The 113,955-nt window shown below is 58.1% G+C and carries 108 protein-coding genes, 2 tRNA genes and 5 pseudogenes (1 of these 115 cut by a window edge); 60 read left to right on the top strand and 55 right to left on the bottom strand.

Annotated elements, in window-relative coordinates; genetic code table 11:
• Positions 1–379: 379 nt before the first annotated feature.
• Positions 380–1,330, bottom strand: coding sequence for a GlxA family transcriptional regulator (locus tag ACR0EK_RS05055; protein WP_267365279.1), 951 nt, complete (start codon positions 1,328–1,330; stop codon positions 380–382).
• Positions 1,331–1,496: 166 nt separating this feature from the next.
• On the opposite strand from ACR0EK_RS05055, the gene ACR0EK_RS05050 reads away from it, so the two are divergent.
• From ACR0EK_RS05050 to ACR0EK_RS05035, 4 genes are read left to right on the top strand one after another with little or no spacing between them, the layout of a single operon-like run.
• Positions 1,497–2,207, top strand: a complete 711-nt coding sequence (locus ACR0EK_RS05050; RefSeq protein WP_480557693.1) for a GntR family transcriptional regulator — start codon at positions 1,497–1,499, stop codon at positions 2,205–2,207.
• Between the two features lie 7 nt (positions 2,208–2,214).
• A complete protein-coding gene (locus tag ACR0EK_RS05045; RefSeq protein WP_480899480.1) occupies positions 2,215–3,132 on the top strand; it encodes a dihydrodipicolinate synthase family protein in 918 nt (305 codons plus the stop codon).
• Between the two features lie 5 nt (positions 3,133–3,137).
• Positions 3,138–4,634, top strand: coding sequence for an aldehyde dehydrogenase (locus ACR0EK_RS05040; RefSeq protein ID WP_480899478.1), 1,497 nt, complete (start codon positions 3,138–3,140; stop codon positions 4,632–4,634).
• Positions 4,631–5,971 (top strand): NAD(P)/FAD-dependent oxidoreductase, encoded by a 1,341-nt coding sequence (locus ACR0EK_RS05035; protein ID WP_480899476.1) that lies wholly within the window; start codon positions 4,631–4,633, stop codon positions 5,969–5,971. Before ACR0EK_RS05040 ends, ACR0EK_RS05035 begins: the two co-directional genes overlap by 4 nt.
• Positions 5,972–5,973: 2 nt before the next feature.
• On the opposite strand, the gene ACR0EK_RS05030 is transcribed toward ACR0EK_RS05035, so the two are convergent.
• The 4 genes from ACR0EK_RS05030 to ACR0EK_RS05015 form a co-directional block, all read right to left on the bottom strand.
• Positions 5,974–6,708 (bottom strand): SDR family NAD(P)-dependent oxidoreductase, encoded by a 735-nt coding sequence (locus ACR0EK_RS05030; protein ID WP_480899474.1) that lies wholly within the window; start codon positions 6,706–6,708, stop codon positions 5,974–5,976.
• The gene (locus ACR0EK_RS05025) at positions 6,705–7,436 is read right to left on the bottom strand and encodes an SDR family NAD(P)-dependent oxidoreductase (RefSeq protein WP_480773256.1); all 732 of its coding nucleotides are present in this window, start codon (positions 7,434–7,436) and stop codon (positions 6,705–6,707) included. The genes ACR0EK_RS05030 and ACR0EK_RS05025 overlap by 4 nt, the downstream gene beginning before the upstream one ends.
• 14 nt (positions 7,437–7,450) lie before the next feature.
• Complete coding sequence (locus ACR0EK_RS05020; protein ID WP_480899473.1) at positions 7,451–8,554, bottom strand: mandelate racemase/muconate lactonizing enzyme family protein; 1,104 nt, start codon at positions 8,552–8,554, stop codon at positions 7,451–7,453.
• Between the two features lie 71 nt (positions 8,555–8,625).
• The gene (locus ACR0EK_RS05015; protein ID WP_480482094.1) at positions 8,626–10,173 is read right to left on the bottom strand and encodes a trimethylamine methyltransferase family protein; all 1,548 of its coding nucleotides are present in this window, start codon (positions 10,171–10,173) and stop codon (positions 8,626–8,628) included.
• Between the two features lie 228 nt (positions 10,174–10,401).
• Between ACR0EK_RS05015 and ACR0EK_RS05010 the strand changes: the two genes are divergently transcribed.
• From ACR0EK_RS05010 to ACR0EK_RS05000, 3 genes are all read left to right on the top strand, one after another.
• Positions 10,402–11,868 (top strand): flavin-containing monooxygenase, encoded by a 1,467-nt coding sequence (locus tag ACR0EK_RS05010; protein ID WP_480967637.1) that lies wholly within the window; start codon positions 10,402–10,404, stop codon positions 11,866–11,868.
• Positions 11,869–12,870, top strand: a complete 1,002-nt coding sequence (locus ACR0EK_RS05005; RefSeq protein ID WP_480913999.1) for an alpha/beta fold hydrolase — start codon at positions 11,869–11,871, stop codon at positions 12,868–12,870.
• Positions 12,871–12,925: 55 nt separating this feature from the next.
• Positions 12,926–13,002: transfer RNA gene (locus ACR0EK_RS05000), tRNA-Met, on the top strand.
• A 57-nt stretch (positions 13,003–13,059) separates the two neighbouring features.
• On the opposite strand, the gene ACR0EK_RS04995 is transcribed toward ACR0EK_RS05000, so the two are convergent.
• A complete protein-coding gene (locus tag ACR0EK_RS04995) occupies positions 13,060–13,617 on the bottom strand; it encodes a ZrgA family zinc uptake protein (protein WP_480914001.1) in 558 nt (185 codons plus the stop codon).
• On the opposite strand from ACR0EK_RS04995, the gene ACR0EK_RS04990 reads away from it, so the two are divergent.
• The 11 genes from ACR0EK_RS04990 (at position 13,616) to speB (ending at position 24,897) form a co-directional block, all read left to right on the top strand.
• Complete coding sequence (locus tag ACR0EK_RS04990) at positions 13,616–13,837, top strand: hypothetical protein (RefSeq protein WP_480899464.1); 222 nt, start codon at positions 13,616–13,618, stop codon at positions 13,835–13,837. The two genes, ACR0EK_RS04995 and ACR0EK_RS04990, sit on opposite strands and share 2 nt — an antisense overlap.
• A 28-nt stretch (positions 13,838–13,865) precedes the next feature.
• Positions 13,866–15,137 (top strand): imelysin family protein, encoded by a 1,272-nt coding sequence (locus tag ACR0EK_RS04985; RefSeq protein WP_480914002.1) that lies wholly within the window; start codon positions 13,866–13,868, stop codon positions 15,135–15,137.
• Positions 15,138–15,230: 93 nt separating this feature from the next.
• A complete protein-coding gene (locus tag ACR0EK_RS04980; RefSeq protein WP_480914004.1) occupies positions 15,231–15,524 on the top strand; it encodes a (2Fe-2S)-binding protein in 294 nt (97 codons plus the stop codon).
• Entirely contained in the window at positions 15,472–15,957 is a 486-nt protein-coding gene (gene bfr, locus ACR0EK_RS04975) for a bacterioferritin (RefSeq protein ID WP_480914006.1), read from the top strand. The genes ACR0EK_RS04980 and bfr overlap by 53 nt, the downstream gene beginning before the upstream one ends.
• On the top strand, positions 15,917–17,464 hold the full coding sequence (locus tag ACR0EK_RS04970; RefSeq protein WP_480914008.1) for a di-heme oxidoreductase family protein: 1,548 nt from the start codon (positions 15,917–15,919) through the stop codon (positions 17,462–17,464). The genes bfr and ACR0EK_RS04970 overlap by 41 nt, the downstream gene beginning before the upstream one ends.
• 3 nt (positions 17,465–17,467) lie before the next feature.
• A complete protein-coding gene (locus ACR0EK_RS04965; RefSeq protein ID WP_480914011.1) occupies positions 17,468–18,478 on the top strand; it encodes an imelysin family protein in 1,011 nt (336 codons plus the stop codon).
• Between the two features lie 3 nt (positions 18,479–18,481).
• Positions 18,482–19,567: a DUF1513 domain-containing protein gene (locus tag ACR0EK_RS04960; RefSeq protein WP_480773721.1), complete on the top strand. Its 1,086-nt coding sequence runs from the start codon at positions 18,482–18,484 to the stop codon at positions 19,565–19,567.
• 100 nt (positions 19,568–19,667) lie between these two features.
• Positions 19,668–21,557, top strand: a complete 1,890-nt coding sequence (speA, locus tag ACR0EK_RS04955; protein WP_480773722.1) for a biosynthetic arginine decarboxylase — start codon at positions 19,668–19,670, stop codon at positions 21,555–21,557.
• Positions 21,558–21,579: 22 nt separating this feature from the next.
• Positions 21,580–22,803 carry a saccharopine dehydrogenase family protein gene (locus ACR0EK_RS04950; protein ID WP_480899455.1) on the top strand — a complete coding sequence of 408 codons (1,224 nt, stop codon included), beginning with the start codon at positions 21,580–21,582 and terminating at the stop codon, positions 22,801–22,803.
• Between the two features lie 85 nt (positions 22,804–22,888).
• Positions 22,889–24,058 carry a carboxynorspermidine decarboxylase gene (gene nspC, locus ACR0EK_RS04945; RefSeq protein WP_480899453.1) on the top strand — a complete coding sequence of 390 codons (1,170 nt, stop codon included), beginning with the start codon at positions 22,889–22,891 and terminating at the stop codon, positions 24,056–24,058.
• On the top strand, positions 24,055–24,897 hold the full coding sequence (speB, locus tag ACR0EK_RS04940; protein ID WP_480482116.1) for an agmatinase: 843 nt from the start codon (positions 24,055–24,057) through the stop codon (positions 24,895–24,897). The genes nspC and speB overlap by 4 nt, the downstream gene beginning before the upstream one ends.
• On the opposite strand, the gene ACR0EK_RS04935 is transcribed toward speB, so the two are convergent.
• Positions 24,894–25,484 carry an HD domain-containing protein gene (locus ACR0EK_RS04935; RefSeq protein WP_480899452.1) on the bottom strand — a complete coding sequence of 197 codons (591 nt, stop codon included), beginning with the start codon at positions 25,482–25,484 and terminating at the stop codon, positions 24,894–24,896. The genes speB and ACR0EK_RS04935 overlap by 4 nt on opposite strands.
• Positions 25,485–25,585: 101 nt before the next feature.
• On the opposite strand from ACR0EK_RS04935, the gene ACR0EK_RS04930 reads away from it, so the two are divergent.
• Positions 25,586–26,419: a LysR family transcriptional regulator gene (locus ACR0EK_RS04930; protein WP_480773726.1), complete on the top strand. Its 834-nt coding sequence runs from the start codon at positions 25,586–25,588 to the stop codon at positions 26,417–26,419.
• Positions 26,420–26,421: 2 nt separating this feature from the next.
• Here the strand turns inward: ACR0EK_RS04930 and lptF are convergent, their stop codons facing one another.
• A complete protein-coding gene (gene lptF, locus ACR0EK_RS04925; protein ID WP_480870121.1) occupies positions 26,422–27,561 on the bottom strand; it encodes an LPS export ABC transporter permease LptF in 1,140 nt (379 codons plus the stop codon).
• Between the two features lie 444 nt (positions 27,562–28,005).
• On the opposite strand from lptF, the gene ACR0EK_RS04920 reads away from it, so the two are divergent.
• Entirely contained in the window at positions 28,006–28,221 is a 216-nt protein-coding gene (locus ACR0EK_RS04920; protein ID WP_480967636.1) for a hypothetical protein, read from the top strand.
• 161 nt (positions 28,222–28,382) lie between these two features.
• On the opposite strand, the gene ACR0EK_RS04915 is transcribed toward ACR0EK_RS04920, so the two are convergent.
• A tRNA-Trp gene (locus ACR0EK_RS04915) sits at positions 28,383–28,458 on the bottom strand.
• Between the two features lie 141 nt (positions 28,459–28,599).
• Between ACR0EK_RS04915 and ACR0EK_RS04910 the strand changes: the two genes are divergently transcribed.
• On the top strand, positions 28,600–29,304 hold the full coding sequence (locus ACR0EK_RS04910; RefSeq protein ID WP_480899448.1) for a lysophospholipid acyltransferase family protein: 705 nt from the start codon (positions 28,600–28,602) through the stop codon (positions 29,302–29,304).
• Here ACR0EK_RS04910 and ACR0EK_RS04905 read toward each other — a convergent pair.
• The 5 genes from ACR0EK_RS04905 to ACR0EK_RS04885 form a co-directional block, all read right to left on the bottom strand.
• Positions 29,301–29,546, bottom strand: a complete 246-nt coding sequence (locus ACR0EK_RS04905; protein WP_170346142.1) for a MoaD/ThiS family protein — start codon at positions 29,544–29,546, stop codon at positions 29,301–29,303. The genes ACR0EK_RS04910 and ACR0EK_RS04905 overlap by 4 nt on opposite strands.
• Complete coding sequence (locus tag ACR0EK_RS04900; protein ID WP_480899446.1) at positions 29,539–31,794, bottom strand: xanthine dehydrogenase family protein molybdopterin-binding subunit; 2,256 nt, start codon at positions 31,792–31,794, stop codon at positions 29,539–29,541. The genes ACR0EK_RS04905 and ACR0EK_RS04900 overlap by 8 nt, the downstream gene beginning before the upstream one ends.
• Positions 31,794–32,273, bottom strand: a complete 480-nt coding sequence (locus ACR0EK_RS04895; RefSeq protein WP_209597982.1) for a (2Fe-2S)-binding protein — start codon at positions 32,271–32,273, stop codon at positions 31,794–31,796. Before ACR0EK_RS04895 ends, ACR0EK_RS04900 begins: the two co-directional genes overlap by 1 nt.
• Positions 32,270–33,136, bottom strand: coding sequence for an FAD binding domain-containing protein (locus tag ACR0EK_RS04890; protein WP_480899444.1), 867 nt, complete (start codon positions 33,134–33,136; stop codon positions 32,270–32,272). The genes ACR0EK_RS04895 and ACR0EK_RS04890 overlap by 4 nt, the downstream gene beginning before the upstream one ends.
• Positions 33,137–33,261: 125 nt before the next feature.
• Complete coding sequence (locus tag ACR0EK_RS04885) at positions 33,262–36,474, bottom strand: reductive dehalogenase (RefSeq protein WP_480967635.1); 3,213 nt, start codon at positions 36,472–36,474, stop codon at positions 33,262–33,264.
• Positions 36,475–36,549: 75 nt separating this feature from the next.
• Here ACR0EK_RS04885 and ACR0EK_RS04880 point away from each other — a divergent pair, with 75 nt between their 5' ends.
• A complete protein-coding gene (locus ACR0EK_RS04880) occupies positions 36,550–37,452 on the top strand; it encodes a LysR family transcriptional regulator (RefSeq protein ID WP_480967634.1) in 903 nt (300 codons plus the stop codon).
• A gap of 131 nt (positions 37,453–37,583) precedes the next feature.
• A complete protein-coding gene (locus tag ACR0EK_RS04875) occupies positions 37,584–38,285 on the top strand; it encodes an SDR family oxidoreductase (RefSeq protein WP_480967633.1) in 702 nt (233 codons plus the stop codon).
• Positions 38,286–38,287: 2 nt separating this feature from the next.
• Here the strand turns inward: ACR0EK_RS04875 and ACR0EK_RS04870 are convergent, their stop codons facing one another.
• The 3 genes from ACR0EK_RS04870 to ACR0EK_RS04860 all read right to left on the bottom strand — a co-directional run bounded on the left by ACR0EK_RS04870 (position 38,288) and on the right by ACR0EK_RS04860 (position 41,599).
• On the bottom strand, positions 38,288–39,559 hold the full coding sequence (locus ACR0EK_RS04870; protein ID WP_480967632.1) for an NAD(P)/FAD-dependent oxidoreductase: 1,272 nt from the start codon (positions 39,557–39,559) through the stop codon (positions 38,288–38,290).
• Between the two features lie 176 nt (positions 39,560–39,735).
• Positions 39,736–40,893 (bottom strand): acyl-CoA dehydrogenase family protein, encoded by a 1,158-nt coding sequence (locus ACR0EK_RS04865; RefSeq protein ID WP_480506005.1) that lies wholly within the window; start codon positions 40,891–40,893, stop codon positions 39,736–39,738.
• 142 nt (positions 40,894–41,035) lie between these two features.
• On the bottom strand, positions 41,036–41,599 hold the full coding sequence (locus ACR0EK_RS04860; RefSeq protein ID WP_480831375.1) for a TetR/AcrR family transcriptional regulator: 564 nt from the start codon (positions 41,597–41,599) through the stop codon (positions 41,036–41,038).
• 303 nt (positions 41,600–41,902) lie between these two features.
• Between ACR0EK_RS04860 and ACR0EK_RS04855 the strand changes: the two genes are divergently transcribed.
• Together ACR0EK_RS04855 and ACR0EK_RS04850 are read left to right on the top strand one after the other, a co-directional pair.
• Complete coding sequence (locus ACR0EK_RS04855) at positions 41,903–42,367, top strand: nuclear transport factor 2 family protein (protein WP_480899438.1); 465 nt, start codon at positions 41,903–41,905, stop codon at positions 42,365–42,367.
• A gap of 11 nt (positions 42,368–42,378) precedes the next feature.
• Positions 42,379–42,999 (top strand): pyridoxamine 5'-phosphate oxidase family protein, encoded by a 621-nt coding sequence (locus ACR0EK_RS04850; protein ID WP_480899436.1) that lies wholly within the window; start codon positions 42,379–42,381, stop codon positions 42,997–42,999.
• Between the two features lie 220 nt (positions 43,000–43,219).
• On the opposite strand, the gene ACR0EK_RS04845 is transcribed toward ACR0EK_RS04850, so the two are convergent.
• Entirely contained in the window at positions 43,220–43,882 is a 663-nt protein-coding gene (locus ACR0EK_RS04845) for a TetR/AcrR family transcriptional regulator (protein ID WP_480899435.1), read from the bottom strand.
• A gap of 65 nt (positions 43,883–43,947) precedes the next feature.
• Between ACR0EK_RS04845 and ACR0EK_RS04840 the strand changes: the two genes are divergently transcribed.
• The 8 genes and pseudogenes from ACR0EK_RS04840 to ACR0EK_RS04805 all read left to right on the top strand — a co-directional run bounded on the left by ACR0EK_RS04840 (position 43,948) and on the right by ACR0EK_RS04805 (position 54,934).
• The gene (locus ACR0EK_RS04840; protein WP_480899433.1) at positions 43,948–45,264 is read left to right on the top strand and encodes a flavin-containing monooxygenase; all 1,317 of its coding nucleotides are present in this window, start codon (positions 43,948–43,950) and stop codon (positions 45,262–45,264) included.
• Positions 45,261–46,163: a bile acid:sodium symporter family protein gene (locus tag ACR0EK_RS04835; protein WP_480899430.1), complete on the top strand. Its 903-nt coding sequence runs from the start codon at positions 45,261–45,263 to the stop codon at positions 46,161–46,163. Before ACR0EK_RS04840 ends, ACR0EK_RS04835 begins: the two co-directional genes overlap by 4 nt.
• On the top strand, positions 46,160–47,092 hold the full coding sequence (locus ACR0EK_RS04830; RefSeq protein ID WP_480616674.1) for an SDR family oxidoreductase: 933 nt from the start codon (positions 46,160–46,162) through the stop codon (positions 47,090–47,092). Before ACR0EK_RS04835 ends, ACR0EK_RS04830 begins: the two co-directional genes overlap by 4 nt.
• A complete protein-coding gene (locus ACR0EK_RS04825) occupies positions 47,089–47,853 on the top strand; it encodes an SDR family NAD(P)-dependent oxidoreductase (protein WP_480967631.1) in 765 nt (254 codons plus the stop codon). The genes ACR0EK_RS04830 and ACR0EK_RS04825 overlap by 4 nt, the downstream gene beginning before the upstream one ends.
• A gap of 79 nt (positions 47,854–47,932) precedes the next feature.
• On the top strand, positions 47,933–50,401 hold the full coding sequence (locus ACR0EK_RS04820; protein WP_480899426.1) for a heavy metal translocating P-type ATPase: 2,469 nt from the start codon (positions 47,933–47,935) through the stop codon (positions 50,399–50,401).
• Positions 50,398–50,787 carry a Cu(I)-responsive transcriptional regulator gene (gene cueR, locus ACR0EK_RS04815; RefSeq protein WP_480557736.1) on the top strand — a complete coding sequence of 130 codons (390 nt, stop codon included), beginning with the start codon at positions 50,398–50,400 and terminating at the stop codon, positions 50,785–50,787. Before ACR0EK_RS04820 ends, cueR begins: the two co-directional genes overlap by 4 nt.
• Positions 50,788–50,882: 95 nt before the next feature.
• Positions 50,883–51,761: pseudogene (locus ACR0EK_RS04810) on the top strand (NAD(P)-dependent oxidoreductase); the annotation flags it as partial.
• Positions 51,762–51,868: 107 nt separating this feature from the next.
• Complete coding sequence (locus ACR0EK_RS04805; protein WP_480967630.1) at positions 51,869–54,934, top strand: aminotransferase class III-fold pyridoxal phosphate-dependent enzyme; 3,066 nt, start codon at positions 51,869–51,871, stop codon at positions 54,932–54,934.
• A gap of 49 nt (positions 54,935–54,983) precedes the next feature.
• On the opposite strand, the gene ACR0EK_RS04800 is transcribed toward ACR0EK_RS04805, so the two are convergent.
• Together ACR0EK_RS04800 and hemP are read right to left on the bottom strand one after the other, a co-directional pair.
• The gene (locus ACR0EK_RS04800; protein WP_480475589.1) at positions 54,984–55,460 is read right to left on the bottom strand and encodes a hypothetical protein; all 477 of its coding nucleotides are present in this window, start codon (positions 55,458–55,460) and stop codon (positions 54,984–54,986) included.
• Entirely contained in the window at positions 55,457–55,624 is a 168-nt protein-coding gene (hemP, locus tag ACR0EK_RS04795; protein ID WP_480557740.1) for a hemin uptake protein HemP, read from the bottom strand. The genes ACR0EK_RS04800 and hemP overlap by 4 nt, the downstream gene beginning before the upstream one ends.
• A gap of 217 nt (positions 55,625–55,841) precedes the next feature.
• Between hemP and gph the strand changes: the two genes are divergently transcribed.
• Together gph and ACR0EK_RS04785 are read left to right on the top strand one after the other, a co-directional pair.
• Positions 55,842–56,501 (top strand): phosphoglycolate phosphatase, encoded by a 660-nt coding sequence (gene gph / locus ACR0EK_RS04790; protein WP_480557742.1) that lies wholly within the window; start codon positions 55,842–55,844, stop codon positions 56,499–56,501.
• A gap of 327 nt (positions 56,502–56,828) precedes the next feature.
• Entirely contained in the window at positions 56,829–58,532 is a 1,704-nt protein-coding gene (locus ACR0EK_RS04785) for a SulP family inorganic anion transporter (RefSeq protein ID WP_480967629.1), read from the top strand.
• 7 nt (positions 58,533–58,539) lie between these two features.
• On the opposite strand, the pseudogene ACR0EK_RS04780 reads toward ACR0EK_RS04785, so the two are convergent.
• From ACR0EK_RS04780 to ACR0EK_RS04765, 4 genes and pseudogenes are all read right to left on the bottom strand, one after another.
• A pseudogene (locus ACR0EK_RS04780) lies at positions 58,540–58,728 on the bottom strand (D-lactate dehydrogenase); the annotation flags it as partial.
• A 34-nt stretch (positions 58,729–58,762) separates the two neighbouring features.
• Positions 58,763–59,209, bottom strand: a pseudogene (locus tag ACR0EK_RS04775) (integrase core domain-containing protein); the annotation flags it as partial.
• A 119-nt stretch (positions 59,210–59,328) separates the two neighbouring features.
• On the bottom strand, positions 59,329–59,895 hold the full coding sequence (locus ACR0EK_RS04770) for a tetratricopeptide repeat protein (RefSeq protein ID WP_480773740.1): 567 nt from the start codon (positions 59,893–59,895) through the stop codon (positions 59,329–59,331).
• A 30-nt stretch (positions 59,896–59,925) separates the two neighbouring features.
• A complete protein-coding gene (locus tag ACR0EK_RS04765; protein WP_480475581.1) occupies positions 59,926–60,408 on the bottom strand; it encodes an Lrp/AsnC family transcriptional regulator in 483 nt (160 codons plus the stop codon).
• 108 nt (positions 60,409–60,516) lie between these two features.
• Between ACR0EK_RS04765 and putA the strand changes: the two genes are divergently transcribed.
• Together putA and ACR0EK_RS04755 are read left to right on the top strand one after the other, a co-directional pair.
• Positions 60,517–63,915 (top strand): bifunctional proline dehydrogenase/L-glutamate gamma-semialdehyde dehydrogenase PutA, encoded by a 3,399-nt coding sequence (gene putA, locus ACR0EK_RS04760; RefSeq protein ID WP_480899417.1) that lies wholly within the window; start codon positions 60,517–60,519, stop codon positions 63,913–63,915.
• Positions 63,916–63,957: 42 nt separating this feature from the next.
• Entirely contained in the window at positions 63,958–64,701 is a 744-nt protein-coding gene (locus ACR0EK_RS04755; RefSeq protein WP_480899415.1) for a rhomboid family intramembrane serine protease, read from the top strand.
• A 412-nt stretch (positions 64,702–65,113) separates the two neighbouring features.
• On the opposite strand, the gene ACR0EK_RS04750 is transcribed toward ACR0EK_RS04755, so the two are convergent.
• Positions 65,114–65,890 carry a helix-turn-helix domain-containing protein gene (locus ACR0EK_RS04750; RefSeq protein WP_480870090.1) on the bottom strand — a complete coding sequence of 259 codons (777 nt, stop codon included), beginning with the start codon at positions 65,888–65,890 and terminating at the stop codon, positions 65,114–65,116.
• Positions 65,891–65,968: 78 nt separating this feature from the next.
• On the opposite strand from ACR0EK_RS04750, the gene ACR0EK_RS04745 reads away from it, so the two are divergent.
• The 5 genes and pseudogenes from ACR0EK_RS04745 (at position 65,969) to ACR0EK_RS04725 (ending at position 69,889) form a co-directional block, all read left to right on the top strand.
• Complete coding sequence (locus tag ACR0EK_RS04745) at positions 65,969–66,712, top strand: ABC transporter substrate-binding protein (RefSeq protein WP_480967628.1); 744 nt, start codon at positions 65,969–65,971, stop codon at positions 66,710–66,712.
• A 79-nt stretch (positions 66,713–66,791) separates the two neighbouring features.
• The gene (locus ACR0EK_RS04740; protein ID WP_480899412.1) at positions 66,792–67,448 is read left to right on the top strand and encodes an amino acid ABC transporter permease; all 657 of its coding nucleotides are present in this window, start codon (positions 66,792–66,794) and stop codon (positions 67,446–67,448) included.
• A complete protein-coding gene (locus ACR0EK_RS04735; RefSeq protein ID WP_480557754.1) occupies positions 67,445–68,182 on the top strand; it encodes an amino acid ABC transporter ATP-binding protein in 738 nt (245 codons plus the stop codon). The genes ACR0EK_RS04740 and ACR0EK_RS04735 overlap by 4 nt, the downstream gene beginning before the upstream one ends.
• A 180-nt stretch (positions 68,183–68,362) precedes the next feature.
• A pseudogene (locus tag ACR0EK_RS04730) lies at positions 68,363–68,599 on the top strand (cupin domain-containing protein); the annotation flags it as partial.
• Between the two features lie 33 nt (positions 68,600–68,632).
• Positions 68,633–69,889, top strand: coding sequence for an NAD(P)/FAD-dependent oxidoreductase (locus ACR0EK_RS04725; RefSeq protein ID WP_480899409.1), 1,257 nt, complete (start codon positions 68,633–68,635; stop codon positions 69,887–69,889).
• 90 nt (positions 69,890–69,979) lie between these two features.
• Here the strand turns inward: ACR0EK_RS04725 and ACR0EK_RS04720 are convergent.
• The 3 genes and pseudogenes from ACR0EK_RS04720 to ACR0EK_RS04710 form a co-directional block, all read right to left on the bottom strand.
• Positions 69,980–70,086 (bottom strand): annotated as a pseudogene (locus ACR0EK_RS04720) (transposase zinc-binding domain-containing protein); the annotation flags it as partial.
• 720 nt (positions 70,087–70,806) lie between these two features.
• Positions 70,807–71,592 (bottom strand): inositol monophosphatase family protein, encoded by a 786-nt coding sequence (locus ACR0EK_RS04715; protein ID WP_480773747.1) that lies wholly within the window; start codon positions 71,590–71,592, stop codon positions 70,807–70,809.
• 98 nt (positions 71,593–71,690) lie between these two features.
• Positions 71,691–72,596, bottom strand: a complete 906-nt coding sequence (locus ACR0EK_RS04710) for a LysR family transcriptional regulator (RefSeq protein ID WP_480482174.1) — start codon at positions 72,594–72,596, stop codon at positions 71,691–71,693.
• A 94-nt stretch (positions 72,597–72,690) separates the two neighbouring features.
• On the opposite strand from ACR0EK_RS04710, the gene metF reads away from it, so the two are divergent.
• Positions 72,691–73,557, top strand: a complete 867-nt coding sequence (gene metF, locus ACR0EK_RS04705; protein WP_480773748.1) for a methylenetetrahydrofolate reductase [NAD(P)H] — start codon at positions 72,691–72,693, stop codon at positions 73,555–73,557.
• A 229-nt stretch (positions 73,558–73,786) separates the two neighbouring features.
• Positions 73,787–74,452, top strand: a complete 666-nt coding sequence (locus ACR0EK_RS04700) for a DnaJ domain-containing protein (RefSeq protein ID WP_480487636.1) — start codon at positions 73,787–73,789, stop codon at positions 74,450–74,452.
• Positions 74,453–74,501: 49 nt separating this feature from the next.
• On the opposite strand, the gene ACR0EK_RS04695 is transcribed toward ACR0EK_RS04700, so the two are convergent.
• Complete coding sequence (locus ACR0EK_RS04695; RefSeq protein WP_480475567.1) at positions 74,502–75,020, bottom strand: YHS domain-containing (seleno)protein; 519 nt, start codon at positions 75,018–75,020, stop codon at positions 74,502–74,504.
• Positions 75,021–75,268: 248 nt separating this feature from the next.
• On the opposite strand from ACR0EK_RS04695, the gene yghU reads away from it, so the two are divergent.
• Complete coding sequence (yghU, locus tag ACR0EK_RS04690) at positions 75,269–76,147, top strand: glutathione-dependent disulfide-bond oxidoreductase (protein ID WP_480967627.1); 879 nt, start codon at positions 75,269–75,271, stop codon at positions 76,145–76,147.
• 59 nt (positions 76,148–76,206) lie between these two features.
• Here the strand turns inward: yghU and ACR0EK_RS04685 are convergent, their stop codons facing one another.
• Both ACR0EK_RS04685 and ACR0EK_RS04680 read right to left on the bottom strand, forming a co-directional pair.
• Positions 76,207–76,995 carry an SseB family protein gene (locus tag ACR0EK_RS04685; RefSeq protein ID WP_480831345.1) on the bottom strand — a complete coding sequence of 263 codons (789 nt, stop codon included), beginning with the start codon at positions 76,993–76,995 and terminating at the stop codon, positions 76,207–76,209.
• Positions 76,988–77,575, bottom strand: a complete 588-nt coding sequence (locus ACR0EK_RS04680; protein ID WP_267364354.1) for a uracil-DNA glycosylase family protein — start codon at positions 77,573–77,575, stop codon at positions 76,988–76,990. The genes ACR0EK_RS04685 and ACR0EK_RS04680 overlap by 8 nt, the downstream gene beginning before the upstream one ends.
• Before the next feature lie 249 nt (positions 77,576–77,824).
• Between ACR0EK_RS04680 and ACR0EK_RS04675 the strand changes: the two genes are divergently transcribed.
• The 4 genes from ACR0EK_RS04675 to ACR0EK_RS04660 are packed head-to-tail and all read left to right on the top strand — an operon-like array spanning position 77,825 to position 82,396.
• Complete coding sequence (locus ACR0EK_RS04675) at positions 77,825–78,484, top strand: ABC transporter ATP-binding protein (protein WP_209504732.1); 660 nt, start codon at positions 77,825–77,827, stop codon at positions 78,482–78,484.
• The gene (locus tag ACR0EK_RS04670; protein ID WP_267364356.1) at positions 78,462–80,045 is read left to right on the top strand and encodes a capsule biosynthesis protein; all 1,584 of its coding nucleotides are present in this window, start codon (positions 78,462–78,464) and stop codon (positions 80,043–80,045) included. Before ACR0EK_RS04675 ends, ACR0EK_RS04670 begins: the two co-directional genes overlap by 23 nt.
• 5 nt (positions 80,046–80,050) lie before the next feature.
• Complete coding sequence (gene kdsA, locus ACR0EK_RS04665) at positions 80,051–80,884, top strand: 3-deoxy-8-phosphooctulonate synthase (RefSeq protein WP_480967626.1); 834 nt, start codon at positions 80,051–80,053, stop codon at positions 80,882–80,884.
• 15 nt (positions 80,885–80,899) lie between these two features.
• On the top strand, positions 80,900–82,396 hold the full coding sequence (locus tag ACR0EK_RS04660; RefSeq protein ID WP_480773751.1) for a phosphomannomutase/phosphoglucomutase: 1,497 nt from the start codon (positions 80,900–80,902) through the stop codon (positions 82,394–82,396).
• A gap of 47 nt (positions 82,397–82,443) precedes the next feature.
• Here ACR0EK_RS04660 and ACR0EK_RS04655 read toward each other — a convergent pair whose 3' ends face one another.
• Positions 82,444–84,399, bottom strand: a complete 1,956-nt coding sequence (locus ACR0EK_RS04655; protein WP_480967625.1) for an AsmA family protein — start codon at positions 84,397–84,399, stop codon at positions 82,444–82,446.
• Between the two features lie 95 nt (positions 84,400–84,494).
• Here ACR0EK_RS04655 and rimO point away from each other — a divergent pair, with 95 nt between their 5' ends.
• On the top strand, positions 84,495–85,883 hold the full coding sequence (gene rimO / locus ACR0EK_RS04650; protein ID WP_480899405.1) for a 30S ribosomal protein S12 methylthiotransferase RimO: 1,389 nt from the start codon (positions 84,495–84,497) through the stop codon (positions 85,881–85,883).
• A 137-nt stretch (positions 85,884–86,020) separates the two neighbouring features.
• On the opposite strand, the gene ACR0EK_RS04645 is transcribed toward rimO, so the two are convergent.
• Positions 86,021–86,209: a hypothetical protein gene (locus ACR0EK_RS04645; RefSeq protein ID WP_209504738.1), complete on the bottom strand. Its 189-nt coding sequence runs from the start codon at positions 86,207–86,209 to the stop codon at positions 86,021–86,023.
• A gap of 226 nt (positions 86,210–86,435) precedes the next feature.
• Here ACR0EK_RS04645 and ACR0EK_RS04640 point away from each other — a divergent pair, with 226 nt between their 5' ends.
• Entirely contained in the window at positions 86,436–86,678 is a 243-nt protein-coding gene (locus ACR0EK_RS04640) for a CDGSH iron-sulfur domain-containing protein (RefSeq protein WP_480773753.1), read from the top strand.
• Here the strand turns inward: ACR0EK_RS04640 and ACR0EK_RS04635 are convergent, their stop codons facing one another.
• The 5 genes from ACR0EK_RS04635 to ACR0EK_RS04615 form a co-directional block, all read right to left on the bottom strand.
• Positions 86,679–86,939, bottom strand: a complete 261-nt coding sequence (locus ACR0EK_RS04635; protein WP_480487616.1) for a DUF6455 family protein — start codon at positions 86,937–86,939, stop codon at positions 86,679–86,681.
• Positions 86,939–87,208, bottom strand: a complete 270-nt coding sequence (locus tag ACR0EK_RS04630; RefSeq protein ID WP_267366459.1) for a DUF6455 family protein — start codon at positions 87,206–87,208, stop codon at positions 86,939–86,941. The genes ACR0EK_RS04635 and ACR0EK_RS04630 overlap by 1 nt, the downstream gene beginning before the upstream one ends.
• A gap of 14 nt (positions 87,209–87,222) precedes the next feature.
• Positions 87,223–87,474: a DUF6455 family protein gene (locus tag ACR0EK_RS04625; RefSeq protein ID WP_267366457.1), complete on the bottom strand. Its 252-nt coding sequence runs from the start codon at positions 87,472–87,474 to the stop codon at positions 87,223–87,225.
• Between the two features lie 68 nt (positions 87,475–87,542).
• The gene (locus tag ACR0EK_RS04620; RefSeq protein WP_480773754.1) at positions 87,543–87,911 is read right to left on the bottom strand and encodes a YigZ family protein; all 369 of its coding nucleotides are present in this window, start codon (positions 87,909–87,911) and stop codon (positions 87,543–87,545) included.
• Entirely contained in the window at positions 87,908–88,615 is a 708-nt protein-coding gene (locus ACR0EK_RS04615) for a M48 family metallopeptidase (RefSeq protein WP_480773755.1), read from the bottom strand. Before ACR0EK_RS04615 ends, ACR0EK_RS04620 begins: the two co-directional genes overlap by 4 nt.
• A 121-nt stretch (positions 88,616–88,736) precedes the next feature.
• On the opposite strand from ACR0EK_RS04615, the gene ACR0EK_RS04610 reads away from it, so the two are divergent.
• The gene (locus ACR0EK_RS04610; protein WP_267364243.1) at positions 88,737–88,976 is read left to right on the top strand and encodes a hypothetical protein; all 240 of its coding nucleotides are present in this window, start codon (positions 88,737–88,739) and stop codon (positions 88,974–88,976) included.
• Here the strand turns inward: ACR0EK_RS04610 and ACR0EK_RS04605 are convergent.
• The gene (locus ACR0EK_RS04605; protein WP_267364245.1) at positions 88,973–89,248 is read right to left on the bottom strand and encodes a DUF167 domain-containing protein; all 276 of its coding nucleotides are present in this window, start codon (positions 89,246–89,248) and stop codon (positions 88,973–88,975) included. The genes ACR0EK_RS04610 and ACR0EK_RS04605 overlap by 4 nt on opposite strands.
• A 134-nt stretch (positions 89,249–89,382) precedes the next feature.
• Here ACR0EK_RS04605 and ACR0EK_RS04600 point away from each other — a divergent pair, with 134 nt between their 5' ends.
• Together ACR0EK_RS04600 and ACR0EK_RS04595 are read left to right on the top strand one after the other, a co-directional pair.
• Entirely contained in the window at positions 89,383–89,961 is a 579-nt protein-coding gene (locus ACR0EK_RS04600) for a nitroreductase family protein (protein WP_480557776.1), read from the top strand.
• Positions 89,958–90,656 carry an EI24 domain-containing protein gene (locus ACR0EK_RS04595; RefSeq protein WP_480967624.1) on the top strand — a complete coding sequence of 233 codons (699 nt, stop codon included), beginning with the start codon at positions 89,958–89,960 and terminating at the stop codon, positions 90,654–90,656. Before ACR0EK_RS04600 ends, ACR0EK_RS04595 begins: the two co-directional genes overlap by 4 nt.
• Before the next feature lie 6 nt (positions 90,657–90,662).
• Here the strand turns inward: ACR0EK_RS04595 and ACR0EK_RS04590 are convergent, their stop codons facing one another.
• Both ACR0EK_RS04590 and mce read right to left on the bottom strand, forming a co-directional pair.
• Positions 90,663–90,935 carry a DUF1467 family protein gene (locus tag ACR0EK_RS04590; protein ID WP_267364249.1) on the bottom strand — a complete coding sequence of 91 codons (273 nt, stop codon included), beginning with the start codon at positions 90,933–90,935 and terminating at the stop codon, positions 90,663–90,665.
• Between the two features lie 24 nt (positions 90,936–90,959).
• A complete protein-coding gene (gene mce / locus ACR0EK_RS04585) occupies positions 90,960–91,364 on the bottom strand; it encodes a methylmalonyl-CoA epimerase (RefSeq protein WP_170346086.1) in 405 nt (134 codons plus the stop codon).
• Positions 91,365–91,500: 136 nt separating this feature from the next.
• Between mce and ACR0EK_RS04580 the strand changes: the two genes are divergently transcribed.
• Positions 91,501–92,220 (top strand): response regulator, encoded by a 720-nt coding sequence (locus ACR0EK_RS04580; RefSeq protein ID WP_267364252.1) that lies wholly within the window; start codon positions 91,501–91,503, stop codon positions 92,218–92,220.
• 180 nt (positions 92,221–92,400) lie between these two features.
• Here ACR0EK_RS04580 and aspS read toward each other — a convergent pair whose 3' ends face one another.
• From aspS to ACR0EK_RS04560, 4 genes are all read right to left on the bottom strand, one after another.
• Positions 92,401–94,176: an aspartate--tRNA ligase gene (gene aspS / locus ACR0EK_RS04575; protein WP_267364254.1), complete on the bottom strand. Its 1,776-nt coding sequence runs from the start codon at positions 94,174–94,176 to the stop codon at positions 92,401–92,403.
• Positions 94,177–94,255: 79 nt separating this feature from the next.
• Complete coding sequence (locus ACR0EK_RS04570; protein ID WP_480565369.1) at positions 94,256–94,927, bottom strand: CPBP family intramembrane glutamic endopeptidase; 672 nt, start codon at positions 94,925–94,927, stop codon at positions 94,256–94,258.
• Positions 94,924–95,571, bottom strand: a complete 648-nt coding sequence (locus ACR0EK_RS04565) for an aminotransferase class IV family protein (protein ID WP_480565366.1) — start codon at positions 95,569–95,571, stop codon at positions 94,924–94,926. Before ACR0EK_RS04565 ends, ACR0EK_RS04570 begins: the two co-directional genes overlap by 4 nt.
• Entirely contained in the window at positions 95,526–96,653 is a 1,128-nt protein-coding gene (locus tag ACR0EK_RS04560; RefSeq protein WP_480565363.1) for an aminodeoxychorismate synthase component I, read from the bottom strand. The genes ACR0EK_RS04565 and ACR0EK_RS04560 overlap by 46 nt, the downstream gene beginning before the upstream one ends.
• A gap of 178 nt (positions 96,654–96,831) precedes the next feature.
• Here ACR0EK_RS04560 and carB point away from each other — a divergent pair, with 178 nt between their 5' ends.
• Positions 96,832–100,185, top strand: coding sequence for a carbamoyl-phosphate synthase large subunit (carB, locus tag ACR0EK_RS04555; protein ID WP_267364258.1), 3,354 nt, complete (start codon positions 96,832–96,834; stop codon positions 100,183–100,185).
• Between the two features lie 65 nt (positions 100,186–100,250).
• Here carB and ACR0EK_RS04550 read toward each other — a convergent pair whose 3' ends face one another.
• From ACR0EK_RS04550 to ACR0EK_RS04540, 3 genes are read right to left on the bottom strand one after another with little or no spacing between them, the layout of a single operon-like run.
• Entirely contained in the window at positions 100,251–103,298 is a 3,048-nt protein-coding gene (locus ACR0EK_RS04550) for an efflux RND transporter permease subunit (RefSeq protein ID WP_480565360.1), read from the bottom strand.
• An 11-nt stretch (positions 103,299–103,309) separates the two neighbouring features.
• Entirely contained in the window at positions 103,310–104,347 is a 1,038-nt protein-coding gene (locus ACR0EK_RS04545) for an efflux RND transporter periplasmic adaptor subunit (protein ID WP_480482226.1), read from the bottom strand.
• Complete coding sequence (locus ACR0EK_RS04540; RefSeq protein ID WP_267364261.1) at positions 104,344–104,811, bottom strand: MarR family winged helix-turn-helix transcriptional regulator; 468 nt, start codon at positions 104,809–104,811, stop codon at positions 104,344–104,346. The genes ACR0EK_RS04545 and ACR0EK_RS04540 overlap by 4 nt, the downstream gene beginning before the upstream one ends.
• A gap of 159 nt (positions 104,812–104,970) precedes the next feature.
• Between ACR0EK_RS04540 and ACR0EK_RS04535 the strand changes: the two genes are divergently transcribed.
• A complete protein-coding gene (locus tag ACR0EK_RS04535; RefSeq protein WP_209598022.1) occupies positions 104,971–106,095 on the top strand; it encodes a beta-ketoacyl-ACP synthase III in 1,125 nt (374 codons plus the stop codon).
• A 26-nt stretch (positions 106,096–106,121) separates the two neighbouring features.
• Here ACR0EK_RS04535 and ACR0EK_RS04530 read toward each other — a convergent pair whose 3' ends face one another.
• The gene (locus tag ACR0EK_RS04530; protein ID WP_480565357.1) at positions 106,122–107,924 is read right to left on the bottom strand and encodes a hypothetical protein; all 1,803 of its coding nucleotides are present in this window, start codon (positions 107,922–107,924) and stop codon (positions 106,122–106,124) included.
• Between the two features lie 159 nt (positions 107,925–108,083).
• Entirely contained in the window at positions 108,084–108,545 is a 462-nt protein-coding gene (locus ACR0EK_RS04525; RefSeq protein ID WP_480475505.1) for a hypothetical protein, read from the bottom strand.
• Between the two features lie 355 nt (positions 108,546–108,900).
• Here ACR0EK_RS04525 and ACR0EK_RS04520 point away from each other — a divergent pair, with 355 nt between their 5' ends.
• Positions 108,901–109,479, top strand: coding sequence for a thymidine kinase (locus ACR0EK_RS04520; protein ID WP_480565354.1), 579 nt, complete (start codon positions 108,901–108,903; stop codon positions 109,477–109,479).
• Here the strand turns inward: ACR0EK_RS04520 and ACR0EK_RS04515 are convergent.
• From ACR0EK_RS04515 to ACR0EK_RS04495, 5 genes are all read right to left on the bottom strand, one after another.
• Positions 109,476–110,426, bottom strand: a complete 951-nt coding sequence (locus ACR0EK_RS04515) for a 2-hydroxyacid dehydrogenase (RefSeq protein WP_480565351.1) — start codon at positions 110,424–110,426, stop codon at positions 109,476–109,478. The genes ACR0EK_RS04520 and ACR0EK_RS04515 overlap by 4 nt on opposite strands.
• Entirely contained in the window at positions 110,426–110,764 is a 339-nt protein-coding gene (locus tag ACR0EK_RS04510; RefSeq protein WP_267362951.1) for a tRNA-binding protein, read from the bottom strand. Before ACR0EK_RS04510 ends, ACR0EK_RS04515 begins: the two co-directional genes overlap by 1 nt.
• Positions 110,757–111,572: a pyrroline-5-carboxylate reductase gene (gene proC, locus ACR0EK_RS04505; protein WP_480539316.1), complete on the bottom strand. Its 816-nt coding sequence runs from the start codon at positions 111,570–111,572 to the stop codon at positions 110,757–110,759. The genes ACR0EK_RS04510 and proC overlap by 8 nt, the downstream gene beginning before the upstream one ends.
• Positions 111,573–111,611: 39 nt before the next feature.
• On the bottom strand, positions 111,612–112,112 hold the full coding sequence (locus tag ACR0EK_RS04500; protein WP_209598027.1) for a type III secretion system chaperone family protein: 501 nt from the start codon (positions 112,110–112,112) through the stop codon (positions 111,612–111,614).
• A gap of 321 nt (positions 112,113–112,433) precedes the next feature.
• On the bottom strand, positions 112,434–112,682 hold the full coding sequence (locus tag ACR0EK_RS04495; RefSeq protein WP_050604795.1) for an accessory factor UbiK family protein: 249 nt from the start codon (positions 112,680–112,682) through the stop codon (positions 112,434–112,436).
• Positions 112,683–112,779: 97 nt separating this feature from the next.
• Between ACR0EK_RS04495 and lgt the strand changes: the two genes are divergently transcribed.
• Together lgt and ACR0EK_RS04485 are read left to right on the top strand one after the other, a co-directional pair.
• Positions 112,780–113,670 (top strand): prolipoprotein diacylglyceryl transferase, encoded by an 891-nt coding sequence (gene lgt, locus ACR0EK_RS04490; RefSeq protein WP_480546136.1) that lies wholly within the window; start codon positions 112,780–112,782, stop codon positions 113,668–113,670.
• Positions 113,667–113,955 carry the start of a class I SAM-dependent methyltransferase gene (locus ACR0EK_RS04485; RefSeq protein WP_480565348.1) on the top strand. Its footprint extends 779 nt past the window's final position, so the window shows 289 of its 1,068 coding nt (coding positions 1–289); the start codon lies at positions 113,667–113,669; the stop codon falls past the right edge of the window. Before lgt ends, ACR0EK_RS04485 begins: the two co-directional genes overlap by 4 nt.

The raw sequence follows: 113,955 nt of genomic DNA, 5'->3' as shown, positions 1-113,955 counted from the left end.
ACTTGTTTTGAACCGTGAAACAGATTCCTTTTGGAAACCTCTGAGGCCTGACACAAATCACGACACGCCATCAGGTTGAACAGATTGCGGCGACCGCATGTCGATATTGCAGATTACCCACAATCAAAGCCTCAATCTGAGCCTTAAATTAACGGTAGATTAACGAAACAGGGCACAACAAATCTCTGGATGACAAGTTCTTGATATACTTATGCCTATATCGAGATTTATTGGTGGGTAATCCTGCCGGTCTGTTGACTAGTCCAGTTTTTAACGAGGGGGTATCCCGGCAGGATCAGGGGGTGCCAGATCAGGCCAGTTCGAGGCCAACAGATCGCGGCACCCCCGCCGGTAAGCGCGAACCAGCAACCCATCTTTTTCAGTTGATCTTGTTGCGTTGCGCGTGCGGCGTGATGCCGAAACTGGACCTGTATACCCTAGAGAAATGACCCGGATTTTCGAAGCCGCAGGCCACGGCGACTTCGGTAACCGACGCCTCGGTTTGCAAAAGCAGCTTCCGGGCCCGTTCCAGCCGCATTTCCATAAAGTACCTTTTAGGGGAAGTGTTTAGGTATTTGCCAAACAACCGTTCAAGTTGACGGGTGGAAATACCCAATTTGTCTGCAATGAAGGATGGGGAAACTGGGGTTTCCAGGCTGTCCTGCATAATGTCTATCGCCTTTGCCAGGTGGGCATTGCGCATTCCATTGCGCGACTGCAGCGAAACGCGCTGCTTGGCGGTCGCATTACGCACCGTGTTATAGACCATTTGATCCGCAACATCGGTGGCCAGCTCTTCGCCATGGTCGCGTTCAATCAGGTGCAGCATCAGGTCTGCGGTCGCGGTCCCACCTGATGCGGTAATGTGTTTTTCGTCGGCGACAAAGACGCTGCGCACCAGATTGATATCCGGAAAGGCTTCCATGAACGCGTCGTGGTATTCCCAATGGATCGCCGCCTGCATACCGTTGAGGAACCCGGCCTCGGCCAGCAGCCACGCGCCGGAACACAATGCCCCGATCCGCGTTCCACGCGCTCGTTCGCGCCGCAGTGTGGCCAGAAGGGAACGGGTCACGTGGTCACGCATGTGAATGCCCGACAAAACAAAGAGCTGATCGCACTTGGACAGTTCCTCAAGTCCGGAATGCACGAGGGTGACGGACCCATTGGAAGACACGGCCTGCTCGCCCTGTTCGGATACAAATGACCAGCGATACAGCTCTTCGCCACTTACAAGGTTGGCGATTCTCAGCGGCTCGACCGCACAGGAAAAGGCGAGGTGCGAAAACTCCTCGACCAGGATGAAGGCGAAGTGCTGCGTCTGAGGCATGAGCAGGACCATTTCCAAACTGGGCCGACGCCCGAACGTGAGTCTATTTTGCAGACATCCATGCTGCACGAGATTTTTTTGTATACAAGTTGTATTTTTTAGAAATACAAAACTGTGACCTCCGCGATTCGAACGCAGCTGCCACAGGACTTAGTGAGGCCAAAGGATGAAAGACGAAGCCAAGTCGCGCAAAAATGCGCTAAGAGAACACCTGAAGATGTCCATCCTGACGCTGCGCCTTCGTCCAGGTGACGATCTGGATGAGGCGCATCTGTCCGATGAATTCGGCCTGTCGCGCACGCCTCTGCGCGAAGTGTTTCGTCAACTGGCTGGCGAAGGCTATCTGGATCTGCGAAAAAACCGCAGTGCCCGTGTTTCGGAAATGTCCTACACCACACTGCGCGATTTCTTCCTTGCCGCGCCGATGGTTTACGGGGCCATCCTGCGTCTGGCGGCAGTGAACGCGACTAACGCGCAAATCGAAGAACTGAAAGCGGCTCAGCAAGCATTCAAAGCTGCCCTTCGTTCAGGGTCGGCCGAAGATCGCGCACTTGCCAACAACCGTTTTCATGACGTGACCGGAGAGATGTCCGGCAATGTCTACCTGCTGCCGTCATTCAACCGGCTGCTGATCGATCATGCACGGATTGGCATGACATTCTACCGGCCACAGACAGTTGAAATGTCCGAAAACCTGTCGCTGGCCAGCCAACAGCATGACGCGATCATCGCAGCCATCGAGGCACGCGATGAAGCCGCGGCGGCGAAACTGGCCGAGGATCACTGGAACCTGTCCCGGGATCAGATCGGGATGTTCGTGATGCCTGACGCGCTGGATGTGCCGATGGGTATCCCACCATTTTCGAAACCCGCATGAGGACGGAATGAACCCGATTTTCAAGTTTGAAGGGATATATACCCCTGTGATCACCCCCTATCACGACGATGGTAGCGTGAACTGGGACGCCCTGTCCGACGTGATCGAATACCTGATCGAAAATGGTGTGCACGGCCTGATTTCCGGCGGATCCACGGGCGAGAATTATGCCCAGACCGTGGCGGAGCGGCTGGAACTGGCCAAATTCACGCATCAGCGCCTGAAAGGGCGGTTGCCCTTGGTGGTTGGCACGGGCGCGATGCTGACTTCGGACTCGATTGCGTTGGCCGCGGGCGCGCGCGACATCGGCGCGGACGCCATCCTGTTGGCAAGCCCGCCCTATTCGGTACCGACGGATCGCGAAAACGCGCTGAACGCGCTGGCCATCGACAAGGCCGCCGACCTGCCGGTGATGCTTTACAACTATCCGCACCGTACCGGCACAATGATGGGGGAAGAGTTCCTTGACCGCGTGGGTCGGAGCCGAAATTTCTGCGGCATCAAGGAAAGCTCGGGCGATATCAACCGGGTGCATCTGTTGGCGCGGGATTATCCGCATATCCAGCTGGGCTGCGGCATGGACGACCAGGCACTGGAGTTTTTCGCCTGGGGCGCACCATTCTGGGTCTGCGGCGGTTCGAACTTCCTGCCAGCAGAACATGTGGCATTGTATCAGGCCTGCGTGATCGAAGGCAACTTTGCCAAAGGGCGCCGGATCATGTCTGCGATGATGCCACTGATGCGGGTGCTGGAACAGGGTGGCAAGTTCATCCAGACCATCAAGCATGGCGTCACCATGAACGGGATCGACGCGGGTATCATGCGGCCTCCACTGAAGGGCCTGAACAAAGATGACAAGCGCGCGCTGGAACAGGTGACGCGCGTGCTGAGGAAGACAATCGCTGACATCGTGGCTGAGGGGTGACAAACATGGATCTGCTGACACAGGACGAGTACAAATCCATCGCCGCAGGTCTGAGCCTGCCGACAGGCGCCTTTATCGACGGCGCATTCCGTCCGTCGTTCTCGGGCCAGACCTTTGCGACAGAGAACCCTGCAACCGGTGAAAAGCTGACCGATATCGCATCCTGCGATGGGGCGGATGTGGATTTTGCGGTCGCGAAAGCTCGTGAGGCGTTTGACGATGGCCGCTGGAGCAAGCTGCATCCGTCTGATCGCAAGGATATATTGATCAGGTTGTGCAAGCTGATAACCCGCAACGCCCGTGAACTGGCCGTGATGGAGAGCATCGACAGCGGCAAGACGATCTTTGACTGCGAAACTGTTGATGTGCCCGAGACGATCCACTGCCTGAAGTGGCACGCCGAGGCGATTGACAAAATTTACGATCAGGTTTCGCCCGCCGGCGACGATCACATCGCTATGGTGGTGCGCGAGCCAATCGGCGTCGTCGGTCTGGTGCTGCCGTGGAACTTTCCGCTGCTGATGCTGGCATGGAAGATAGGGCCAGCACTGGCGGCAGGCTGTTCTGTTGTTGTGAAACCGGCGATTGAAACCACTTTGACGGCCCTGCGCCTTGCTGAATTGGCGATGGAGGCCGGTTTGCCACGCGGAGTATTGAACATCGTTCCCGGCGGCGGAGCCGAAGTGGGCGAACCCATTGGGCGGCACATGGATATCGACATGGTATCCTTCACAGGCTCAACCGTGACCGGCAAACGCTTTCTGACCTATTCGGCGGAAAGCAACGCCAAAGAGGTGGTCTTGGAGATGGGCGGCAAGAACCCAGCCATCGTGATGGACGATGCCGAAAGCCTGGACAGGGTGGCGGCGCATATCGTCAATGGTGCATTCTGGAACATGGGTGAAAACTGCTCGGCCTCGTCACGCCTGATCGTGCATAAGAAAGTGAAGGCCGAGCTGCTGGAGCGCATCGCGCATCACGCCAAACAATGGAACACGGGCGACCCGCTCGACCCCGAATCCCGCATGGGCGCACTGGTGAGCGAAGACCACTACACCAAGGTTTGTGGCTATCTGGATCAGGCCGAGAACGTGGTGATCGGTGGCAAGGCAGACAACGGGTTTGTCGAGGCCACCGTGGTCGAAGTGCCCGGCAACGACGCTGCATTGGCGCGCGAGGAAATCTTTGGCCCTGTCTTGTCGGTAATTGAAGTCTCGGGCTTCGATGAAGCGATCCAGATCGCGAACGACACCGACTATGGCTTATGCGCCTCGATCTTCACGGCCAATGTCAAACGCGCCATTCGAGGTGCGCGGATGATCCGCGCAGGCACCGTGACAGTGAACAGCTTCGGCGAAGGTGACATCACGACACCCTTCGGTGGTTACAAGCAATCGGGCTTTGGGGGTCGTGATAACTCGATCCACGCGCATGATCAGTACACCCAGTTGAAAACCATCTGGATCGATCTGGCCGATGACGCGGATGAGGCCGTCGGTTGAGCCGACATGACGCCAAAAGGCTACCCCGGCAGACAGGTCCGTCGGGATGGAACGCGATTCTGCCGCCCCAAACACCTCTGGCGGTGCTGGAACGGAACCTTACCGCGGATATCACAATAGTTGGCGGCGGGTTTGCCGGGCTCAGCGCGGCACGGCGGCTGCATCAATTGGATTCTTCGCTGAAAATCGTTCTGCTGGAAGCCGATCGCTTCGCGGAGAGCTCGGCAGGCCGGAATTCGGGGTTCATGATCGACTTGCCCCATGATTTGGCCTCGGATAACTACGCGGGCAAGGGATCAGAGGCAGATCGCGCCACCATTGCGCTGAACCGCAAGGCGATTGCCTTTGCGACCGAAGTGGCCTTCGATTGCGGGCTGTCAAAGGAAATGTTCGACCCTTGCGGCAAATACAATGCCGCCGCCACCAAAGCGGGCGACGCGCATAACCGCGCCTTTGCCGCGCACCTGACCAAACTCGGCGAGCCGCATACGCTTTATGATCAGCAGCAGATGCAAGAGATCACAGGCAGCCCGCACTATACCTCGGGGCTTTATGCGCCGGGAACAGTGATGATCCAGCCTGCGGCATATGTGCGGGCGCTGTCTGCCCGTCTGGCCGGGCAGATCAATGTATTCGAGCATTCACCCGTCATCCGTATTGAACAACAAGGCGCAGGCTGGGTGGTCAGCACTAAAAAGGCCAAGGTCAGCACCGGGCGGATCATTCTGGCCAACAATGGCCATCTGGAGAGCTTTGGGTTCTATCAGCGGCAATTGATGCATATTTGCCTCTATGCCTCGCTCACAGCGCCGCTGACCGACGCGCAGATCAAGACAATGGGCGGGCAGTCGCGTTGGTCCGTGACGCCTGCGGACCCATTGGGGACGTCGGTACGGCGTATTTCGGGAAGCTATGGGGATCGCATCCTGATTCGCACCTGCTCAAGCTTTCATCCAACAATCGAGACCAGTCCAATGAGGCTGCGCAATGCAGGCTGGGTGCATGACAGAAAGTTCAGGGAACGCTTTCCGCATCTGTCAGATGTGCAGATGGAGCATCGCTGGGCCGGTATGCTGTGCCTCAGCCGCAACGGATCGGCGGCGTTCGGCGAACTGGAGGATGATGTGTTCTCGGCCTGTTGTCAGAACGGTCTGGGTATCGCTCGAGGCACCTTGCAGGGAATAGGGGTGGCAGAACTGGTACTGCAAGGTGGATCAGAGATTGCAGATCATTTTCTGGCGCAACCGGACCTGCCGCGATTGCCACCCGAGCCGTTCGCCTCGTTTGGAGTAAACAGCTATCTGATCTGGAAAGAATGGCGGTCAGGCAAGGAATGAGGTCAAGGCAAGCTGAGCTTCGCCATGCGCCCTCCATCCACCGTATAGACCTGCCCGGTGACAAAAGCTGCATCCTTTGATGCCAGAAACGCGACGAGCGCCGCAACTTCTTCAGGACGTCCCGTCCGGGTGACAGGGTGGATTTTGGCAATGTCGCGACGGAATGCAGCCGGGTCGGGCATGGATTCAATGAAATCCTCATTCAGCTCGGTATCGACCCATCCCGGCGCAACCGCATTGCATCGGATGCCCTCGGCCCCGTGATCCACGGCAACGGCGCGGGTCAGGCCGTGCAACCCTGCTTTGGACGCGCAGTAAGCGGCGTGGCCGGGATTGCTGCCCAAACCTTCGATGGATCCGGTATTGACGATGGTGCCTTTGGTTTTGCGCAAGTAGGGCAGTGCGGCCTTGATCATCAGGAACGGTGCGGTGAGGTTGACCGTCAGGATACGCTGCCAGTCCTCATGGCTCATTTCCTCGACCGAGGCTTCCTGCATCATGCCGGCGTTGTTGACCAACACGTCCAGACGCTTGGCTTCAGCGATCACATTGCCGACCACCTGCTCGGGGCTGTTGGGATCGGTGAAATCAGCAGCGATTCCATGGAATTCGCTGTCCTCGCCGCGTTGGGCGGTAAAGACCTGTGCACCTTCGTCTTGCAAACGTCGGGCGATGGCCTGACCGATGCCGCTACGCCCGCCGGTGACCAGCGCTACTTTTCCATCGAAACGCCTCATGAAACGGGCTTCCCTCCGTTGACCTCGACCAACGTACCGCAAACATAGCGCGATGCGTCCGAGACAAGGAACATGATCACGTCGGCGATGTCTTCCGGTTCGGCGATCCGGCCCAGCGGTACGGTTTGGCCCAGAGAAGCCACCGCGGAATCGGGATCAAAACCCCGCTTTTCAAAGCCCGAGCGCAGCATCGGAGTATTCACTTCGTTCGGGCATACTGCGTTGATGCGAATGCCCTGATGGGCGTGGTCCATGCCCATGCACTGGGTCAAGGACGCAATGGCCGCTTTGGTCATACAATACACGGCGTGGTTAGGGCCCGGACGCAACCCCCAGCAGGACGCGGTGTTGACGATGGCCCCACTCCCTGCTTCGGCCATGATTGGAATCGCGGCACGGCAGATACGAAAGGGCGCTTCAACGTTGACCCCCAGTGACAGAGACCAATCCGCATCAGACGTTTCCGTGACCGACCCGCGCGTGATGACGCCTGCATTGTTGATCACGATATCGAGCCCACCCAGCGCCGAAGCCGCAGCCTGAGGTAAGCAATCAGAATAGGCGGGATCAAGTAAATCGCCGGGCAGATGTGCCTCAGCCTCGATGCCACCGACCGACCGGTCTGCGACGGCGACCCGCGCCCCCGCCTTGCGCAGGCGTTGAACGATTGACGCCCCGATACCACCGGCTGCGCCAGTGACCAGAGCCGATTTTCCATTCAGGTTCATAAAGTCATCCATTGTTAGAATGATGCAACCGGAGCACCGAATTGGCCTTCATCAGGAACCACGCCCAACCCCGGCCCGGTTGGCAGTTCAATATGCCCACCTTTGATCCGGATGCCGTTTTCAGGGTCGTAGTTTCCCTCGATATAAGGCGCAGCCAGCCAGACACCTTCCAGCAGGTCGGGCCGAACGGTGGCACCGATATGAGTACTGGCGGCAGCGATGATGTCTCCTCCCCAGCTGTCATCGCAGGTGTGTGGCAGGTTGCGCGCCTCGCAGATGTCGCGGAAAGCGCGCATCGGATGCAGACCGCCGATGCGGGTGACCTTCATGCCGAACCCATCGACCAAACCGGTGCCCGCTGCCGAAATCACGATGTTCAAGCTGGTGCTGTTTTCATCCATGTATATACCGTGTGCGACCTGAGGCCGGATCTTCTGCAAGTCTTCGATGGTGTTGCAGGGCTGTTCCATGATGAACGGGATTTCGGGGCATTCGCGGCTAACACGCAGGGCGTCGCGCGTGGTCCAGCCCCGGTTGCCGTCGACGGCAAGTCGCATGCCTGATCCTTTGACCACATCCCAGACTTTTCGGATGGTTTCGATGTCGATCTCGACCGGGCGACCCCCAACTTTGATCTGCAGACGGGGGTAGCCTTCTGCCAGCTTTTCGCCTGCCAGCCGGGCAATGTCATCGGGCGCGCCGACGCCAGTGGCGTAGTAGGATGGTACCTTGTTCGTGGTCGCACCGCCCAGCAGGTCACAGACCGGAACGCCCAGATGCTTGCCCAGCAGGTCATGCACCGCGATATCGATGGCCGCCTTAGCACAGGCATGCCCGTTCAGCACCCTATCCATCCGGCGATGCAGGGACAGGGGCAGCACCTCGACCCCGATCAAGCCAGGGGCCATTTCGGCAAGCGCTGCGCGGGCACCTGCTGCGTGCGCCTCGGCATATGTTGGCCCAACTGGGCAGGTTTCCCCCCAGCCAACCAGACCGTTGTCCGCCACAACTTTCACCAGCGTGGTATCCAAGGACCAGACCTGTGCATTGGCCATGGTGTAGGGTCCGTTTTTGACCGACAGGTCGTGGCTGTAGATGTGCAGTTCAGCGATCTTCATTTTGGTCTCTTGGTCTTGAACGAAAAAGAACCCGCCCGGTGTTTCGGGCAGGCCAGCACGGGGAGTTTGCATCAGTATGTCTGGTTTAGCTCATCTGCTGCCGGAATTTCCCTCTCACGGCGGGCGATATAGTCCAGAAGGGCGTCGTTCTTGGCCTCGTCCAACTTTGGTTCCTGATACTCGGCTAAAAGCTTCCTCGCGTATTTCAGAGCGCGTTCGGTGATTTCAACTTCACCTTCCGCCACCCATTGTTCGATCGAGTTGTTGTCAAACAGTTCGGGCATGAAAAAAGCCGTCTGAAAATTCTCCTGGGTGTGCGGATGCCCCAAATAGTGCCCGCCGGGACCCACATCCGGAATTGCGGCCAAGCCTTCGTCAAAATCATGCCATTTAGGCCCCTCCGCCATCCGATAGGCCATCGCGCATTGTTCCGCGTCCACAACAAACTTGGCGACCGAACAATGCATCCCCGCCTCGTTCCAGCCTGCCGAATGCCAGATGTAGTGGGCCCCTGCATGCAGAACAGCGCCCAGAGTTGTGGCGGATTCGTACCCGGCCTGCGCGTCAAACGTCTTGGCCCCGCCCAGCGTGTTCGAGGTGCGCCATGGCACATCGTAAAAGCGCGCCATCTGACCAATCATGAAATTCATCAGACTGATTTCAGGCGTCCCTGCCATCGGCGCACCGGATTTCATCGAAACGGTTGACAGATAATGCCCCCAAATCGCCGGACAGCCCTTGCGGATCACCTGCGTATAAGCCAGTGCCGAAAGCGCCTCGGCGGTTAGCTGTGCCACGGTTGCGGGTACCGATGCGGGCGTATTGGCACCGCCCAGAACGAAGGGCGAGCACAAAACCGGCTGATTCCGGCGGCAGAAGGCGCGCATTGCACCCAGCATGGTTTCATCCCAGACCAGCGGGCTGTTGCCATTGCAGTTGCCCGTTGTAACCGGGTGGTCATCAATGAACCCTTGGCCGAAAAGGATATCGCACATGTCCATCACGTCTTCGGCATTCCGGGGCGAGGTGGTCATGCCCATGAACGTTTTGTCCGAGTATTTCATCGACGAATAAGTGATGCGCAGGTGCCGCTGGCTGATCGGGTGGTCGTAAGGTTCGACGATATGATGGGCCGAGCTGTGCAATGCGGGCATCATGTGCGACAGTTTGTGAAACATCGCCAGATCGTCCAGCGTCGGGTTCCGGCGCACGTCGTCAAGATCACGAAGAAACGGCGCGCCGGTCATCGGCACGAAGATCGAGTGCTTGCCGCCTAGAGCGAGGTTCTTTTGCGGATCGCGCGCGTGATAGGTGAATTGCGCCGGAATGGTCGCGATCAGCTCGCGCACCATGTTGCGGTCCAGAAAGACCAGCTCTTCTTCGACCTTTGCCCCCGCTTTCTTCCAGTCTTCCACTGCGGTCGGGTCGCGGAACTGGACACCGACGTTCTCCAGAATATCCATGGCGGCCTTGTCGATAAGCTCAACCTGACTTCCGTCCATAACTTCGCAATGCGGGATGCCGCGTGTCAGCCCCGGCAGCATGTCAAAATTCGGCGCAGTGCGAAGAGCGCGGCGCGCGGAACGCCCACCAGCGCGTGTAAGAGTACGGGTCGACAAGGGGCAATCCTCCTGTTTTGAATCAGACTGGCGGAATTACGCCGCGTTCACCTCTCTGATTGCGATATGTGTTTGCAGGAAGCGACACCGCCCTGATGACGGTTTTTCGCCATGTCTGTTCACGTAAGGTCGTTCGGTCAATTTACCTTGTGTGACCTACTTCACTGCCAATCACGTGCAGACATCTGCAACAGATATCCATAAAGTTGTTTCAGGAGGGGCGCTTCAATGCACCACACGACAGAGATGCTGATCATCGGTGCCGGGTTCTCGGGGCTGACGATGGCGCTTGAGGCGCGCAAGCGTGGCATCAAAGATATCGCCATTCTGGAAAAGGCCGAAGATATCGGTGGCACGTGGCGCGAGAACACCTATCCTGGCGTCGCCTGCGATGTTCCTTCGCATCTGTATTCCATGGCGACCCACCCTAATCCGCACTGGAGCCGCGCCTATGCCGGTGGCGCAGAGATACAGAAATATCTGCAAAATGTCGCGCATCAGGAAGGGTTGTATGATCTTTGCCACTTTGGGCAGGCGCTGAAATCGGCAAAATGGGATGGCACGCTTTGGCAGGTCGAAACCATGGATGGCCAGTTCTGGTCGGCCCGGTTTCTGGTCTCGGCCATCGGCGCGCTGCATCATCCCAGCATTCCGGACATTCCCGGCGCGGGCAGTTTTCCCGGCCCCTGTTTTCATTCGGCCGAATGGGATCACACCGTCGATCTGACCGGAAAGCATGTGGCTGTTGTCGGCACCGGGGCGTCAGCCGTTCAGTTCGTGCCCGAGATTGCCAAGGTTGCGGGCCACGTCACCGTTTTTCAGCGCAGCGCGCCTTACGTCATGCCGCGCCCTGACGGCCCGATCGCACCTTGGGTGCGCAAACTATATGCCTACCTTCCCCTGCTTCCGCGCATCCGGCGCAAACTGATTTTCATGTTCTTCGAGTTTCGTCACCGCGTGTTCAGGGGCGAGGAACGCGCGATGAACTTTGCTCTGAAGATGTGGCGAAAATCGTTGGAAGGCGCGATTGCCGACCCCGAAGAACGGCGCATTCTGACCCCGGACTATCGAATTGGGTGCAAACGCATTCTCAGTTCAAATGACTGGTACCCGGCGCTGGCCCGCGACAATGTCAGCGTCATTCCGCACGGCGTGGCCAGTATCGATGGCAACAGCATCCTCGCGTCAGATGGCACCAGGGCAGAGGCAGACTCGCTGATCTGGGGCACCGGGTTTCAGGTTACCAATGTCGTAGAGAGGTTGGATATTACTGGCACAGATGGGCTAACGCTGCGGTCGGCCTGGACAAACGGGATGTCTGCTCATCTGGGCACGGCGATAGCCGGTTTTCCCAACTTCTTCATCCTTCTGGGGCCTCATACCGGGCTTGGGCATAATTCGGTCGTGTTGATGATCGAAGCCCAGGTCGGGCATATCGGCCGGGTTCTGAGCGAGATGCAACGCAAGGAACTGTCGGTGATCACCCCCGATGCGGCGAAACAGGCGGCCTTTACACAGGAAATGCAGGACCGCCACGCGGACTGTGTCTGGCAGACCGGAGGCTGCACATCCTGGTACATTGATGCGGACGGGCAAAACACGACGCTTTGGCCCGGAACAGTTGCCGAATTTCAGAAACGCATGTCACAATCGGGATTGGAGCAATACATCCCTATTAGGACCGGAGACAGCTAGATGACAATTTTTCTTAGCCTGGTTGCGGCCTTTGCCGTCTTTCTTCTGACCATGGCCCTGTGGACCCGGCGTATAACCCGTCAGGGGCTAGAAACCGTGCCGCAGATGGGCCAGATCGTGCCCGTGCAGGGCGGTAGCATCCACTATGTGGAAAAGGGCAATCCGGACGCGCAGACGGTTATCCTGATTCATGGTCTGGCTGGGCAGTTACAGCATTTTACCTACGCGTTGGCAGATCAACTGGCCGAGGATTTCCACGTCATCGCGCTGGATCGCCCCGGTTGCGGATATTCAACCCGGGATACGGCAGAACTCGCACAATTGCCGCAGCAGGCCGCGATGATAGCTGAGTTTCTTGAAACCAAAGGCGTGAATCAGGCCGTGCTGGTCGGGCATTCACTGGGCGGTGCGGTGTCGCTGGCACTGGCTTTGGATTACCCCGAGCGGGTATCCAGCCTCGCTCTGTTAGCACCACTAACGCACAGGCTGCCTGAAACACCGGTGATCTTCAAACCGCTCGAGATTCGGACCAAATGGCTGCGCAGTCTGATTGCCAACACGATTGCAGTGCCCATGGCCTCAAAAACAGCGCCGCACAGTCTGGGCGTGGCATTTGACCCTGAAACCCCTCCAAATGACTTTCTGGACCGTGCGGGTGGTGCGCTCGGGCTGCGCCCGTCGGCCTTTGTCACGGCCTCGCAGGACGTTATCGGGTTGGATGCCAGTTGCGATGCGCTGGTGGCCAGATATCCTGAGCTATCGGTCCCCGGTGGGATATTGTATGGCCGTCAGGACGCACTTCTGTCCCCTGCCCTTCACGGACCGCCGATGGTCAAATATGGTCTGAGCTATGAAGAGCTCGACGGTCTGGGTCATATGATCCTGATCACAGAACCGGAGATATGCGCCGCGTTTATCCGCAGAACGGTGGACACCACGATATTCCGTCAGACGCCCTTGCAGGACCCGGTGAAAGAGCCCGTGAAAGAATTCCCCGGTTAGGGCGATTTCCCTCTTGACCCTCCCCGGCCCCTCGCTTACATCGCCTCTCACTCACGGCGGAGTAGCTCAGTTGGTTAGAGCAGCGGAATCATAATCCGCGTGTCGGGGGTTCAAGTCCCTCCTCCGCTACCAATTCCCCAGAGCATCAAACCGAAACACCAGTTGTGGTTTTCCTTATGATTTCAGCGCTCATCGATCCGGCGGAAGATCGAGATATGGTGCCGCGCGTGTGATTTCGACAGCGTCCTGTACCCCGTTCGTATTCAAGTGGATGTTCAGCTGGCCAGTCCCACTGAACCGCGCGAAATAGGCGAACTCGATCATGTTCAGCGCATTCATATCCTGACACTGAATGACATAGTCCGCCTGAAACTCCGAGTGACTCTCCTCCGTTGTGGAGCCTGTGACTGCGTTCGCCTCGCCACTCTGCCGTGTGATACCATATGTCAGAACCACATGGGCAGTCACCGTAGAGCACCCAGCTTCGGGAGGGGTTACGAACAGGTCCAGCGGGTCGGAAAGCTCTGACATTGCTATGGCCACACGCGTGCGGTTGTCATCGTTTTCAACCGGAGATTCGAACCCGACGATATCCATGCTGGGCACCCGGAGTGCCAACGAAAACCCGGTTTCAGAAAACACGATATCGATCTGGCCCGAACCGTGGTGATGAGGCGTGGAAACCTGCGTTGCTTGCGCTGCAAGTGCCGCAGGAAACAGGAATAAGGCCAGAACCACGCGCTTCATGAACCACAAACCACCTACAAAGAATCACTGGGATGATTTTAGCCCGAAACATGTACCGCGCAATGTGATCCACCGAATCAAACCCCCGCCAGATATGGGGATGGCGACCATCAGGTCAGCAGCTCCTTTTTCCGACAAAAAAACTCAGGTTGACAATGTTGACTTTTTAACTCAGTTATTTCAACAAAAGCCGCCGTGGGAACAAACCCGCCTGATTTGACAGTTCAGACAAGAAAGTAACGACCCCTATGACCAAGTTGTTTGCAACAGCCAGCGCTTTGACCTTTTGTACAACCGCTTTTGCCTTTGCCGGGGATGTGCCTGCAAAAGTGGATATTCTGGAAACCTACGCCAATATTGCCGAAGCCAAGTATGACGACAGTCTGACTGCGGCGAAGACGTTGCGGGATACAGTCGGTGCGCTGATTGCCGAACCATCGGACGCGACCCTGACTGCGGCACGGGCAGCATGGGTTGCAGCGCGTGTGCCTTATCAACAGACCGAAGTTTATCGTTTTGGCAATGCAATCGTTGATGACTGGGAAGGCAAAGTAAACGGTTGGCCGCTGGATGAAGGTCTGATTGATTACGTCGACGCGGCCTATGGTGGTGCGACGGATGAGAACGAATTTGCGGTTCTGAATGTCATCGCCAACCCCAGCTTCGAACTGTCGGGCGAAACCATTGACGCCAGCGAGATTACTCCGGAACTGCTGAGCGAAACCCTGCACGAAGCTGATGGTATCGAAGCCAACGTCGCGACAGGATATCACGCTATCGAGTTCCTGCTGTGGGGGCAGGACATGAATGGACACGGGGCAGGTGCAGGCAACCGTCCGGCAACCGATTATGCAAACGGCGATGCCTGCACCGGTGGCAATTGCGACCGTCGTGCCCAGTATCTGAGCGCCGCAACCGACCTGCTGGTCAGCGACCTGAGCTGGATGGCGGACCAGTGGAAGCAAGGCGGCGCGGCGCGCGCGGCGCTGATGGAAAACGAAACTGGGGGTGTCAGTGCGATCCTGACCGGTATGGGTTCACTGTCCTACGGTGAACAAGCGGGTGAGCGGATGCGTCTGGGCCTGATGCTGAACGACCCGGAAGAAGAACATGATTGCTTTTCGGACAACACCCACAACAGCCATTACTACGACGGGCTGGGCGTTCAGAACGTCTATCTGGGCAGCTATACCCGTATCGATGGCGCACCTGTATCGGGCGCATCGCTGGCCGATCTGGTAATCGCAACCGACCCGGCACTGGACGCCGAGATGAAGGCGAAACTGGCCGTCACGATGCAAGCCCTTGGCAGGATCAAATCGACCGCGGAAGCAGGATTTGCCTATGACCAGATGCTGGAACGCGGCAACGAAGGCGGTGAAACCCTGATCATGGCCGGCGTCAACGGCCTGATCGACCAGACCAAAACAATCGAGCGCATCGTGACCGCACTGGAACTGGACCAGATTGAATTTGAAGGATCAGACAGCCTGGATAACCCCGACGCGGTATTCCACTAAACAAGAACGCGCGCCGGGGGCTAGCCTGCCCCCGGCACACTCAACACGCTGACCCGCCAGCCCTTTGAACCACACAAACCCAAGCCAACATTCATGATTGTCTGCCACTGCACCAACATCTCGGACCACGACATCCGCTCCGCCATCGACTGGATGCGAACAGCCGACCCCCGAACCATCATCACCCCCGGCAAGGTTTACCGTGCTCTTGGAAAATCGGCGGATTGCGGCGGATGCATGCCTCTGTTTCTGGACACGATGCGGTCAAGCGATAATCTCGAAGTACCCATGCAACTCCGCGCACTGCGCGCGGCGGTATCACAGGAGAGTGCAGATGAAGGGCGATCCAAAAGTCATCGAATATCTCAACAGATCTCTGCGGCATGAACTGACTGCTGTCAGCCAATACTGGCTGCATTACCGGTTGCAGGAAGACTGGGGGCTTGGCCACATGGCCAAGAAAAGCCGCGAGGAAAGCATCGAAGAGATGGGCCACGCGGACAAGCTGATCGAACGGATCATCTTTCTGGAAGGCCACCCCAACCTTCAGAAGCTTGACCCGCTTCGGATCGGTCAAACACCAAAGGAAACGCTGGAATGTGACCTTGCGGCCGAGATCGATGCACGGGCCCTGTACAAGGAAGCGCGCGAATACTGTCGGGATGCCGGCGACTATGTCTCGATGTCGCTGTTCGAAACGTTGATGTCCGATGAAGAGGGCCATATCGACTTTCTCGAAACGCAGCTCGACCTCTATGAAAGGATCGGCGAAGCCAATTATGCGCAACTCAACGCATCGAAAATGGGCGAAGGCGAGTAGCCTTGTCGCCCTGTCGGTGGTGGCTTTCGCGGCCACCCCTTCCCTATCAGCCGAGCTGCAGGATCTGCATCTGAATGTCACCCCCCGCACTGACGATGAACGCGCCCGAATTGCTGTTGTGACGGCGGCGCCCCAGGATTTCAACGCACCGCAGCAGTTTGAAGAACTGCCCGCCGGGGCTTCGACTGTTCGGGTCCGTACGGACGCGGATGCGTTCTCGCAACCGTCAGACAACCTGAGCTTTGAACAGGAGCTGAACTTCAAAGTCGGAAACGGACTGTTCAAGAAGGTCTGGGTTTCGTCGCCCTCATCGACACTCGCCTCTGACGGGTTGGGGCCGCTCTATAACGCGCGGTCGTGCCAGCGCTGCCACATCAAGGATGGGCGCGGACACACGCCAAACGGGCCCGATGACAACGCGGTTTCGATGTTCTTGCGGGTCTCGATCCCAGGCACGTCGGAGGATGGTTATGCAGCGATCGAAGATTACATCGCCACTCTGCCCGAGCCCACCTATGGTGGACAGATGCAGGATTTCGCAATGGCAGGTCATCCAGCGGAATACCGGCTGGACATCTCATACGAAGAAATCCCGGTAGAGCTTTCTGACGGTGAAACCGCCTCACTGCGCCGCCCGACTTATCAGGCAGCCGATCTGGGTTATGGCCCGCTGCACCCGGACGCGATGCTAAGCCCACGGGTCGCGCCGCAGATGATCGGGCTTGGCCTGTTGGAAGCGATCCCGGTCGAAGACCTGCTTGCCAAGGCCGACCCTAACGATTTCGATGGGGACGGCATATCAGGTCGCCCGAATATCGTCTGGTCAGTCGAGTTTGACGCCCCGATGATGGGCCGGTTCGGTCACAAAGCAGGGATGCCGACAGTGATGGAGCAATCGGCTGCTGCTTTTGCCGGGGATATCGGCATATCGAACCCACTCTACCCTGCTCCGCACGGGGATTGCACCAATGTGCAGGTGAACTGCATCCAAGCCCCGCATGGCGACAATGATGAGCGCGGCTTCGAGATCGATCATCAGGGTATGGACCTGGTCGCTTTCTACAGCCGCAATCTGGGGGTGCCGGGTCGCCGCGACATGGACAACCCCAGGGTCCTCCGCGGGAAAAAGGTGTTTCATGCAACCGGCTGCGCGTCATGCCACACACCGTCACATGTCACTCATCGGATGGAAGACCGGCCCGAGCACAGTTTTCAGCTGATATGGCCCTACACCGACCTGTTGCTTCATGACCTGGGCGAAGGTCTGGCCGACAATCGCCCCGAGGCCCGCGCAACGGGCCGGGAATGGCGCACGCCGCCTTTGTGGGGTGTTGGCCTGACCGAACGCGTCTCGGGCCACACAGAATTTCTGCATGACGGGCGTGCGCGCGACTTGCTTGAAGCAATCCTGTGGCATGGCGGTGAAGCGCAGGCTGCCCGCGACACCGTTATCTCGATGCCCAAAGCCGACCGTGACGCCCTGATCCAATTTCTGGAGAGCCTCTGACCCATGCGAGTTCTTACCCTTGTTGCAGCGTTGATCATGCCACTTGCCGCGCAGGCACAGGATCGCGCGCCGATCCTGATGGATGTAACAGAAACCCATATCCTGCCCCGGTTCGACACGCTCCCGGAAACGACAGGCGCGCTAGTCAGCGCATCACTGGTTGAGTGCGATCCGACCTCACCGGAGCTGCGCGCGGCCTACGATGCGGCTTTCGATAGCTGGATATCCGCCAGCCACCTGCGGTTTGGTCCGACCGAGGTCGATGACCGCGCTTTCGCCATGGCGTTCTGGCCGGACACGAAAGGGTTCACCACCAAAGCCCTGTCCCAGCATATCGCAACCGAGGATGACGCCGTGCAAAGCCCGGAGACCTATGCCGAAACGTCCATAGCAGGGCGCGGGTTCTTCGCGCTCGAACGGATGTTGTTCGATCCCAATTACGCGGAACAGGGTAGTGCCGAATATCGCTGCGCGCTGATCAGGGCGATCACGGCGGATATCGATGCCAATGCCCGGGCGATGGCGCAGGACTGGCACAGCTATGCCCCTAGCCTTACCCAACCCCAAGAGAACAGGCGCTACCGGACGCAGGACGAAGCAATGCAGGAGCTGTTCAAGGCCTTGGCTACCGGTCTTGAGTTCACGGCTGACACTCGGCTGGGTCGCCCCATGGGGACATTTGACCGCCCCCGTCCGAACCGGGCCGAAGCGTGGCGGTCCGGGCGGTCTTTACGCCATGTAGAACTGTCGCTGATATCCTTGCGAGATTTAGCTGCACGGCTGTCTTTTGATCACCCCGAAATCGCGTCGGAACTGGACGCTGCGTTTGCACGTGCCATCCAGAACGCTCAATCCATTGACGATCCCTCGCTGGCCGGGGTTTCAGATCCCCAGGCCCGGTTCCGGATTGAGGCGCTTCAACAGTCGATCCACGATATCCGCAGCATCGCCGTGACCGAGCTGGGTCCGACATTGGGGATCAGCGCAGGATTCAACTCGCTGGACGGAGACTAACCCGTGACGTCACGCCGCCATTTTCTTGCCGGTCTTGCCGCAGCCACGATTTCCCCAGTCCGCGGGTGGGCCTCGGCCGGTTCGCCTGGTTTTCTGGCCGCAGGGCTGTTTCCCGACGGGTCCTTTCGACTTGCCGGGTTGAGCACATTGGGGAAAATCGTGTTCTCCGTGCCTCTACCCGAACGCGGACATGCGGCCGCTGCCCATCCACACAAGGCCTTGGCGGTCGCGTTTGCCAGACGTCCGGGAACCTTTGCCATCGTCATCGATTGCGCAACCGGCGCGCAGATTGCGCAGCTAAATGCCCCTGAAAGCCGACACTTCTACGGCCACGGCACATTCTCGGCGGATGGCGCGTATTTTTATGCCACCGAGAACGACTACGAAGCCGGGACAGGTATCGTCAGTGTCTGGGACGCTAAAAGCTTTTCGCGTCTGGGTGAGTTTTCATCTGGTGGAATAGGCCCGCATGACATGCGCCTGATGCCCGACGGGGAAACGCTGGTGATTGCCAATGGCGGGATCGAAACCCACCCCGAAACCGGGCGCACAAAGCTGAACCTGCCGACGATGGCACCCAACCTGAGCTATCTCACCCAGTCGGGTAGGATCCAAGAACAGGTGTCGTTACCTGACGAGCTTCACAAGAACTCGATCCGCCATCTGGTGGTGCGGAGCGACGGTCTGGTTGGCTTTGCCATGCAATGGCAGGGCAGCAAGTCCGAACACCCGCCCCTGTTGGGCTTGCATTGTCAGGGTGAAGCCCCACGCCTGCTGGCGGCACCGGATCACGAACAAAGCATGTTGCAGGGATACGCTGGCAGCGTCGCGTTTTCAGCCGACGCCGATATGATCGCAATAACCTGTCCGCGCGGCAATGCGCTGCACCAGTTCGACATAACCAGCGGCACACTCACCGGCGCCTTCGCGCTTGAGGATGTCTGCGGGCTTGGGGCCGGGGCGGGCGGGTTGGTCTTTACCACGGGAACAGGCGCTTTCGGGACATTGATGGGCGCGCGCCCAGCTGTTCGAACCCGCGCCGAATGCCAATGGGACAATCATCTGATCCCGATCCACCCGTCCGCGTAAAATTCGGAATCCCCAATCAGATAGTTTACACTTGGAAGAATCAAACTGCTGCCGTATTGGCGGGCGCGAAACTGGCACCCTACGTTAAGGACCGACTTGATTGAAACAGACGCCCGACGCACCGCATTCCATCTACGGAGTTGAGAAATGGGGAAAAGGCCTCATCGAGGTGACCGAACAGGGCGAGATCGGTCTGCGCAATCCCATGGCCCCCGAGGCAGCGGCGATTAGCCTGCCCGGTATCCTCAGCGATCTGGACGACCGCGGAATCAAGGCACCGATGGTCCTGCGCGTCGCGTCTTATCTGGAACACGAAATTGCCCATCTGAACGAGAGCTTTCGTGATGCGATTGCGCGCGTGGGCTACACAGGCAGCTATCGCGGTGTATTCCCGATCAAGGTGAACCAGCAGGCGCAGGTTGTTGACCGGATCGTCGAGTTTGGAAAGAAATACAACTATGGGCTCGAGGCCGGCTCCAAACCCGAACTGGTGATTGCGCTGGCGCATCGCCTGGCCCCCGAAGCGCTGATCGTGTGTAACGGTGTCAAAGATGCCGAATTCATCCAACTGGCTATTCTAAGCCGCAAGATCGGGTTCAACACGGTCATCGTTTTGGAAAGCCCGAAAGAGGCCGACACGGTAATCGAAGTTTACAACGAACTGGGCATCGAGCCCCTGATCGGTGTTCGGGTGAAGCTGACCAACCAGATCAGCGGCAAATGGGAAGAAAGCTCGGGCGACCGCTCGGCCTTTGGGATGAACACTGATCAGCTTATCGCCACCGTAGACAAGCTGAAAGACGCAGGGTTGCTGCACTGCCTCAAGCTGCAGCATTCACATCTGGGCAGCCAGGTTCAGGATGTCAACGATGTGCGCCGTGCTGTGGGCGAAGCCTGTCGCTATTACACCGAGCTTACGCGCGAAGGCGTGCCATTGACCCACCTGGATCTGGGTGGCGGCATGGGGGTCGATTACACCGGCGAAAAGAAAGCCGCCGAAAACTCGATCAACTACACGGTCGAAGAATACTGTGCCAATGTCGTCGAAACCGTGGCCTACGCCATGGACGAGGCAGAGGTGGACCACCCGACACTGGTCACGGAAAGTGGGCGTGCCGTGGTGGCGACGTCCTCGATGCTGGTCTTCAACGTGCTCGAAAGCACGCTTTACGATGCGCCCAATGGCCCCGAGGTTGATCCGGATGACCACCACTTGGTCTCGGACCTCGCCGCGGTGCACGGATACCTCTCTCGCGACCGCCTGCAGGAATGCTGGAACGACGCCACCTTCTATCGTAACGAGCTGCGCGCCCTGTTTCGTCGCGGCTATGTCGACCTGCGTCAGATGGCCCGGGCCGAACGGATATACCTGTCGCTGATGGCGCGGCTCAAGGCATTGGCCGCGTCAGAGGATCTGGAAACGGACCTGAATGACCAGCTTGAAAAGGTTGCTGACATCTATCACTGCAACTTCTCGCTGTTCCAGTCGCTGCCAGATGTCTGGGCCATCGACCAGCTGCACCCGATCGTGCCACTGCAATCTTTGAACCAGATCCCCGACCGTCGCGCCGTGCTGTCCGACATCACCTGCGACAGCGACGGCAAGATCGACCGGTTCATTCTGGCCGACGGTGTTTCCCCCAGCCTGCCGGTGCATTCCCTGCCCGAAGAGAACGAATACTTCATGGGTGTCTTCTTCGTTGGCGCTTATCAGGAGACTTTGGGCGATCTACACAATCTCTTTGGTGACACCAACGTGGTCACCATCGACCTGCGTCGGGACGGTGGCTTTGACCTGCTGCACGAACAAGAGGGCGACACGATCAGCCAGGTTCTGTCATATGTCGAATTCGACCCGCAGGATTGCGTCGCCGCCTTCCGCAAAATGGTGGATGAGGCGATTTCGACCGGCACCCTGAATGCCAAGGACCGCAAAACCCTGATGAGCGCTTACCGCGAGTCGATCAACGGTTACACCTATTACGAATAACCCCTGAGAGGAGATCACCCCCATGGGAACTTTGAGTGGCAAAACACTGGTTGTCGGCGCGGGCGGCGTATCCCACGCTGCTGTGCACAAGATGGCGATGAATTCGGATATCTTCACCGAAATCACGCTGGCCAGCCGCACGAAATCTAAATGCGACGCCATCGCCAGATCGGTGAAAGACCGTGTGGGTGTTGATATCGCAACCGCCGAGTTGGACGCCTACAAGGTCGAAGACACCGTAAAGCTGATCAAGGAAACCGGTGCTGAAATCCTCGTGAACCTCGCCCTGCCCTACCAGGATCTGGTGCTGATGGATGCATGCCTTAAGGCGGGCATCCATTACCTAGACACCGCGAACTACGAGCCGGAAGACGAGGCCAAGTTCGAATACCACTGGCAATGGGCCTATAAGGAGCGGTTCAAGGCGGCCGGCCTGACCGCCATCCTTGGTTCGGGCTTCGATCCCGGTGTTACATCCGTCTTTGCCAAATGGTTGAAAAAGCACAAGCTGGACACCATCCGCCAGATCGACGTGCTTGATGCCAATGGTGGTTCGAACGATCAGGAATTTGCCACCAACTTCAACCCCGAAATCAACCTGCGCGAAGTGCTGGCCGAAGTGCGCCACTGGGAAGGTGGCGAATGGAAGCACTCTCCCGCCATGACCCACAAGGTCGAATTCGACTTCCCCGCCATCGGCCCCAAGAACATGTACCTGATGTATCACGAGGAACTGGAATCGCTCTCGACCCACTTCCCCGAGATCGAGCGCGCCCGCTTCTGGATGACCTTCGGCGACGCCTATATCATGCATGCCAAGGTCTTGGAAAATGTCGGCATGACCCGCATCGACCCAGTGATGCATGACGGCAAGGAAATCATCCCGATCCAGTTCCTGAAAACCCTTCTGCCCGATCCCGGTGATCTGGGCGCGGAAACCAAGGGCAAGGCCTGCATCGGCGACATCGCCACAGGTCAGGCCAAGGATGGCTCGGGCGAGAAAACCTATTACATCTACAACATCTGCGATCATCAGGAATGCTATGCGGAAGTCGGCAGTCAGGCTGTCAGCTACACCACCGGTGTCCCCGCCATGATCGGCGCCGCGCAGGTGCTGAAAGGCAACTGGTCCGAGCCTGGCGTGTGGAACATGGAACAGCTCGACCCGGACGACTTCATGGACATGCTGAACGAACATGGCCTGCCGTGGCAGGTCCATGAACTCGACGGCCCGGTCACCTTCTGATCCGCTTCAGCTTCATCTGGCCCTAAATATCCCGGGGGTCCGGGGGCAGCGCCCCCGGCCTCTCCACCAAACGGAGACGCCGGTTATGTCCGACATGATGACCACACAGGCCGGTGACGCCGGCGCCTTCCGCAATTTCGACCTCTCCCGTGTACCCAGCCCCTGCTTTGTGGTCGACGAAAGGGCGGTAGAACGGAACCTGAAAATCCTCGCTGATGTCGGAACCCGCTCCGGCGCGCATGTTCTCAGCGCGCTCAAGGCGTTTTCGATGTTTTCGCTGGCCCCGTTGGTGCGCCGGCACCTTGTGGGAACCTGCGCCTCGGGTATCTATGAAGCCCGGTTGGGACGCGAGGAATATGGCGGTGAGGTCGCAACCTTCTGCGCCGGGTACAAAGACGCGGATATCGACGAAATCCTGTCGCTGTCCGATCACGTCATCTTCAACTCCCCAGCCCAAAAGGACCGGTTTCTCGCCAAAGCCCAAACCGCCAAAGTGCAGGTTGGCCTGCGCATCAATCCGGAACATTCCGAAGGCGAGGTTCCGAAATACGATCCCTGCGCCCCGTGCTCGCGCCTTGGCACACCGGTCAGCCAACTGACCGCCGACACCTTGCGCGGCGTTGACGGCTTGCATATGCACACTCTCTGCGAACAGGGGTTCGAACCGCTGCAACGCACGTGGACCGCCATCGAACCGAAGATCAAACCCTACCTTGATCAGCTCAAGTGGCTGAACTTCGGCGGTGGCCACCACGTCACCCGCGACGATTATGACCGCGACGGGCTGGTGGCCTTCCTCAAGGATATTCGCGAAACCTATGGCATCGATGTTTACCTTGAACCCGGTGAGGCTGTGGCGCTGGACGCAGGTATTCTGATCGGTGAAATCCTCGACCTGCCGACCAACGGCATGAAACTCGCGATCACTGATATCTCGGCCACATGTCACATGCCCGATGTGATTGAGGCCCCTTATCGCCCTGCCCTGATGGATGAGGCCGAAACAGGCCATACCTATCGCCTTGGCGGCCCGTCCTGTCTGGCGGGTGACGTGATCGGCGACTACACCTGGGACAAGCCGCTGGAGATCGGACAGCGTTTTGCATTCCTCGATCAGGCACATTACTCGATGGTCAAGACAAACACCTTCAATGGCGTCCCCCTGCCCACAATCGCCCTGTGGAACAGCGAAACGGACGAGCTGAAGATCATCCGGCAGTTCGGATATGACGACTTCAAGGACAGACTCTCATGAGCATTTTTCTCGACAGCGAATTGACCGCATCCGAACGCACCGAAGATGCCCGCTTTCGCGTGATCCCGGTGCCTTTGGAGCGCACGGTCTCTTACGGGGCCGGCACGGCCAAAGGCCCCGAGGCAATTATCGAGGCCAGTAATGAACTGGAACGCATCACCGGTCACGCGGAGCCCTGTGTCGAAGGGATTTTCACCGAAGAACCGCTAAATTGTGACGGCCCGTTGCCCGAGGTAATGGAACGCCTTGCGCACCGCACCGAAGCTGCAATTCGGGCTGGAAAGGTACCGGTCACTTTGGGCGGCGAGCATTCCCTCAGCTATGGCGCAGTGATAGGTGTGGCCCGTGCGCTAAACCAACCCATCGGCATCGTCCAGATCGACGCCCATGCCGACCTGCGCAACGCATATCAGGGCGAAAAACACTCTCACGCCTCAGTGATGCACCTGCTTGCCGAAGAGGGCGTTCGGCTCGCCCAGTTCGGTGTCCGCGCTTTTTCAACTGAAGAGGCCCAAAGCCGACTGAGAAACCACGTCTTTCACGTGGATGCCGAGGAACTGGTGACAGGTAACATCCATTCGGTCGACCTGCCTGCAGACTTCCCCGAGCTGGTCTATGTCAGTTTCGACGTCGACGGGCTGGATCCATCGCTGATGCCCGCCACTGGAACACCGGTGCCTGGCGGGTTGGGCTATTACCAGGCACTGCGGCTAGTCGAGCACGCGCTCAAGGGGCGCAGATGCGTGGGCTTCGATGTGGTTGAGCTGGCCCCGGACGGCAATGCCGCCTGGGACTTCACCACAGCTCAGATTGTCTATCGCCTGATGGCTGCCTGTTAATCTTCGGCAGTTTCGTTCAGTTCCATATGGCCTTCGCCCTTGCTCAGGATGCGGCGCAGCATGGGTTCAAAAAACTCCAGCGGTTTCGTCGGATAGTCTGGGTCAAACGCCTTCTGATCGTATTCATGGCAGAAATAGCGGCAGTCCTCCCAATGGGGGCTGTCGCGATACTTGTCGCGCGCGTTTCGGTCTCCTCCAAGGTGGTGGTTGTAGTAGTAACCCTGAAACACGCAATGGTGCTTAAGTATCCAATAGGTTTTCTCGCTGACATAGGGTTTCATCATCGCCGCTGACAGCTCTCCATGGTTGTAGGGTGACAGAATGTCGCCGGTATCGTGGATCAAAGCGGCGACCACCAACTCCTCATCCGCGCCATCCTCATAAGCCCGGGTCGCGGCCTGAAGGCTGTGCTGATACCGGTTGACCGGATAGGGTGTCCATTCCTCGTCCAGTGACCGAATGGCGTCCAGAATGCGATCCGGCAAGGCGGCATTATACGCCTCTTCATAATCCATAACGGCGTCCCAGTCGGCCTTGGTGGCATTCTCAAAACTGGTCCAGTTCGGTTTGTGGCTTTTGTCCAGCATGGCTGATCCTTTGGCGTGTTTCCCGAAGCCGACAATATTACGAGTCGCAACTTCAAAAAAATGAATTGATTTTATCACAATGATCAAAAAATACTCTCGGTATGCGAACCAAAGCTTTGGAAACCTTTCTATGTGTGGCCGAGACAGGTGGTTTTCATGCCGCTGCCCGCAAGCTGAATGTGACTCAAACGGCCGTCAGCGCGCGCATTCATTTGATCGAAGAAGAAACCGGCAGACCACTGTTTACCCGCGGAGCCGGTGGCACGGCGCTGACCGAGTTTGGCAGACAATTCAAACCATATGCAGAACAAATTCTGTCCCTTTGGGCCTTCGCGTCGCGGGATTTATCGTTGCAGACACAGAACCGTCCAGCGCTTCGGTTGGGTAGTCAGCTTAGCATCTGGGACCCTTTGCTTGTGGATCTGGCTGTTCGGTTTGAACAGCGCTTTGACAAACTGCTGCTGACACTGAATTACGACCACGATCTGAACATGGTTGAAGCTGTGGCGACCCATGTGCTGGACGTGGCGATCACGCATGAAACGCCATCAGACCGACGCGTCACCTACCACGAGCTGGAACCGGAGCTTCTAACCCTGGTCAAAACCCCGCAAGCAGCAACAGCAGAAAACGATTTGGTCTTCGTCAACCTTGAACTTGGAGAGATTTACCAAGACCACGTCAGATCGGCCGTGCGACGCGCCTCGGGGCAGATCTTGTTTCTGGGAAATTGCATGATGGCGCTACGTTATGTCTTGCATAGAGGCGGATGCGGCTACTTCCCCGATTACGTCATTTCGCAACATCTGGCTTCGGGTGCACTCGAACCGGTAGAGGACAGTGTGAGCCTGCGGCTGCCGATGTATCTGGTCGCCCGTAGTGATCGCGAAGAATTCGACGACATTCGTTGTTGTCTGGAAGAACTTCGAACCTGAAATCAAGCGGGTGTTGGGATGACCTCGGACCTGCGCGCACGTTTCCGCATAAGTGGACGACCTGCGACAAGCAGAAAACAGCACGAGATCAACACACCCATAACGGCAGGAAGGTAAAGCAGCACCCAAAGCTTCGGGTCATCGATCACAACCGGGGACACAAACCCGCGAACACCTTCAAGCAGCACAAGAATGGTAAAGGCACCCAAAATCTGAGGCCACAATCCAAACCGTGAAAAGCTGCCTAACATCAGGGTTGAATAACCCGCCAGCGATACGGCGATGCAAATGGCTATCCAGGAAAATCGCTGATGCAGTTCTTCGATCAATTTACCCTGGCTGAACCCCTCGGTTTCAGAAATCGCATCCCGGTTGAGGATCAGATCAGAGGTTGGAATGGCTTCGAGGCTGCGGCTTGCCAACGGGCTTGCGTTCGTCAGTTGCGAAATGTCATATGATGCGTCCTGAAACAGGGTCGAGGACAGAACCCTGCCCGCCTTGTTCAAACGCAGCGCCACCCCATCGACCATCACCAGATGAATTCCCGCGTCGTTATTGACCAGATAGGCTGTCACGCTGGAATAGCTGACCGCGTTTTCCGGGTCGCGGCGATCCGATACGAACACCTCGTGCAACGTACCGTCCAGATCGATGCCACCGATGTAAACCGTAACATCTTCGGCAGGGTGCAGAAATTCACCTTCATTCAACAACTGCGCTGTCACATCTCCTGCAACTTCGGCTTGCCGGAATTCCAGTTGTTGGACCGAGGCCGGGCGCAGGAACACGCTGATGGCGGCCATCATCAGACCGGTGATCACACCGAACAATACTACGGCACGCGCCAGTCGCCAGGGGCTTGACCCGGTTGCCAGCATCACTGTCATCTCGCTTTCGCGGCTCAATCTATTGGTCGCATAGACAGCCGCCGCAAATACCGCCATCGGCATAACCGTACGAACCAGCGTCGGCAGGGTAAGCGCGGTGAATTCAAGAAACACCATAGCGGACTGGCCACCGCTGATGACCTTGTCAAACAGGCTGACGGAACGGGTGATCCAGAACACACCCACCAGGACAAGGGTGAAGAAGCCGAATAAAACCAGCAATTGCCGCAGGAAATATCCATCAAAACGCGACATGTATCCTCATCCGGCTGATTGCGTCGTGGCCGGACAATAAGTCAATCGCCCACCCAAGGAAACCTCGATTACCGCCTCAGAACTGGCATCGGCGGTAACCTAGTTATTCGGACATGGGAAGGGCGCGCTCAACCACAAGCGCGCCCCAGCCACAGGAGGGAAAAACAAAAACAGCGTCATGTACCGAACGTGAGCGCCAACTCGTAACAATTGTAAGTAAAGTGGAATTCAAGTGATTGGTCTGTGACTTAGTTCACCTTTGGACCGTTCACATGAACACTCTTGTAGACATCTGCCCCAGCTAAAAGTTAATGACACGTTAACGTCTTGTTTCCAGCCCATTCACTGTTCTACCCACATAATGAAATCTGTTGGTTTTGGTGAGTGTCCGGGGCAGGACGATTGCGAGTAACAGTACCAGTTGGCACAAGGGGTCCGATGGCAATGCATAAACCTTCGACATCAGAAGCCGCTGCACTGAATGCGCAAATACTGAAAAAGACCGACTCGGATTACGATGTCGCTATGTGGGCCGCGTGTGCATTGATGGCGCTCCACTCAAACAAGCCTGCGGTGTTTCAAGAATATCAGCATATGTGGGCTGAAAAGCTGGATGCCGTAGGTCCGCACGAAAATACAGGTGCCAACAAAAGACAATAACAGGGCACGATGGCCTCGCGCCATTGTAGCAGTGCTGTCGGAGCCAATACTGCGACCAGTAATGACCCAAGCGCGTAATGGCTTAAGACTGGCAAAGCGAACTCAAAGGCTGAAACCCGTTCATCCTTGGAAATCACAACTTAGTATTCGGACAATTTCAATGGCAGGGGCAGCAGGGTTCGAACCCGCGACCTACGGTTTTGGAGACCGTCGCTCTACCAACTGAGCTATACCCCTGTAGTGAGCCCCAGATATGCCAGCCGCGCGGCGGACTCAAGAGGCTTTTTCAGATTCCGATCCACGAAATGTCCGGACAAACAAGTTGCGCAAAACGCATGGTGCGCTAAGACAAGGACCGGTTAGCAGAAGGAACCCGGCGTGAACCTCCGTAAGAAGATTGCAGACAGCGAAGCTGTGCTAAACTGGGTGGCGCGTCGGATTGCAAATTATATTCGGCTGGTACACCGCAACACACGTTGGCAGCGCATCGGCTATGAAGAACTGGACCAGTTGGCCGAACAGGGTGAGCCGGTCATCGTTGTTCTTTGGCATCAACGGCTGGCGCAGTCGCCCTATTTCTTCCCACTGGACAAGGGGCGCATCTGTTCGATTACATCGTCTGCGCGGGCTGGCAGCATGGTGGGTCGCGTGCAAAAGCTGTTCGGAATGGACACGATTGCCATGTCCAGTCATCAGCGCCACGTGGCGTTATCACGCGAAGTGCTTGGAAAGATGAAACAGGGAATATCCATTGGCATAGCGGCGGACGGACCCCGTGGACCAGAGCGGGTTTTGTCAACGGTTCCGCTGGTCTGGGCGCGCACATCAGGCAAACGCGTGTTTGGTATTACCTTTTCGGCGAAACATGGGCGCGAAGCAGGAACATGGGATCATCTATTGATGCCCCGCCCATGGGGTAACGAGGGGGTGTTTCTGTGCCGGGAATGGACAGAAACAGTTCCGCGCAAAGCCAGTGAAGACGAAATCGAAACCCTGCGCCAAAGCCTTGAGCAGCATATGAACGATATCACGGCCGAGGCAGACCGATTGGTCGGGCGCGAACCTTGGTCGCCTGACGCTTAACCGCCCCTCAGCCTTTGCATCAGATAGACTTCACTACCCTCTGGAATTGGTTCGGTCAGTCCGGTCGCGATCACGCGCCCGTCGACAGCGATAGACACGCCAGCGTCGATGGGTGCCTGAAGCTGCGGATGTGCACGCACGAGCGCGCGCAGCAACTCGCCAGTGGTTTTGGCCTCGACCTCAACCACCTGCTGACCCCCGGTCAGTGACCGGAGGCCGGACCAGAGGTGAACCTCAACCATTGTCCTTGAGAGCGGCCAGAATACGTGGCGGCGACATCGGCAACCGCTTCATCCGCACGCCAGCCGCGTTGGACACAGCGTTGGCAATGGCGGCCAGTGGCGGCACGATACCCGTCTCACCCACACCGCGAACGCCAAACGGGTGGCCCGGATTCGGAACCTCGACGATCACGGTGTCGATCATCGGCAGGTCGCTGGCCACCGGGATGCGGTAGTCGAGAAAGATCGAGTTCTGCAAGCGACCGTCTTCGCCGTAGATATATTCCTCGTTCAGGGCCCAGCCGATACCTTGCGCGGCACCGCCCTGATATTGGCCTTCGACATAGGTCGGATGGATCGCCTTGCCTGCGTCCTGAATGACCGTATAGCGGGTCACACTGGTCTTACCGGTTTCCGGGTCAACCTCGGCATCGACGATATGGGTGCCAAAAGACACGCCGGCACCTTCGGGGGTTGCCTCGAAATGGCCCGAGATCGGACCACCGGTGCGGCCCATATCAGCGGTGATATCGGCCAGCGGCATCGGATCGAAATCACCTGCATTCGGGCCTGAGGGCACCGCACAGCCGTTTTCCCATTTCACCGCATCAACCGGGATGCCCCATTTGGCCGCGGCCCGTTCGCACAGTTTCTCAACCGTGTGTCTCGCAGCTTTGATCGTCGCCAGCCCTGACGCGTAGGTCACGCGAGAGCCATGGCTTACGTCATTGTAGCCCAGCGTGGCCGTATCGGCGATGGTCACCCGGATGTTTTCATACGGGATGCCCAGAACCTCGGCCGCCATCAAGGCCATTGACGCGCGCGAGCCACCGATATCAGGCGTCCCGACCATCACCTGAGCCGAGCCATCCTCGGACAAGGCAAGCGAAACGCTGGTCTCGCCACCATGGTTAAACCAGAAGCCACAGGAAATACCGCGCCCCTGCCCCGGCTTCAGCGGAGCCGAATAATGAGGATGTGCCTTGGCTGCTTCCAGCGTTTCGACAAGACCGATGCGCTCGTAGGTCGGTCCATAGCTGGCCTTCGTGCCCTCATGCGCGGCGTTCTTCAGACGTACCTCAACGGGGTCGAGCCCCAGCTTGTTGCACAACTCGTCAATCACCGACTCGACCGCAAAGGCACCCATCGGTGCACCCGGCGCGCGGTACGCTGCCTGCTTTGGGCGGTTGGCCATAACGTCATAGCCGATCTGCTTGACGTTGGTCAGGTTGTACGGCGCAAAGGCACACATGGCAGTCATGTCGCCCGGCGCGCCGGGAAAGGCTCCGCCCTGAAGGCGGAAGATGCCCTGAGCCGCCGAGATCGTGCCGTCTTTCTTCATGCCGATTTTGACGTCCATCGAGGCAGACGAAGTCGGACCAGTAGCCCGGAACACCTCGGACCGGGTCATCACAAGCTTGACCGGGCGATTGGCCTTACGGCTGAGCGCTAATGCGACGGGTTCGATGAAAACGGTTGTCTTACCGCCAAACCCTCCGCCGATCTCAGACGCAGTGACACGCAACTGCGAGGTTTCGATCCCCAGAAGCGCGGCACAGGTTTTCTGCGCAATCCAATGCCCTTGTGTCGTGCACCACAACTCACCCTTGCCGTCATTACCCAATATGGCCAGACAGGCGTGTGGTTCGATATAACCCTGATGCGTCGCTTCGGTGACGAAACTGTCTTCAATGACCAGATCCGCTTCGGCAAATCCGGCCTCGACATCGCCGTGACCACTTTCATGATAGCGGACAACATTCGGGTGCATTCCTTCCGGCACGGAATAATCCGCTGCCCCTTCGCGGATCACAGGCGCATCCGGTGCCATCGCCTTATCCACATCGGTGACGTGGGGCAGCACTTCGTACTCGACCTCGATCAGCTTGAGCGCGTCACGAGCCGCCAATGCCGAAGTCGCAGCAACCGCTGCAACCGCGTGCCCGTCATATAGCGCTTTCTCACCGGCCATAACGTTCTCCAGAACGTTGTAGAATTCACCTTCCAGACCGGGCTTGAACGGCACTTCAGCAAAGTCGGCACGCGTCACAACAGCTTTGACATCCTTGTGCGCCTCGGCTTTCGACGTGTCGATTTTCACGATCCGCGCATGAGCATGAGGTGAGCGCAGGATCGCGCCATGCAGCATTCCCGGGGCGTAGGCATCCGCTCCGAATTTGGCGCGGCCGGTCACCTTGTCCAGACCGTCGGGACGGTTGGGGCGGGTGCCGACAAAAGTGAAGTCTGATTTACGATCGTCCAGAGCCATTACGACGCCTCCCGCATCTCAGCCGCCGTATCCATCACGGCGCGAATGATCTTGTCATACCCAGTACAGCGGCAGAGGTTGCCTGCCAGCCAATACCGCGTCTCTTCCTCGGTCGGGTTCGGGTTTTTCTCCAGCAAAGACTTGGCCGCCACCAGAATGCCCGGCGTGCAGATGCCGCATTGCAGAGCAGCGTATTCGATCATCTTCTTTTGCAGCGGATGCAGAATATCACCGTCGGCAATGCCTTCGACCGTTTCGATCTGCTTACCTTCGGCCTCGACACCCAGCATCAGACATGAACAGACCAGACGGCCATCAACGGTGACCGAGCACGCGCCGCAATCGCCGGTGCCACAGCCCTCTTTCGCGCCTGTCAGGTTCAGCTTGTCGCGCAGACAATCCAGCAAGGTTTCACGCGGATCACACAGGTATTCGACCGCATCGCCATTCACGGTGGTGGTTACGTGGAGCTTTTTCATGCGTTTTCTCCCTTCGCGCGGGCATAGGCAATTTTCGCGGCGCGCTTTGCCAGAACACCTGCGACCTCGGTACGGAACGCGATCGTGCCGCGCTTGTCGTCAATCGGGTTACAGGCGGCAGAGGCGGCGGCGGCCAGCGCATCCAGGGCCGCATCATCCAGCGCGCTGCCGATAATGGCCTTGGCACAGTCTTCGACCAGCAGAACGGTCGGGGCCACGGCGCCCAGTGATACACGGGCCTCGGTGATGGTGTCGCCGTCAAGACGCAGGTTCACACCAACGCCAACCACAGCGATGTCCATTTCGGTGCGGGGGATGAACCGCAGATAGGCATCGCCGCCGTTTTCGCCACGTGCCGGGATATTGACCGCCGAGATCAGCTCGCCTTTGGCCAGCGAGGTTTTGCCGGGGCTGGTCGGAATATCCTCGACCGCGACTTCGCGAGTGCCGTCCGGGCCGGTCACGGTAACAGTCACACCAGCTGCGACCATGGCGGGCACGGAATCAGCCGCAGGTGAGCCGTTACACAGGTTACCGGTCGGTGTTGCGCGCCCCTGCACTTGGGTTGATCCGATCAGGTCCATCGCCTCGACCACACCGGGCCAGTCACGACCCAACTCAGGATGCTCGCTCATTTCGGCACCGGTTGCGGCAATTCCCAACGTCCAGCTTCCATCAGCGTTGCGGGTGATGTCGTGTACACCGTTGATTTTCTTGATGTCGATCAGCGTATCAGGCGTCACCAACTCCGAGCGCAGCTGCACCAATACGTCAGTGCCGCCCGCCAGAAAGCGCGTGATGCCCGTCGCATTTGCGGCCAGAGCCGAAGCCTCGGCAAAGCTGGCGGGGCTGTGATAATCCATAATGCTACCTCGCACCTGTTGGTCAGGGATATCTGGGTTCCGGGCGACGTTAATTCACCACCCACCTGACGTCCATGGGCCGAGCGACCAAATTTCACCGTCCAAAGGTCGCTTTCTGACCATGCTTACAGATCGAGCTCGATCACACCATCCGGCGCCACAGCGCGGCTTTGGCACAGAATCATGGCCCCTTGGCGCTGCTTTTTGGACAGCACGAAATCCCGATGCTCGACCTCGCCCGAAAGGACGCCACATTTGCACACACCACAGATACCATCGGCGCATTTCACATCCACGTGAAAACCCGCTTCGTTCAGAACCTGCGCGGCATCCTTGTCTGAGGGCACCAGCAGCGTCTTCCCTGAATGCGCGAGTTTCAGGGTAAATGGATGATTTTCGTATTCCGGGGTTTCCGGGACCGAGAAATATTCAAGATGTCGGGCCTCTTCGGGGAAACCCTGACGTTCTGCGGCCTGCATGACCCCATCCATGTACCGATCAGGCCCGCACGTATAGACGTGCCATCCCTGCTGATACCCCGAAAGGATCGCATCCAGATCAGCGCGCGTGCCTTCATCCGAGAAATGGTAGTGGACGCGGTTCGCCCAGGGCATCCCCGCCAGATCATCCAGATACCCCGCCCCACCCCGCATGCTGGCCGAGTAGTGCAACTCGAAATCCATGCCCAGTGAATGCAGGCGATGAGCAAATGCGATCATCGGGGTTATACCGATACCACCCCCCATCAAAAAGGTCTTGGACGCCTCTTCGTTCAGTTCGAAATGGTTGATCGGTTTCGAGATGAAAACCTTGCGCCCTTCGTTGAAAATTCGGTGCAGCAAGGCCGAGCCACCCCGCCCTTCATCCTCGCGCAGAACACCGATCTGATAAGACCCCCGTTCCGACGGGTCGCCAGACATGGAGTATTGGCGCAGGAACTCTGGCGCGACAAGCACATCCAGATGCGCACCTGCGGACCATTCAGGAAGCGGCGCACCGTCAAGGGAGGAAAACTCATACTTGGTGACATCCGAGGTCATCTTGTCGACCTTGGTCACAGCGACCCGCATCACCGGCGCGTCACCTGCGACCTGATAACGATGAATGATCGACATATCCCCCGCAGCTTTACGCGCCTTGTACTCTTCGGCTGTCACCAAGGCCTCATAGGCGGCAATTCCTGCCTCGCGATCCATTGCAAACGGATAGGGCCAGGGGTGCGGGGCCAGATAGGCCGGGTAGACCGCCAATGTCTGATCTTCGTATCTAAGGTACAGATCCTTTTGCAGATCGCGCCGGTTCAAAGGGTGTGTTGTTGGCCGATACGCCCCGTCGGGCTGCAACTCGATATCCCACCACCATTTCTTGGTGTCGTTCAAACCGCCATTGCCAACCGCATCATCCAGCTTGGCCAATGCAGGCGCCGCCGAGGGGATGTTCATCGCGGCCCAACGGAACGGGCGCTCCTTGAAGATACCCTCAAGGTTCCAAGGGCAGGTCTTCATGCACCGCCCGCACATCGCGCCTCCCGGAGTGGTCACGCGGTAGGTCGCGCATTTCTGGCTGTCGGATTTCCAGATTTCATAGCCGTTGAACATCAGCTTTGGCCCAGCCGTGATCGCGCCCGATGGGCATTCGCGCGCGCATTTGTTGCAAGACTCGCAAAAGCTTTGCAGACCGAAATCAATGGGCCTGTCATGCGCGATCGGCATATCCGTGGTCACCACGCCTGATTTCAGTCGCGGCCCAAGATAGGGGTTCAGGATCACTTCGCCGATCCGGCTGACTTCGCCCAGACCGGACAGCAACAAAAGCGGAGGTTGCAGAACTTCGCCATCCATCACCGTATGCGCCTTGGCCTTGTAGCCAAGATTGCGGATCTGCTGTGCAATCACGCCACCCAGCAAGGAAAATCGCAGATAGGCGCGCATCGATTGGGCGACGCTGATCCAGTCGTCGCCGCTGGCACCCTCCATCGTTTCATAACCCTGATCGATGATCATGCTGACGGCCTGATCATGGGGCGGCACGATTTCTTCGCCCGTCGCGTCATGGGAATACCAGGCCCATTCCGGGCAGCGGCTGAGACCCACCGCATCGACCCCCAGAAAATAGGTCGCAGCCTTGATGTTTGCTGCGTTGCGTTGTGCGTCAGATGGCTTGGGCGCGTCAGCGCTTTCACCGTCCTGCAACAGTACAAACGCGCCCAAAGCACGGCGTTGGGCAAAACTCGGTGCTGCCTTGCGGACGTAATACCCGCCTTTGGCCGCATCCTGTAGCGACTTGCCCATATCTCCGAACTGCGCCCGGGCAAACATATCTGCTCGCTTGGGCACACGAGCGACATTCTCTTCGTCAATAAAGGTCGTTGGTGTCTCGACCCGTTTGAGTTTCTCAAACGGATGCGCCCCGTCCACATAGCGCCGTTTGGCATATGGGTCACGGTTGAGGGCGTTCTTGGCAAAGCCCGTTCCCAACCACCATGCCGGCCCCTGCGTCCGGAACCAGGGCTGATCGGCCATAGGCTTCAGCGGTTTGTCATGGGCGATCGGCATGTCAGTCGTCACGGCGGCCAAACCAAAGCGCTTGCCCAGCCAGGGCACGACAACCTCTCCATCCTCGACCGAAGCCAACCCGGCGGTGACCGCCAGCTTGCCCAAATCAACGTCGGTCGACATCATGCTGTGCGCCCGCGCGTCAAAGCCCAAAAGGCGAATGTAATTGGCAATGACCACCGCATTCTCGGTCGCCAGCAGACAGGCACGATGATCCTGCGCGTCGATGATCCAGTCCGCACCGGGTTCGGAAGGGTCCGGGTCGCGGTTGTGTTCATAGAGAAAGACAATGCTGTGCCGATGGCTGTCGATCGGCTTGGGCGCGGCCTCCATGCTGTCTTTCAGATCAGCCATGATGACGTCGATCCCGGATGCCAGCGTTTTGGTCTGACGGGTGCGCAACGCGTGGGCAAGCCGGTCAATATCGGGATTGCGGCGGGCCTCAAGCAACAGGGCGTCAGATGGCAGTGGACCGCACCCCATCATCGACGCATCGTTGAAGTAACCGAACGCTTTTATGTGGTTGGCCCGTTCCTGCGGGTCCGATGGAATCTCGGACGCAACCGGGTTCACCATTCCGTCGCGGATGGCGTCCATCATCGCCTGAAACTCACCCATCGCATTGACGATGCTGTCAGGGTGTTCCAGTCGGTGGAAACTCAGCTCGGCCAAAGCGGGCACAAGCGACAGATCCGGCATGTCTTCTTGCCGGGCCAAACGCTCCAGCGGGTAGCCGCCCATATGAACGGGCCGGTTTCTGTCCGAGAATAAACGGATCCCCATCGAATATCTCCTGTTGATGCCCGTCCCGTACCTCGCCATGGACAGCAAAACCATTCATGATTAATCATAAATGGTATGAGCAAAATCGATTTCATTGACCTCGACGGCAAGGTTCTACGCACTTTTTTGACGATACTCGAAGAAAACTCGGTCTCGAAAGCCGCAGATCGGCTGGGGGTTACGCAATCTGCGATCAGTCATACTCTGGCCAAACTGCGGCAGGTCCTGGGCGACCCGCTGTTTGTTCGCTCAGGTCAGGGTCTGACGCCAACCGAACGCGCCCTGTCGCTGAAAGAGCCTGCGCAAAAGGTACTGGACGGGATGCGCACGCTGACCGACGGCCGACCGTTCGATCCATTGTCGGAACAGATCAACATCCGCATCGCCACCAATGACATGCCACGAGAGCTGATCTTTCCACGGTTGCTGCGTGGCACACGCGCCGAAGGCGCGCGCCTGCGGTTGGAATTCATCCCATCGGGTGTGCCCGACCCCGAATTGTTGCGCAGCGACCGGTGCCAGTTGATGCTAACCCCGCTGCCGCCCGACGGACCGGATGTTTTCCAGAAAAGACTGATCGAAAGCCCGCTGATGGTGTTCTACGACGCCACGCAACGCACGCCCCCGGACAGCTGGCAGGACTATTGCAACAGCGACCATGTCGAAGTGCGGTTTGCTGATGGCCGAAACGCCCGTGCCGTCATGCGCGGCGTTGATCAAAGCCAGATCAATCCTGCGGTTGTGACCCTGCCGCATTTCAACGCGATCCCGGCCTTTGTGCAGGGCAGCGACCTGATCTCGACAGATACGGCACTGATGAAACAGGGTCCCTTGGCCGCGCTGGATTGCGCACCTTTACCCTTCGCCTGTCCCCCTGTGTCCATCTACATGGTCTGGCATCAAAGATCGGCCAATGACCCCGCCCACCGCTGGTTACGCGACCGGATAGAAGCCATCGCAGCGTCCCTTCAGACCTGAGACAGCCGTCAGCTGCGCATAACAAAGGCCAGGTTCGGCTGCGGGACACGGTCACGAGTACTCAACAAAACTGATTGGTCAAACCGCAATTCATTCGCCATCCTGAAACCAAATCAAAACGGAGATCTCAGATGGAGAAAGTAGCACTTATCACAGCAGGCGGCAGCGGCATGGGCGCGGATTCCGCGAGGCGGCTGGCCGCAGACGGTTTCAAGGTCGGGATTCTGTCATCCTCGGGCAAGGGCGAAGCGCTGGCGCATGAGTTGGGAGGCGTCGGTGTAACCGGCTCGAACCAGTCCACGGAGGATCTGCAAAAGCTTGTTGATGCGGCCATGGCCCATTGGGGGCGTATTGACGTTCTGGTCAATTCCGCTGGTCACGGCCCCCGTGCCCCGATCCTTGAGTTGACGGACGAGGATTGGCACACCGGTATGGATGTCTATTTTATGAATGCCGTCCGCCCCTCGCGGCTTGTGACGCCGATCATGCAAGCGCAGGGCGGTGGATCGATCATCAATATCTCAACCTTCGCCGCGTTCGAACCTGACCCGGTTTTCCCGACCTCGGGCGTGTTTCGCGCCGGGCTGGCCGCCTTCACCAAACTGTTCTCGGACAAATACGCTGCCGAAAACATCCGCATGAACAACATCCTGCCCGGTTTCATCGACAGCCTGCCCGAAAAAGAAGAACTCCGCGCACGCATTCCTATGGGGCGCTATGGGCGCAGTTATGACGAGGTCGCTTCGGTCGTGGCCCTGCTGGCATCCGAAGGAGGTGGCTACATCACCGGGCAGAATATCCGGGTTGATGGTGGCATCACCCGCTCGGTCTGAGTTCAGATCCGCGCCTTTATCAGATGTGTCAGTGCCGCACCGGATTCAAAAAAGGCGCGGCGCACGCGCGTCCAGCTTTCGCGATGCTCACGCACCACAGGGACCGGCAAAAGCGAGGGGTCACCTGCAAGAAGACTTTCGGCCATCATTCGACCGAACACCGTGCCGGGGCCGATACCACGGCCGGAATATCCGTGCGCGGCCAGAGCGTCGAGGCCAATCTGCGTGATTTTCGGGATATGGTCCGAGGTCATGGCAATCCGCCCGTGCCAACCCTGTTCAAACGGCTGATCTGCAAGCTGAGGATAAAGCTCGGCCAGTTTGCGTCGGACCCAGCTGACATGCACACTGCGACCTGCATTCCCCAGATCACCCATGCCGCCAATGATCATCCGCCCCGCCTGATCCAGCCGGAACGACGTCATGATCAGCCCGGTATCCCAGCACCCTTCTGCCTGCGGCAGGATGCTGGCGCGCAGATTATGTGAAAGCGGGGTTGTTGCGTATTGAAAGTAATAAACGGGAACATAGGCGGGCGCAGTGTCTGGCAAGCCAAGGTGATAGGCGTTGGTTGCCTGAATGACGGACCTCGCCCGTACGTTCCCGCCCGGTGTCGTCAAAACCCATTGCCCACCTTCGCGCCGAAGGGTCTGTACCGGGCTTTGTTCATGGATCTGCGCCCCGGCCTGAGACGCGGCACGCGCCAATCCCATGACATAAGCCATGGGTTGTATGGTTCCTGCGCGAGGGTCGAACAACGCCCCATGGAAAGCATCGCTACCGGTCCGGTCACGGGCCTGATCCACCGACAGCAGCGCTACCGGCGCGCCAGTCTCGCTTAGCTGGGCATGGCGCGTTTGCAGGTCCTTCAGCCCCGAGGCGGAATGCGCGCAATGCAGGGTTCCGTTGCGAATGGGTTCGCATGTGATGCCGTGTTCTTCGATCAGGGAAAATACGTCCGACGGTGCCTTGCCCAGCAGATCGATCAGGCGATCGCCAGCCTCTGCACCGATATGCGCGCGGATGTCATCCGGTGGCAGCCACAGCCCGGCATTGACCAGACCGACATTGCGCCCCGACCCGCCAAACCCGATCTTCTGCGCTTCCAGCAAACAGACCGAAGCGCCGGACCGGGCTGCCGTCAAGGCAGCTGAACACCCGGTATATCCGCCACCTATGATAGCCAGATCAACGGTTGTATCACTACCCAGCGGCAGAGCTATGACTGCTTCGGTACATGTAGTCCGCCACAGGGCTTGTTCGGGATCGTTCACGTCAGACCTCTGAGTCTTTTCGGCGGATCATCATACCGCTGCACGTCCTTTGCAAGTGGGCAACTGCGGTCGGGTCAGCAACGAAAAAACCCCGCAAGCACGGGCCTGCGAGGTCCAACAGAAGCGAACATTCCGTCAGGAATGATGACATCCGGCAAGAGGCTGCCCGGATACCTTCAGACGTCGAGCGACCGTGCAATCACCTCTTTCATGACCTCGTTCGTGCCGCCGTAAATCATCTGCACGCGCGCGTCTGCGTAGAGGCGGGCAATTGGATACTCCATCATAAAACCGTAACCGCCGAACAGCTGCAGGCATTCGTGCATGATTTCGTTCTGCACCTCTGACCCCCAGTACTTGGCCATCGAGGCGGTTGCCGCGTCCAGTTCGCCTGCCTCCAGCTTGCCGATACAGTCATTGACGAAACTGCGCAGCACCTCGGCCTTGGTCTTGCATTCTGCAAGCTTGAAACGTGTGTTCTGGAAATCCATTACCCGCTGACCGAACGCTTTGCGCTCCTGCACGTACTTTACCGTTTCGGCAATGGCAAAATCGATCGAACCCAGCGCCATGATCGCGATATTCAGCCGTTCCCATGGCAGTTGCTTCATCAGCTGATAAAACCCATGACCTTCCTCAGCCCCCAGCAGGTTCGTCATCGGAACTTTGACATCTTCGAAAAACAGCTCGGCCGTGTCGTTGCCCTTCATCCCCAGTTTCTTGAGGTTGCGCCCCCTGCGAAACCCCTCGGCCCCTTCGGTTTCGACCACGATCAATGACACACCCCGCGCGCCCTCGGACTTGTCAGTCTTGGCGGCCACGATGATCAGATCCGCCGTCTGGCCATTCGTGATGAAGATTTTCGAGCCATTCAGCCGGTAGGAGTTTCCGTCCTTCTCGGCCGTTGTGCGCACAGCCTGAACATCCGAGCCGGTGCTGGGTTCCGTCATGGCAAGTGCGCCGACCATCTCACCCGAAGCCAGTTTGGGCAGCCATTTCCGTTTCTGATCTTCGCTGCCATAGGCGGTAAGATAGTGGGTCACGATCGACTGAATACCATAGCCCCAGCCAGCGTCGCCCCGTGCACCCTGTTCGTACGCGGTGATGGCGTCAAAGCCCATACCGCCGCCGACGCCGCCATATTCTTCGGGGATTGCACCAGCCATCAGGCCGGTTTCACCAGCCTTGCGCCAGAAGTCGCGATCAACGGCCCCGTTTTCAACCCAGGCTTCGATATTCGGTGACAGTTCATCATCCATGAATCGGCCAGCCATATCCGCAAACATGCGGTGTTCGTCAGTGATCCATGCCGCGGTCGAAGTGAAAAGTGACATCAAAGGCTCTCCAATCTGTCTTTCGCGAAAGCCTAGCGTTCAGCCCGATTCCCGCCAATCCACGTGACGTGGCGTTCCGACTTCGAACAACGCAACGTTTCTTTGCTAGGTAACTTTAAGAACCTGCTTGTTTTAAAGGAAATTAACTCAGCGCCAATGCCAGCAAATGCTGTGCCGCATCTCTGGCGTCTTCCGCAGGATCACAATTCTTGAGCAAAACCGCAGACACAATTGCCCCTTCCTGCAACAACACGATCTGGCTCGCGAGTTTCTGAGGATCACGCGCACCAGCCTGTTCGGCGACGGACGTGAAATGCTCCAGCAACAGCTGTTTATGTTCGGCTGCCTGCACATGGATCGGATGGTCTGTTTCCTGATATTCTGCCCCGGCCTTGATGAACATGCAGCCCCGGAATCCATCTTCCTCGAACCATTCCTTCAAGGCATCAAAACTAGCGATGAGTTGCCCGGCCGGTGTTTCTGCCATCTCTTCGATGCGCCGATAGAACCACTCGCGAAAATTCTCATCCCGCAGACGCAGAGCGGCTACAATCAGGTCTTCTTTAGTGCGGAAATGTTTGTACATCGACGTTTTCGAAACGCCCGTTTCCGCCACCAGCTTATCCATGCCGGTCGCGTGAAACCCGTCGCGGTAAAAAACCTTCAGGGCTTTGCTGACAAGTTCATCCCGTTTGTTTGGACGCATGATTCGGCTCCATGGTGTACCGTTCTGTACATATTGCCCCGAAACATGAAGTACAACCGGCCTCACACAAAGCATTGTTTTCATTAGAACTCACGACTCGCCCTGAACCGCGCGAAAAATTTTCTGCTTTCCCCCTTGCAAAAGTTAACAGATCGGTACACCTTATTGCAAAGTTAACCGATCAGTACACCAGAGGATTTGACCGATGAAACGTCGCGCCAGCATATTCCCCCCTCAGTACGTTCCATTTCTTCTGACACTGGCCATTCTTGCCGCTTCTCTAACCTGAAAGCCCCCTGCACCATGTCTCGACCCCCTCTTCCCCCGTTCACGTTGGAAACTGCCACGCAAAAAGTGCGCATGGCAGAGAATGCCTGGAACAGCCGCGATCCCGACCGCGTCACCCCCGCATACACAGATGACAGTCAGTGGCGAAACCGGGCGGAATTTCTGTCAGGGCATGACGAAATTCACGCCTTCCTAAGCCGTAAGTGGCACAAGGAGCTGGACTATCGACTGATCAAGGAACTCTGGGCCTTTACCGGTAATCGCATCGCAGTGCGTTACGCTTACGAGTGGCACGACGATAGCGGTCAGTGGTTCCGGTCAAATGGCAACGAGAATTGGGAATTTGCCGAAGACGGACGCATGTCGCATCGGCATGCCTCGCTGAATGATCACCCCATAGCCGAAAGCGACCGCTTGTTTCATTGGCCATTGGGTGAACGCCCCGATGACCATCCCGAGTTGTCTGATCTGGGTCTTTGAAAGGACATACTGTGCCGCGTGCGTTTTCAGAACTGACCTTCACCCCAACCGTCCGCGCCCATCAGGAGCGGATGGGATCGGCAAAAACCTATGCCAAATTCATTGAAGGTGGCCCGCAACAGGGCCATCTGATCGGCGAACCCGAAAAACAGTTCATTCAGGCGCGCGACGGGTTTTATCAATCCTCGGTGTCTGAAACAGGCTGGCCTTATGTGCAGTATCGCGGCGGGCCGGTCGGGTTTCTTAAGGTGCTGGGGCCGCAAACCATCGGATATGCCGATTTTTCAGGCAACAAACAGTATATCTCGCGCGGAAATCTGGATGGCAACGATCGGGTCGCGATGATCCTGATGGATTATGCCAATCAACACCGTTTGAAGATCCTGGGGCGTGTCGAATTCACGGAAGGTCAAGCCGCCGCTGCCAGCTTGTATCCAGAAGAGGCCGAAGCCCCCGCAGAGCGGGCCGCGATCATACGTGTTGAGGCGCTTGACTGGAACTGCCCGCGCCACATCACGCCGCGTTTCACCGAAGCCGAACTGCGCCCGCATCTAAACAGTTTAGGCCAGCAACTGGCCCAGTTGCAGGCCGAAAATGAAAGGCTGAGACAAGAGCTGTCAAAGCTCTCGTGATGCGCAAGACATCGCAAATTTTGTTGAGTATTTACAGGGAATAATCCAATGGTTCGTTCGGTCTTTCAGCTTTCTGCGGCGTGCCTTGCCGGAGCAGCCCTGATCCTTATGATCATGATGTTTGGTTTTTTTGCTTCGCCCAGCGCCGTCCGAACGTCACCACCTTCTGTGTTCAGCACCATCCTGTTCAACCATTTGCAGCAATAGCAATGCTGCGCGTTCAACCGCGACTGGTCTGAACCATCGCTTCGATACCGGCTACACAAAAATCGATCAGGCGTTCCACCTCTGACACTCCGCCGCCATGCGACAGGGCCCCGACCCGCCAACCACTGTTGAGATGCGCCAGCATTGCCGACACGGAATAGACCTGGCCGCTGGCCAACAGCGCAGGGTCAACATCCGGATAAAGCGCAGCGATTTCGTCGATAAAATGCCGGGCGGTCGGGTCGAAACACTCAGCCGCGATATCGCGCCAGCGGGGATCGACCGAGACATGCGCCACAAGGCGCCCATACGCCATCCATCCCGAACCGCCTGTTTCTGCCAGTTCCACATAAGGCCGGATAAAACTGTCCAGAATGCTGCGCAATGTTAGCGGACCTGCTTTTCTTGCCTTGGCCAGCGCATCGGTTCTGATTTGTGCCAGCTTGCCCGCACGGCGTTCGATCGCTCGAAAAAACAGCTCTTCCTTGCCGCCGCCATGGTGATGAACAAGGCCAACCTGAACCCCTGCAAGCGCAGCGATATCGCGGATCGACGCGCCTTCGAATCCGCGTTCGGCAAAGACTGTTTCGGCCGCGTCCATGATCCGCGCTTTGGTTTCCAAAGACCGCTTGGACGGTGCTCTTTGTCTTGGCTTTTCTACGTTTTTCAGCGTCATAAAATTCACCTTGCCTTATTTTGGTCGTTCGTTCAATTTAAACCTCACGAACTTTGGGAGGGTTCATGACAGAAACGCGCGACACATTCGCCCTGATTGGGGCGGGGCCAATGGGTTTGGCCGCGGCCAAGGTGCTGAAAGAACAGGGAATCGCATTTCAGGGGTTTGAGTTGCATTCGGATGTGGGCGGTTTGTGGGATATCGATGCCCCAAGATCAACCATGTACGAGTCGGCGCACCTGATCTCATCCAAGCGTATGACCGAATTTGCGGATTTCCCCATGAATGACGCGGTTGCCGAGTACCCCTCGCACCGGGCGATGCGCGACTATTTCCGCGCATTTGCGGACCGTTTCGGGTTGCGTGAGGGTTACAAATTCAATGCAGAAGTCACTCAGGTCGCTCCGCTGGGCAATCCGGGTGACGGTTGGCGCGTGTGCTGGCGAGACCAAGATGGCGACCATCAGGCCGAATATGCCGGCGTACTCATTGCGAACGGTACCCTGTCGGAACCGAATGTACCCAGCTTTCCGGGTACATTTGACGGCGAGTTGATCCATGCCTCGCAATATCGGTACCCAAGCCAATTCGACGGCAAGCGTGTGCTGGTCGTGGGCGCAGGCAATTCCGGCTGTGACATCGCAGTCGACGCCATCCACCACGCGAAACGCTGCGATCTGTCGATGCGGCGCGGGTATTATTTCGTCCCGAAATACGTCTTTGGCAAACCCGCTGACACAATAGGTGGAAAGATCCGTCTGCCGATGTGGCTGAAGCGTAAGGTCGACAGCCTGATCCTTGGCTGGTTTGTCGGCGATCCACAGAAATACGGCTTTCCCAAACCGGGTTACAAGCTGTACGAAAGCCACCCCGTGGTGAATTCGCTGGTTCTGTATCACGCAGGCCATGGCGATCTGAGCATCCGCCCGGATATCGCCCGGCTGGAGGGCCACACCGTGCATTTCAAGGACGGCTCCTGCGACGACTATGACATGATCCTCGCCGCGACCGGATACAAACTGCATTACCCGTTCATCGACAAGGGCCTGCTGAACTGGCAGGGCGACGCCCCGCATCTGTATCTGAACACGATACATCCCGAACGGGACGATCTGTTCGTGCTGGGCATGGTCGAGGCCACGGGCCTGGGCTGGCAGGGCAGGCACGAGCAGGCCGAGATGGTGGCGCGCTACATCAAAGGGCTTCGACACGGCTGCCCCGTGGCAGCCGATCTGCACGCAGAAAAGCAAAAAGGTTATACGCGCGCCACCGGAGGCATGAACTACATCGACCTGCCCCGCATGGCCTATTACGTGGACAAGAATACCTACAGAAAGGCTGTCACCGGCTGGATCGACCGGCTGCGGAAGGCCGCCGCATGAGTGGTATTGACCAGATCACACTGAATTTCAGTCCGGCGTCTCTGACGCTGTTGAATGCTATTCTGGCAATCGTGATGTTCTCGATTGCCATCGACCTTACGCCTCGGGATTTTGACCGTTTAAGGCGCGCACCCAAACCAGTGGTTGTCGGATTGTTTTCACAACTCGTCGTCCTGCCTGCGCTGACCTTTGTGATGGTGTGGATTACCACACCGCAACCGTCAATTGCGCTTGGCCTGATCCTTGTCGCGGCCTGCCCAGGGGGCAATATCTCGAACTTCATCACCCACCGCGCGGGCGGGAATGCAGCGCTTTCGGTGTCGATGACAGCCTTCGCCACCATCTGTGCGATCTTCATGACACCCTTCAATATTGCGCTTTGGGGTGGGCTTTACCCACCGACCCGCGCAATCCTGCAACAGACCCAGATCGACCCAATGCAGATCGCAATCCTGGTCGGTCTGATGCTGATCCTGCCGCTGGTTCTGGGAATTACGCTGAATCAACGCCTCCCCGCCTTGACGGCACGGTTGCGCGCACCGCTGCAACTTCTGTCGATGGGTATCTTTGCTGGGTTTATCGTACTTGCTCTGGCTGCCAACTGGGGGTTTTTCCTTGGGTTTGCCGGGGCTGTTGCCGGGCTTGTAATCCTTCACAATGCCCTGGCGCTAGGGGGCGGTTGGGTTGTGGCCACTCTGACCGGGCTGTCCCCCTTTGATCGCCGCGCCATCACCATTGAGACCGGCATTCAAAACTCCGGGCTTGGGCTCGTCCTGATCTTTGCATTCTTCAACGGTCTTGGCGGCATGGCCGTGGTCGCTGCATTCTGGGGAGTATGGCACGCTATTTCGGGCCTGGCTTTGGCTTCGGTCATGGCACGAACCGAGGCCGCGCGATGACCCGCATCCTGATTACCGGCGCTGCCGGGATGGTCGGGCAAGCGCTGTTGCCCGAACTTGTTGGGCACGAGGTCTTTGCAACCGATCTGAAACGCCCGGATAACCTGCCGGAAGACGCCTCATTTTTGTCCATGGATGTTACAACCGACGCTCCTGCACGTGCGATTGCCAAGGTGAATCCGGATGTGATTGTGCATTTGGCTTCAGTCGTAACGCCGCCGCCAAAGATGGGGCGCGCCGCAGCCTATGCTGTCGATGTCGAAGGCACGCGAAAAGTGGTGAATGCCGCCATCGCAAACGGGGTGCGCAGATTGGTCGTCACATCTTCCGGTGCCGCTTATGGCTATCATGCAGACAATCCTGTGCCGTTGCGCGAAGGCGATCCATTGCGCGGCAACCCCGAGTTTCCTTATTCAGATCACAAGCGTCAGGTCGAAGAGATTTTGGCCGAAGCCCGCAGCACCGCCCCCGATCTTGAGCAGGTTGTCCTGCGTGTGGGTACGGTTCTGGGAGCCGGAACCGAGAACCAGATCACCGCCCTGTTTCGAAAGCCCCGGTTGCTGGCGGTGTCCGGCAGCGAAAGCCCGTTTGTCTTTATCTGGACCCGGGACCTGGCACGCATCCTTCAGCGCGCAGCAACCGACGGACCAGCCGGGATTTACAACGTCGCCGGTGACGGCACGATGGGTGTGAACGACTTGGCGCGCGCCATGGGAAAACCGGTTCTGCGCCTCCCCCCCTGGGTGCTGAAAGCGGCCCTAGCCTTGGCTCGCCCACTGGGTTTATCTCGCTATGGGCCGGAACAGGTACGGTTCCTTCAATATCGGCCAGTTCTGGATAATTCCGCCCTGAAATCTGAATTCGGCTATACGCCCGAAAAATCCAGCGCCGAGGTTTTTGCGCTGTGGCAACGGCAGGCCGGGTTATGAAAACCGCGGTCATCTCTGGCGGTGCGGGCGGTTTGGGACAGGCTCTAAGCCGTGCACTGCAAGCCCGTGGGTGGCGGGTGGTGCTGTTGGATCTTGATGTGTCCGGTCTGCAAACAGAACCGAACCAACTGCCAATTGCCTGTGATCTGACTGACCCCGAACAGCTTGCCAACGCAGCTCAAAGGGCGATCACGTCAAGCGACAGCATTGATCTGGTCATCTACAACGCCGGGGTTACGCAAATTCGGGGGTTTGACCAGTCCGACACGGCCAGTCACCGTGCACTGTTTGATATCAACTATTTTGCAGCCATTGAGATGGCTCGCGTATTTTTGCAGCCTCTCCGCGCGTCAAAGGGAACACATCTGGCGATCTCGTCGGTGGCTGGTTTCGCTCCGCTCTGCCATCGCACGGCTTATGCAGCCTCAAAACACGCGCTTGAGGGTTTTTTCAAATCGCTTCGATCCGAAGAAAAGCCACATGGCGTTCAGGTTCAGATTGCAGCGCCGTCTTTTGTGGCCACCAACCCCGGCAACGCAATGGAGCAACCCGATGGAACCGCGCGTCCCGGATCGGCCAAGGACGGAATGGACGAAATGAGCCCCGAGAGTGCCGCCATGGCAATCCTGCGCGGACTGGACAAATCGCAGCCCATGATCCCCGTCGGTCGCGTTGCACACATATCGTGGTGGCTCAACCGACTGTCACCACGCCTGTATCAGCGCTTAATGGAGCGTAATATGCGCGGGCCCGGGTCGTAGAATTTTGCCGCGACCCCCTTGACCTTCCTGTCACTGGAACCCCCATCTGGAGGGCAGACAACCACGTGGGATGAGTCGCATGGCGCAAAAAACACTGACGGAACTGAAAATCACCGGCATGGGATGCGCATCCTGTGTGGGCCGTGTCGAGGCTGCACTGCGTGATGTGTCTGGTGTTGATGCGGCCTCGGTCAATTTCGCGACCAAAACGGCGCAGGTGGCATTTGACGGGCCGGTCTCGGCCCTGACAGCGGCGTTGGATGCAGTTGGCTATCCGGCTGAAACTAGTGAAGCGGATCTGAGTATCGAGGGCATGAACTGCGCATCCTGCGTTGGCAAGATCGAGCGCGCGTTGGCATCCACCGCTGGTGTGATCGAAGCACAGGTCAATCTGGCAACTCGGACGGCCACGGTAACTTATGCTATAGCGACAACTACACCCGAGGCGCTGGCTCAGGTTGTTACCGAAATTGGATACCCCGCGCGTATCCAAGGCGTTGCGGAACCAGAAAGCAGGGAAGACGATGAAATTCAGCGGCTGGTCCGTTCCACAATACTGGCAGCGGCACTAGCCCTGCCCGTATTCATTCTTGAGATGGGCGGGCACATGATCCCCGTCTTCCACCATTGGATACAGGCGACCATTGGAACGCAGACGAGCCATCTGATTCAGTTTGCCCTGACCTCGGCTTTGCTGATCGGACCGGGCCGTGTGTTTTACCGCAAAGGTATCCCGTCGCTGTTGCAGGGCACGCCGGACATGAACGCGTTGGTAGCGCTTGGGACCGGCGCGGCTTATCTGTACTCGGTCACGGCCACATTCGCGCCCGGCCTGCTGCCGCAAGGTACAGCCAATGTCTATTTCGAAGCGGCCGCGGTGATCGTGGTTCTGATCCTTCTTGGCCGGCTGATGGAGGCGCGTGCCAAAGGCAAAACAGGGGCTGCGATCCGAAAACTGGTGGGTCTGCAACCAAAAACCGCGCGGGTCGAACTGGACGGACAGATACAGGACCGGCCAATCGCCGAAATCGTTGTCGGAGATATCCTGCACATCCGCCCCGGCGAGCGTGTGCCGGTAGATGCCGAAGTGCTTGAAGGCACCTCTTACGTCGATGAAAGCATGATCACGGGCGAACCAGTGCCTGTTGGCAAGTCGGCAGGCGCGCCTGTTGTCGGTGGTACTGTCAATGGCACCGGCGCATTACGGGCAACCGCCACCCGCGTCGGCGGCAACACGGCTCTGGCACAGATCATTCGTATGGTGCAGCAGGCGCAGGGCGCGAAGCTGCCGATCCAGGGGTTGGTGGATCGGATTACCTATCGCTTTGTTCCTGCGGTCATCGCTGTTGCGGTGATCACCGTCGCGCTCTGGCTGATCTTCGGCCCCAGCCCGGCCCTTCCCCTGGCGCTCGTCGCAGGTGTTTCAGTTCTGATCATCGCCTGCCCCTGCGCTATGGGGTTGGCGACCCCAACCTCGATCATGGTGGGCACCGGGCGTGCGGCAGAACTCGGGGTTTTGTTCCGCAAGGGGGATGCGTTGCAACAGCTTCAGCAGGCGCGCGTCATTGCGTTGGACAAGACCGGAACCCTGACGCTGGGGCGCCCCGAACTGGACAGCGTGACAACGGCAAAGGGGTTTGACCGGGAGGAGGTTCTGCGGCTGACCGCAGCCCTTGAGGCACGGTCGGAACACCCGATCGCATCCGCCATCACCCGCGCGGGGCCCGCGACACTGCCAGAGGTATCGGATGTCCGTTCGCTTACCGGGCTTGGCCTGCAAGGGTTGGTTGAAGGCCGCGACGTGTTGATCGGTTCGCACCGGTTGATGCAGCAGCGTGGGATCACCCTTGGAGCCCTGGCGGATGAGGCAGAAGCCCGTGCCGCACAGGGGGCAACCCCTCTGTTCGTCGCTCTGGATGGGCAGGCAGCGGCCACTTTGTCCGTTTCCGACCCGATCAAGCCCGGCACAGTTGAAGCGCTGGAACGGTTGCACCAGATGGGTTTGACCGTGGCCATGATCACGGGTGACAACGCACGCACGGCGCGGGCTCTGGCCGACCGGCTGGGGATTGATCATGTCACTGCCGAGGTACTGCCTGATGGCAAGGTAGACGCAATCACGGCCTTACGGGACCGGTTCGGAGTGCTGGCCTTTGTCGGTGACGGGATCAACGACGCCCCCGCTCTGGCGGCGGCTGATATCGGCATCGCCATCGGAACCGGCACGGATGTGGCCATCGAAACAGCCGACGTTGTCCTCATGTCCGGTGATTTGCGGGGCGTCGCGAATGCGACCGAGATCAGCCGCCGGACAATGAAGAATATTCGCCAGAATTTGGGCTGGGCCTTCGGATACAATGTCCTTCTGATACCGGTGGCTGCCGGTGCGCTGTACCCGTTTGGCGGCTATCTGCTGTCCCCGGCGCTGGCAGCTGGTGCAATGGCACTGTCGAGCGTGTTTGTGGTCTCGAATGCGCTGCGCCTGCGCCGTATTCGCGCTAGCGTGCCGGAAGCCTCAGGTACGGCCACCAAAGAGGTGCGCGCATGAATATCGGAGATGTTTCCACGCGCACCGGCCTGCCCGCCAAGACGATCCGGTATTATGAGGACATCAACCTGATCAAACCAATGCGCGACGACAATGGCTATCGCCGGTTTCGCGACCAGGACGTGCACAAGCTGAACTTTCTGGGCCGCGCCCGGGCGCTTGGGTTCACCATCGAGGATTGCCGAACCCTGCTGGCACTCTACGAAGATGAAACCCGTGCCAGTGCCGACGTGAAACAGGTTGCACGCGATCATCTTGTTCAGATTGAAACCAAGATCGCTGACCTGAACGCCATGCGCGATACGCTGAGCCATCTGATCGAGGCCTGCGCGGGGGACGACCGGCCCGATTGCCCAATCCTGCGAGATCTGGGCGGGAAAGGCTGACTTGGGGTTGCCCTTTGGGCGCAGCTTTGCTTTGTCTTCGCCAGAGATTTCGGTCAGGCCTGTTTCGCTAAAGCCGACCGAACAGCGGAGAGGATCACAAAATGGCAAAAGTCGCGTTCCTTGGCCTTGGTGTCATGGGCTATCCCATGGCCGGACATCTGCAAGCCGCAGGCCATGACGTCACCGTTTACAACCGCACGACCACCAAGGCCGAGGCCTGGGTCGCGCAGCATGGCGGCGCAATGGCGACCACTCCGAAAGGCGCCGTCAAGGATGCTGAGTTTGTCATGGCCTGCGTCGGCAATGACGACGACCTTCGCGCGGTTTGCACCGGAAAGGACGGCGGGTTCCAAGGAATGTCCAACGGGGCCATTTTTGTCGACCACACGACAGTTTCAGCAAAGGTCACGCGCGAGCTTTACGCTGCTGGCCAATCTCAGGGTATCGCTTTTGTAGACGCCCCTGTTTCGGGAGGTCAGGCAGGTGCTGAAAACGGCGTTCTCTCGATAATGTGTGGCGGTGATCAGGCAGCTTATGATGCGGCTGAGCCGGTGATGAATGTCTATTCCAAAATCTGCCGTCGACTCGGAGCCAGCGGCGCGGGCCAAATGACCAAGATGTGCAACCAGATCGCGATTGCTGGTCTGGTTCAGGGTCTCAGCGAAGCCTTGCACTTTGCCGAAAAAGCGGGCCTGGACGGGAAGGCCGTTGTTGAGGTGATCAGCCAGGGTGCGGCTGGCAGCTGGCAGATGGCAAACCGGTATGAAACCATGCTGAATGATCAGTTCGAACATGGCTTTGCTGTGGACTGGATGCGCAAGGATCTGGGGATTTGTCTGGATACGGCCAATGAAACCGGCGCGTCTCTGCCGGTGACCGCTCTGGTCGATCAGTTCTACAAGGACGTGCAGAAACTGGGCGGCGGGCGATGGGACACATCATCGCTGTTCAAACGTTTGCGTGCCTTGGATTAAGGGGTCGGGGGGCTGTCTGCCCCCTCTTGTCCCTTTGGGCCAATTCACCCCCGAGGATATTTTCGGCCAGATGAAGAGGATCCCGGATGAGCGGGACGGAGAAAGACATGAGCGATTTGGTGAACTTCTGGGCGGACGCGCTGCGCCAAAACTGGGGACTGGACGCACGGTTGACCCGGCTGGATGGCGAATATGATCTGAACTTTCTGGCGCAAGCCACAAATGGCCAGGACTATGTGCTGAAAGTCATGCGCGCGGGGTGCGATGCGGGTCTGGTAGATCTTCAGATCGAAGCACTTGCGCATATCGCCTCGGAAGCACCGGGGTTGCCGTTTCCAAAGGTGTTCCCGGCGTTGAACGGCGCAATATTGCCGGAAAATTCCGATTCCGAAGGGAAGTCGCGGCTGGTGTGGTTGCAGGAACGCCTGCCCGGGCGATGCTATGCACAAGCGAACCCGAAATCCGAAGAGCTGATCCTGAAATTGGGTCGTGTTCTGGGCGCAACGGATCGCGCTCTGGAGGGGTTTCAACATGAAGCTTTGCACCGCCCGGATTTCAAATGGGACCTGACGCAAGCGGGTTGGATCAGTAACAAGATAGGCGCTATCAGCGATCCCGCGCGTCGGGCGTTGCTTCGGGATATCTGCAACGAATTCACGGCGATCACGGATAGGCTGGGGCGGCTGCCGAAACAGGCCATTCACAACGACGCCAATGACTATAACATTCTGGTTGAAGGTGAATTGGGTGAGCGGAGGCAGGTTTCCGGCCTGATTGATCTGGGTGACATGTGTGCGGCACCGCGCGTCTGTGATCTTGCGATCGCCGGGGCCTATGTGGTGCTAGATCATGCCAGACCCGAGCGGGCATTGACTGCTCTCGTGCGGGGATACCATGCCGCAAACCGGCTGCAAGCCGAGGAGATCGACCTGATCTGGCCGCTGCTGCGGATGCGATTGGCAGTGTCTGTCCTCAACTCGACCCTGATGGCAGTCGAAAACCCGGACGACCCATATGTGACAATCTCTCAGGCACCTGCGTGGCGGTTTCTTGAGAATGCTTCCGTCAATGGCGGGCTGATGTCTGCGCGTCTTCGGGCAGCGTGCGGGCTGCCGGTCGTGGACGGCGCAGAACGCATCCATGCGTATCTGCAAGGACATCGCGGCCGGTTTTCCCAGATGTTCGGTCAGGACCTAAGCGATACTCCGATGGGGTCGTTGTCAGTCGAGAATTGCGTGTGGCCCCAGAACCCTTTCCACATGCCATTGGCCGAGGCCGCACGTGTTGGCGAGGAATACGGCGAAGGGCTGTGGCTGGGCTATTACAACGAACCCCGCCTGATTTATGCCGAGCCAGGATTTCGCAAAGGGCCATGGAAAGCCTCGGACCGGCGAACAGTGCATCTGGCGGTGGATGTGTTTGCACCCGCAGGGACGGTGCTGCACGCACCAATGAGCGGGCGGGTCGAGGTGGTCGAGAACCGAGATCAGCACCTCGATTACGGTGGGGTAATTATCCTGCACCATGAAACACCCGAGGGCGATCCGTTCTATACACTCTATGGTCATCTGGACCCGGAATGCTGTGACCGGTTGAAACCCGGTGATCCGGTGGCACAGGGGTCGGCGTTTGCCCGATTGGGCGACGCCAGCCAGAATGGCGGATGGGCCCCACATGTGCATTTCCAGCTGGCGTTGACAACCAATGGCATGGAAGCGGATTGGCCCGGTGTCGGCGACCCGGATGAGATGGAGCTATGGCACGCAGTTTGCCCGAACCCGGCGGCCTTGCTGAACCTGCCGGATGACAAGGTGTTCTACCAACCCACCGACAAGCAGGCGATCCTGCAAGGCCGCCGCGATCACTTTGGTGGCAACCTGTCGCTGACTTATGATGACCCTGTCATGCTGGTACGCGGGTGGAAACATCACCTGTTTGACGAATGGGGCCGCCCCTATCTGGACGCCTATAACAACGTCCCTCATGTGGGTCATGCGCATCCCCGTATTCAGGCAGTGGCGGCGGATCAGTTGAAGCGGATGAACTCAAATACCCGCTACCTGCATCCGGCACAGACAGCTTTTGCTGACAAGATCCTGTCCAAACTGCCCGATCACTTCGAGGTCTGCTTCTTCGTCAATTCCGGAACTGAAGCCAACGAACTGGCCCTGCGGCTTGCCCGTGCCCATACCGGGGCCAAGGGGATCGTGACACCAGACCATGGCTATCACGGCAATACGAATGCGGCTGTGGCGATATCGGCTTACAAGTTCAACAAACCGGGCGGCATCGGGAAAGCCGACTGGGTTGAACTGGTTGAAGTTGCAGACGACTATCGCGGTTCGTTCAAGCGTGACGATGCGGATCGGGCGCAGAAATTTGCTGATCTTGTGGACCCGGCCATTGCTGCCTTGCAGGACCGGGGTCAGGGTCTGGCCGGGTTCATCGCCGAAACTTTCCCGTCTGTCGGTGGACAAATCATTCCGGCCAAAGGTTACCTGCCTGCGGTTTATGAAGAAATCCGTGCCGCCGGGGGTGTCTGCATAGCAGATGAGGTACAGACCGGTCTGGGTCGCCTGGGTGAGTATTACTTTGGATTTGAACATCAGGGCGCGCTTCCTGATATCGTGGTGATGGGTAAACCCATTGGTAACGGGCACCCTCTGGGTGTGCTGGTGACGACGCGGGCGATTGCCGACAGCTTCAATAACGGGATCGAATTCTTCTCGACCTTTGGCGGATCGACGCTGTCTTGCCGGATCGGCAAGGAAGTATTGGACATCGTCGATGATGAAGGCCTGCAGGACAATGCGCGTCAGATGGGTGACCGCCTGAAAATCGGGCTGCGCCAGATCGAAGCCGACTTTGGTTGCGTTGGCGATGTACGGGGCATGGGACTGTTTCTGGGTGTTGAGCTGATCAATCCCGACGGAACCGAAGGAACCGAGATTTGCAGCTATGTCAAAAATCGGATGCGTGATCACCGAATTCTGATCGGCAGTGAGGGACCAAAGGACAACATCCTGAAAATCCGCCCACCGCTGACGATTGAGGCCGAGGATGTGGACATGATCCTGTGGGCGCTAAGGGACGTGCTGTCCGAGGTCGGTGACTTCTCTCCTGCTCCGGTTTGCGGTCACGACCATCACCACGCGGGATGCGGGTGCTGCTGAAGGATTGACCCCGGCGCTTTGCCGGGGTTTGACCGTCCTGCAAGCACAGTCAATGCAAAACGGCAGTGCGGGTATCGTGGCCTGTCGTCGGAATCGCATTTCCCGTCGTCATACGCCGGAGCGTCAGGCCCAGTTCCTCCGACAGGGATGCCAGAGCAGGCGCAAAATCCGGGCGCACGATCAGTGACGCCATCATCATCGCGTCTTCGCGTGCCCCTTCGGATGCGGCGGCAACCATTTGGGCAAAACAATTCTCATCCGCGCCCAGACATGCACACCCCAGACCGTGCCTGATTAGCGGGCGTCGACAATGCGTTGCGCAAAGCGAACACAGACGATCCAGCGTCAGCATGGCGGCACGCCCATAATCTGATCCCAGCGCTATGCAAAAATCGCTCGCGATATCAGCGCGACCGCTTTCACCCTGGCTCCACATCCGCAGATACATCACCGCACCCGCTTCGACTGGATCAAGATCCGCCAGACGGCCGACCGCGGCACCGCCGCGCAATGAATGCGCGCTCATTTCGTCAGGATCAGTTTACCTGCACGGGTGATGCGCAGGGTATACAATTGGTCACCCAACTCGATATGGGCCAGGTGGCCACCTTTGGTCAAATCCTCGGCCTTGTGCGCAGGCAGCATCGAGACAGCATAACCTTGGGTTGAGGTCGGGTTCTGTACGTTCATCGGGGCATCTCCAGAGCGAGTCGGCATGGTGCCATACCTGTTGCGTTTCGTTTTATCTGGCTGACCCGAGAGGGTTGGCTTTCCGTTCCTGTCATTAAATCTGATTATTTTAGTAAGGAATGTCAAGCGCTGTTTCAAATCAGGCGTCATTGAGCCGATTGCGCCCCTGAAAACGACGGGTTAAGACTTGGGGCGGGTATTGAAAGGCAAGCAAAACGTGACCGCAGCAGTTGTTTTTGATCTGGATGGAACGTTGGTCGACAGCGTCGGGGACCTGGCAGCAGCGGCCAATAAAACGCTGAACGGTCTGGGTCACGATCCTGTGCCCATTGATGTGATCAGAGGGTTTGTTGGCAATGGCCTTCCCAAACTGGTCGAGCGTTTGATGCGACACTGTGATTTGCCCATGGATCGCCACGCGGAACTGACCCAACAGACACTGAAGCATTACAATGCGGCGGTCAGTGCAACGACAGTGCCTTATCCCGGGGTTCTGGAGGCCCTGGAAACACTGAAACAGATGGGTTGCGTTCTTGGTATCTGCACCAACAAACCCGAAGCACCCGCACGTCACGTGCTGGAGGCGCTCAACTTATCCCGGTTCTTCGACGTTGTTTTCGGCGGTGATACATTGCCAATTCGCAAACCGGATCCGGGCCACCTGCTGGAAAGCTTCAAAGCACTTGGGACCTCGGGCACACGCTTGTATGTGGGTGACAGCGAGGTCGACGCAGAAACAGCTGTAAACGCCAGGATACCGTTTCTGCTGTTCACGGAAGGGTACCGCAAAACCCCGGTGGCCAATATACCGCACACCGTTGCTTACAGTGCGTCCGAAACACTGCCGACACTCGTGACCAAATTGATCCAAAACTAAGTAAGTTCACTCGACACGAGTCATAAAACGAATGACTTGGGCTTTCGCAAACCCCAAAAAGTTAAGAGGGGCCGGCCGAGGGGGTGTGACCAGCCCCTCATCGGGGAAAGTAAATACCGTGTTTGTGTGTGGTAAGTACGGTAGGTCATGTTTACCCCTGATCGGCAGTTTGCGAAATTGGGGGATTCCCGTAGTTCGGCGAAAATAACTGAAAAACTGGAAAAAGAGGCACGTCAGACCACACAATTTACCTGTGATAATTTGCCTGTAAGATAGCCCGACGGTTCGAACATTCGGTTCGCTGGTTGAATGGGTATAGGGTAACCCATGAAAAAACAGGACAGAAATCAGAGAGCGGCGCGTCTGCAAATCCTGCAGGGCATTCTGCCTGTTGACCGCGCGCGCCTTCCGGCGGAAATGCTGGCTGGTCTGAGTTTTGCCTGCCTCGCGATCCCCGAAGTCATGGGTTACACCAAAATCGCCGGCACTCCGGTCATGTCCGGGCTGTATACGATCCTGATTCCCATGGCTCTGTTTGCGCTGTTCGGATCGTCCCGACACCTTGTTGTCGGTGCCGATTCGGCGACAGCAGCCATCACCGCCTCGGGACTGGCGGGCTTGGCGATGTCCGGAACGTCTGAGTATCTGGCACTGGCGTCCTTGCTGGCGCTTATGGCTGCCATGCTTTTGATTGCCGCGCGTGTCATCGGGCTGGGGTTTCTGGCTGATTTTCTGTCCAGAACGGTATTGGTCGGCTTTCTGACCGGCGTGGGCATTCAGGTTGCAACGGGTCAAATCCCCGGATTGTTGGGCATCGAATCCGCTGGGCACGGAACACTTGCAAGGTTGAAGGACGTTTACTTCAACATATCCAACGTCAACTGGCCAACCGTGATCGTCTCATCAGCCGTGTTAGGCATTGTCCTGGGATGCACAAGACTGTCGCGCAAAATCCCGGGGCCATTGGTTGCCATTGTCGGGGTGATCCTGTGCAGTTGGGCCTTTTCATTCAACATTTCCGGAATCTCGGTGTTGGGAGAGGTTGCCGGCGGTTTGCCCTCGTTCTCGATCCCGGACGTGCAGTGGAGCTGGACCTTGTTCAAACAATTGCTCCCCACGGCCTTGTCCATCTTCGTTGTTATTCTGGCACAAAGCGCCGCAACATCACGGGCATACGCCTCGAGATATGATGAGACTTTCAACGAAAACACGGACCTGATCGGACTGGGTCTTGCGAACTTCGGAGCCGCATTCACGGGGACATTCGTGGTCAATGGCAGCCCCACAAAGACCGAGATGGTCGCCAGCGCCGGAGGGCGCAGCCAAGTGGCGCAACTGACAACAGTGGTAATAGTCCTGTTGGTTATCCTGTTTCTGACCAAGCCTTTAGCCTATCTTCCCACAGCAGCACTTTCGGCCATCGTTTTCCTGATCGGTCTCAAGCTGATCGACCTGCACGGAATGGCAACAATTTACAGGCAGGCCCGGTCCGAGTTCTGGGTTGCCACGGCAACCGCCACCGTGGTTGTTCTGGTTGGTGTCGAGCAAGGCGTCATTTTTGCCATGGTCCTGTCTTTGGTCGACCACACACGCCGGGGATACCACCCAAAGAATTCGGTAGTATTGCGTACCGAGTCCGGTGGCTGGCGTTCAAAGGGATTGGAAGCACCAAACCAATTCGAGCCCGGTCTGGTAATCTACCGGTTTTCCCACGGCATGTACTACGCGAACATGCAGATATTCACCGAGGAAGTCACAACAATCGTTCAGAACGCAGACGGAAAACTGACATGGTTCTGCATCGACGCCTCGGCAATTGACGTTGTCGATTTCACAGCCGGGTTCACGTTGCGCAGTATCGCCAATTTCCTACAATCCAAGGGGATACGGCTGGTTTTCACGCTGGTCGAGCCAGATGTGAAAGCCGAGCTGGATCGCTACGGCATCACAGAACTGATTGGTGAAACTGCGTTTTATGAAAACGGCAAAGCCCTGCTGGATGCCTATCACACGCGCCCAAATCCCATGTGACCGTTAATCACCTGTAGCTTCGCGCCCTGGACATCTTCCCGTTCCCCGGATTGAAAGAGTTGGTCGGAACGCAGCATTTGTAATGCGCCGCCAAATCGGGTTTGGCTTTGTACATGTGCCCCACATAGTGTTCGGCAGGATATTCCGCACCGCACTCGTCAAACAGGGCCAGCATTGCCGCCTTCAGCGCGCTCGGTCGCGTGCCCCTATCGGGTAGTCCGGTTTGTTTGTTAGTGCATCGTGGGCCTCTGGTCTATCGGGACGATGCTTTCGGGCGCAGGCGGGCAGGAGCCCAACGCACTGTGCGGCCTGACGGTGTTGTAGTGGATACGAGATTGCTCGATCAGAGTTTGCGCCTCCTTTAGGCTTTAGAAGATTTCGCCGTTGAGCAGCTCATCCCGGAACCGGGCGTTGAAGCTTTCGCAATGACTGTTCTCCTAGGGTGATCCCGGTTCGATGTAAGCCGTCTTCGCCCCGACAGCTGCAATCCACTCCCGCACCTTCTGGGCGATAAATTCCGGCCCATTGTCGGATCTTATGAATGCCGGCGGGCCGCGGAGGATGAACAGGTCAGTCAATGCATTCAGCACATCTGTTGAGTTGAGCTTACGATCGACGCGGATCATCAGCACCTCGCTGGTGTATTCGTCAATGATGTTCAGCGTCCGATACACGCCCACGCCAGTCAGAACCCATACCACTGGATAGCCAGTGAACAACTCCGAAGGGGTCCAACACAACCAGTTTGCCCGCAAAAAGGTTAGGTTTCCCTTTCGGTTCTTTCGAAAACCCGGCGTCAAATATCTTGACCGGGCGGTTCCAAAAGACCGCCGGGTTCTAACAATGCCCGCTCTGACAGCCATGGGTTAAGTTCTAGCGCCGCGGCAAGGGCAGCGCGCGCGTCGTCAAGGCGCTTCAGACCCAACAATGACAAGGCGCGACCGCTCAGCGCACCTATATGGTTCGGCGACAACTCGATCGTGACATTCAGATCCTGCAAGGCAGCAGCGAAGTCTTGTCTGAGATAGTTCACAAACGCACGCTGATTGTAGCCTTCGGCGTAGTTCGGGCAGTAATCGACAAGCTGGTCAAGCTCTTCCAACGCGCCCAGTAAATCCCAAGCCTCCCGCCGTGCCATTCCCCGGTCCAGCAAGCCTTGCGCACGCGCATCCGGCGCGTCCGTCCAAAGCTCCCACATCTGGTTGGAAATGGCGCGCGCATCACTTTGCGATTCTGCCTTCCGAACCTGATTGATTAGCGCATCCACACCTTCTGAATGATCCGGAGCATCAGGGCAGGACTGGGCGTGCGCCGCACAAGACAAGGCAACAACAGAAAGAGCAAAGAGGAAAGCGTGTGTCATGTACCAAGGATGGCTCGTAATCCTGATCCGTCAAGCCTGATGCTCGAACCCACCCAAACTGCCGGCTTCCTTAACCGCCTCCATCGCCACAAAGGTCGAGGTGCTGGCGACATGCGGCATGGATGAAATCTTTTCGGCCAGAACACGACGATACTCTGACATCGTGGCTGTGCGGACCTTCAACAAATAGTCGAAATTCGAAGCAATCATATGGGCTTGCTCGACCTCGGCAGTTTTTCGGACAGCCGCATTGAACTCGGCCAGTGCCTTTTCGCGGGTATCGGTCAGGCGCACTTCGACAAAGGCAACGTGGTCCAGCCCCAGTCTGATCGGATCCAGCATCGCCCGGTATCCTTTGATCACCCCGCTTGCTTCAAGCCGTTTCAGGCGCGCCTGTGTCGGTGATTTCGACAGACCAATTTCGCGCGCAAGATCGGCGACCGAAATGCGCCCATCCTCGGCCAGAATTCTCAGAATCGACCGGTCAAACCGGTCCAGGTCAGGAAAGTTCATTTGCGCTGCTCTCTGGCGAAATTTCAGGTGTTCCGCCTTCAATTATCGTAAACTCAGGCGATTGTCCTGAGTTTTCGCAGGTATATTGGCACAAAGACCGGAGGACTCATGTCTCATACCCTGCGTACATTAATCGACACCTCAACCTATGCTGACCAGTCGGCGATCCTTGAAACCCTGATCTCTCAGGCCAGCCTGAGCGCCACGGACCGCGGCGCCATCAGCGCCGCCGCCGCGCAGCTTGTGCGCGACATCCGCTCCAGCACGTCTCCGGGGTTGATGGAGGTGTTTCTTGCCGAATACGGCCTGTCCACCGACGAAGGCGTCGCCCTGATGTGCCTGGCCGAAGCGCTGTTGCGCGTGCCGGATGCCGACACGATTGACGCGTTGATTGAAGACAAAATTGCCCCTTCGGACTGGGGCAAGCATCTTGGGCACTCGTCTTCATCCTTGGTTAACGCCTCAACCTGGGCCCTGATGCTGACGGGCAAGGTTCTGGACGAAGGCAAGGCCTCGCCTGTTGGCGCCCTGCGCGGGGCCATCAAGCGATTGGGTGAACCCGTGATCCGTACCGCCGTGTCGCGTGCGATGAAGGAAATGGGGCGGCAATTCGTGTTAGGTGAGTCCATCAACGCCGCGATGGAGCGTGCGCGCGGGATGGAAAACAAGGGATATACCTACTCCTACGACATGCTGGGAGAGGCCGCGCGAACCGAGGCGGACGCCGCACGATATCACCTGTCGTATTCACGCGCCATCTCGGTCATCGCCGAAGCCTGCACCCATGAGGATATCCGCGCCAACCCGGGAATTTCAGTCAAGTTGTCAGCCCTGCATCCCCGTTATGAACTGGCGCAGGAAAAGCGCGTGATGGATGAACTGGTTCCCCGACTGCGGGCGCTGGCCCTTTTGGCCAAGGCCGCTGGTATGGGGCTAAACGTCGACGCGGAAGAGGCGGATCGCCTGTCTTTGTCATTGCAGGTGATTGAAGCGGTGATGTCCGATCCGGCTCTGGCCGGCTGGGATGGGTTCGGCATCGTAGTTCAGGCTTATGGGCCACGCGCGTCGCTGGTTCTGGACACGCTCTATGACATGGCGGAACGCCACGATCGCAAGCTGATGGTCCGTCTGGTCAAAGGCGCCTATTGGGATACCGAGATCAAACGCGCGCAGGTCGAAGGTGTGGACGGCTTTCCCGTCTTCACCCACAAGGCGGTCACCGATGTGTCCTATATCGCCAATGCGCGCAAATTGCTGGGCATGACAGACCGGATCTATCCGCAATTCGCCACCCACAACGCCCATACAGTCAGCGCCATCCTGCACATGGCCGAAGGTCAGCCTTTTGAGTTCCAGCGCCTGCACGGCATGGGCGAGACATTGCATCAGCTTGTGATGAACAGGCAGAAGACCCGCTGCCGCATTTATGCACCGGTTGGCGCGCATCGTGACCTGCTGGCCTACCTTGTGCGGCGTCTGCTGGAAAACGGAGCGAACTCATCCTTCGTCAACCAGATTGTCGACGATAACGTCCCGCCGGAAGTGGTTGCCGCAGATCCGTTTGTTACTGTTCAAACGCCTCCGCCCCCGCTGCCCACCGGCCCCGAACTGTTCCAGCCGGATCGCCCCAATTCCAAGGGCTTCGATCTGCACCACACCCCGACGCTGGACAAGGTTGACGCAGCGCGGGACCAGTTCCGCGCGTATCACTGGTATGCACAACCCTTGCTGGCTGACGCTGCCAAACCCCAAGCGGATGAGCAGGTAATCAACCCGGCGAATCCTGCCGACAAACCAGGTGCGGTCGCCTCGGCAAGTGACGCGGATGTTGAACTGGCGCTGGCTTCGGCAAAGCCGTGGCAGGCCCCGGCAGTCGAACGTGCCCGTATCCTGAACTCTGCCGCCGATCTTTATGAAACACATTACGGCGAGTTGTTCGCCCTGCTGGCGCGTGAGGCTGGCAAGTCGCTGCCCGACGCGGTGGCGGAACTGCGTGAGGCGGTGGATTTCCTACGTTACTACGCCGCCAACATTCCTGATGCCGAGCCCGCTGGCATATTTACCTGCATCAGCCCGTGGAACTTCCCGCTGGCGATTTTTTCCGGGCAGATTTCGGCTGCTTTGGCGACCGGGAACGCCGTTTTGGCCAAGCCTGCGCCGCAGACACCCCTGATCGCGCACCGCGCCATTCAATTGCTGCATGAGGCTGGTGTGCCGCGCGACGCGCTGCAATTGCTGCCGGGTGGTCCGGCCGTGGGCGCGGCGCTGACATCGGATGCGCGCGTCTCGGGCGTGGCCTTCACCGGCTCGACAACGACCGCTCTCAGAATCCGGTCGGCAATGGCTGGGGCCATGCGCCCCGGCACGCCGTTGATCGCAGAAACTGGCGGCCTGAACGCCATGATCGTCGACAGCACCGCACTTCCCGAACAGGCCGTGCAATCGATCATTGAAAGCGCTTTTCAGTCCGCGGGTCAGCGGTGTTCCGCACTGCGATGCCTGTACCTGCAACAGGATATCGCAGATGACGTGCTGACCATGCTCAAAGGGGCAATGGACGCCCTGCGCATCGGGGACCCCTGGCTGATCTCTACCGATTGCGGCCCGGTGATTGACGCGCAGGCCCGGCAGGTCATCGCCGATCACGTCGCTATTGCACGGGCCGAAGGGCGCGTTCTGAAAGAGCTGCCTCCGCCGACAGAGGGCATCTTTGTTGCCCCCACGCTGATCGAAATCTCGGGCATTGCCGCGCTGGAGCGCGAGATTTTTGGCCCCGTGTTGCACGTGGCACGGTTCAAAGCGCAGGAAATCGACAAGGTCATCGCGGATATCAACGCAACCGGATACGGGCTGACCTTTGGCCTGCAAACCCGGATCGACGACCGGGTGCAGCATGTGACCGAAGCAATCCATGCCGGAAACATCTATGTAAACCGCAATCAGATCGGTGCCATCGTTGGCTCCCAACCTTTTGGCGGTGAAGGGCTGTCAGGCACCGGCCCGAAGGCGGGCGGCCCGAATTACATGGCCCGGTTTTGTGCACCGGATCGGCAAATCACGACAGAATCCTGGGAGCATTTGGCAGACCTACCTGCCCCTCAAGGCCAGCCTGCCCCAATCCAAACCCGTTCTCTGCCCGGTCCGACCGGAGAATCGAACCGGCTGAGCGAATATCCCCGCCCGCCTCTTCTGTGCATGGGGCCGGGGGAAACGGCGGCGCGCGCGCAGGCTGAAGCTGTACAGGCGCTGGGTGGAACCGCCATTCAGGCAACCGGAATGCTTGACCTTCACCGGTTAGAGAACCTGACCGGTATCTCTGGTGTCCTTTGGTGGGGGGATGCTGAAACCGCGCAGCAGATCGAACAGCACCTGGCCCGCAGAGACGGCCCCATTTTGCCCCTGATTCCCGGCAGACCCGACCGCGCGCGTGTGTTGGGTGAGCGCCATGTGTGTGTCGATACGACCGCAGCTGGCGGAAACGCTGCGTTGTTGGGAGGTGCGGCGTAAGCTTGCCTTGACGCTGGGCGCGCAAAAGCCCAGCGTCACCTCATGTTTCCGATCCGCGACCATAACCCCTCGGGGCGCACGCCTTATGTTGTCTACGCCTTATTGGCGGCCAACATCCTGATCTTCCTCAGCTATGTGGGGATCATGAATGATGCGCCACTTATTAACCGGCTGTTCTTCGATTATGCCATCATCCCGGCGCGGGTCAGTGACGGGGTTGGTCTGGAAACCCTTGGGACATCCATGTTCCTGCATGGGGGATGGATGCATCTGGCCGGGAACATGCTGTTCTTGTGGATATTCGGCGACAATCTGGAAGACGAAATGGGCCATCTGCCCTTTTTGCTGTTCTACCTGGTCGCAGGTATCGGCGCAGGTCTGATCCATGTGGTTACAGGGCCGGACTCTCAGGTGCCTACCGTCGGCGCCTCGGGCGCGATTGCGGGTGTCATGGGGGGATACCTGCTGCTGTTTCCCAAAGCGCGTGTGGATATTCTGCTGATCCTGGTTGTCTATTTCAGGGTCTTTACCATCCCCGCTTTCATCATGCTGGGCGTATGGTTAGCGATACAGTTCTTTGGCAGCGTCACCAGCAACCCGGACGAAGGCGGTATCGCCTACTGGGCCCATACCGGCGGATTTGCAGTAGGGCTGATCCTATGCGTGCCGCTATGGCTGCGACGCGGTGGCGTGCAATTCTGGAACCGCACGCACGGGCACCCGCCCCACCCTGAGGCAAAGTACAAGCTGTCGCAGTCACGTATACCGCGCGTTCCGCGTCGATAAAGCTGAACTGAGGGGCGATCAGCCCATGGGCGCTATCTTACCAAATCGAATACCAAAATTGGGTAGCCCACGCATCCTGTGAGCGGTTGTTGCCGTTCGTGCAGAACGCGGCGAAGGTGCCAAGAGAACTCGGGGTCAGCATGCCAGATTTGGTGCGCGTGTTCGCGGCATGGGAACCGCCGCGGCTGCTTCATTCTCAACGCCGCCGCGCGGGTTAAAACCAGCCATTCAAGCTTGGCCCTGCGAGATTAGATTCCAAAATCAGGGTTGCAAGGCACGCTCGCCGTTCACCGGCACGGTAATTGTTCGCACCTGAGGTGTCAGATTTCGCTCCGAGCAGCCAGGTGCGTTGCCCAAGCTCCGAAAAAAGTTTGACGTTGAGCGGTTCATTGCTGAACACCCTGCCTCAACACTACCAGATTGGAGGAGTCGTTGCCCAGATAACCCTGCATTTTCCCTCGCCAAGGTTTCGATACCGATGAGGGAGGCTACTTTCAAAATGAAATGAATCCCCTTGGTTCAGGATATGCGGCCTGCCATCAATCGATATTTCCAGACATCCTTCAATCACGACCCCGCATTCCTCACCGGCATGAGAATACGGTTCATCACCTGATCCGCCACCCGGCTCAAGATCTAGATCCATGACCTGTAATTCACCTTCGTCGTGCGCTGTCAAAAAGGACTTGAACACCCCTTTACTGCTGAGATCAATTGACCTGCGGTGATTGGCCCGAACGATATAGCTCTCATCATCTGCCGCCTCGTTTTCATCTACACTGAACAGCTGTAGTACCGACAACCGCAACGCGCCACTGATCGAGCGCAAGACCCGAACCGACGGCGATGATAACCCCCTTTCGATTTGGCTGAGAAGGCCCACCGATATCCCTGCCTCGTCAGAGATATAAGTCAGTGTAAGTCCCAGTTCTTTACGCCGATCGCGTATCGCGCGACCAAGTCGCACGTCTTCGCTTACTCCATCCGTTGCAGCCGCTGCTGAGTGATTTGAGTTGTTTGGCATAATGATAAAGACACGCTCTCTTCGTTGCTTGAATACGAAGAATACCTTCCACCACTCTTCATGTCCATGAAATACACCCAGCTTTTCACATTGACCGTGGAAGAAGCCCGCATAAGCATAATATTTCATTTTAATGAAAGAATGTCGAAAATTTTTCAATCTCATCTACACTCGAGGAATGTTGACCTGTCAGGTGGGTCCGCAGGACCTCAGAACAGTGAAGAACCAACAAGGAGAAGTTTCATGAACATGAAAATACTTACCACACTCGCTGCAGCGACCTGGCTGTCTGTTGCGAACGGCACTTTCGCGGAAACTCTTAATGCCGGGGTAACGACCACGGGTGTGCCGTTTACGTTTGTTGATATCCAAACCGGACAACCGACAGGAGCCATGGTTGACATTGCAAATGCGATTGGTGCGGAAATCGGAATGGAGATGCAATTTGAAGTTACTGCGTTTTCGGCACTCATTCCCGCGCTGACCACAGGAAAGATTGATCTTATCTCTGCGGGCATGCTGATCACCGACAAACGCGCAGAGGTCGTTGACTTCTCAGACAGCCCCTACAGCTATGGGGACGCCATGTTCGTCGCTGCGGACAACCCTGAAAACTATACGCGAGACGATCTAGCGGGCGAGGTGATTGGAGCGCAGGTTGGAACTGTGTACGCGGATTCCCTGGCGGAGATTGGGGGATTCGGCGAGATCAAGTTGTATGACTCGATCGCAGATATCATGCGCGACGTTCAACTTGGTCGGATCAAAGCGGGTTTCGGCGACGGCCCCATTGTCGGATACCAGATTTCACAATATCCCAATCTGGGTGTTCGTCTGGTTGAAGGCTATGAACCAATGAAACCGGGCAGAGTCGGGTTGGCTGTAGACAAAGGAAATGCCGAGCTGCTGAAACAGGTGAACGGGGCGTTAGCAAAGTTGCAGAATTCGGGTGAGCTAAAGGCCATCTTCAACAAATACGGCCTTTGAGAAACTTCCCTATCCAGCAAGAGGGCGCTGGCAGCTCACCAAGTGATGTGCCAGCGCTACGACCGTAGGAACAGCGCCAATGTCAACCTTTCTTGAACGCTCGATCGAGTATCTACCTCTGCTTTGGAGTGGATTGAAGCTTACAATTGCCGTCACAGTGCTTGCACTGCTTTTATCAACCTTGTTGGGATTATTGTGGGCTCTGCTCAGAACTTCAGGAATCCCAGTCCTTGCTCAAGGTATTCGGTATCTGACAGAATTCATACGCGGCATCCCGATCCTCGTGGTTTTGTTCTATATCTATTTTGTGATGCCCGAAATCGGCATCGACCTTACCGCGTTTCAGGCTGGCATCATCGGGTTGGCGCTGACCTATTCCTGCTATATCGGCGAAACCTTTCGTGCGGGGATAGAGGCGGTAGACCGCGGCCAGGTAGAGGCGGCAAAAGCCATCGGAATGAAGCACGGTATGATGATGCGTCGAGTGGTACTGCCGCAGGCGTTTAGAATTGTCCTGCCACCCTATGGCAACAATACGATCATGCTACTCAAAGACAGTTCACAGGTCTCTGTTATTTCAGTTGCCGAGTTGACCATGCGGGGAAAAACACTGGCTTCTTCAACCTTCGACAACATGACAATTTTCACTTTGGTTGCGCTGCTTTACCTGAGCTTGACCATCCCCCTGAACATCGCGAACCGGCGAATGGAAAACAAAATGGGCGACGCAAAATGATCGAATTCAAGGAGGTTCATAAATCCTTCGGCTCACTGAACGTGTTGCAAGGTATCAACGCCAATGTCGAAGTGGGCGAAGTTGTTTGCCTTATCGGGCCTTCGGGCTCTGGTAAATCAACGATGCTCCGGTGCGTAAACGGTCTGGAATCTTACCAGGCAGGTGACATTCTGATCGATGGGAAGCGTGTCGATGTCGCATCACCGACAATTCACCAACTTAGAGCGCAAGTGGCTATGGTGTTCCAACGTTTCAACCTTTTCCCCCACCGAACGGCTTTGGAGAATGTCATGGAGGGGCCGCTTTATGTTCTGAAACAGGACAAGTCCGAGGTGCGGGATCGCGCAATCGGATATCTGGAGCGGGTCGGATTAGCCGAAAAAATCAACGCCTACCCTGCCTCGCTGTCCGGAGGGCAACAGCAAAGGGTCGCTATTGCCCGGGCCTTGGCTATGCAACCCAGAGCCATTTTGCTCGACGAACCAACATCGGCACTTGATCCGGAAATGGTCGGCGAGGTGTTACAGGTTATGCGCGCCCTCGCTGAGGAGCACATGACCATGTTTGTGGTGACCCATGAGATTCAATTTGCCCGGGAAGTCGCTGACCGCGTGCTGTTCCTGGATAAGGGTCAAATCGCTGAGCAGGGTAAGGCGCAGGAAGTTTTGCGAAATCCAACACATCCGCGCACCCAGGAATTCCTAAGGCGGGTCACACACCCTGAACAAGGGTGAAATGATGCTGGTTAAATCCAGCCGCTGCCCCAATGACATTTACGGAGAACAACAATGTTCAATCTTGTTGGCCTGAAAGATCTCGATGCGATCCAAGTTGGCGACTACAGACCCAAACCGACAACCCTGACGCCGGGGCAACAGTAAGCTACTGCGCACGTTTACACATCGCCAACAGGCGATACCAAGATCGGTATCTGGGAATGCACTCCGGGCGAGTTCACCGCAGACCGTAGTGGCATGGCAGAATACTGTCACATTCTGTCTGGTTCGGCGACGATCACTGATGCCGATGGTGGCCGTTCCGTAACCCTTGGCGCGAATGATTTTCTTGCCCTGCCCAAAGGTTGGAAAGGCACCTGGGCAATCCACTCCCACATCCGCAAGCTCTATTTCCTGGTAGAGAACGCAAATTGACGACCGTATTTTGAGATTCGGAGTTTGACCGCAATGCTAGACTCTATCTGGTCCGCTACGGCAAATAGCACCCCAAAATTCCCCGCTTTGGCCGGCAACTGCAAGGCTGATGTCGCGATCGTAGGCGCAGGTTACACTGGCCTCTCCTGTGCTCTTTCTCTTGCTGAAGCGGGTGCAAACGTCATCGTCGTTGAAGCTGAGCAACCTGGATTTGGTGCCAGTGGGAGAAATGGTGGTCAGGTCATTCCCGGCCTCAAGTACGATCCTGACAAGCTGGACCGCATGTATGGCGAGGCAACCACCGAATTTGTCGGCGGTGCTGCGCAACATGTGTTTGATATTATCGATAGACATAACATCCAATGTGACCACCGCCAGGACGGCTGGATTCAGACAACTGTAAAAACCTCGCATATCCCCACTTTGCAAAGCCGGATGCAGCAATGGGAAAAGCGGGGGGCCTCCGTCGAATGGCTGGATGCTGCGCAGGTCGCTCGTCAGACGGGTTCAAGAAGGTTTGTTGCAGGTTGGAAAGACCGGAGGGCTGGCTGTGTGCACCCGCTGAATTATGCCACCGGGCTTGCACAAGCGGCTGCGGATGCCGGGTGTAAGATTTACGGCAAGAGCCCTGTTTCCCGGATACAATCAGATGGAGCGGGATGGAAACTGTCGGTAGGCGAGCAAGGGCAGATCAAAGCAGATCAGGTGGTGCTGGCGACCAACGGCTATACAAGCCACCTGTGGCCCGGATTGCGCCAGACAATGGTGCCCGCCAACAGTTTTCAGGTGGCCACAAAGCCTCTGCCCGAAAGCATTAGCCAATCAATCTTGCCCGAAGGCTGCGTTGTATCGGACACTCGGCGTATCGCTAATTATTTTCGGATTGGCCCGGGGAACCGTCTCATGGTGGGGGGGCGAGGACATTTTGCAGAACCACGCGGGCCGAACTCTTTCAAACGTATCCATGCTGACTTGAAGGCGCTTTTCCCTTCTCTGGAAAATCAAGAGTTGGAATTTATGTGGTCTGGACGCGCTGCAATGAATTTGGACCACCTGCCTCATATCTATCAACCGGCTGCCGGAGTCACGGCCGCACTGGGGTATAATGGCAGAGGTCTGGCGCTTGGCAGTGCATTGGGGGCGGCAATTGGTGCCCATCTGGCGAACTCTTCCATCCCTCTGCCGTTGCCGGCGGACCGGATGAAGCAACTCCCCTTTCATCGCTTGCACCCATATTACGGCACCGCCGCGATCTGGTACTTTCGTCTGCGGGACTTACTGGAGAGGTGATCTGAGAATCGACCTGGCGCATCAGCAAGCACCTGGAAGGATAGCAGCGGCCCCATTGCACGGCTGTCATGTCCAGACGTGGTGCTCGGGATCGGCTGGCAGCGTGACGACAAAGTGTGGAAGTACTCTATGGGAAGCAGGTTCTCCTTCCGCGAGGCCATCCACTCGCGCTTCGCCGGTCTCTGGCTTTCGCGGCAAAGCCAGTATTAGCCGAACTTGTACATGTCATGCTGAACACATCGCCATTTGGTGACGATTGTTGATACGCGGGCCATCCCGAGCGGACAATGAAATCGGCACCGCTCTCCAAAATATACTCCAGCCGCGACGGCCTCTCATTGGCGCGGGCACCATCGGCAATATCCCCGGTATGAACCGGAAAGTGCTTGTGGCATTCACCACTATGCCCGTCGGTAACCTCAATGGCCCGGAATATGTCCGTCGCCCCGCAACGATATGTAATCGCCACGCCTGACCATTCTTTCTGGGTCCCATGACCGTTATTCCGTCAACCAATGAGGCAACCGAACGGTCATGTGACCAGATCTTGATCTTATCCGCCAAAAGCATCTGGCATGTTGTTTCCAGCCAGCTTGCACTCCCGCGGGGCCGCTTCAATACACCAACGTCATACAAACCGTGATCTCGGCAGACGCTGCGCAGGCCGAAGCGGACGATAGTGAATGGCCATAGGGCCTATGATGCTGGCAAGCCGCAAAAGTGACTGGGAGACCGCGACCTTCCGGCTGCGTCGGCAGGCACCGGCTTCCCGTGCGGCCACCCAAATGTCAACTACATCACCATGAACGGAAACAAGCCCGCTCCGGCCCTTTAACTCGGGAATGAAACCAGTCCTACGCCTTCCAAAACAGAGCAAGACTGATTTATGGATCGCTTAAGTTAGCGCCTGTGGGCGATCAGCCCCGGATCACTTTGGCGAATTGATCAAAGATTGGTTCATTCGAACAGATCACTTCACCATCTTCCAGCGCGTTACCCTCGGGGTTCAGGGCCTGCACAAAGCCGCCCGCCTCTTTCACGATGATGATACCGGCGGCGACATCCCACGCGTTCAGGCGGCGTTCCCAGAAGCCTTCGTACCGGCCCGCAGCCACATATGCCATGTCAAGCGCCGCAGCACCCCAACGGCGCACACCGGCGCAAGCGGGCATCAGACGCGCCAGATCCTGCAGGGTTGCAGGCAGGTCAGAACGACCCCCAAAGGGCAGGCCGGTTGCAAAGATCGATTCTATCATGCGGTGACGCCCCGACACTCGAATTCGGGTGTCGTTCATCCACGCGCCCTCGCCTTTTTCGGCAAAGAACATCTCATCCTTGGCGGCGTCATAGATCACGCCGGCTACGATCTTGCCTTTGTGCTCCAGCGCGATGGAAATCGCCCAGTGCGGCAGGCCATGCAGAAAATTGGTGGTGCCGTCCAACGGGTCAACGATCCAGCGGCGGGTCGGGTCTTCTCCGTCGATGGAGCCACCCTCTTCAGCCAGCCAGCCATAGGTCGGGCGTGCGCCCAGCAACTCGTCCTTCAGGATGGCTTCGGCCGCGATATCGGCCTTAGACACAAAGTCACCAGCGCCTTTCATCGACACCTGCAGATTCTCGACTTCACGAAAGTCCTTGACCAAAGAACGCCCCGCCTTGCGCGCGGCCTTGATCATGATGTTGAGATTTGCACTGCCAACCATTGTAAAAAGGCTCCTGTCCGGTCAAACCGCGCGTATACTGCCGCAAGGCTTCCTTGCCAAGAGGAATGATGTGCATAACAGACCCGCAGAAAACGCCTCTACCGGGATTGCAGCTTGCGCGCCTCTTCGCGGGCCAGTTTCACCAGTTCCTGCACATAGGGCTTGTCCAGATCTTCTGAACGGACCGCTGCATAAAGGCGACGCGTGATCCCCTCTTTGGTCAGGGGGCGGGTCACATAGTCCGAGTTGTATTTGACCTCGCGCACGACCCAATCCGGCAGAACCGAGATGCCTCGGTTTGAGGCCACCAGAAGCAGGATGACAGCTGTCAGTTCCACCTGCCTGATCGAGGCGGGTTCGACCCGTGCAGGGATCAACAATTGGCTGAACACATCCAGACGTGTGCGTTCCACCGGGTAGGTGATCAGGGTCTGGCCTCGGAAATCCTCAGCCTCGACATAGGCTTTTTCCGCCAGTGGATGGGCTGATGCAGCGACAAAGACGGGGTTGTAGTCAAACAGCTCCACAAACTCGACACCCGGCAGGTCTTCGGGATCGGATGAGACCACCAGATCAACCTCTTCCTTCTGCAAGGCTGGCAGGGCGTCGAAGGCCAGACCGGGTCGGATATCGACATCCACGTCGCCCCAGGATTTCCTGAAAGATTCAAGAACCGGAAACAGCCATTCGAAACACGCGTGGCATTCGATGGCGATATGCATCCGCCCGGTACGCCCGTCCCGCAGCGATGAAAACTCATTCTGTGCCGCCTCGACCTGCGGCAGGATCTGCTCGGCCAACCGCAGCAGACGCAAACCGGCGGCTGACAGCTTCATCGGCTTTGAACGTCGCAGAAACAGCTCGACCCCGGCCTGATCCTCCAACCCTTTGATCTGATGACTCAATGCGGATTGAGTGATGTTCAACTGGTCGGCAGCGCGCGCCAACCCACCGCATTCATGGATCGCCTTTATGGTACGCAGGTGCCGGAATTCAATATGCATCTCAAGTATCGTTCATGTTGTTGTTGAATAATATGAGTTTGTCTCACAATGCCCGTCATGGCACAAGATAGTCAGTTGATCCAGTGAGGCAGCCATGTCCAAACCCGAAATTTCATTCGAGTTCTTTCCGCCCAAAACTCTGGAGGCTTCTTTCCGCCTTTGGGATACGGTCCAGACATTGGCACCGCTGGAGCCCCGTTTTGTATCCGTCACCTACGGTGCAGGCGGTACGACCCGGGAACTGACGCGCGACGCGGTCGCAACCCTGCATAAATCCTCTGGTTTGAAGGTCGCTGCACACCTGACCTGTGTTGACGCTTCGCGGCAGGAAACGCTGGAAATCGCCGACACATTCGCACGTGCGGGCGTGCAGGACATCGTGGCCCTGCGGGGCGACCCGCCAAAAGGGCATGATCGGTTCGTACCGCACCCCGAAGGCTTTAACAGTTCGATTGAGTTGATTGAGGCGCTGGCTGAAACCGAAATGTTCAGCATCCGTGTCGGGGCTTATCCTGACAAGCACCCTGAAGCCGCCGACATGTCAGCAGACGTGGACTGGCTGAAGGCCAAACTTGACGCGGGCGCTGACGAAGCGCTGACGCAATTCTTTTTCGAGGCCGAAACCTTCTTCCGTTTCCGTGATGCCTGCGCAAAGGCGGGTATCGACAAACCGATCGTTCCGGGCATTCTGCCGATAGAAAACTGGGCAGGTGCGCGCAAGTTCGCCAAAAGCTGTGGCACACATATTCCCGATTGGGTCGAACAAGCCTTTGAAAAGGCCGTGCGCGACGGGCGAGAGGATCTGCTGGCAACTGCGATCTGCACCGAGTTGTGCTCGGACCTGATCGAAGGTGGTGTGGACAAGCTGCATTTCTATACCCTCAACCGCCCGGAATTGACGCGCGATGTGTGCTTTGCCCTTGGAATTACGCCACAAGTCGATCTTCAAAACGTCGCCTGACAACTGAAAAATCCAATGATTCGCCCGGGTTACGAATTTTCCCGGGCGTTTTCCTTTTCTTATGCGTGACCTGTTTCACAGTCGTATCCGCGAATTCACACCTTTGCGGAACAATAGAATCTTCGCATCGCGATTGTTGTCAGCTTCCCTCTCAATCAACCATGAAATTTGACAAAACCATGCCCTCGGCAACACTAGGGCTGTGTAGTTTTTAATGAGTGTTTTGAGTATGGAACCTGTCGATAAGGTTAGGGCACGCACGGATGCCCTGGCAGATCTGGGCCTGAACCCGTCTGCCAATTCCAGTGAAATACGAGAGGCCTGGCGTCACATCGCCTTTCACACGCATCCTGATCACAAGGAAGGCGACAGTTCCGGGTTTTCGCGCGCCAAGGCAGCCTATGATTTTCTACGCAAAGAAGGGCTGGCGACAAAGGGCGGTGCCGCTGCTGGCCCGCCACAACCACGTCGGGCACGGTTGAAGAAACGTATCATCGAGCTTCCGCAGGAAGATATTGCCGCCTGTGAGGCAATGCTGAATCCGGGGCAAGCGCTGTCGCATATGAACAGTCAGCCTGGTATTCAACCCAAATGCGGCAGCGGTGTTGCTGACCATGTTCCCGACGCGGTCGGATGCTTTGGGCGGCACCTGACTTACTTCGTCACGACACCCGTCAATCAAGGCGCAAATCGTGTGGCTTTGCCAACGACCGTTCTGACCAGTGCGCGGCACACCACAGCGGAAATCCTGAGCTTTCAATCCAGCGATACGGGCGCTGGGGAAGTCGTCATTCCCGATACGATCCGAGAACGCAAATTTCCGGGTGCCAAGAGCGTCAGGATCCGGTTTGACGCCGACCAGACGATACGGGATCAGTTCTGGCTTGCTGGCTGAACGAAAAGGCCCGGCTGGGTAAGCCGGGCTTTGTGCAATTTTGGCCGGGTCAGTTTTTCACCGGACCTTCCGAGGTAAATTTCGGGATCACGCTGGTCGAGGCGTCAGACGGCTCGATACCCGGCCAGTTGCCTTCAGCAAGGTTGATGTTGCCCGGAATGTCTTCTTCGAAGAACCCGACGACCACATCCGTGATGTTGAGATACAGCTTGTCGTCAACGATCCGCCACAAGTTCGGGTTTGCCGGAACCTTGCCACCGCGCGACACACCATAGGCGCAGTGCCCATCATATTGCGGGGCATAATAGGCCGGGTTTTCCAGAAATTTGTCGCGGTTTTCCTCGGACGAGAATGCCCAGGTTGCACCATTGTATTCGGCAGTAATGCTGGCATTGCCACGCACGCCTTCGTGCTGTGGCTGACCTACCGGTACCTGATCCAGGTTGCGATAGGCGACAACATCATACCCCGAGACGGCAAACCCTGTGCCGTCAATATATTGCGGCCCGGCAAATGCCGGAACGGCCAGGGCCATGGCCGCAGCAAAGGTCAAAGCAAAGCGTTTCATGTAGTTTATCCTTTTCGTTCCAGCGGTATCGGTGACGCCGTGATGGCAGGTCTGGCAAAACAATATGCGATTCCCATTCTTTTCGTAGCCCTCCTCGCGCCGCTGTGACCCCTCTCGAGCAAACGTGAGAGTTTGGTCGCGGATTATTACAAATTATGCCGGAAAAGCTGGGTTGGACTCGGCGGATTGCAACACTACCTGTAAGACTGCATCGAACGCGGCCCGGACAAAGGCATGAAAGGCAAGACATGAGCGACCAATCTTCGTATACCCCACCAGCAGTCTGGACATGGGACAGTGAAAGTGGCGGACAGTTCGCCAACATTAACCGACCTATTGCCGGCGCAACCCATGACAAGGACTTGCCGGTTGGACGCCACCCATTGCAGTTGTATTCCCTTGCCACGCCCAACGGTGTCAAAGTCACCGTTATGCTGGAAGAGTTGCTGGCATTGGGTCACGAAGGCGCTGAATACAACGCCTGGCTGATCAACATCGGCGAGGGCGACCAGTTCGGTTCAGGGTTTGTCGAGGTCAACCCAAACTCGAAAATCCCCGCCCTTTGGGATCGCTCCGGTGACAAGCCGGTTCGGGCGTTTGAAAGTGCCTCAATCTTGTTTCATCTGGCTGAGAAGTTTGGAGAGTTTCTGCCCGCGTCCGGGCCGGAACGGACCGAAGTCATGAACTGGCTATTCTGGCAAATGGGCAGCGCCCCTTATCTGGGTGGCGGGTTTGGCCATTTCTACGCTTACGCGCCTGAAAAGTGGGAATACCCGATCAACCGCTTTGCGATGGAGGCAAAACGCCAGTTGGACGTTCTGGACAGGGAACTGGCGAACAAGACCTATATCGCGGGCGAGGAATATACCATTGCCGACATGGCGATCTGGCCGTGGTACGGTCAACTGGTTCTGGGCCGACTGTACAGCGCGGCAGAGTTCCTTGACGCAGAATCCTACAAGAACGTGGTGCGCTGGGCCAAGGCGATAGACGCGCGGCCTGCGGTTCAGCGTGGCCGTATGGTCAACCGCGCCTTTGGCGAGCCGCACACGCAGCTTCACGAGCGTCACGACGCCAGTGATTTCGAAACACGTACGCAGGACAAACTGGAAGCTGCTGCGGAATAGCAGAGTCCCATCCTAGTGACACGCGGTGCATTGTGCGCCGCGTGTTTGCGTTTTGGCCGTTACTTCAGAATTGGCGGTTTCGCGGGATTGCTGCCCGGAACCTCGCGCACCAGATCTGCAACCTGCGGTTCGGGCAGGTCAAAGCGAAGCCCCGTCTTCGCCAGCAGCGCGGCAGCGGCGTCATCTGTGGCAAAGAACCCGACATCCATCGCCCCCGCTTCGATCCCCGAAAACGTCAGCGCCTCTGAAGCTGCCTTGGCCAGCGCTGGCTCGGCCCCTTCGACCGCACCGACAAACCCCAGCAAATGACCCTGAGCGCCCGCCTCGGATTTCGTGGCGACCAGATAGGCCGCACTGGCAAGCCCGCCAGCAGTTGCCAGCTTTGCATCAAGGGCGGTCAACAGGCTGTCCGGCAGACAGGAGGGCGGCATGAACTCGGCAAGCTTTTCCTCGACCTCTTTGGGGCCATGCTGCAACGTTTCGGCCAGCCAGCCCAGGGCCTCGGCAGGCACCAGCATGGATGATGGCGCAGTTTCCAGGTTCAGGCCCAGCCCGATACCCTGCCCTGCCAGCATCCCCGACAACACACGCCCCGACAGCGCAACATAAGGCACAGGCCTCCCGGCAAACTGCGCCAATCGTTCCTCGCGGTCGAACGCCAACACAAAGCGCCCGTCGGCCACATCGAACACCTCGGGCGAGATGTTTTCGCCCATCGCTTCCTCGGTCAGCATCAAAAACAGCTCACTATCTGCAAGCCGTTCAAAAAACCGCAGACGGGCAGCATCGTTCTGCGGATCTGCCAGCATCGCGGCATGCGCCGTGTCCAACGCTGTGGTTTCAGTCATTCAGCACCTCTTGGACCCGCGCGCGCAGAACCGGCAGCAGTTCTGCCTCGAACCACGGGTTTTTCTTTACCCATGCCGTATTCCGCCAGGACGGATGAGGCAAGGCAAAGACCCGCGGCGCATGGTCCTGCCAGTTCCGAACGGTATCCGTCACCGACCCTCGCGCGCCCAGATGATATTTATGCGCATGACCACCGACCAACACCGTCAACGGCACCTGCCCCAGTTCCTGCATCACCCTGTCATGCCAGGTTTTGCCGCATATCGCGGGCGGAGGAAGGTCCGCGCCGCGGGCATCATAGCCGGGGAAACAAAATGCCATGGGCACAATCGACACAAGGTCACGATCATAAAAAACAGGTTCATCGACCCCAAGCCAGTGGCGCAGCCTATCGCCTGACGGGTCAGTAAAGGGCTGCCCCGACTCGTGCACGCGCGCACCCGGTGCCTGCCCTGCGATCAGGATGGGTGTCCCGCGCCGAAACCAAACCACCGGGCGGGGTTCATGGGCAGTTTTGGTTTGCGCAAAGGACGCGGCGCACAGGCGGCACGCGCGGATTTCGCCATCTAAATCTTTCATCTTGTTGCAAAACCTCCCAAAGCTGTTTTGCAAGGATCAGGTGTGAAACCACATAATAATGGTGCGGTAGATTTCTAGAAGTGCAGCGGAATTGCCGACAACCGATCAGTTGTTTGAGGGGTCGGCAGCAACGCATTGAACATTTGTTTCATAATTCGACATAATGTAGCCAACATGGAACGGTAAAAACCATCCTTTCTGACCGCCTGAAAGCGCGGCGACACAACGGAAACGAGCAGCAGGCCCCGAATGCTAGAGTTCGACAATGTCAGCAAGTCCTTCTGGACCGGGACGCGCCGCAAGGTGATCCTGGACAGGGTCTCGTTCCGTGTCGAACTGGGCACGTCGCTGGGCGTTCTGGCCCCGAATGGTACTGGCAAAACCACGCTGATCAACATGATGGCCGGTCTGGAAAAACCCGACGAGGGCGTGATCCGCCGCGAATGCCGGGTCTCGTTCCCCATGGGTTTCACCGGGGGTGTAACCGGCAAGTTGTCGGCGCTTGAGAACGCGCGATACATCGCCAAGATTTACGGCATGGATCCGGACTATGTTGAGGCGTATTGCAAATGGCTCTGCGGTTTGGGTGAATATTTCGAACAGCCGCTGTCCACCTATTCTTCGGGGATGCGGTCTCGATTCACGTTTTCTTTGATGCTGGCGCTGGATTTCGACATGTATCTTGTCGATGAAGGGATGCCGGCGTCTACAGATGTTGAATTCAACGAGAAGGCAGGGGCGATCCTGAAGGAAAGGTTGCGCACCACGACATTGGTGATCGTGTCGCACAGCCCGACTGTTTTGGAAAAATTCGCGCAGCAGGCCGCCGTTCTGCTGGACGGGCAATTGTACATGTTTGACTCCTTGGAAGAGGCAAAGCAGCTATATGACTACGAAACCCAAGGTTAGAAAGTACAACTGGCGCAGCAATCGACAGGTGGACGATTCGGCCGAGGCGCGAGCGGATGCAATCTCGCGCATACGGGGCGCGACGCAAGGTCAGGCACCGGCGGCCGAGGCCCAGCCAGGCACGCAAATTGACGACATCAAGCGCGAAGGCCTGACAGGCCGCCAGTTGCGTATTGCGCGTAAACTCGCGCAGAAACACGGACTGGCGGCAACATCGGACTATGATGCGGTGCGCTTGCTGCGCAAGAAAGGCATTGATCCGTTTCAGCGCACGAACCTTCTTGATCTTGCCGCGGCAAAGCCCTCGGGACAGGGCGACAGTTCGAAGGTCAAAGACAAGATCAGCATTCAGTTGCCGCAATCCATAGGCGCAAGCACGCCAAACCTTCCGGGACCCGAGCTCAGCCCGGCTGAGCGGCGGAACCTTGAAATCGGTCAGATTCAGAAGGACATCGCGCGCCGACGCAGGCGTAAACTGTTTGGCCTGTTCGCGCGTCTGGCCGCCTTTGTGTTCCTTCCGACCTTTGTTGTGGGGTTTTATTTCTATCGCATCGCCACCCCGATGTATGCCAGCGATTCCGAGTTTCTGATCCTGCAAGCCGATGGCGGGCCGGGTTCCATCGGCGGGCTGCTCGCTGGAACGCAATTCGCCACCACGCAAGATTCAATCTCGGTTCAATCTTTCCTGGAATCGAAAGAGGCTTTGTTACTGCTGGATCGGGACGCCGGTTTTTCTGATGTCTTCAAGCAGGAAGTGATTGATCCGATTCAAAGGCTATCACCCGACGCCACGCTGGAAGACGCATACAAGCTGTTCAAACGCATGATCACAATCGGGTATGATCCAACCGAAGGGGTCATCCGGATGGAGGTTGTTGCACCAGACGCACAGACCTCGACCGAGTTCTCGGAGCGTTTGATCTCTTACGCCGAAGATCGGGTGAATGCCCTGTCCGGCAAGAAGCGCGAAGACCAGATGCGCGACGCATTGGAAAGCTTTGAAGCGGCGCAGGAGGCGCGGCGGCAGGCGCAGGAGGAATTGATCGAGCTTCAGCTTCAAGGGGCGGTGCTGGACCCCGAGAATGTCATTGCCAGCCTGCGCGCCCGCATCAACGAGATCGAGATATTGGTGCAGGACAAAGAGCTTGAACTTGCCGCCCTGCAAGACAACCTGCGCCCGAACAAAGCCAAGGTCGACGGCGTCAAGGCTGACATTGCCCGGCTTGAAAAGGTGCTGGAACAACTGAATGCCGAGATGCAGGATGCTTCCGATGGCGAAAATTCGCTGGCGCGGTTGAGCGTGCGCATCCAGATCGCTCAGGCGGATCTGGCGGCACGGGACATGATGCTGCAAACGGCAATGCAGCAAATGGAATCGACCCGATCCGAAGCTAACCGGCAGGTGCGTTACCTGACCGTCTCGGTGAACCCGATCCCAAGTCAGGAACCCAGCTATCCGCGCAAGTTCGAAAATACGATTTTGGCATTCCTGTTGTTTGCTGGTATCTACCTCATGATCTCGCTTACCGCGTCGGTCCTTCGTGAACAGGTATCCTCATAAGACTCATGAAACATGTAAAAATCTCCGACCTGACGGTCGGCAACGACCTTCCGCTGACTATCATTGCGGGCCCCTGCCAGCTTGAAACGGCAGACCACGCACAGATGATTGCTGGCAAGATGAAAGAGGCCTGCGATGCAGCCGGTGCGCAATATGTCTTCAAGGCATCTTATGACAAGGCGAACCGGACCTCACTGTCCGGCAAGCGCGGCATGGGCATTGATGCCGGGTTGCAGGTTCTGGATAGCATCCGCAAGACAATGGGCATTCCGGTCCTGACCGATGTTCATACCGAAGCGCAGTGCGCCATCGCCGCCGAGGCGGTAGACGTCCTGCAAATCCCGGCGTTTTTGTGCCGCCAGACGGATATGCTGCTGGCTGCGGGCAATACGGGCGCTGTGGTCAATGTGAAAAAGGGTCAGTTTCTCGCGCCGTGGGAGATGCCCAATATCGTGTCCAAGATCGAAAGCACGGGGAATCATAATATCCTGCTGACCGAACGTGGCACTTCGTTCGGCTATAACACACTGGTGGCTGATATGCGGTCCCTGCCGCAAATGGCCCAGACCGGGTATCCAGTAGTGATGGATGCGACCCATTCCGTGCAGCAACCGGGCGGAAAAGGTGGCTCCTCGGGTGGGCAACGCGAATTTGCTCCGGTCATGGCGCGCGCCGCCGTGTCGCTGGGTATTGGCGCGGTGTTCATTGAAACACACCAGAATCCGGACAATGCTCCTTCGGACGGGCCCAACATGATTCCGTTGGATCAGATGCCCCAACTCATTGACACTTTGATGCGCTTTGATGCGCTGGCCAAAGCTGATCCTATTCAGATTTAACGACTGAGACTTGTTATGACCAAACCAATTCCCGAGGTAACACCAAACACCTGGAGTTTTCTGCGTGACGCGATGATCAAACCCACCGGGTTTCGCGAATATGACGCCCGCTGGAAATATCCGGAAGAGATCAACCTGCCGGGCATGACGGCGCTGGGCCTTGGGCTGGGTACCCAAATGCGCAGGCGCGGGATCGAACCCGTGATCGCCGTAGGAAACGATTATCGTGACTATTCACTGGCGATCAAAAACGCCCTGATCCTGGGATTGATGCAGGCCGGTATCCGCGTGAAAGACATTGGCCCTGCGCTTAGCCCAATGGCCTATTTCGCGCAGTTTCATCTGGATGTACCGGCCGTGGCGATGGTTACGGCCAGCCACAATCCAAACGGCTGGACTGGGGTCAAAATGGGCTTTGACCGCCCTTTGACACACGGCCCCGACGAGATGTCTGAATTGCGCGACATCGTTCTGAACGGCGAAGGTCAGGCGCATGAGGGTGGATCTTGGGAATTCGTCGAGGGCGTGAAGGAAGCGTATATCGACGACCTCGTCGGTGATTTCAAAGTGTCCCGCCCGCTAAAGGTTGTCTGCGCAACCGGAAACGGCACCGCTTCGGCCTTTGCGCCCGAAATCTTCGAACGGATGGGGGTTGAGGTCGTCCCCAGCCATAACCGGTTGGATTACACCTTCCCAAACTACAACCCGAACCCCGAAGCGATGGAAATGCTGCATGACATGGCGGCAACGGTAAAATCCAGCGGTGCCGATCTGGCACTTGGGTTTGATGGTGACGGTGATCGCTGCGGCGTCGTCGATGATGAAGGCGAAGAGATCTTTGCCGACAAGGTGGGTGTGATCATGGCCCGCGATCTGGCCAAGCTGCACCCCGGATCGACCTTTGTCGCTGATGTGAAATCCACCGGCCTGTTTGCCAGCGATCCCGAGTTGCAGGCCCTTGGCGTCAAGGCAGATTACTGGAAAACCGGCCACAGCCACATGAAACGGCGCGTCAAAGAAATCGGTGCGCTGGCTGGGTTTGAAAAGTCGGGCCATTACTTTCTGGCCGAGCCGGTCGGGCGCGGTTATGACTGCGGAATGCGCGTCGCGGTCGAGATCTGTAAACTGATGGACCGCAACCCGGATCAAAGCATGTCCGACCTGCGCAAAGCTCTGCCCAAGACCTGGTCGACGCCCACCATGTCACCCTATGCAGCAGATACCGAAAAATACGATATCCTGCAGCGACTGGTCGACAAGCTGGTTGCCAAGGGAGATGCGGGCGAAACACTCGCAGGCCGTGCGATCAAAGAGGTCGTTACGGTGAACGGCGCACGTGTCATTCTGGACAATGGCAGCTGGGGGCTGGTGCGGGCTTCATCCAACACACCCAATCTGGTGGTCGTCTGTGAAAGCAGCGAAAGCGAGGCTGAGATGCGGGCGATCTTTGCCGATATCGATGCGGTGATCCGAACCGAACCCGGTGTTGGCGATTACGACCAGACCATCTGAGGAAAACTGCTTGGGGCATATCTGATCGCCCCAAGTGCAACACTTGCTCAGTTTCCGCCAAACAGTTTGAGCAGCCCTTTCTTCGCCTCTTCTTCAAGCTTGTTCTTAAGCGCATCTTCGATCTGATCGCTGTCCGTGATGGTGGTATCCAGCTCGTTTCCAACCTTCTCGAAAACTTTCTGTTTCGCGTCGTTTTCCAGCTCTTTGACCTTCACATCTGCCGCCGCTTCGATGACCTTGGTCAGATCCGGCTTGATTGACGGGTTGCTCCACGGGCCAACGATACGCACAGGCACCGATATGCCCTGCCCCGAATTGGCCCGCAAAGCTACGGGCGTGAACAGATAATCGATATTGCGCGCACCCAGACCCACGACCCCCTGACCATCGGCGCGGAAATTCTTAAGCGACATAAGCAGATCGTTATTCGTCATTACACCCTGATCGATGGTGAAGTTGGCCGACAGGCTGTTGAACACCGTTGTTCCGCCCGATCCGGTCCCCTGCCCCATAAGTCGATCCAGATCGAAACCGGATATTACCCCCGTCCCGACATCCAGATTTCCCTTACCGCTGAGAGAATGCATAATCTGATCCTCAGACTGACCTACACCCAGAAACTCAACGGTTCCTGCCGCGCTTCCCGACAGGCGTTCGACCCCGGCCAGTGTCGACAACGCCTGTTTCAGATCAATCTCACTTGCCGTCACCTTGCCGCCCACGGACAGGCCATTGCGATTGTTGGCAACCACCTGCCCATTCAACTGACCCGAAAACAACGTCGCGGGATGCATGGCAAGAACCGCCCGCGCGCGATCAAGTGTCAGCGTCAGGTCACTTTTCCCAAAGGTCATGCCGGGAACCGCGATTGAGTTGGCCGTCAGGCGAATATTGCCATTCGCCAAAGCCAATGCGGATGCGTCGATTGGGTCTTTTGACCAGCCTTCCTGAACTGGTGACGCAGGTTGAGACGCGCCACCCGACCCGGCGCCGGTTTCGGATATCTTTGACAGGTCAAGATCGCCCGCATCCAACCGTGCGACGATCTGAGGGGGATCGGAAATGGTGATATCCGCCTCTCCGACGAACTGGTTGCCATCCAACTGCGCTGTCATGCTCCGCAGGGAAATCCGACCGTCCCGCGTATAGGTCATTTGTGCAGAGATATCGGCAACGTTACCCAATCCCCACGGCACAGCCACACCCGCCTGACCGAAGGCCGCCAGCATCTTTTCCGTATCTCGGGTGGTGATCTTTGTGGTCCCGTCCATCTCTCCGGCCAGATTGACGTGGCCGTCAAAGCCTATCTCACCACCCGGTGCAGTCAGGGCCAGTTCAAGCGCGGTTACGGACCCTGCGGCAAAAGTTGGCAAGTCCGGGATCTTCAAATCAACCTGAACAGCACCTCCGGGTACAGGCATTGATGCTTCCATTACCATCGGCGCAGTGACCTGAGGCCAACTGGCCGACAAGGTGACATCAGGAAAATCCATCTGCGTGGCACCGTCTTCCACATAGATCAGTCGCGCATTATTTAGCTGCAACTCTTCCAAAGTTACGGCCGACGATGCGCCTGCCGGAACCGTCCCCGCAGACGGTGTGGCAGTCGCGGTGGTCACAGGCGCGCTCAGCCCCCAGTTTCCGCGCCCTTGCGAACGCTCCAGCCGCAGCACCGGGTTTTCCGCGAAAACGCGTTTGATCCGCAGATCCCCATTCAAAAGCGCAGCAGCATCCACGCCCACGGCAAGGCTATCAGCGCTCAGCATCGGCTCTGGCCCGGCCCAGCTGGCGTTCCCAAAACGCACCGGCCCGGTTTCCATACCCAGCACCGGCCAGAACGACAGGCGCACATCGCCGCTCAATGTCAGTTCGCGCCCTGTCTGGGCTTTGACCTGCTCGGCCAGAATCGCGCCAAGCTTGTCGCCGGGCATCAGCAATAGCGCGCCAATGACCAGCCCAACCACCGCCACAACAATAAACAGGATGCGTATCAGCCATTTCATGATCTGCTCTCCGCCTTTTGGCTTGTCTTTACCGCGATCATTCAAATCGCACGTCACATTTGCAAGGGGAAGCTTTCCCCACTATATGCCGCGCCATGACGACGAACCCGCCAAACCTCCGCCCTGACCTGGCTCCGGCCGCCCGGATCACCGAGACACCCCGTTCAAACCAGCCGACGATCGGCATGGTTTCGCTGGGCTGTCCAAAAGCTTTGGTCGACAGCGAACGCATTCTGACCCGGCTTCGTGCTGAAGGATACGGCATTTCTCCGGATTATGCCGGGGCCGATGCCGTTATTGTGAACACTTGCGGGTTCCTCGACAGCGCCAAGGCAGAATCGCTGGATGCGATCGGAGAGGCGCTTGTTGAAAACGGCAAGGTTATCGTCACCGGCTGCCTGGGGGCCGAACCGGATTACATCCGTGAACACCACCCCCGCATCATGGCGGTCACCGGTCCGCATCAGTACGAGCAGGTTCTGGATGCGGTTCACGCCGCCGTTCCCCCTGACCCTGACCCGTTCGTCGATCTGCTGCCCGCCAGCAGTGTGCGACTGACCCCCCGCCACTACAGCTATCTGAAGATTTCCGAGGGCTGTAACCACAAATGCAAGTTCTGCATCATCCCCGATATGCGAGGAAAACTGGCCAGCCGTCCGGCCCATGCGGTTCTGCGCGAGGCGGAAAAGCTGGTCGATAGCGGCGTGCGCGAACTGTTGGTAATCTCACAGGACACGTCTGCCTATGGGCTGGACCGGAAATACGATGTGAACCCGTGGAAAGACCGCCATGTGCGCAGCCACATCACCGATCTGGCCCGTGAACTGGGTCAGTTGGATGCCTGGGTGCGGCTGCACTATGTCTATCCCTATCCTCATGTGCGCGAGTTGATCCCCCTGATGGCGGATGGCGGGTCCAACATACTGCCGTATCTGGATATCCCGTTCCAGCACGCCCACCCGGATGTTCTGAAACGGATGGCCCGCCCCGCCGCAGCGGCCAAAACTCTGGACGAAATTCAGGCCTGGCGCGCAATCTGCCCCGATATCACCCTGCGTTCGACCTTTATCGTTGGCTATCCGGGTGAATCCGAGGCCGAATTCCAAACCCTGCTGGACTGGATGGACGAGGCGCAACTGGATCGTGTCGGCTGTTTTCAATACGAAAACGTGGATGGTGCGCGCTCAAACGACCTGCCTGATCATGTCCCGGCCGAAATCAAGCAAGAGCGGTGGGATCGCTTCATGGAAAAGGCTCAGGCCATTTCAGAAGCCAAGTTGCAAGCTAAAGTCGGACAAACGCTTCAAGTAATCGTCGATGAAGTGGATGACGAAGCCGCCACCTGCCGCACCAAATCGGACGCGCCCGAGATCGACGGCAACCTGTTCATTGACGAGGGCTTCGAAAGCCTCAAACCCGGCGATATCGTCACGGTCGAAGTGGACGAGGCGGGGGAATACGATCTGTGGGGGAAACCCGTTTGACGCCAGTAACCTGCCCATAATGCCCTCGGGTGAATAGTTACCCCTTACAGCGCAGGTAGAAATAAACCGCCATGAATGGCGGCGATAATTCCTGAAAATGGTGCAGGCGGTCCGCAATCAGACCGCCTGCGATAAGCTTACTGAGAAACCGGGTTGCAGACAGTCTGACCTGCTTCGGTTGTTGCCAGTTCATAGCCTGCCGAGCAGCTGGCCGAGCCATACTTGTCGTAGTCGGGTTGTACGTAAACAGGGGTCGGTTCTTCCTGCTGCGCACAAGCGGTCAGGACCAGAGCAAATGCGCCAACGGCTGCAAGTTTCAGTTTCATGTCCGTCAATCCTCTATTACTTTTCTGATATTGCCCAGCTTTTCGGGCCGTTTCCAGAGTACGGGCTGAACGGCAATCTGGCAACTGAAACGGTCACTTCCTCGTGAGGAAGAGCGATTCCATGCCAGTTCGAAGCCCAAATGATGATCCTTGCGGCATTACAGCTACCTTTTTGTCTGCATCGTCCTAAACTGTGCGACGTTTCAGCCAAAGACGGAGAAGCCACATGTCAGACACACCCGTTATTGCCCAGAAAACCCCTTTTTCAGTCGAGGTTGTCGAAGGGAAAACCTATTTCTGGTGCGCGTGTGGAAAATCGAACCGCCAACCCTTTTGCGATGGCTCACATAAAGGCAGTGGGTTCGAACCGGTGAAATACACGGCCGAGACCAGCAAAAAGGTCTTCTTTTGCGGGTGCAAACACAGTGCAAACGCGCCGCTATGCGATGGAACGCACAAAGACCTTTGATCAACCTTTTAATCGGTTCAGTGTCTCTGAATTTGCACAGAAATCCGGGGCCGTATCCGCTGGATGCTGCCGCTGAGCCAGCCAGCTGGTGCATTGCGCATCACAGCCCGATGCGCGACAACGCGTGACCAGTTTGGCGTATTCTTCGGGCGACAGCCGCCCTTCGGCCATTGCTTCGCTCAGTGAAATTCCCATGCTTCGCGAGACAGAGCGCGTCAACCAAAAGTGCTTTTCGACCTCACCCAGAATATCCCGAGGCATCACGCGTCCTCCGCTTGCAAAGCTTTGATGGCCTTGAAACGCTCACGGTTCGGGCATGTGCATGGGGCATGATCAATCTGTTCGCGCCGTTCCAGCCACTCTGGGCAGGTTCTGGCCCAGGCACAGCCTCGGCATTGCTGCACGATCTCGGCCCAATCCTCATGTTTCAGGTGACCGTCCCGATAGGCTGCGGCCAGGTCGGTTCCTGTGACCTCGCCCATCCGCAGTACCAGGCGCAGGTGGGCCATGATTTCACCGAGACGTGGCATGGCGAACCTGACAGTTAAGGCATCAATTTGTGCAGTAACTCCTGGTTACGGCAATATTCAGGTGTCCGCCCAGCGGTCGCCATTTTCTTAAGCAGATCCTGACAATGATCCGGGTTCGGACAATCGGTACATCGCAGAACTGCGTCAGAAATCTGGTCGACAGATAGCTTGCCGCCAATGGCTGCTTCCTCAAGATCGATGTCCAGCATTCTGGCCATATCGTCCACCAATCCGGCATGAAGCCGCAAGGACTCTCGGGTGGGCATGCTATATCCTTTCCCTTTCGCGCTTTACGAAATCCTAGCGCATCCGGAAGGTCAGACTTTGATACAGGTCAAGATTGGACGCCGATGTGGTCCAGATAGGCCCGGGTTGCATCCTGAACGCGGCGAAAGCGGTCCCCGCCCAGCTTTTTGCCTCCGTACCAGCGGGTGACGATGATCACGTGATTGTCCAGCCCTGCACGCTCGATCATCCGCAGGATTACCATACCGGCGCCGCTCTCCCCATCATCGGCCTTCAGCGCGCCGGTCGGCAAAGAGGCGGCCCAGGTGTTATGTGTGGCCTTGGCATAGGATTTATCGGACTTCAGTTGGTCCAAAACCGCGTCGACGTCCGCGCGTGACGCCACAGGCGCGCCAGATACCGCATATTTCGACCCGCGATCCGTCAAAATCACGCCAAGGCGCACAAGATCGGTCATTGCGTCAGTCCCAGTTGTGTCGCGGTTTCAAGCACGATGTGAACGCGCTGCGCGTTTGGCGGGTGGGTGCCCAGAAACCTGTCACCGGGATCCGGAATGCGATCAAAGAACTTTGCCCCGATCAGCGGGTTGTAGCCCGCATTATGTGTAATGATCGTGCCCATCTGGTCAGCCTCAAGCTCAAAATCCTTCACATAAGCCTGAACACCAACCTGCGCCCCAACTTTCTGGGCCTCTTCTATGTCGGCGGCGTCGCCCCCGCGCAGCTTTTCCGCCTTTCCGAACTCAGTTGCGCTTGCGCTGGCATTTTCGCTTTGCCGTGCGATGTGGCCCAGCACGTGATGGGCCGCCTCGTGCCCCATGACAAAAGCCAGTTCATCTGCATTTTGTGTGGAACGGATCATCGCAAGTGTAAAGATTATGGTGGGTTGCTTCTGGTCGTCCAATGTCTGAAACGCATTGGCCGGCGCACGTGGGTTCAGATCAACGAGAACCCGGAAATCGCATTTCTGAGGCCTTGATTGTTTCAAACACTGGCTGCGAGCCTCGGCCCCAATGTTCTGGCTGACTTCGCGAAAGGTCTGGGCCATGGTTTCGGACTCCGGCCCTTCACCCAGCCAATCCGCGGCGGGTTGCACGCGCAATGCACCTTCCGCACAGGCCGCAAGCAGCAGGGGAAGCACCAAAACAAAGCGTCTGCGCATGTTACATCCTTCGGCTCGGTCTGACCGTGATTTCAACATAGTACGTGCTGTTCAGAGTAACCACACAATGCTTTGAAACGAACGTCTTGCATTGCGCGTCGACGGCTTGCACTCTGTCCTTATGTTTTCGATTGAGCATGAATTCGACTCGACGGTCATAACGCTTGTGGACGAAGGTGAAAAACCTTTGCAAGAGGATGTTGTGATCAACAATTTCGCCGAATGCGTCACGCTGGAACAGTTTGATCCGCGAACCGACCAGGTGCAAAAGATCACCTTGTCGCCCGAACAGGTCCGCGATCTGGCCGCAGCGCTGGACCTGCCCGAGGGTGTTTACCAGATCCGTGAAACGGGGCCTTAGGGCACATAGACAAACACCTTGTTGCGCGCGGTTTGCCCCTGCTTGAGTGTCAGTGTCGAAGGGGCAACGCCAAGACATTTCGCAAGGATCACCTGAACCGCATGGTTGGCTTTGCCGCTGTCAGGCGGTGCCGTGACAAATACCCTGATCTGCCCGTCTTTCACGACCACCCGGTCGCGCGCGGCCTTGGGTGTAACTTTCAGATGAAACGTTGCCCCGGCGTGCGCCTGCGCGCTGAGATCCGGCAGATCTCGTAGTTTGGATTTCGCCATTGTCGCCCCTTCCCTCAATAGTCTTGCATGATGGGCGGTGGAATGAAATTGATCCACGCGATCCGTCGCCGCGCCCTTGAAACCCTCGGCATGCCGACCAAGATACAGAGACGTGATGTAAAGGAAGTTAACATATGTCCATGAAAAACCCCGCTGCTCTGGAGTTTTTGCAGTCGCGCCGGTCCCGACCCGCCAAGACACTGGTTGCCCCGGCTCCGACACGGGACGAATTGCGCCCCCTGCTGACCGCAGCCGCACGCAGCCCCGATCACGGAAAACTGGAACCCTGGCGATTTATCGTTCTGGAACAGGGGGCCATGGCACGGTTGGCAACCCTGACCGAGGCCTGCGGGCAACGGCTGAACAAAAGTCCGGAAGATATTTCAAAAGCGCGCAGCCAGTTCGACATGGGGCATCTGGCCGTAGCCGTGATCGAAGTACAAAAACCGTCCGAGAAAATACCCGCGATCGAACAAACCTATTCTGCGGGCGCGGTCTGTCTGGCCCTGCTGAATGTCGCGCTGGCCGCAGGCTGGGGCGCAAACTGGCTATCGGGTTGGCAAACCCATGACCACGACTTCTGCGTCGACGCCTTTGGGCTTGCCGACAACGAACGTGTCGCCGGGCTGATACATATCGCCACCGAGGGAACAGCGCCACCCGAACGCCCGCGGCCCGATGTGGCAGCCTTGACGGAATGGATCACAGAATGATCATCCTGAACGCCTTTTTCAGCGCGCTCGGCCAGATCGGAGACCCCAAATTCCGCGCCGTTCTGCTGCGCGGTGTAGGTTTGACCATCCTTTTGCTGGGTCTCGCCTGTGCGGGTGCGATCAGGTTGATCAACTGGTTGTCGGGCAGTGAAATCTCGCTGCCATTTGTCGGAGCTGTCCCGTGGCTGAACGACGTTCTGAACTATTCAGGTATCGTTCTCGTCCTGATCCTGCCTGTTTTCCTGATGGTGCCGGTGGCGTCAGCCATCACATCGATCTTTCTGGACGAAGTGGCACAGGCCGTCGAGGACAAGCACTTTCCAGCCTTACCACCTGCACGACGCATCCCGGTGTCAGAAGCCCTGTTGGACGGCCTCAGCTTTCTTGGCGTGCTGATTGTCGCAAACCTGCTGGCGCTGATCCTCTATGCGATCTTCACCCCGTTTGCGCCCTTCATCTTCTGGGCCATGAACGGGTTCCTGTTGGGGCGGGAATACTTCACGCTGGCTGCAATGCGCCGGATCGGACGGGATGGCGCACGCCAATTGCGAGCCAGGCATTCGACCACGATCTGGGTCGCTGGAACCCTGATGGCCATTCCGCTGTCGATACCGCTGTTGAATCTGGTGATCCCGATCCTTGGCGCGGCGACATTCACCCATATTTTTCATGCTGTGTCAGGCCAAAAGGTCTGACACAGATTAGCGCGGCTCCAGTTGGTTCAGCCAGTCGAAGTCCCGCACTGAAATCACACCGGAAATGATGATGCCGGCAATGATAGCCCACAAAACCACAGCAATAGCGGTGGTGATCCACATCTTTGCCTTCAGATGATGGACTTCCGGCGCACCCGCATGGGTGCCCGGAACGATATCGTTCAGGTCACCCTGAGTTTTGATGCGAATGGGCAAAACCACTAGCAACGTCATGAACCAGATGACGGCAAACAGCACCAATGCAGCAGTAATGGTCACTTCAGCCCCTCCGGATTTTGCGGATCATACCTGTTCCAGCTCGACAAGGCAGCCGTTGAAGTCCTTGGGATGCAGGAACAGCACCGGCTTGCCATGCGCGCCGATCTTGGGCTCCCCCGACCCCAGAACACGGGCACCGGTCGCTTTCAAATGATCACGGGCGGCGATGATGTCTTCGACCTCATAGCATACGTGATGAATACCGCCTGCCGGGTTCTTTTCCAGAAACCCGTTGATAGGGCTGTCGTCGCCCAGCGGGTACAAAAGTTCGATCTTGGTGTTGGGCAGTTCGATGAACACAACCGTGACGCCATGATCCGGCTCGTCCTGCGGCGCGCCAACCTTGGCGCCCAGCGCATTGCGGTACTGTTCGGATGCCGCCTCAAGGTCGGGTACGGCGATGGCAACGTGGTTCAGACGCCCAATCATGTCTCACTCCTGATGTCCTGCGTTGCGTGGGTTATGGGGGCTGCTCTGCAAAAGGACAAGTGCGCCAAATCGCGCGTTAACGTCGTGTTAGCCAGAAGTTCCTAGCGTGAAGCATCTGCTGGATAGGAGAGCTGCCATGGACGATTCGGGCCTCATTGCCACCACCGCCGCCACGCCCACCGCAACGCGGCCCTTGCTGGGACAGACAATTCTGGTTGTTGAAGACAGCCGATATGCCTGCGACGCGATCCGCCTGATGTGCCTGCACAGCGGCGCACGCATCCGACGCGCTGACTGCCTGAAATCTGCACGGCGACACCTGCAGATCTATCGCCCCTCGGTCATTCTGGTCGATATGGGCCTGCCCGACGGGTCCGGAGCTGACCTGATCGCCGAACTGGCCGAAGCTTCACCACGGATCAGCGTGATCATGGGCCTGTCGGGCGATGACGCTACCGAAGGTCTGGCGTACGCAGCCGGAGCGGATGGATTTCTGTCCAAGCCGATAAAATCATTGTCTTATTTTCAGAAGTCCATTCTGGAGCGCCTGCCCGAGGATCGACGCCCAAGCGGGCTCCACTCAGTTCGAGATGAAGTCATCCGCCCCGACCCGATGGCCTATCAGGACGATATGGCGCATATCGCCGATGTCCTTACCGGGCCCAACGATCATCGCACATGGGATTACGCCGCCCAGTTTCTGCAAGGGGTCGCACGGGAAGCCGATGACAGACCGTTGGCAGAAGCCGCCCGAAAGCTGGCGCTGTCACGGGCGAACGGCGCACCGATCACGGCGCAGGCAGCGCAGGTCGCCGGCATGGTGCAGAACCGTTTGGAACAAAGAAAGGCGATTTGACGTGATTGCAGCTTATTTCATCACTGCAACGCTTCTGTGCATCTGGGCCTATCGCCAAACACGGCAGACTGCACGCTCAATTCGTGTCAACCGAGGCGATTTGAACAACCCACTGGACTGACCCGCGAATACGCACCGGCACCAAAATGAAACCGCCCGCTGAATGCGGGCGGCTCTCGTTCAGTCCTGCGGGATGAGGCGCAAGCCCAGTTCCATCAGCTGATCCGAGGTCGGGTCTGAAGGTGCGTCCATCATCAGATCTTCGGCCCGCTGGTTCATAGGGAACATCATGACCTCGCGGATATTGGCCTCATCCGCCAACAGCATCACGATCCGGTCGATCCCAGCGGCGCAGCCACCGTGCGGCGGCGCACCGTAGTGGAAGGCGTTGAACAGAGCGCCAAAGCGGGATTTCACTTCATCCTCGCCATAGCCTGCCAGTTCAAAGGCCTTCAGCATGATTTCCGGCTTGTGGTTCCGGATCGCACCCGACACCAGCTCATATCCATTGCACGCGAGGTCATACTGATACCCGCGCACATCCAGCGGATTGCCCTGTAGCGCTTCCATGCCGCCCTGCGGCATCGAGAACGGGTTGTGCTCAAAGTCGATCGCGCCGGTTTCTTCGTCTTGCTCGTAGATCGGGAAATCAACGATCCAGGCAAAGGCAAAGCGGTCTTTCTCGGTCAGCCCAAGCTCGTCGCCGATCACATCGCGCGCCTTGCCTGCAACCTTTTCAAAGGCTTTCGGCTTGCCGCCCAGGAAAAACGCCGCATCGCCGACACCCAGACCCAATTGCTGACGGATAGCCTCGGTCCGCTCGGGGCCGATGTTCTTGGCCAGCGGGCCTGCGGCTTCCATCCCTTCGCCCTGATCGCGCCAGAAGATGTAGCCCATACCGGGCAGACCCTCTTTCTGGGCAAAGGCGTTCATGCGGTCACAGAACTTGCGGCTGCCACCGGTTGGCGCGGGGATAGCGCGAATTTCGGTGCCTTCCTGTTCGAGCAGCTTTGCAAAAATCGCAAAACCAGACCCGCGGAAGTGGTCGGAAACCACCTGCATCTTAATTGGGTTCCGCAGGTCGGGCTTGTCCGTGCCGTACCACAGAGCCGAATCCTTGTAGGAAATCTGCGGCCAGTCCTGATCGACCTTGCGACCGCCACCGAACTCTTCGAACACACCGGTCAGAACGGGCTGGATCGTGTCGAACACGTCCTGCTGCTCGACAAAGGACATCTCGAGGTCAAGCTGGTAGAAATCGGTGGGTGAGCGGTCGGCGCGCGGGTCTTCGTCGCGGAAGCAGGGCGCAATCTGGAAATACTTGTCGAAACCCGACACCATAATCAGCTGCTTGAACTGCTGCGGGGCTTGCGGCAACGCGTAGAACTTACCCGGATGCAGGCGCGACGGCACAAGGAAGTCACGCGCGCCTTCGGGTGAGGACGCGGTGATGATCGGCGTCTGGTACTCGCGGAACCCCTGATCCCACATACGCTTGCGCATGGAGGCCACCACGTCCGAGCGCAAGGTCATGTTGCGCTGCATCGCCTCGCGTCGCAGGTCGAGGTAACGATAGCGCAGGCGGGTTTCCTCGGGGTATTCCTGATCGCCGAACACCATTAGCGGCAGTTCCTCGGCGGCCCCCAGAACTTCCAGTTCGCGCACGTAAACCTCGATCTCACCGGTGGGCAGTTTCGGGTTCACCAGTTCGGCGGCACGCGCCTTGACGGTTCCGTCGATGCGGATGCACCATTCGGAACGCACCTTTTCAAGCGCAGCAAAAGCGGCGCTGTCGCCGTCACACAGGATCTGGGTTACGCCGAAATGGTCGCGCAGGTCGATGAACAGGACGCCCCCATGATCTCGGACCCGATGCACCCAACCGGACAGGCGAACGGTTTCACCGACATTAGCGGCGGTCAGTGCGGCGCAGGTGTGGCTGCGATAGGCGTGCATGGATCATATCCCTTCGGGCGCAGAATTCGTCGCGCCGATACACCCTGTCAGGCCCGGAAAGTCAAGGCGGGTCGCCCTGTCAAAACGGCCTTTGCACGTTGCCTGAGTAGAAATAGACACCCAGCCCGACCGCAAAGATGATATTGCCCGCAATCGCGTGCAGCAGCACCGCATAGAAGAACGAGCCGCGCTGCCTGTAGGCCCATGCAAACAGCAGCCCGCCCGCAAATGTCATGAGGACGACAATCCAACTCCAATACATCAGATGCGCGAACGAGAAGATGGCAGCATTCAGCACATAAGCCGCGCGCCCTTCTGGCAGGATCGCGTGATAGCGACGGAAGAACAGTGGGCGGAACAGAAGTTCCTGTGGCAGTGCAGACAAAACAGGATAACCGATCCAGATAAACGCCAGCATCTCAGGGCGGTGTACTAGCAGAAAAAACGCGGCGTCGGGGCGTGTCACCTGAATCAGCCCAACGCAAAACACGGACATGAAAGCGGTAAACAGCACAACTTCGCGAAGCGACCAGTTGGCCCAATCATAGCGCAGCTCGGCCCATTGAAAGCCCGGTGTCCAATGCAGCAGCATGATCCCCAGCCCGGTCAGGGCAAACAGAGCCGGAAACATCCAGTTCGGTGGAAACAAAACCGCGATGATCAGCGGCAGGACAACATAGAACAGGCCGAACTCAACTCTTAACCGCGGCAATGCAACCGGCGGTCCGACCATCGCGCTGTCTTTGGTCACGTGTCTATCAGCTCCACCCGGATCAGCCCGCGCAATGAATTGCCCATGTAGGCAGTTTGTGCATTTTTCAGGTCGCTCAAGGTCAGCACGGCCTCAGACACCGTTCCTTTATCCAGTAATTCTTCGCGCAATATGCCAGGCAACAGACCGCTGGAGAGCGCAGGTGTCAGAATACGACCGTCCTGTTTTTCGACGAAAAGGTTGCTGATGGTGCCCTCACACAGCTCATCAAGCTCATTCAGGAATAACACCTCGTCTATGCCATCCGTCAGCGCGGCGCGAGTATTGTCATAAAGGGCGCGGCGGCTTGTCTTGTGACGCAGCCAAAGATCATTGGAAGCCAGTCGCTGATCAGACAGGGCGATGCGCCAGACCGGAGGGTTGCTGGCCAGAACCCCGGTGGTCAATTCGAATGCGCCCGATGCGTCCAGTGTAAGGCGGCACCGCAAGGGGGTGTCGCCCAACGCGCCATCCAGCGCGGCGGTCGCTGAATCCGGGTTGAAGGGAAGGCCAAAGGCCGCAGCGGTTCGGGCCATGCGCGCAAGGTGACGGTCTTTTCGGACAAAGCCCTGACCTGGCCGAAACACCAGTGTTTCGATCAGGCGGAAATCAGGCTCAGCTGGCGGGCGAAGCGGGCTTTCCATAGCGCCTCCTCATATTCTGCCGGGGCGGTGCTGTCCCAGACAAGGCCCCCGCCCACGTTCAGGGTGGCCTGATCGTCTTCCAGCATCAGCGTACGGATGGCCACGTTGAACTCGGACCGGCCATCAGGCGCGGCCCAGCCGATGGTGCCACAATAGATGTCGCGCGGCCAGGGTTCCAGCCCGGCCAGAATTTCCATGGCGCGAATTTTGGGGGCGCCCGTGATCGAGCCGCAGGGAAACAGAGCCGTCAGTATATCGCTGAGCCCTGCGCATTTGAGCAACTGGGCACGGACAAGTGAAACCATCTGATGCACTGTCGCATAGGTTTCCACCTTGAACAGTTCAGGGACATGAACGGAACCGGGCAACGCGACACGGCTGATATCGTTGCGCAGAAGATCGACGATCATCAGGTTTTCCGCCCGGTTCTTTTCGTCCGTGGTCAGAAACGCCCGGCGCCGCATATCCTCATCCGGGTCTTCGCTGCGCGGCTGGGTGCCCTTCATCGGTCGAGTCTCGATCTTTCCATCCGCGTCTGTGCGGAAGAACAACTCTGGCGAGCGGCTGAGCAAATCCGGCAACCCGACCTGCTGCACCAGCGCACCATGCCCAACGGGCTGCCCCGCTGCCAGTGCCGCATAAAGGGTTTCACTGCTGCCCGAGACGGTCAGGTCAATCGGAAAGGTCAGGTTCGCCTGATAGATGTCACCGGCACCGATGGCATCATGCACCACTTGAAAGGCTTCGCCATAGCGCGCCTCGTCCCAGCGCGGCTGAAACGCGCGCACCTCGCCTGCGGGCGTCGGTAAAGAAACCCGATCCGGCGCGCCGTAAACTCCAAAGCACAGCAAGGGCAGCCGACGCGATTCCGGCAAAAGTTTGATCAGCCGGGGTTCAAGCACATATCCCAGTTCATAACTGGCATAGCCAGCCAGCCAGGCGCCGCGCGCGCGCGCCTCATCCAGCGCCGCCAGAGCCTGGGGCACGTCCTCCGCCGTATCCGCGCGGATAATCCGAGACGGGCGCTGAAACCGGGTTCCGCGACCGGCTGGTCCCTGATCAAAACGAATACGCAACTGCATCCTCTTTTGCCGTGAAGGGCGATATAGAGAATACTCTGGCAGGGGAAAGGGGGGAAAGCGGCAATTTCGCTTCTGTTTCCGATACCCCTTGAACCTTTCTGCGTGGTCCCTATAACGCACGACAATTTGGGCGCTTGGGCGGCGCCCGCGACTCGTGCAAAATCGAAGGGGCCAGACCATGCCGAAGAGAACCGACATCAAGTCGATCATGATCATCGGGGCGGGTCCCATTGTTATCGGTCAGGCCTGCGAGTTCGACTATTCCGGCGCTCAAGCCTGCAAGGCCCTGCGCGAAGAAGGTTACCGGGTTATTCTGGTCAACTCGAACCCGGCGACAATCATGACTGACCCCGGACTTGCCGATGCCACCTATATCGAGCCGATCACGCCCGAGGTCGTCGCCAAGATCATCGAAAAGGAACGCCCTGACGCCCTGCTGCCCACAATGGGCGGGCAAACCGGTCTGAACACCTCGCTCGCGCTGGAAGAGATGGGGGTGTTGGACAAGTTCGGTGTCGAGATGATCGGTGCCAAACGCGACGCCATCGAGATGGCCGAGGATCGCAAATTGTTCCGCGAGGCGATGGATCGGCTGGGGTTGGAAAACCCCAAAGCCACCATCGTGACCGCCCCCAAGAAGGCCGACGGCTCTGCCGATCTGGAAGCAGGTGTGCAGATCGCTCTGGACGAGTTGGAGGAAATCGGCCTGCCCGCCATCATCCGCCCGGCCTTTACCTTGGGCGGCACAGGCGGCGGCGTGGCCTATAACCGCGAGGATTATATCCATTTCTGCCGCTCGGGCATGGATGCCTCGCCTGTCAACCAGATCCTCGTCGATGAAAGCCTGCTGGGCTGGAAAGAATACGAGATGGAAGTGGTGCGCGACACTGCCGACAACGCCATCATCGTCTGTTCCATCGAAAACGTCGACCCGATGGGCGTGCACACGGGTGACTCGATCACCGTGGCCCCTGCCCTGACGCTGACCGACAAGGAATACCAGATCATGCGCAACGGCTCGATTGCCGTGCTGCGCGAGATCGGGGTGGAAACCGGCGGCTCGAACGTGCAATGGGCGATCAACCCCGATGATGGCCGCATGGTTGTGATCGAAATGAACCCGCGCGTGTCGCGTTCATCGGCGCTGGCCTCCAAGGCGACGGGTTTCCCGATTGCCAAGATCGCCGCGAAACTGGCCGTGGGCTACACGCTGGACGAGTTGGACAATGACATCACCAAGGTCACGCCTGCGTCGTTCGAACCTACCATCGACTATGTCGTCACCAAGATCCCGAAATTCGCGTTTGAAAAATTCCCCGGCTCTGAACCCTACCTGACCACTGCAATGAAGTCGGTGGGTGAGGCGATGTCCATCGGGCGCACCATCCACGAATCCATGCAGAAGGCGCTGGCATCGATGGAATCCGGCCTGACCGGGTTTGATGAGATCGAAATTCCGGGGCTGAGCATCGGCCTGTGGGATGAGGTCGAAAGCAGCGACGACAAAGCGCATGTCATCAAGGCGATCAGCAAGCAGACCCCCGACCGCCTGCGCACCATCGCCCAAGCCATGCGTCATGGCCTGAGCGACGATGAAATCTTTGGCGTCACCAAGTTTGACCCCTGGTTCCTGGCCCGCATTCGCGAGATCATCGAAGCAGAACGCACCGTGCGTAAGGATGGTCTGCCAGTGACCGAAGAAGGCATCCGCAAGCTCAAGATGCTGGGCTTCACCGATGCGCGTCTGGGCAACCTGTCAGGCCGCAGCGAAGATAACGTGCGCCGCGCCCGCCACAATCTGGGCGTTACCGCGGTCTTCAAACGCATCGATACCTGCGCTGCTGAGTTCGAAGCGCAAACCCCCTATATGTACTCGACCTACGAAGCCCCTATGATGGGCGATGTCGAATGCGAGGCACGCCCAAGCGACCGCAAGAAGGTCGTTATTCTTGGTGGTGGTCCGAACCGGATCGGTCAGGGGATCGAGTTCGATTATTGCTGCTGCCACGCCTGTTATGCGCTGACCGAGGCCGGGTACGAGACCATCATGGTCAATTGCAACCCCGAGACGGTTTCGACCGACTACGACACCTCGGACCGTCTGTATTTTGAGCCGCTGACCTTTGAACACGTCATGGAAATCCTGACGAAGGAACAGGAAAACGGCACGCTGCACGGTGTGATCGTTCAGTTCGGTGGTCAAACACCGTTGAAGCTGGCCAACGCGCTCGAGGCCGAGGGCATTCCGATTCTGGGTACCACGCCGGACGCAATTGACCTGGCCGAAGACCGCGAACGGTTCCAGGCGCTGGTCAATGAACTGGGCCTGAAACAGCCCAGAAACGGCATTGCCTCGACCGACGAAAAGGCGCTGGAGATTGCGGAAGAGATCGGTTTCCCGCTGGTCATCCGCCCCTCTTACGTTCTGGGCGGTCGCGCGATGGAAATCGTGCGCGATATGGATCAGCTGCGACGCTATATCAACGAGGCCGTTGTGGTCTCGGGCGACAGCCCCGTACTGCTGGACAGCTATCTGGCCGGCGCGGTCGAACTGGACGTAGACGCCCTGTGTGACGGCACCGACGTTCACGTCGCGGGTATCATGCAGCACATCGAAGAAGCGGGCGTTCACTCGGGCGATTCCGCCTGTTCGCTGCCGCCCTATTCGCTGTCGAAAGAGATCATCGGGCAGATCAAGGATCAGGCGTTCAAGCTGGCCAAGGCGCTGAATGTTGTTGGCCTGATGAATGTGCAATTCGCGATCAAGGATGATGAGATCTATCTGATCGAAGTGAACCCGCGCGCCTCGCGCACCGTGCCGTTTGTTGCCAAGGCCACCGACAGTGCGATTGCGTCGATTGCGGCGCGCATCATGGCGGGCGAGAAGTTGGCCGATTTCCCGATGCGCCCGCCCTATCAGGAAGGCAAGGACACCAAGATCGCGGACCAGATGACGCTGGCCGATCCAGATATGCCCTGGTTCTCGGTGAAAGAGGCCGTCATGCCCTTCGCCCGTTTCCCCGGCGTCGACACCATCCTTGGCCCGGAAATGCGCTCGACAGGCGAGGTGATGGGCTGGGACCGTGACTTCCCACGCGCGTTCCTCAAGGCGCAGATGGGCGCGGGCATGGTGCTGCCGTCCTCTGGCCGTGCGTTCATTTCGATCAAGGATGCCGACAAGGGCAAAGCCATGCTGGAAGCGGCACAGGTTCTGGTTGATCAGGGCTTCACGCTTGTGGCCACGCGCGGCACCCAAAGCTGGCTGGACGAACAGGGTGTTGCCTGTGACGTGGTGAACAAGGTGTACGAAGGCCGCCCGGATGTTGTGGACATGCTGAAAGACGGTCAGGTGCAGCTGGTGATGAACACCACCGAAGGTGCGCAGGCGGTTGAGGACAGCAAGGCCATCCGCTCGATCGCGCTGTATGACAAGATCCCGTATTTCACCACCGCTGCAGGGGCCAATGCCGCAGCACTGGCGATCAAGGCACAAGCTGAGGGCGACGTCGAGGTGAAATCGCTACAGGGGTAAAGACCCCTGAACCAAACGGAAAAGCCCCAGAGGAAACTCTGGGGCTTTTCTTTATTTCCAATGCCTTACGCAGGCGTTTCCATCGTTTTCTTTCGTTCGTCACGGGCGAAGAACAGCAGGTAAAACACCGGTGCCGCGACCATTGTCAGCACGGTGGCAAATGCCAGACCGCCCATGATCGTCACTGCCATCGAGACGAAGAACGCATCCGTCAGCAGCGGCGCCATGCCCAGAATGGTCGTGACAGCCGCCAGCATGACGGGCCGCAAACGCGACACGGATGCTTCGATGATTGACTCGCGCAGGGGCTTTCCTGTGGCGCGGACCAGATCGATTTCCTCAACCAGAACAATGCCGTTCTTGATCAGCATACCCGACAGGCTGAGCAGGCCCAGAAGTGCCGTAAAGGTGAAGGGCAACCCTGTTCCCAACAGGCCGATCACCACGCCGTTCACGGACATCGGCACCAGCAGCCAGATGATGATCGGCTGGCGGATCGCGTTGAACAATAGGACCGAGATCAACACCATGATCAGCAGGCTCAGCGGCAATTGTCTGCCCAGGCTTGCCTGCGCTTTGCGCGAGTTTTCGAACTCTCCACCCCATTCCATCTTGTAGCCGGGTGGCAGGTCGATGGCCTCGATGGCGTCGCGCACTTCGGCGTGGACCTGTGCCGCTGTCAGGTCGGGCGGGATGTCGGCGCCGACGGTGATGGTCAGAACCCGATCACGACGGTGAACCAGCGTATTGAGCGTTTTGTACTCGAATCCATCCACCATTTGTTCAATTGGTACAAACTTTTCCGACTGGTCCGAGTACACGACCTGATCGACGATCGAGTAATCTCCGTCCGCGGGTCGGCGCAGGATGATCGGGATCAGGCGGTCGCGCTCGCGGAACACACCACCCGTAATGCCGTCGGTCGAGAATTGCAGGGTGGCGGCGATGTCTTCGCGTGTGACACCGGCTGTCTGCGCCCGTTCGGTGGCATAGATCGGTTGCAGAGCCAGTTCCTGTTCGCGCCAGTCGTGATGAACCAACAGCGCGTTCGGGGATGCGGCTGCCATGCGCTGTACCGCCTCGTCCGCAAGCTGGCGCAGCACGACCGGATCGCTGCCCGAGAAGCGGGCCTGAATCGGATCACCACCGCCGGGGCCAAAGACCAGACGCTTGGTGCCGAACTCACCTTCGGGGAACTGGACGGACCCAAACGCCTCAAGGTCCGCTTGCAGCGCCGGGATGTCGTCCAGGCTTGCTGTGCGGATGACCATGTGCCCATAGCTGGGATTCGGCTTTTCGGCGGAGTAGGTCAGCATGAAACGGGTAGCCCCCTGGCCGACAAAGGTCGTGACCGAGACGACGTCGTCGCGTGCCGCCAGCCACTCTTCGAACACCGCCATGTCTTCGGCGGTTCGTGCAATCGGTGTGCCCTGCGGCAGTTTGTAGTGCACGAAGAACAAAGGCGTGTTGGAGTTGGGGAAGAACTGCTGTTTCATCAGCCCAAACCCGGCATAGCACACCACGGTTACGCCGACGAGACCAGCAACAACCAGCCATCGGAAGCGCAGCGCAAAGCGCAGGATCGCACCATAGGTGCGGAACAGGAGGCCGCCGTAAGCGTCGATCTCGCCTGCTTTGCCCTGTTTGAAGAAGTAATGCCCCAACAGCGGCGTGACGGTGATCGCCAAAACCCAGCTGAGCAACAGTGAAATGCCGATCACGGCGAACAGAGAGAACAGGAATTCTCCGGTTGCGTCAGGGCTGAGGCCAATGCCCGCAAAGGCCATGATGCCAATCACGGTCGCACCCAGCAGCGGGATCTGGGTTTTTGACGCCACATCCTCGGCCGCATCGCGCGAGGACTGGCCGCGCAGCATGGATATTTGCATCCCTTCGGCCACGACGATGGCGTTGTCCACCAGCATCCCCATGGCGATGATCAGGGCACCCAGTGAGATTCGCTCCATCTCGATTGAGAAGAGCGACATGAACAGAAGCGTGCCGACCACGGTCAGCAGCAAGGTCGAGCCAACGACAATGGCCGCGCGCCAGCCCATGAAGATGCCCAGCACGGCGACCACGATGGCCACCGACATGGCAAGGTTCACGAGAAAGTCGTTCGAGGCCTGCTCGACCACCACATGTTGCTGATAGATCGGCAGGATTTCGACACCGAAGGGAATGCTTGTGTTCAACTCCGCGAATTTGGCGTCAGCGCGTTTGCCAACCTCGACAATGTTTTCAGTGGCCAGACCCGCGATGCCCAAGGTGAAAGCCTCGATCCCGTTGTAGCGGATGATAATGTCGGGGTCGTTCTGACGGGCGCGATAGACATCGGACATGTCAAAGAGGTTGATCACCTGCCCTTGCGAACCGACAGACAGGCCCGCAATGGCCGACACGCTGTCCGACCCTTCAGCCGTCAGGATGGTGGTGCGGTCGTTATCAGAGCGCAAGGACCCTGAGGAATTGACCGAATCCGCATTGGCAATCGCCTGGTTGATTGCTTGCAGCGGGACATTCTGGTTCACCGAAATCGCCAGATCGGGTTCGACAAAGATCGCCTCGTCCGGCAGGCCCTGAACCTCGACATCCGCAACGCCGTCAACGGTCAGCAGTTCCCGCCGCAGGAAGGTTGCCAGTTCGTGCTTTTCAGCGTCCGAGAACCCTTGGGCGGTCACCGCATAGAACAGGCCGAACACGTCGCCGAACCCGTCATTCACAAACGGTTGGCCGACGCCCGATGGCAGGCCGCGCGCGGCGTCGCGCACCTTGGCCCTGAGCCGGGTCCAGATGGCGGGCAGTTCGGTGCCGTCGTATGTCGACTTGATCTCAACCTCGATCAGGGACCGTCCGGGTTGATTGACCGAGGTGATGACGTCCACCTCGCCCATCTGCTGTATGGCGGATTCCAGCGGTTCCGATACTTCCAGCGCCACCTGTTCGGCGGTGGCGCCCGGGTATTGCGTGATGACAACCGCGTTCTTGATTGTAAAGGCCGGGTCTTCCAGACGGCCAAGCGATGTGAACCCCCAGATGCCCCCAACAAGGGCAATGAGAATGACCAGCCATGTGTAAAGCGGCCGGTCGATTGAGGCGCGGGCGATGTTCATCTGTCAGCCCCTCAGTTCGCGAAACCGGCGAACCGGCGCACCGTCTGACCATCCGTCAGCACAGCGCCCCCGGCCACGACGACCTCATCCCCGTCAGAGAGGCCCGTCAGCACCCGGACATCGCCGGTTTGCGTGGGCTCGATGGTCACCGGGACGCGGCGCACGGTGCCCTCATCCGCCCCGACCGGGGAAAACACCATGACGTTCAGCGCGCCGTTTGCGTCAGCGACTACGGCGGTCGCCGGGACGACGATGCCTGTGCGGTTGTCCTGCACCTGAACGTTGACGGTAACGGAAGAACCGGGAAAGATTTGCAGCCCCTTTGGCGGGGTCAGGCCAAACTGGATGCGGAAAGTTTGACCGACGCTGGAGGTTTCCGCGTCGAATTCACGGATTTCCAGCGGGAAGACTTCGTCACTGACCGGGAATTTCGCGGTGATGAAGAAGTCGTCATTCTGGCCAGAGCGTTGAAACAGGATCTCGGGCACATCGACCACGATGCGAAGTTCCGACATGTCGTGAATGCGGACGATGGGGGTGCCCGCCGAGACGGTCGTAAACGCCTCGACCGAGCGGCTGGAGACCAGCGCGTCAAACGGCGCGGTCAGCGTGGCGTGTTCCAGTTCATATTCCGCGTCGCGCAGTGCGATCGCGGCCAGTTGCGCCTCGGTCTCGGCGTCATCCACGGCCACCTGGCTGGCGGTTGTACCGCGCAGGCGCGACAGGCGTGCGACAGTGCGGTCGGCCTGTTCCTTTTGCAGCCGTGCCCGATCAAGGCGCAGCTCGAACGGTTCCTGATCCAGACGGGCAATCAGGCCATCCTTGGGAATCACGAAGCCTTCGTTGATGGGCATTTCGACAATCTGCCCCGCAACCTGAAAGGCCAGATCAACGGTCTGGCGCGCGGCGACGCGGCCGAAAAACTGCCGCGTGAAACCGGGCGCGGTTTCACGCACCTGCATGAGTTTCACCGGTTTCGGGGTCTCTTGAGCGGCAATCGGGGTTGCCAGAATGGCCAGTGCAAGGCCCAGAGAGGTCAGGAGTTTCATTTCTTCAATCCCTCGGGAATTCCCGTTTTCAATACGTTGTCGCGGATTTTACGCGCCAGTCGCGCGAATTCGGCAGTTTCTTGTTCGTTGAGGCCCGAGGCCCTGTGAAACAGGTCCCCGGCGGCGGCGACCAGCATGTTGCGGGCTTCTTCGCCCTGCTTTGTCAGCACCAGCAACCAGGCGCGGCGGTCCTCGGGGTCACGCCGCCGCATCAGATAGCCCGCTTTTTCAAGGGCATCCGCAGTGGCGGTGATCGTTGATGGTACGCTTAACATATCGGCGGCCAGAACGCCCATGCGCTTGGGCTGATCCAGCTTGATCAGCATGTGGCATTCCGGGTGGCTCAGGTCTGTTTCGATACAGTCGAAGGTCTCTTCCAGTTTCCAGTACAGGGCATAGACGCCCATGATTGCCTGAATCTCGGGGCTGAGGCGGCCCAGTCTGGCACTGATATCGTCGGGCATTGGGGGTCTCCGCGCGGGTTACGGGGCGATATACTTCAATTTATGAACTATTCAAGATATGAAACTGCACCCCGGAACGGATTCCCTTGGGTCAACATATCTTGATCAAATCACGCCATGACTGCATTTTGGGCGAATCCGAAACATTCAGGGCCCGCCATGTATACCCCCGCCATCACCGGTACCGGTGTCTTCACGCCGGAAAACGTCATCACCAATGCCGAGCTTGTCGAAGCGTTCAACGCCTATGCCGACAAGCAGAACGCGAAGAATGCCGAGGCCATAGCAGCCGGGCAGATGGAGGCGATGCAGCATTCCTCGGAAGAGTTCATCGTCAAGGCGTCGGGCATTCATAACCGGTACGTGATGGACAAGGCCGGGGTACTGAACCCGGACGTGATGCACCCGACGCTGCGCCAACGCAGCGATGACGAGCCCGGGATCATGACCGAGATGGCAGTGGATGCCTGCAGGAAGGCGCTGGCGCAGGCGGGGCGCACGGCGGCGGATGTCGATCTGGTGATCTGTGCGGCCTCGAACCACGAGCGCGCCTATCCGGCGATTGCAATCGAGATTCAGCAGGAACTGGGCATCGACGGGTTTGGCTTTGACATGAATGTCGCCTGTTCTTCGGCCACGTTCGGCATTCAGGCGGCGGCGGATATGGTGCGGTCCGGGTCGGTGCGCGCGGCGTTGGTGGTGAACCCTGAAATCTGCTCGGGCCATCTGGAATGGCGCGACCGGGATTGTCACTTTATCTTTGGCGATGTGGCGACGGCAACGTTGATCGAGCGGATCGAAGACGCCAAAGGCCCGCATTTCGAAATCCTGTCGACCCGCTGTGCCACCGCCTTTTCAAACAATATCCGCAACAATAACGGGTTCCTGCGCCGGTCGCGCCCCGATGGCGTGATTGACCGCCGCGACATGCAGTTCATGCAGAATGGCCGGAAGGTGTTCAAGGAAGTGTTGCCGATGGTCAGCAAGCATATCAGCGACCATATGGAGGCCGAAGGGGTCAGCAATACCGACCTCAAACGCCTGTGGCTGCATCAGGCCAACAAGACGATGAACGACTTCATCGGCAAGAAGGTTCTGGGCCGCGAACCCGAGGCGGGCGAGCAACCCAATATCCTTCAGGATTATGCGAACACCTCATCCGCAGGGTCGATCATTGCGTTTTCGAAATACTCTGACGATCTGCAAGAGGGCGATCTGGGCCTGATCTGTTCTTTTGGGGCCGGGTATTCGGTTGGATCGGTGATCGTGAAGCGTCACGCCTGATCGACATTCCGCAAAGCGCTTACGGCCTAGAGATCGGCCGCCAACTGAAAAACCTGAAACGCGGCCCCTTCCCCACCATCAATCCGGCTGAGATAGGCGGGGGTTTCACCCTTTGCCAACTGGGATTGCAGCCCGCGCCCCTGAGATGCCCAATCCCAGAATTCGGCACGGGGCGCAGCGGTGCAGAGCAGCACATAGCTTACACCCAGCGCAGCAAGACGCGGACCGGCCTGAGGCGCGTCCATACGCAAAACCGCGATCTGCGCCTGAATTCCGGCCCGGTTGCGGTGATAATTCCCCGCCAGAACCGAATGATCGGTATAGCGCAGCACCTCTGCCGCATAATCGAAATCGACCAGAACCATTCCGGCTGGCAGGTTTTTCAGGGCCGCGTAGGCCTCGGGCGCTTTGCAGGGGGCGCCGATGTTTTGCGAATCCTGCACAACCTCGGCGACGGGTGCCGCAAGGGAGGGGCGCGCAAACCGTTCCAACTGTTTTTCCACGCTGCTACCAATCTTTGGCGAGACGCAGACGATAAAGCCTATCATAGCCAAGCCGGAGAGCGTGCGGCCATGGGTTCTGTAACTGACGTAAAGGGTCCGCAGCACCTGAGCCTGAACAGCCACAAGAGACACGCCCAGAAACGTCATCATCCGGGACTGGTACAGAAACATGGAAAACCCGGTCACAATCAGCGCCAGAAACAGAAGGTAATCCAGTTTGTCTTGCGACTGGCGGGCAAAGAACAAGGCTGCAACCGCCGTGATGACGGACATGGCGATCAGGGCCGCAGCCTCGCCCCGATGTCGTTCCAGCACGACGGTTATATTCTGTGCTTCGGCAACCTGGCTGAGCCAGAAGTCGCGCATGTCCTGAGGCAGGTCCGCAATCGGGTTTTCAAGGCAATGCGGTGCAAATGCGTAAGCGCAGCCAAGTGTTACAGCGCCTGTCGCAAGACACGCGCCGATGCGCCCCCAATAGGACCAGCCCGACCCGACCCAGGCTGCTGCACACAGGCACAGGGCCGCGATCCCGGCCGGCAGGGCCACACTGATCGTCAGGGCATCGCAGCTTGGGAACAGAAAACCCTGACGCCCCGTTGTTGCAACGCTGGCCAACAACAGGGTCAGCGCCAGCCCGGTTCCAAACACTATGGTGCGGCGGCGGGCGGCTGTGCCGGTCACGATCCAGTCAATCGTGAAGAACACCGCGATAATCGCGACCTGCACGATCGATTCGGTTCCGATGGACACCGAAAGGGCCAGACAGACACCCAGCCATCCCGCAGCAGAGGGTTTGGCCTTGCGCAGGACAAAGAACATGAGGGCCGCTGCAAACAGCAGAATCTGAACATTGTGGTGGTCAAACGAGAAATAGTCGAACTTCCGATAATGTTCGAGCGTCAGCGCACCGACCACCAGTGCCGAAATCGCGCCATTTCGCCCGCCCAACGCTGCGCCGGTGACAGCAAAGGCCCACAGGGTCAGCCCCGCCAGAAGCACCGGCCACACAAACGCGGTCACTTGCAAGGCGGTGTCGGGCGGCACGACCATCGCGGACAGCGCGTAGATCCCGGCAATCGGTGCATCGACAAGCCGGGACCAGTGCATCAGCGTGCCGTCACCGGGGCCCAGCCGATGCTGATAGGCGTCAAACCAGCCCTGTCCCGCCAGCAGGTCCTGTACCATGACCCAGCGCATCGCGTCATCAGGGCCTTCCTGATAAGCGCCAAACAGCACCGTGGCCAGAAAGAGCGCATAGACAAACAGGAACGACCGCCAAACCATACGGTCTGCGAGAATGCTGTAATTTCCCTGCATTTTCTGCATGGTTTACTGCCCTTGACGATCTTGCCTGCGCCACAGCTTATCTGAAAGACGTGACTGAATTGAGGCGCAGAGTCCGGTTGATGATCATGCCACAAAGCGCACGACATCTGCGGCGATCCGGGCAGGCGGTTTTTGGCCGATAGCTGGCCGCCACCAAGCCTAGCTGACGCTTTCTTCTTCCAGGTGCAGTTTCATTTCTATCAGGACCTGCTGAAGCAAACTGGTTTCTTTCAGCAGCCTTTTGGCTTCGTTCACCGTGATGATGCCATCTTCGATAGCGGACTGATATTCAGTCATCAACATTGCAAACCGCTGGCTGAGCGCGATGACATCCGAATTCACCCCGCCTGTGCGAGGATCCTCGGTGTTGCGTTCGCTGTAGGACAAGGTGATGTTTTTCAGATCCGCCAGCGCGGATGTCACATGCGGATAAGTTGCTGCGTTTTCAAGCCGAGCCACCGCATCCACGGGCATGAACCTGTCCGCGTGTTCGGCATTGTCCGAATAATACCGGCCCAGGGTCGCCTTGGATTTTCCGGTGATTTCACAAGCAGCTTCTATTCCGACATCTTTGACCAGCGCTTCTGTGTGTTTCTTCAGATAGGCCCCGATATCTGCCATTGATTTACCTTTATTACCTGCAAACGCCCGCCCGGTGTCCAAACCGGGGAAAGCGTCGGGAAATTTCCCATACCTGAGTCATAATTGAAATGTCATACATTGACTATCCCTCAGATAAGCGGGGGATTTTGTGAGTGAGTGGCGGCAGTTCAAGCCGGTAAAGAGTGATTGCGGGGCGGTATTGTTGGGCCTTGCTTTGTTTTGGCCACATGTTGGCCGACGGCGTCGCTGTTGCAGACGCGGGGGTTCCATCCCCTACGAGCCCAGCTCGGCCTCTGCACACGCAATGGCGACGTCGCTTCTTACATCCCTTTGCTCTCTTGTTCCTTTTGGCCGGGCGTTTTAGACCCACGCCATGGCAAAGCTGTATTTCAACTATTCCACCATGAACGCGGGCAAGTCGACCGTGTTGCTACAGGCGTCGCACAACTATCGCGAGCGCGGGATGCAGACCTATCTGATGACCGCCGCCCTTGACGGGCGGGCGGGTGCGGGGCGGATTGCATCGCGCATCGGCATATCGGAGCAGGCTGACACGTTCACACCCGAAGATGATGTCTTCGCCATGATCCGATCCCGGCTGGACAATGGTATGGTAGCCTGCGTTTTCATTGATGAGGCGCAATTCCTGTCCGAGGCCCAGGTCTGGCAACTGGCCCGTGCGGTGGACGATCTGGATGTGCCGGTGCTGGCCTATGGGCTGCGCGTGGATTTTCAGGGCAAGCTGTTCCCCGGCTCTGCCGCCCTGCTGGCCCTTGCCGACGAAATGCGCGAGGTGCGCACGATCTGTGAATGCGGCCGCAAGGCCACGATGGTGATTCGTCGCGACGAGACCGGCAAGGCCATCACTGAAGGGGCGCAGGTGCAGATCGGCGGGAACGAGACCTATGTCTCGCTCTGCCGCAAACACTGGCGCGAGGCGGTGGGCGACTAGACCGGGTTGGGCAGCGCCCTGCCCGCGACAAAGGCCGCCACGTTATCCAGCGCCATGTGCCCCATGCTGCTGCGCACCTCTTCGGTGGCGGTGCCCAGATGGGGCAGCAGGGTTACGTTTTCCATATCGCACAGGGCTAGTGGCACTTTGGGTTCGAATTCGTAGACGTCCAGCCCCGCCCCCGCGATCTGACCGGTTTGCAGCGCCGTGATCAGCGCGGCCTCGTCCACCACCTCGCCACGGGCGATGTTGACCAGAATGGCCGAGGGGTTCATCGCCTCAAGAATCTGCGCATTGATCAGGTGGCGGGTTTCCGCACCACCGGGAACCGCAAGCACAAGGAAATCGACCGAGGCGGCGAGTGTTTCAAGGTCAGGTGTGAATTCCGCCGGGAAATCCAGATCTTTTGGATTGCGGGACTGATAGGCCACCTGCATGGCAAACCCGAAATGACAGCGGCGCGCGATGGCCTGCCCGATGCGGCCCATGCCGACAATGCCCACGCGCTTGCCGGTCACATGATGGCCCAGCATCTGCGTCGGGTGCCAGCCCTGCCACTGACCGGACCGCACCAGCCGCTCACCCTCACCGGCGCGCCGGGCTGTGGTCAGCAGCAGGGTCATGGCGATATCGGCCGTGGCATCGGTGACGGCGCCGGGGGTATTGGTTACGTCAATCCCGGCCGCGCGTGCGGCATCCACGTCGATATGGTTGAAGCCGACACCGAAATTGGCCAGCAGCTTGCAACGCGGCTGACCGGCTTCTGCAAAAACCTGCGACGAAAACTGATCACCCAGCGTCGGGACGACCACGTCGTAATCGGCCAGAGCGGCCAGCATCTCCTGCCGTGACATGGGCAGGGTGTTTTCCCGGATGGTCACATCGAAATCGGCGCGGGCGCGCGATTCGACTGCCGGTGTCATCGGACGCGTGATCAGCAGTTTCATCAGTGCATCCGCCCGCCTGTAGGAACCTTGCCGTCGGGGCCGATCAGAACGATCTCACCGCTGTCATCGGGAAGACCCAGCACCAGAACCTCGGACATGAACTTGCCGATCTGGCGCGGAGGGAAGTTGACGACAGCCATGACCTGTTTGCCAACCAGAGTGGCCGGATCGTAATGCGCGGTGATCTGGGCCGAGGTCTTGCGCTCGCCTATCTCGTCGCCAAAGTCGATCCACATCTTGATCGCGGGTTTGCGGGCCTCGGGATAGGGTTCGGCGCGGATCACCTCGCCCACGCGAATATCGACCTTGAGAAAGTCGTCGAACGAAATTTCACTCACGCGAGAGCTCCTTGGATCGGTCGGTTGCGGCCTTGACGGCACGGTGCAGCAGGTCGGGAAAGCCGGTTTCCTGATGCATCAGCACCTCAAGCGCGGCCTGTGTGGTACCGTTCGGAGAGGTCACGTTGATGCGCAGCTGCGCGGGGTCTTCGTCGGACGCCATGGCCAGTGCCCCGGCACCGGCCACTGTGGACTTGGCCAGTTTCATCGCAAGCTCGGCAGGCAGGCCATGCGCCTCGCCCGCTGCGGCCAGGGTTTCGATCAGATGGAACACATAGGCCGGGCCGGACCCGCTGAGCCCGGTGACGGCGTCCATCTGTGCCTCATCCTCTAGGCGAACGGTCTGGCCCACTGCCGCCAGCAGGTTTTCGGCCTGTTCCATATCGGTCTCGGAGGCGTGTGCGTTGCCGATCAGTGCCGTGATGCCCTGACGGATAGCGGCGGGTGTGTTGGGCATTGCGCGAATGATCGGGGTGTCTTGGCCCAGAACGGATTCGAAGGTGGCAATCGAGGTGCCAGCCGCAACGGAAATGAACAGGCTGGACCCGCCGCCCAGCGCCTGAATGGCAGGCAGGGCTTCGCCCATCATCTGCGGTTTGACCGCAACCAGCACCACGGCGGGGGATTCGGGCAAGGGTGCGTTGATATTGACGCCCTGCGCCTTCAGCCAATCTGACGGGTAGGGATCGATGACCCAAACGGAAGCTGGCGGAAGGCCGTGTTCCAGCCATCCCGCCAGCATTGCGGACCCCATCTTTCCGCACCCCAGAAGCACAAGCCCCTGTTCGGCCACTCGCGTCATGTCCATTTGCCCCTCCCGCTTTACATATCGGTTCGGGGCAAAGGTTTACGCGCGGCCGTAGGCCTCTGCAATGGCCACTTGCATGGCTTCTTCTGGCCCTCTGTTGCCCCAGGTCACCAATTGGATCGCGGGGTAGTACCGCTCGGCGCTCATGACGGCGGCATTGATCATCGTGTCGATCTGGTCAGCGCTGGCCGTTTGCCCGCCTGCAAGGACCAGACCATAGCGATAGACCATCAGCTTCTGGTTTGCCCAATAGGTAAACGCGCCTGCCCAGCACTGGTCGTTCATCTTGTTGAGCAGCTCATAGAGCTGCATTTCACGCTCGGCCGGTGGTTCCATTTCGAAGCTGCACACCATGCGCAGCGTTTCGTCATAGTTGGACCAGGCCAATGTGATCGAATAGGTCCGCCACTGCCCTTCAACGGCCATGGCAATCTGATCGTCCCCAATGCGATCAAAATCCCAGTCGTGGTGTTCGGCCAGATGCTCAACAATGTCGATCGGATGAATGTCTTCTTCGAGATACTGCTCGGAAAGGGCCATAATGCCACCTCACTAATCTCTAGCATTTCGGGGCTGGCAGCGCCCCAGCGCTAGTTGCCTGCTCTACAAACCGGGCTTCCCCCATAGGCCTGTACTAAATATGGTGCGATGTGGCGTAAGTTCTGGCAACCCTAATTATTGGGGATAACAGCAATAAGTTGTGGACAGAAGGCAACGGCGATCAAAATATTGGCGACAGAGTCAGCTTTGTCTTGAATAAATTCTGCGACACGTCAGAATACACAGCACCGCACAATCCGGGCTGGATTGCGCGGCGGAATGCTTTGTCCGAAAATTGTGAAAACAGGGAACGCCGGGGCGTTATTTGTCCAGTTTCGCCTCGAGCGCGGCAATGCGGGCTTCGAGTGCCGCGTTTTCTTCGCGCGCCTTCTGGGCCATGGCGCGCACGGCGTCAAATTCTTCACGGGTAACGAAATCGCGGTCGGCCAGCCAGCGGTCGATCATCGACTTCATCGCGTTTTCAGCCTCTTCCCGCGCGCCCTGCGCCACGCCCATGGCGTTGGTCATCAGTTGGGACACGTCATCCAGGATCTTGTTGCGGGTCTGCATATCTGTTCTCCGATCTCGCGGTTTACATGTATATGGGCAAAGAATGGCGCGGGCTCAAGGTTGACTTGACCTGCAAACCCCGGGCAATGAGACGCACATGCAGGCTGTTCTGAATTTTCCCGATCTGTCGCCCGAACTGTTCTCGATCCCGCTGTTCGGGATGGAGTTCGCGTTAAGGTGGTATGCACTGGCCTATATCGCGGGCATCCTGATCGCGTGGCGGCTGGCTGTTGTGGCGTTGCGCCGCCCGGCGCTCTGGCCTGCGGATGGCCCGCCGATGAAGCCCGAACAGCTGGAGGATCTGGTTACCTGGATCATTCTGGGCGTGATTCTGGGAGGGCGGCTGGGCTTTGTGCTGTTTTATCAACCGGGTTATTACCTGTCGCACCCGCTGGAGATCGTGAAGGTCTGGCAAGGCGGCATGGCGTTTCATGGCGGCCTGCTGGGCGTAATCCTTGCGTCGTACCTGTTTGCACGACGGCACCGGATTCCTGCCCTGTCGCTGGGGGATCTGGTTGCCTACACCGTTCCGCCCGGATTGCTGCTGGGGCGGCTGGCCAATTTCGTCAACGCCGAGCTGTGGGGCCGCCCGAGCGAGCTGCCCTGGGCTGTCATCTTTCCTGGATATGCTGCGCAGGATTGCCCCGGCGTGGTCGCAGGCATGTGCGCCCGGCACCCGTCGCAGCTGTATGAGGCCGCGCTGGAGGGGGTGTTGCTTGGGGCGGTATTGCTGTGGCTGGTCTATCGGCGCGGCGGTTTTCGCACACCGGGCCTTGTCATGGGGACGTTTCTTGCGGGCTACGGCGCGTCGCGCTTTATCGTCGAGTTCTTTCGCCAGCCGGACGCACAATTCGTATCGCCCGGCAATCCGCTGGGGCTGGCCTGGCATGTGGGCGGGTACGGGCTGACCATGGGGCAGTTCCTGTCGCTGCCGATGATCGCGCTTGGATTGTGGTTTGCCCAGCGCGCGCGGCGGCAGGCAGTATGAGCCTGACCGATCATCTGGTCGCCCGCATCCGGCAGGATGGACCCATGAGCGTGGCGGATTACATGGCTGAATGCCTGCTGCATCCGACGCTGGGCTATTACACGACCCGTGATCCGCTGGGGGCTGCGGGGGATTTCACCACAGCGCCGGAAATCAGTCAGATGTTCGGAGAGCTGGTCGGGCTGTCTCTGGCGCAGAGCTGGATGGATCAGGGACGGCCTGCACCGTTTACCCTGTGCGAGCTGGGGCCGGGGCGCGGTACATTGATGGCCGATATTCTGCGCG

It is taken from the genome of Ruegeria sp. AE4, from assembly GCF_056542185.1.
This window is presented reverse-complemented; position numbering and strand designations above follow the sequence as displayed.

Coding starts and splice junctions, on each gene's coding strand:
- ACR0EK_RS04835 (WP_480899430.1), top strand. CDS start 45,261: ATGAGTGGTATTGACCAGATCACACTGAATTTCAGTCCGGCGTCTCTG.
- ACR0EK_RS04905 (WP_170346142.1), bottom strand. CDS start 29,546: ATGGTTGAGGTTCACCTCTGGTCCGGCCTCCGGTCACTGACCGGGGGT.
- ACR0EK_RS04660 (WP_480773751.1), top strand. CDS start 80,900: ATGACCAAACCAATTCCCGAGGTAACACCAAACACCTGGAGTTTTCTG.
- ACR0EK_RS04865 (WP_480506005.1), bottom strand. CDS start 40,893: ATGTCACTTTTCACTTCGACCGCGGCATGGATCACTGACGAACACCGC.
- ACR0EK_RS04755 (WP_480899415.1), top strand. CDS start 63,958: ATGTTTCCGATCCGCGACCATAACCCCTCGGGGCGCACGCCTTATGTT.
- ACR0EK_RS04825 (WP_480967631.1), top strand. CDS start 47,089: ATGAAAACCGCGGTCATCTCTGGCGGTGCGGGCGGTTTGGGACAGGCT.
- ACR0EK_RS05050 (WP_480557693.1), top strand. CDS start 1,497: ATGAAAGACGAAGCCAAGTCGCGCAAAAATGCGCTAAGAGAACACCTG.
- ACR0EK_RS04600 (WP_480557776.1), top strand. CDS start 89,383: ATGTCCATGAAAAACCCCGCTGCTCTGGAGTTTTTGCAGTCGCGCCGG.
- ACR0EK_RS04785 (WP_480967629.1), top strand. CDS start 56,829: ATGAAAAAACAGGACAGAAATCAGAGAGCGGCGCGTCTGCAAATCCTG.
- ACR0EK_RS04545 (WP_480482226.1), bottom strand. CDS start 104,347: ATGAAACTCCTGACCTCTCTGGGCCTTGCACTGGCCATTCTGGCAACC.
- ACR0EK_RS04610 (WP_267364243.1), top strand. CDS start 88,737: ATGTTTTCGATTGAGCATGAATTCGACTCGACGGTCATAACGCTTGTG.
- ACR0EK_RS04640 (WP_480773753.1), top strand. CDS start 86,436: ATGTCAGACACACCCGTTATTGCCCAGAAAACCCCTTTTTCAGTCGAG.
- ACR0EK_RS04750 (WP_480870090.1), bottom strand. CDS start 65,890: ATGAGATTGAAAAATTTTCGACATTCTTTCATTAAAATGAAATATTAT.
- rimO (WP_480899405.1), top strand. CDS start 84,495: ATGACGACGAACCCGCCAAACCTCCGCCCTGACCTGGCTCCGGCCGCC.
- hemP (WP_480557740.1), bottom strand. CDS start 55,624: ATGAACGTACAGAACCCGACCTCAACCCAAGGTTATGCTGTCTCGATG.
- ACR0EK_RS04565 (WP_480565366.1), bottom strand. CDS start 95,571: ATGGAAAGCCCGCTTCGCCCGCCAGCTGAGCCTGATTTCCGCCTGATC.
- ACR0EK_RS04990 (WP_480899464.1), top strand. CDS start 13,616: ATGAACCACAAACCACCTACAAAGAATCACTGGGATGATTTTAGCCCG.
- putA (WP_480899417.1), top strand. CDS start 60,517: ATGTCTCATACCCTGCGTACATTAATCGACACCTCAACCTATGCTGAC.
- ACR0EK_RS04615 (WP_480773755.1), bottom strand. CDS start 88,615: ATGCGCAGACGCTTTGTTTTGGTGCTTCCCCTGCTGCTTGCGGCCTGT.
- ACR0EK_RS04630 (WP_267366459.1), bottom strand. CDS start 87,208: ATGCCACGTCTCGGTGAAATCATGGCCCACCTGCGCCTGGTACTGCGG.
- ACR0EK_RS04980 (WP_480914004.1), top strand. CDS start 15,231: ATGATTGTCTGCCACTGCACCAACATCTCGGACCACGACATCCGCTCC.
- ACR0EK_RS04860 (WP_480831375.1), bottom strand. CDS start 41,599: ATGCGTCCAAACAAACGGGATGAACTTGTCAGCAAAGCCCTGAAGGTT.
- ACR0EK_RS04525 (WP_480475505.1), bottom strand. CDS start 108,545: ATGGCAGATATCGGGGCCTATCTGAAGAAACACACAGAAGCGCTGGTC.
- ACR0EK_RS04530 (WP_480565357.1), bottom strand. CDS start 107,924: ATGCAGAAAATGCAGGGAAATTACAGCATTCTCGCAGACCGTATGGTT.
- ACR0EK_RS04895 (WP_209597982.1), bottom strand. CDS start 32,273: ATGAAAAAGCTCCACGTAACCACCACCGTGAATGGCGATGCGGTCGAA.
- ACR0EK_RS04740 (WP_480899412.1), top strand. CDS start 66,792: ATGTCAACCTTTCTTGAACGCTCGATCGAGTATCTACCTCTGCTTTGG.
- ACR0EK_RS04885 (WP_480967635.1), bottom strand. CDS start 36,474: ATGGGGATCCGTTTATTCTCGGACAGAAACCGGCCCGTTCATATGGGC.
- ACR0EK_RS04500 (WP_209598027.1), bottom strand. CDS start 112,112: ATGGCCCTTTCCGAGCAGTATCTCGAAGAAGACATTCATCCGATCGAC.
- ACR0EK_RS04625 (WP_267366457.1), bottom strand. CDS start 87,474: ATGCCCACCCGAGAGTCCTTGCGGCTTCATGCCGGATTGGTGGACGAT.
- ACR0EK_RS05010 (WP_480967637.1), top strand. CDS start 10,402: ATGCACCACACGACAGAGATGCTGATCATCGGTGCCGGGTTCTCGGGG.
- ACR0EK_RS04900 (WP_480899446.1), bottom strand. CDS start 31,794: ATGGCTCTGGACGATCGTAAATCAGACTTCACTTTTGTCGGCACCCGC.
- ACR0EK_RS04840 (WP_480899433.1), top strand. CDS start 43,948: ATGACAGAAACGCGCGACACATTCGCCCTGATTGGGGCGGGGCCAATG.
- ACR0EK_RS04735 (WP_480557754.1), top strand. CDS start 67,445: ATGATCGAATTCAAGGAGGTTCATAAATCCTTCGGCTCACTGAACGTG.
- ACR0EK_RS04770 (WP_480773740.1), bottom strand. CDS start 59,895: ATGACACACGCTTTCCTCTTTGCTCTTTCTGTTGTTGCCTTGTCTTGT.
- nspC (WP_480899453.1), top strand. CDS start 22,889: ATGTCCGACATGATGACCACACAGGCCGGTGACGCCGGCGCCTTCCGC.
- ACR0EK_RS04995 (WP_480914001.1), bottom strand. CDS start 13,617: ATGAAGCGCGTGGTTCTGGCCTTATTCCTGTTTCCTGCGGCACTTGCA.
- ACR0EK_RS04695 (WP_480475567.1), bottom strand. CDS start 75,020: ATGAAACGCTTTGCTTTGACCTTTGCTGCGGCCATGGCCCTGGCCGTT.
- cueR (WP_480557736.1), top strand. CDS start 50,398: ATGAATATCGGAGATGTTTCCACGCGCACCGGCCTGCCCGCCAAGACG.
- ACR0EK_RS04875 (WP_480967633.1), top strand. CDS start 37,584: ATGGAGAAAGTAGCACTTATCACAGCAGGCGGCAGCGGCATGGGCGCG.
- bfr (WP_480914006.1), top strand. CDS start 15,472: ATGAAGGGCGATCCAAAAGTCATCGAATATCTCAACAGATCTCTGCGG.
- lgt (WP_480546136.1), top strand. CDS start 112,780: ATGCAGGCTGTTCTGAATTTTCCCGATCTGTCGCCCGAACTGTTCTCG.
- ACR0EK_RS04520 (WP_480565354.1), top strand. CDS start 108,901: ATGGCAAAGCTGTATTTCAACTATTCCACCATGAACGCGGGCAAGTCG.
- ACR0EK_RS04635 (WP_480487616.1), bottom strand. CDS start 86,939: ATGCCTCGGGATATTCTGGGTGAGGTCGAAAAGCACTTTTGGTTGACG.
- ACR0EK_RS04655 (WP_480967625.1), bottom strand. CDS start 84,399: ATGAAATGGCTGATACGCATCCTGTTTATTGTTGTGGCGGTGGTTGGG.
- proC (WP_480539316.1), bottom strand. CDS start 111,572: ATGGACATGACGCGAGTGGCCGAACAGGGGCTTGTGCTTCTGGGGTGC.
- ACR0EK_RS04800 (WP_480475589.1), bottom strand. CDS start 55,460: ATGAGCGCGCATTCATTGCGCGGCGGTGCCGCGGTCGGCCGTCTGGCG.
- ACR0EK_RS04745 (WP_480967628.1), top strand. CDS start 65,969: ATGAACATGAAAATACTTACCACACTCGCTGCAGCGACCTGGCTGTCT.
- ACR0EK_RS04580 (WP_267364252.1), top strand. CDS start 91,501: ATGGACGATTCGGGCCTCATTGCCACCACCGCCGCCACGCCCACCGCA.
- ACR0EK_RS04765 (WP_480475581.1), bottom strand. CDS start 60,408: ATGAACTTTCCTGACCTGGACCGGTTTGACCGGTCGATTCTGAGAATT.
- ACR0EK_RS04540 (WP_267364261.1), bottom strand. CDS start 104,811: ATGCCCGACGATATCAGTGCCAGACTGGGCCGCCTCAGCCCCGAGATT.
- ACR0EK_RS04645 (WP_209504738.1), bottom strand. CDS start 86,209: ATGAAACTGAAACTTGCAGCCGTTGGCGCATTTGCTCTGGTCCTGACC.
- ACR0EK_RS04495 (WP_050604795.1), bottom strand. CDS start 112,682: ATGCAGACCCGCAACAAGATCCTGGATGACGTGTCCCAACTGATGACC.
- ACR0EK_RS05020 (WP_480899473.1), bottom strand. CDS start 8,554: ATGAAGATCGCTGAACTGCACATCTACAGCCACGACCTGTCGGTCAAA.
- lptF (WP_480870121.1), bottom strand. CDS start 27,561: ATGTCGCGTTTTGATGGATATTTCCTGCGGCAATTGCTGGTTTTATTC.
- ACR0EK_RS04950 (WP_480899455.1), top strand. CDS start 21,580: ATGGGAACTTTGAGTGGCAAAACACTGGTTGTCGGCGCGGGCGGCGTA.
- ACR0EK_RS04985 (WP_480914002.1), top strand. CDS start 13,866: ATGACCAAGTTGTTTGCAACAGCCAGCGCTTTGACCTTTTGTACAACC.
- speB (WP_480482116.1), top strand. CDS start 24,055: ATGAGCATTTTTCTCGACAGCGAATTGACCGCATCCGAACGCACCGAA.
- mce (WP_170346086.1), bottom strand. CDS start 91,364: ATGATTGGGCGTCTGAACCACGTTGCCATCGCCGTACCCGACCTTGAG.
- kdsA (WP_480967626.1), top strand. CDS start 80,051: ATGAAACATGTAAAAATCTCCGACCTGACGGTCGGCAACGACCTTCCG.
- ACR0EK_RS04620 (WP_480773754.1), bottom strand. CDS start 87,911: ATGACCGATCTTGTGCGCCTTGGCGTGATTTTGACGGATCGCGGGTCG.
- ACR0EK_RS04820 (WP_480899426.1), top strand. CDS start 47,933: ATGGCGCAAAAAACACTGACGGAACTGAAAATCACCGGCATGGGATGC.
- ACR0EK_RS04550 (WP_480565360.1), bottom strand. CDS start 103,298: ATGAACATCGCCCGCGCCTCAATCGACCGGCCGCTTTACACATGGCTG.
- ACR0EK_RS05030 (WP_480899474.1), bottom strand. CDS start 6,708: ATGAGGCGTTTCGATGGAAAAGTAGCGCTGGTCACCGGCGGGCGTAGC.
- yghU (WP_480967627.1), top strand. CDS start 75,269: ATGAGCGACCAATCTTCGTATACCCCACCAGCAGTCTGGACATGGGAC.
- ACR0EK_RS04830 (WP_480616674.1), top strand. CDS start 46,160: ATGACCCGCATCCTGATTACCGGCGCTGCCGGGATGGTCGGGCAAGCG.
- ACR0EK_RS04515 (WP_480565351.1), bottom strand. CDS start 110,426: ATGAAACTGCTGATCACGCGTCCGATGACACCGGCAGTCGAATCGCGC.
- ACR0EK_RS04685 (WP_480831345.1), bottom strand. CDS start 76,995: ATGACTGAAACCACAGCGTTGGACACGGCGCATGCCGCGATGCTGGCA.
- ACR0EK_RS04890 (WP_480899444.1), bottom strand. CDS start 33,136: ATGGATTATCACAGCCCCGCCAGCTTTGCCGAGGCTTCGGCTCTGGCC.
- ACR0EK_RS04670 (WP_267364356.1), top strand. CDS start 78,462: ATGACTACGAAACCCAAGGTTAGAAAGTACAACTGGCGCAGCAATCGA.
- ACR0EK_RS04805 (WP_480967630.1), top strand. CDS start 51,869: ATGAGCGATTTGGTGAACTTCTGGGCGGACGCGCTGCGCCAAAACTGG.
- metF (WP_480773748.1), top strand. CDS start 72,691: ATGTCCAAACCCGAAATTTCATTCGAGTTCTTTCCGCCCAAAACTCTG.
- ACR0EK_RS04535 (WP_209598022.1), top strand. CDS start 104,971: ATGTATACCCCCGCCATCACCGGTACCGGTGTCTTCACGCCGGAAAAC.
- ACR0EK_RS05055 (WP_267365279.1), bottom strand. CDS start 1,330: ATGCCTCAGACGCAGCACTTCGCCTTCATCCTGGTCGAGGAGTTTTCG.
- ACR0EK_RS04855 (WP_480899438.1), top strand. CDS start 41,903: ATGTCTCGACCCCCTCTTCCCCCGTTCACGTTGGAAACTGCCACGCAA.
- ACR0EK_RS04965 (WP_480914011.1), top strand. CDS start 17,468: ATGCGAGTTCTTACCCTTGTTGCAGCGTTGATCATGCCACTTGCCGCG.
- ACR0EK_RS04920 (WP_480967636.1), top strand. CDS start 28,006: ATGCATAAACCTTCGACATCAGAAGCCGCTGCACTGAATGCGCAAATA.
- ACR0EK_RS04725 (WP_480899409.1), top strand. CDS start 68,633: ATGCTAGACTCTATCTGGTCCGCTACGGCAAATAGCACCCCAAAATTC.
- ACR0EK_RS05025 (WP_480773256.1), bottom strand. CDS start 7,436: ATGAACCTGAATGGAAAATCGGCTCTGGTCACTGGCGCAGCCGGTGGT.
- ACR0EK_RS04970 (WP_480914008.1), top strand. CDS start 15,917: ATGCGCAACTCAACGCATCGAAAATGGGCGAAGGCGAGTAGCCTTGTC.
- ACR0EK_RS05005 (WP_480913999.1), top strand. CDS start 11,869: ATGACAATTTTTCTTAGCCTGGTTGCGGCCTTTGCCGTCTTTCTTCTG.
- ACR0EK_RS04880 (WP_480967634.1), top strand. CDS start 36,550: ATGAGCAAAATCGATTTCATTGACCTCGACGGCAAGGTTCTACGCACT.
- ACR0EK_RS04680 (WP_267364354.1), bottom strand. CDS start 77,575: ATGAAAGATTTAGATGGCGAAATCCGCGCGTGCCGCCTGTGCGCCGCG.
- ACR0EK_RS04560 (WP_480565363.1), bottom strand. CDS start 96,653: ATGCAGTTGCGTATTCGTTTTGATCAGGGACCAGCCGGTCGCGGAACC.
- ACR0EK_RS04845 (WP_480899435.1), bottom strand. CDS start 43,882: ATGACGCTGAAAAACGTAGAAAAGCCAAGACAAAGAGCACCGTCCAAG.
- ACR0EK_RS04605 (WP_267364245.1), bottom strand. CDS start 89,248: ATGGCGAAATCCAAACTACGAGATCTGCCGGATCTCAGCGCGCAGGCG.
- ACR0EK_RS05040 (WP_480899478.1), top strand. CDS start 3,138: ATGGATCTGCTGACACAGGACGAGTACAAATCCATCGCCGCAGGTCTG.
- ACR0EK_RS04930 (WP_480773726.1), top strand. CDS start 25,586: ATGCGAACCAAAGCTTTGGAAACCTTTCTATGTGTGGCCGAGACAGGT.
- ACR0EK_RS04700 (WP_480487636.1), top strand. CDS start 73,787: ATGGAACCTGTCGATAAGGTTAGGGCACGCACGGATGCCCTGGCAGAT.
- carB (WP_267364258.1), top strand. CDS start 96,832: ATGCCGAAGAGAACCGACATCAAGTCGATCATGATCATCGGGGCGGGT.
- ACR0EK_RS05045 (WP_480899480.1), top strand. CDS start 2,215: ATGAACCCGATTTTCAAGTTTGAAGGGATATATACCCCTGTGATCACC.
- ACR0EK_RS04675 (WP_209504732.1), top strand. CDS start 77,825: ATGCTAGAGTTCGACAATGTCAGCAAGTCCTTCTGGACCGGGACGCGC.
- ACR0EK_RS04715 (WP_480773747.1), bottom strand. CDS start 71,592: ATGGTTGGCAGTGCAAATCTCAACATCATGATCAAGGCCGCGCGCAAG.
- ACR0EK_RS04710 (WP_480482174.1), bottom strand. CDS start 72,596: ATGCATATTGAATTCCGGCACCTGCGTACCATAAAGGCGATCCATGAA.
- ACR0EK_RS04935 (WP_480899452.1), bottom strand. CDS start 25,484: ATGCTGGACAAAAGCCACAAACCGAACTGGACCAGTTTTGAGAATGCC.
- ACR0EK_RS04595 (WP_480967624.1), top strand. CDS start 89,958: ATGATCATCCTGAACGCCTTTTTCAGCGCGCTCGGCCAGATCGGAGAC.
- aspS (WP_267364254.1), bottom strand. CDS start 94,176: ATGCACGCCTATCGCAGCCACACCTGCGCCGCACTGACCGCCGCTAAT.